This is a genomic window from Gillisella taibaishanensis (assembly GCF_001938985.1).
Taxonomy (GTDB): domain Bacteria; phylum Pseudomonadota; class Alphaproteobacteria; order Rhizobiales; family Rhizobiaceae; genus Allorhizobium; species Allorhizobium taibaishanense.
This window is the reverse complement of sequence record NZ_MKIN01000017.1, coordinates 1-115,343: the sequence shown is the minus strand read 5'-3', so window position 1 is coordinate 115,343 and position 115,343 is coordinate 1. Positions and strand designations below refer to the sequence as shown.

The 115,343-nt window shown below is 58.2% G+C and carries 105 protein-coding genes and 1 pseudogene (1 of these 106 running past the window's edge); 45 read left to right on the top strand and 61 right to left on the bottom strand.

The window, feature by feature from the left end; all coding sequences use genetic code 11:
- On the top strand, positions 1-1,564 hold the 3' portion of the coding sequence (locus BJF91_RS02155; protein WP_075612840.1) for a xanthine dehydrogenase family protein molybdopterin-binding subunit. It extends 728 nt beyond the left edge of the window; only the last 1,564 of its 2,292 coding nucleotides appear in the window; its start codon lies off the left edge, out of view; its stop codon occupies positions 1,562-1,564.
- 78 nt (positions 1,565-1,642) lie between these two features.
- The gene (locus BJF91_RS02150; RefSeq protein WP_075612839.1) at positions 1,643-2,572 is read left to right on the top strand and encodes an XdhC family protein; all 930 of its coding nucleotides are present in this window, start codon (positions 1,643-1,645) and stop codon (positions 2,570-2,572) included.
- 16 nt (positions 2,573-2,588) lie between these two features.
- On the opposite strand, the gene BJF91_RS02145 is transcribed toward BJF91_RS02150, so the two are convergent.
- The 4 genes from BJF91_RS02145 to BJF91_RS25225 form a co-directional block, all read right to left on the bottom strand.
- A complete protein-coding gene (locus BJF91_RS02145) occupies positions 2,589-3,056 on the bottom strand; it encodes a hypothetical protein (RefSeq protein ID WP_075612838.1) in 468 nt (155 codons plus the stop codon).
- A 181-nt stretch (positions 3,057-3,237) separates the two neighbouring features.
- Positions 3,238-3,669 (bottom strand): alpha/beta hydrolase, encoded by a 432-nt coding sequence (locus tag BJF91_RS24940; protein ID WP_075612837.1) that lies wholly within the window; start codon positions 3,667-3,669, stop codon positions 3,238-3,240.
- A gap of 370 nt (positions 3,670-4,039) precedes the next feature.
- A complete protein-coding gene (locus BJF91_RS25230; RefSeq protein WP_234801518.1) occupies positions 4,040-4,507 on the bottom strand; it encodes a metallophosphoesterase family protein in 468 nt (155 codons plus the stop codon).
- A complete protein-coding gene (locus BJF91_RS25225) occupies positions 4,495-4,794 on the bottom strand; it encodes a metallophosphoesterase (protein ID WP_234801517.1) in 300 nt (99 codons plus the stop codon). The genes BJF91_RS25230 and BJF91_RS25225 overlap by 13 nt, the downstream gene beginning before the upstream one ends.
- A gap of 277 nt (positions 4,795-5,071) precedes the next feature.
- Between BJF91_RS25225 and BJF91_RS02130 the strand changes: the two genes are divergently transcribed.
- Positions 5,072-5,329 (top strand): hypothetical protein, encoded by a 258-nt coding sequence (locus BJF91_RS02130; protein ID WP_075612836.1) that lies wholly within the window; start codon positions 5,072-5,074, stop codon positions 5,327-5,329.
- 77 nt (positions 5,330-5,406) lie between these two features.
- Here the strand turns inward: BJF91_RS02130 and tgt are convergent, their stop codons facing one another.
- From tgt to coaD, 5 genes are all read right to left on the bottom strand, one after another.
- Entirely contained in the window at positions 5,407-6,537 is a 1,131-nt protein-coding gene (gene tgt / locus BJF91_RS02125) for a tRNA guanosine(34) transglycosylase Tgt (RefSeq protein ID WP_075612835.1), read from the bottom strand.
- Positions 6,537-7,628 carry a tRNA preQ1(34) S-adenosylmethionine ribosyltransferase-isomerase QueA gene (gene queA / locus BJF91_RS02120; RefSeq protein WP_075612834.1) on the bottom strand — a complete coding sequence of 364 codons (1,092 nt, stop codon included), beginning with the start codon at positions 7,626-7,628 and terminating at the stop codon, positions 6,537-6,539. Before queA ends, tgt begins: the two co-directional genes overlap by 1 nt.
- Before the next feature lie 89 nt (positions 7,629-7,717).
- Positions 7,718-8,227 carry a peptidylprolyl isomerase gene (locus BJF91_RS02115; protein ID WP_075612833.1) on the bottom strand — a complete coding sequence of 170 codons (510 nt, stop codon included), beginning with the start codon at positions 8,225-8,227 and terminating at the stop codon, positions 7,718-7,720.
- Positions 8,228-8,279: 52 nt separating this feature from the next.
- Positions 8,280-8,861, bottom strand: coding sequence for a peptidylprolyl isomerase (locus BJF91_RS02110; protein ID WP_075612832.1), 582 nt, complete (start codon positions 8,859-8,861; stop codon positions 8,280-8,282).
- Positions 8,862-8,888: 27 nt separating this feature from the next.
- A complete protein-coding gene (gene coaD, locus BJF91_RS02105) occupies positions 8,889-9,383 on the bottom strand; it encodes a pantetheine-phosphate adenylyltransferase (protein WP_075612879.1) in 495 nt (164 codons plus the stop codon).
- Positions 9,384-9,971: 588 nt separating this feature from the next.
- Between coaD and BJF91_RS24935 the strand changes: the two genes are divergently transcribed.
- The gene (locus BJF91_RS24935) at positions 9,972-10,127 is read left to right on the top strand and encodes a hypothetical protein (RefSeq protein WP_162843822.1); all 156 of its coding nucleotides are present in this window, start codon (positions 9,972-9,974) and stop codon (positions 10,125-10,127) included.
- Between the two features lie 309 nt (positions 10,128-10,436).
- Here BJF91_RS24935 and sufA read toward each other — a convergent pair whose 3' ends face one another.
- The 9 genes from sufA to BJF91_RS02060 form a co-directional block, all read right to left on the bottom strand.
- A complete protein-coding gene (sufA, locus tag BJF91_RS02100) occupies positions 10,437-10,826 on the bottom strand; it encodes a Fe-S cluster assembly scaffold SufA (protein WP_075612831.1) in 390 nt (129 codons plus the stop codon).
- A gap of 108 nt (positions 10,827-10,934) precedes the next feature.
- Positions 10,935-11,330, bottom strand: a complete 396-nt coding sequence (locus BJF91_RS02095; RefSeq protein WP_075612830.1) for an SUF system Fe-S cluster assembly protein — start codon at positions 11,328-11,330, stop codon at positions 10,935-10,937.
- Positions 11,331-11,340: 10 nt separating this feature from the next.
- Positions 11,341-12,591 (bottom strand): cysteine desulfurase, encoded by a 1,251-nt coding sequence (locus BJF91_RS02090; protein ID WP_075612829.1) that lies wholly within the window; start codon positions 12,589-12,591, stop codon positions 11,341-11,343.
- Positions 12,581-12,973, bottom strand: coding sequence for a VOC family protein (locus tag BJF91_RS02085; protein WP_075612828.1), 393 nt, complete (start codon positions 12,971-12,973; stop codon positions 12,581-12,583). Before BJF91_RS02085 ends, BJF91_RS02090 begins: the two co-directional genes overlap by 11 nt.
- Positions 12,966-14,240, bottom strand: coding sequence for a Fe-S cluster assembly protein SufD (gene sufD, locus BJF91_RS02080; RefSeq protein ID WP_075612827.1), 1,275 nt, complete (start codon positions 14,238-14,240; stop codon positions 12,966-12,968). Before sufD ends, BJF91_RS02085 begins: the two co-directional genes overlap by 8 nt.
- A gap of 24 nt (positions 14,241-14,264) precedes the next feature.
- Positions 14,265-15,020: a Fe-S cluster assembly ATPase SufC gene (gene sufC / locus BJF91_RS02075; RefSeq protein ID WP_075612878.1), complete on the bottom strand. Its 756-nt coding sequence runs from the start codon at positions 15,018-15,020 to the stop codon at positions 14,265-14,267.
- 73 nt (positions 15,021-15,093) lie between these two features.
- Positions 15,094-15,444 carry a hypothetical protein gene (locus BJF91_RS02070; RefSeq protein WP_075612826.1) on the bottom strand — a complete coding sequence of 117 codons (351 nt, stop codon included), beginning with the start codon at positions 15,442-15,444 and terminating at the stop codon, positions 15,094-15,096.
- Positions 15,444-16,913 carry a Fe-S cluster assembly protein SufB gene (gene sufB, locus BJF91_RS02065; RefSeq protein ID WP_075612825.1) on the bottom strand — a complete coding sequence of 490 codons (1,470 nt, stop codon included), beginning with the start codon at positions 16,911-16,913 and terminating at the stop codon, positions 15,444-15,446. The genes BJF91_RS02070 and sufB overlap by 1 nt, the downstream gene beginning before the upstream one ends.
- A 133-nt stretch (positions 16,914-17,046) precedes the next feature.
- Positions 17,047-18,222 (bottom strand): cysteine desulfurase family protein, encoded by a 1,176-nt coding sequence (locus BJF91_RS02060; protein WP_075612824.1) that lies wholly within the window; start codon positions 18,220-18,222, stop codon positions 17,047-17,049.
- A gap of 295 nt (positions 18,223-18,517) precedes the next feature.
- Here BJF91_RS02060 and BJF91_RS02055 point away from each other — a divergent pair, with 295 nt between their 5' ends.
- From BJF91_RS02055 to BJF91_RS02040, 4 genes are all read left to right on the top strand, one after another.
- Positions 18,518-19,195, top strand: a complete 678-nt coding sequence (locus BJF91_RS02055) for an alpha/beta hydrolase (RefSeq protein WP_075612823.1) — start codon at positions 18,518-18,520, stop codon at positions 19,193-19,195.
- Between the two features lie 95 nt (positions 19,196-19,290).
- On the top strand, positions 19,291-19,914 hold the full coding sequence (locus BJF91_RS02050) for a LysE family translocator (protein WP_075612822.1): 624 nt from the start codon (positions 19,291-19,293) through the stop codon (positions 19,912-19,914).
- A 140-nt stretch (positions 19,915-20,054) separates the two neighbouring features.
- Entirely contained in the window at positions 20,055-21,602 is a 1,548-nt protein-coding gene (locus BJF91_RS02045) for a DEAD/DEAH box helicase (protein WP_075612821.1), read from the top strand.
- Position 21,603: 1 nt separating this feature from the next.
- A complete protein-coding gene (locus BJF91_RS02040) occupies positions 21,604-22,023 on the top strand; it encodes an NUDIX domain-containing protein (protein ID WP_234801516.1) in 420 nt (139 codons plus the stop codon).
- A gap of 110 nt (positions 22,024-22,133) precedes the next feature.
- On the opposite strand, the gene BJF91_RS02035 is transcribed toward BJF91_RS02040, so the two are convergent.
- The 3 genes from BJF91_RS02035 to BJF91_RS02025 form a co-directional block, all read right to left on the bottom strand.
- A complete protein-coding gene (locus tag BJF91_RS02035) occupies positions 22,134-22,712 on the bottom strand; it encodes an alpha-ketoglutarate-dependent dioxygenase AlkB (protein ID WP_234801515.1) in 579 nt (192 codons plus the stop codon).
- A gap of 73 nt (positions 22,713-22,785) precedes the next feature.
- The gene (locus BJF91_RS02030) at positions 22,786-23,151 is read right to left on the bottom strand and encodes a TfoX/Sxy family protein (protein WP_075612818.1); all 366 of its coding nucleotides are present in this window, start codon (positions 23,149-23,151) and stop codon (positions 22,786-22,788) included.
- 9 nt (positions 23,152-23,160) lie between these two features.
- Entirely contained in the window at positions 23,161-23,613 is a 453-nt protein-coding gene (locus BJF91_RS02025; RefSeq protein ID WP_083943053.1) for a flavin reductase family protein, read from the bottom strand.
- Between the two features lie 227 nt (positions 23,614-23,840).
- Here BJF91_RS02025 and BJF91_RS02020 point away from each other — a divergent pair, with 227 nt between their 5' ends.
- Complete coding sequence (locus tag BJF91_RS02020; protein ID WP_139310559.1) at positions 23,841-24,926, top strand: branched-chain amino acid ABC transporter substrate-binding protein; 1,086 nt, start codon at positions 23,841-23,843, stop codon at positions 24,924-24,926.
- 10 nt (positions 24,927-24,936) lie between these two features.
- Here the strand turns inward: BJF91_RS02020 and BJF91_RS02015 are convergent, their stop codons facing one another.
- Positions 24,937-25,698: an SDR family NAD(P)-dependent oxidoreductase gene (locus tag BJF91_RS02015; RefSeq protein WP_075612817.1), complete on the bottom strand. Its 762-nt coding sequence runs from the start codon at positions 25,696-25,698 to the stop codon at positions 24,937-24,939.
- A gap of 194 nt (positions 25,699-25,892) precedes the next feature.
- Between BJF91_RS02015 and rpe the strand changes: the two genes are divergently transcribed.
- From rpe to purB, 3 genes are all read left to right on the top strand, one after another.
- Positions 25,893-26,570, top strand: a complete 678-nt coding sequence (gene rpe, locus BJF91_RS02010; RefSeq protein WP_075612875.1) for a ribulose-phosphate 3-epimerase — start codon at positions 25,893-25,895, stop codon at positions 26,568-26,570.
- Complete coding sequence (locus tag BJF91_RS02005; RefSeq protein ID WP_075612816.1) at positions 26,567-27,310, top strand: DUF2259 domain-containing protein; 744 nt, start codon at positions 26,567-26,569, stop codon at positions 27,308-27,310. The genes rpe and BJF91_RS02005 overlap by 4 nt, the downstream gene beginning before the upstream one ends.
- A 101-nt stretch (positions 27,311-27,411) precedes the next feature.
- Entirely contained in the window at positions 27,412-28,713 is a 1,302-nt protein-coding gene (gene purB / locus BJF91_RS02000) for an adenylosuccinate lyase (protein ID WP_075612815.1), read from the top strand.
- Positions 28,714-28,763: 50 nt separating this feature from the next.
- Here the strand turns inward: purB and BJF91_RS01995 are convergent, their stop codons facing one another.
- Positions 28,764-29,144 (bottom strand): ASCH domain-containing protein, encoded by a 381-nt coding sequence (locus tag BJF91_RS01995; RefSeq protein WP_075612814.1) that lies wholly within the window; start codon positions 29,142-29,144, stop codon positions 28,764-28,766.
- The gene (locus tag BJF91_RS01990; protein WP_075612813.1) at positions 29,110-30,165 is read right to left on the bottom strand and encodes a GNAT family N-acetyltransferase; all 1,056 of its coding nucleotides are present in this window, start codon (positions 30,163-30,165) and stop codon (positions 29,110-29,112) included. Before BJF91_RS01990 ends, BJF91_RS01995 begins: the two co-directional genes overlap by 35 nt.
- A gap of 311 nt (positions 30,166-30,476) precedes the next feature.
- Between BJF91_RS01990 and BJF91_RS01985 the strand changes: the two genes are divergently transcribed.
- Entirely contained in the window at positions 30,477-31,472 is a 996-nt protein-coding gene (locus BJF91_RS01985) for an Lnb N-terminal periplasmic domain-containing protein (RefSeq protein WP_083943049.1), read from the top strand.
- 118 nt (positions 31,473-31,590) lie between these two features.
- Here the strand turns inward: BJF91_RS01985 and ilvD are convergent, their stop codons facing one another.
- Entirely contained in the window at positions 31,591-33,426 is a 1,836-nt protein-coding gene (gene ilvD, locus BJF91_RS01980) for a dihydroxy-acid dehydratase (protein ID WP_075612811.1), read from the bottom strand.
- A 260-nt stretch (positions 33,427-33,686) separates the two neighbouring features.
- On the opposite strand from ilvD, the gene msrP reads away from it, so the two are divergent.
- The 4 genes from msrP to BJF91_RS01960 are packed head-to-tail and all read left to right on the top strand — an operon-like array spanning position 33,687 to position 39,126.
- The gene (msrP, locus tag BJF91_RS01975; RefSeq protein WP_075612810.1) at positions 33,687-34,634 is read left to right on the top strand and encodes a protein-methionine-sulfoxide reductase catalytic subunit MsrP; all 948 of its coding nucleotides are present in this window, start codon (positions 33,687-33,689) and stop codon (positions 34,632-34,634) included.
- Between the two features lie 2 nt (positions 34,635-34,636).
- A complete protein-coding gene (gene msrQ / locus BJF91_RS01970) occupies positions 34,637-35,281 on the top strand; it encodes a protein-methionine-sulfoxide reductase heme-binding subunit MsrQ (RefSeq protein WP_075612809.1) in 645 nt (214 codons plus the stop codon).
- 60 nt (positions 35,282-35,341) lie between these two features.
- Entirely contained in the window at positions 35,342-37,162 is a 1,821-nt protein-coding gene (locus BJF91_RS01965) for an O-linked N-acetylglucosamine transferase, SPINDLY family protein (protein ID WP_234801513.1), read from the top strand.
- Entirely contained in the window at positions 37,159-39,126 is a 1,968-nt protein-coding gene (locus BJF91_RS01960; protein WP_234801512.1) for an O-linked N-acetylglucosamine transferase, SPINDLY family protein, read from the top strand. The genes BJF91_RS01965 and BJF91_RS01960 overlap by 4 nt, the downstream gene beginning before the upstream one ends.
- Here BJF91_RS01960 and BJF91_RS01955 read toward each other — a convergent pair.
- The 9 genes from BJF91_RS01955 to BJF91_RS01915 all read right to left on the bottom strand — a co-directional run bounded on the left by BJF91_RS01955 (position 39,111) and on the right by BJF91_RS01915 (position 50,801).
- On the bottom strand, positions 39,111-40,724 hold the full coding sequence (locus tag BJF91_RS01955; RefSeq protein WP_075612808.1) for a glycoside hydrolase family 43 protein: 1,614 nt from the start codon (positions 40,722-40,724) through the stop codon (positions 39,111-39,113). The genes BJF91_RS01960 and BJF91_RS01955 overlap by 16 nt on opposite strands.
- 60 nt (positions 40,725-40,784) lie before the next feature.
- Positions 40,785-41,816: an L-glyceraldehyde 3-phosphate reductase gene (mgrA, locus tag BJF91_RS01950; protein ID WP_075612807.1), complete on the bottom strand. Its 1,032-nt coding sequence runs from the start codon at positions 41,814-41,816 to the stop codon at positions 40,785-40,787.
- Between the two features lie 116 nt (positions 41,817-41,932).
- A complete protein-coding gene (locus BJF91_RS01945; protein WP_075612806.1) occupies positions 41,933-43,066 on the bottom strand; it encodes a Gfo/Idh/MocA family protein in 1,134 nt (377 codons plus the stop codon).
- Positions 43,067-43,093: 27 nt separating this feature from the next.
- The gene (locus BJF91_RS01940; protein WP_075612872.1) at positions 43,094-43,855 is read right to left on the bottom strand and encodes a sugar phosphate isomerase/epimerase family protein; all 762 of its coding nucleotides are present in this window, start codon (positions 43,853-43,855) and stop codon (positions 43,094-43,096) included.
- Between the two features lie 55 nt (positions 43,856-43,910).
- Complete coding sequence (locus BJF91_RS01935) at positions 43,911-46,358, bottom strand: beta-mannosidase (protein ID WP_075612805.1); 2,448 nt, start codon at positions 46,356-46,358, stop codon at positions 43,911-43,913.
- An 85-nt stretch (positions 46,359-46,443) separates the two neighbouring features.
- A complete protein-coding gene (locus tag BJF91_RS01930; RefSeq protein ID WP_075612871.1) occupies positions 46,444-47,535 on the bottom strand; it encodes an ABC transporter ATP-binding protein in 1,092 nt (363 codons plus the stop codon).
- A 5-nt stretch (positions 47,536-47,540) separates the two neighbouring features.
- A complete protein-coding gene (locus BJF91_RS01925; RefSeq protein ID WP_075612804.1) occupies positions 47,541-48,485 on the bottom strand; it encodes a carbohydrate ABC transporter permease in 945 nt (314 codons plus the stop codon).
- Complete coding sequence (locus BJF91_RS01920) at positions 48,478-49,410, bottom strand: carbohydrate ABC transporter permease (protein WP_075612870.1); 933 nt, start codon at positions 49,408-49,410, stop codon at positions 48,478-48,480. The genes BJF91_RS01925 and BJF91_RS01920 overlap by 8 nt, the downstream gene beginning before the upstream one ends.
- Before the next feature lie 155 nt (positions 49,411-49,565).
- Complete coding sequence (locus tag BJF91_RS01915) at positions 49,566-50,801, bottom strand: ABC transporter substrate-binding protein (RefSeq protein ID WP_075612803.1); 1,236 nt, start codon at positions 50,799-50,801, stop codon at positions 49,566-49,568.
- A 418-nt stretch (positions 50,802-51,219) separates the two neighbouring features.
- Here BJF91_RS01915 and BJF91_RS01910 point away from each other — a divergent pair, with 418 nt between their 5' ends.
- Complete coding sequence (locus BJF91_RS01910) at positions 51,220-52,254, top strand: LacI family transcriptional regulator (RefSeq protein ID WP_075612802.1); 1,035 nt, start codon at positions 51,220-51,222, stop codon at positions 52,252-52,254.
- A gap of 3 nt (positions 52,255-52,257) precedes the next feature.
- Here BJF91_RS01910 and BJF91_RS01905 read toward each other — a convergent pair whose 3' ends face one another.
- From BJF91_RS01905 to ccoG, 6 genes are all read right to left on the bottom strand, one after another.
- Positions 52,258-53,109 carry an MBL fold metallo-hydrolase gene (locus tag BJF91_RS01905; RefSeq protein ID WP_075612801.1) on the bottom strand — a complete coding sequence of 284 codons (852 nt, stop codon included), beginning with the start codon at positions 53,107-53,109 and terminating at the stop codon, positions 52,258-52,260.
- A 71-nt stretch (positions 53,110-53,180) separates the two neighbouring features.
- A complete protein-coding gene (gene gndA / locus BJF91_RS01900; RefSeq protein WP_075612800.1) occupies positions 53,181-54,611 on the bottom strand; it encodes an NADP-dependent phosphogluconate dehydrogenase in 1,431 nt (476 codons plus the stop codon).
- A gap of 131 nt (positions 54,612-54,742) precedes the next feature.
- Complete coding sequence (gene ccoS, locus BJF91_RS01895; RefSeq protein WP_075612799.1) at positions 54,743-54,898, bottom strand: cbb3-type cytochrome oxidase assembly protein CcoS; 156 nt, start codon at positions 54,896-54,898, stop codon at positions 54,743-54,745.
- Entirely contained in the window at positions 54,895-57,258 is a 2,364-nt protein-coding gene (locus BJF91_RS01890) for a heavy metal translocating P-type ATPase (protein WP_075612798.1), read from the bottom strand. Before BJF91_RS01890 ends, ccoS begins: the two co-directional genes overlap by 4 nt.
- On the bottom strand, positions 57,255-57,749 hold the full coding sequence (locus tag BJF91_RS01885) for a FixH family protein (protein ID WP_075612797.1): 495 nt from the start codon (positions 57,747-57,749) through the stop codon (positions 57,255-57,257). The genes BJF91_RS01890 and BJF91_RS01885 overlap by 4 nt, the downstream gene beginning before the upstream one ends.
- Positions 57,746-59,332, bottom strand: coding sequence for a cytochrome c oxidase accessory protein CcoG (ccoG, locus tag BJF91_RS01880; RefSeq protein WP_075612796.1), 1,587 nt, complete (start codon positions 59,330-59,332; stop codon positions 57,746-57,748). Before ccoG ends, BJF91_RS01885 begins: the two co-directional genes overlap by 4 nt.
- A 190-nt stretch (positions 59,333-59,522) precedes the next feature.
- Between ccoG and BJF91_RS01875 the strand changes: the two genes are divergently transcribed.
- Positions 59,523-61,994 (top strand): heavy metal translocating P-type ATPase, encoded by a 2,472-nt coding sequence (locus BJF91_RS01875; protein WP_075612795.1) that lies wholly within the window; start codon positions 59,523-59,525, stop codon positions 61,992-61,994.
- A 33-nt stretch (positions 61,995-62,027) separates the two neighbouring features.
- Here BJF91_RS01875 and BJF91_RS01870 read toward each other — a convergent pair whose 3' ends face one another.
- Positions 62,028-62,483 carry a VOC family protein gene (locus BJF91_RS01870; RefSeq protein WP_075612794.1) on the bottom strand — a complete coding sequence of 152 codons (456 nt, stop codon included), beginning with the start codon at positions 62,481-62,483 and terminating at the stop codon, positions 62,028-62,030.
- 143 nt (positions 62,484-62,626) lie between these two features.
- Here BJF91_RS01870 and BJF91_RS01865 point away from each other — a divergent pair, with 143 nt between their 5' ends.
- Positions 62,627-63,544 carry a LysR family transcriptional regulator gene (locus BJF91_RS01865; protein WP_075612793.1) on the top strand — a complete coding sequence of 306 codons (918 nt, stop codon included), beginning with the start codon at positions 62,627-62,629 and terminating at the stop codon, positions 63,542-63,544.
- Between the two features lie 108 nt (positions 63,545-63,652).
- Here the strand turns inward: BJF91_RS01865 and gyrA are convergent, their stop codons facing one another.
- A complete protein-coding gene (gene gyrA, locus BJF91_RS01860; RefSeq protein WP_075612792.1) occupies positions 63,653-66,433 on the bottom strand; it encodes a DNA gyrase subunit A in 2,781 nt (926 codons plus the stop codon).
- Positions 66,434-66,746: 313 nt separating this feature from the next.
- On the opposite strand from gyrA, the gene BJF91_RS01855 reads away from it, so the two are divergent.
- Positions 66,747-67,376, top strand: coding sequence for a MarC family protein (locus tag BJF91_RS01855; protein WP_075612791.1), 630 nt, complete (start codon positions 66,747-66,749; stop codon positions 67,374-67,376).
- Positions 67,377-67,440: 64 nt separating this feature from the next.
- On the opposite strand, the gene BJF91_RS01850 is transcribed toward BJF91_RS01855, so the two are convergent.
- Together BJF91_RS01850 and BJF91_RS01845 are read right to left on the bottom strand one after the other, a co-directional pair.
- Positions 67,441-67,692 carry an RDD family protein gene (locus BJF91_RS01850; RefSeq protein ID WP_075612790.1) on the bottom strand — a complete coding sequence of 84 codons (252 nt, stop codon included), beginning with the start codon at positions 67,690-67,692 and terminating at the stop codon, positions 67,441-67,443.
- Positions 67,693-67,736: 44 nt separating this feature from the next.
- On the bottom strand, positions 67,737-68,267 hold the full coding sequence (locus BJF91_RS01845; protein WP_075612869.1) for a single-stranded DNA-binding protein: 531 nt from the start codon (positions 68,265-68,267) through the stop codon (positions 67,737-67,739).
- A gap of 290 nt (positions 68,268-68,557) precedes the next feature.
- On the opposite strand from BJF91_RS01845, the gene uvrA reads away from it, so the two are divergent.
- Together uvrA and BJF91_RS01835 are read left to right on the top strand one after the other, a co-directional pair.
- Positions 68,558-71,479 (top strand): excinuclease ABC subunit UvrA, encoded by a 2,922-nt coding sequence (gene uvrA / locus BJF91_RS01840; RefSeq protein ID WP_075612789.1) that lies wholly within the window; start codon positions 68,558-68,560, stop codon positions 71,477-71,479.
- A gap of 23 nt (positions 71,480-71,502) precedes the next feature.
- A complete protein-coding gene (locus BJF91_RS01835; protein WP_075612788.1) occupies positions 71,503-72,306 on the top strand; it encodes a DUF72 domain-containing protein in 804 nt (267 codons plus the stop codon).
- On the opposite strand, the gene BJF91_RS01830 is transcribed toward BJF91_RS01835, so the two are convergent.
- Positions 72,285-73,775, bottom strand: a complete 1,491-nt coding sequence (locus BJF91_RS01830) for a bifunctional ADP-dependent NAD(P)H-hydrate dehydratase/NAD(P)H-hydrate epimerase (RefSeq protein ID WP_075612787.1) — start codon at positions 73,773-73,775, stop codon at positions 72,285-72,287. The genes BJF91_RS01835 and BJF91_RS01830 overlap by 22 nt on opposite strands.
- A gap of 335 nt (positions 73,776-74,110) precedes the next feature.
- Between BJF91_RS01830 and BJF91_RS01825 the strand changes: the two genes are divergently transcribed.
- From BJF91_RS01825 to hspQ, 3 genes are all read left to right on the top strand, one after another.
- Entirely contained in the window at positions 74,111-74,449 is a 339-nt protein-coding gene (locus tag BJF91_RS01825) for a P-II family nitrogen regulator (RefSeq protein ID WP_015916113.1), read from the top strand.
- A gap of 62 nt (positions 74,450-74,511) precedes the next feature.
- On the top strand, positions 74,512-75,921 hold the full coding sequence (gene glnA / locus BJF91_RS01820) for a type I glutamate--ammonia ligase (protein WP_075612786.1): 1,410 nt from the start codon (positions 74,512-74,514) through the stop codon (positions 75,919-75,921).
- Positions 75,922-76,132: 211 nt separating this feature from the next.
- Positions 76,133-76,462 (top strand): heat shock protein HspQ, encoded by a 330-nt coding sequence (hspQ, locus tag BJF91_RS01815; RefSeq protein WP_075612785.1) that lies wholly within the window; start codon positions 76,133-76,135, stop codon positions 76,460-76,462.
- Positions 76,463-76,554: 92 nt separating this feature from the next.
- On the opposite strand, the gene BJF91_RS01810 is transcribed toward hspQ, so the two are convergent.
- Positions 76,555-77,190: an invasion associated locus B family protein gene (locus tag BJF91_RS01810; RefSeq protein ID WP_075612784.1), complete on the bottom strand. Its 636-nt coding sequence runs from the start codon at positions 77,188-77,190 to the stop codon at positions 76,555-76,557.
- A 319-nt stretch (positions 77,191-77,509) separates the two neighbouring features.
- Here BJF91_RS01810 and BJF91_RS01805 point away from each other — a divergent pair, with 319 nt between their 5' ends.
- The 6 genes from BJF91_RS01805 to BJF91_RS01780 all read left to right on the top strand — a co-directional run bounded on the left by BJF91_RS01805 (position 77,510) and on the right by BJF91_RS01780 (position 84,492).
- Entirely contained in the window at positions 77,510-79,351 is a 1,842-nt protein-coding gene (locus tag BJF91_RS01805) for an extracellular solute-binding protein (protein WP_083943045.1), read from the top strand.
- A 52-nt stretch (positions 79,352-79,403) separates the two neighbouring features.
- Positions 79,404-80,075: a DsbA family oxidoreductase gene (locus BJF91_RS01800; RefSeq protein WP_075612783.1), complete on the top strand. Its 672-nt coding sequence runs from the start codon at positions 79,404-79,406 to the stop codon at positions 80,073-80,075.
- A gap of 146 nt (positions 80,076-80,221) precedes the next feature.
- Entirely contained in the window at positions 80,222-81,157 is a 936-nt protein-coding gene (locus BJF91_RS01795) for a DMT family transporter (RefSeq protein ID WP_075612782.1), read from the top strand.
- Positions 81,158-81,502: 345 nt separating this feature from the next.
- Complete coding sequence (locus tag BJF91_RS01790) at positions 81,503-82,273, top strand: YqcI/YcgG family protein (RefSeq protein WP_075612781.1); 771 nt, start codon at positions 81,503-81,505, stop codon at positions 82,271-82,273.
- Between the two features lie 4 nt (positions 82,274-82,277).
- Complete coding sequence (locus BJF91_RS01785; protein ID WP_075612780.1) at positions 82,278-82,955, top strand: class I SAM-dependent methyltransferase; 678 nt, start codon at positions 82,278-82,280, stop codon at positions 82,953-82,955.
- A gap of 226 nt (positions 82,956-83,181) precedes the next feature.
- Entirely contained in the window at positions 83,182-84,492 is a 1,311-nt protein-coding gene (locus BJF91_RS01780; protein ID WP_075612779.1) for an APC family permease, read from the top strand.
- Positions 84,493-84,578: 86 nt separating this feature from the next.
- Here the strand turns inward: BJF91_RS01780 and BJF91_RS01775 are convergent, their stop codons facing one another.
- The 3 genes from BJF91_RS01775 to BJF91_RS01765 all read right to left on the bottom strand — a co-directional run bounded on the left by BJF91_RS01775 (position 84,579) and on the right by BJF91_RS01765 (position 89,899).
- Positions 84,579-85,556, bottom strand: a complete 978-nt coding sequence (locus BJF91_RS01775; RefSeq protein WP_075612778.1) for a helix-turn-helix domain-containing protein — start codon at positions 85,554-85,556, stop codon at positions 84,579-84,581.
- 480 nt (positions 85,557-86,036) lie between these two features.
- Entirely contained in the window at positions 86,037-89,570 is a 3,534-nt protein-coding gene (gene mfd / locus BJF91_RS01770) for a transcription-repair coupling factor (protein ID WP_075612777.1), read from the bottom strand.
- On the bottom strand, positions 89,567-89,899 hold the full coding sequence (locus tag BJF91_RS01765; RefSeq protein ID WP_075612776.1) for an FAD assembly factor SdhE: 333 nt from the start codon (positions 89,897-89,899) through the stop codon (positions 89,567-89,569). Before BJF91_RS01765 ends, mfd begins: the two co-directional genes overlap by 4 nt.
- Before the next feature lie 325 nt (positions 89,900-90,224).
- On the opposite strand from BJF91_RS01765, the gene recG reads away from it, so the two are divergent.
- From recG to BJF91_RS01750, 4 genes and pseudogenes are all read left to right on the top strand, one after another.
- Positions 90,225-92,330 (top strand): ATP-dependent DNA helicase RecG, encoded by a 2,106-nt coding sequence (gene recG / locus BJF91_RS01760; protein WP_075612867.1) that lies wholly within the window; start codon positions 90,225-90,227, stop codon positions 92,328-92,330.
- A 220-nt stretch (positions 92,331-92,550) separates the two neighbouring features.
- Positions 92,551-92,682, top strand: a complete 132-nt coding sequence (locus BJF91_RS25420; protein WP_267890132.1) for a hypothetical protein — start codon at positions 92,551-92,553, stop codon at positions 92,680-92,682.
- Between the two features lie 96 nt (positions 92,683-92,778).
- A pseudogene (locus BJF91_RS25220) lies at positions 92,779-92,871 on the top strand (IS5/IS1182 family transposase); the annotation flags it as partial.
- Entirely contained in the window at positions 92,849-93,196 is a 348-nt protein-coding gene (locus BJF91_RS01750) for a DUF6678 family protein (protein WP_324615700.1), read from the top strand. The pseudogene BJF91_RS25220 and the gene BJF91_RS01750, both read left to right, overlap by 23 nt.
- A 79-nt stretch (positions 93,197-93,275) precedes the next feature.
- On the opposite strand, the gene BJF91_RS01745 is transcribed toward BJF91_RS01750, so the two are convergent.
- Together BJF91_RS01745 and BJF91_RS24680 are read right to left on the bottom strand one after the other, a co-directional pair.
- A complete protein-coding gene (locus BJF91_RS01745) occupies positions 93,276-94,514 on the bottom strand; it encodes a M24 family metallopeptidase (RefSeq protein WP_075612866.1) in 1,239 nt (412 codons plus the stop codon).
- 179 nt (positions 94,515-94,693) lie between these two features.
- On the bottom strand, positions 94,694-95,251 hold the full coding sequence (locus tag BJF91_RS24680; protein WP_139310554.1) for a hypothetical protein: 558 nt from the start codon (positions 95,249-95,251) through the stop codon (positions 94,694-94,696).
- Between the two features lie 27 nt (positions 95,252-95,278).
- Here BJF91_RS24680 and BJF91_RS01735 point away from each other — a divergent pair, with 27 nt between their 5' ends.
- Positions 95,279-96,931, top strand: a complete 1,653-nt coding sequence (locus tag BJF91_RS01735) for a hybrid sensor histidine kinase/response regulator (protein WP_075612772.1) — start codon at positions 95,279-95,281, stop codon at positions 96,929-96,931.
- Between the two features lie 262 nt (positions 96,932-97,193).
- Positions 97,194-98,192: an OmpA family protein gene (locus tag BJF91_RS01730; protein ID WP_075612771.1), complete on the top strand. Its 999-nt coding sequence runs from the start codon at positions 97,194-97,196 to the stop codon at positions 98,190-98,192.
- Positions 98,193-98,233: 41 nt separating this feature from the next.
- Here BJF91_RS01730 and BJF91_RS01725 read toward each other — a convergent pair whose 3' ends face one another.
- The 5 genes from BJF91_RS01725 to BJF91_RS01705 all read right to left on the bottom strand — a co-directional run bounded on the left by BJF91_RS01725 (position 98,234) and on the right by BJF91_RS01705 (position 104,696).
- On the bottom strand, positions 98,234-98,887 hold the full coding sequence (locus BJF91_RS01725) for a response regulator transcription factor (RefSeq protein WP_075612770.1): 654 nt from the start codon (positions 98,885-98,887) through the stop codon (positions 98,234-98,236).
- A gap of 198 nt (positions 98,888-99,085) precedes the next feature.
- Positions 99,086-99,613 carry an invasion associated locus B family protein gene (locus tag BJF91_RS01720; protein WP_075612769.1) on the bottom strand — a complete coding sequence of 176 codons (528 nt, stop codon included), beginning with the start codon at positions 99,611-99,613 and terminating at the stop codon, positions 99,086-99,088.
- Positions 99,613-102,816, bottom strand: coding sequence for an autotransporter domain-containing protein (locus tag BJF91_RS01715; protein WP_075612768.1), 3,204 nt, complete (start codon positions 102,814-102,816; stop codon positions 99,613-99,615). The genes BJF91_RS01720 and BJF91_RS01715 overlap by 1 nt, the downstream gene beginning before the upstream one ends.
- Before the next feature lie 595 nt (positions 102,817-103,411).
- Positions 103,412-103,558, bottom strand: coding sequence for a DUF1127 domain-containing protein (locus BJF91_RS01710; protein ID WP_070149052.1), 147 nt, complete (start codon positions 103,556-103,558; stop codon positions 103,412-103,414).
- 199 nt (positions 103,559-103,757) lie between these two features.
- Positions 103,758-104,696, bottom strand: coding sequence for a LysR family transcriptional regulator (locus tag BJF91_RS01705; protein WP_075612767.1), 939 nt, complete (start codon positions 104,694-104,696; stop codon positions 103,758-103,760).
- Positions 104,697-104,936: 240 nt separating this feature from the next.
- Between BJF91_RS01705 and BJF91_RS01700 the strand changes: the two genes are divergently transcribed.
- A complete protein-coding gene (locus BJF91_RS01700; protein WP_075612766.1) occupies positions 104,937-105,989 on the top strand; it encodes an NADP-dependent oxidoreductase in 1,053 nt (350 codons plus the stop codon).
- 208 nt (positions 105,990-106,197) lie between these two features.
- Here BJF91_RS01700 and BJF91_RS01695 read toward each other — a convergent pair whose 3' ends face one another.
- Positions 106,198-106,770 (bottom strand): TetR/AcrR family transcriptional regulator, encoded by a 573-nt coding sequence (locus BJF91_RS01695; RefSeq protein WP_075612765.1) that lies wholly within the window; start codon positions 106,768-106,770, stop codon positions 106,198-106,200.
- A 134-nt stretch (positions 106,771-106,904) separates the two neighbouring features.
- On the opposite strand from BJF91_RS01695, the gene BJF91_RS01690 reads away from it, so the two are divergent.
- The gene (locus BJF91_RS01690; protein ID WP_075612865.1) at positions 106,905-107,252 is read left to right on the top strand and encodes a DoxX family protein; all 348 of its coding nucleotides are present in this window, start codon (positions 106,905-106,907) and stop codon (positions 107,250-107,252) included.
- Positions 107,253-107,351: 99 nt separating this feature from the next.
- Positions 107,352-107,936, top strand: coding sequence for a flavodoxin family protein (locus BJF91_RS01685; protein WP_075612764.1), 585 nt, complete (start codon positions 107,352-107,354; stop codon positions 107,934-107,936).
- A 218-nt stretch (positions 107,937-108,154) separates the two neighbouring features.
- Here the strand turns inward: BJF91_RS01685 and BJF91_RS01680 are convergent, their stop codons facing one another.
- On the bottom strand, positions 108,155-109,069 hold the full coding sequence (locus BJF91_RS01680; RefSeq protein ID WP_210289124.1) for a LysR family transcriptional regulator: 915 nt from the start codon (positions 109,067-109,069) through the stop codon (positions 108,155-108,157).
- A gap of 103 nt (positions 109,070-109,172) precedes the next feature.
- On the opposite strand from BJF91_RS01680, the gene BJF91_RS01675 reads away from it, so the two are divergent.
- The 3 genes from BJF91_RS01675 (at position 109,173) to BJF91_RS01665 (ending at position 111,632) form a co-directional block, all read left to right on the top strand.
- Complete coding sequence (locus BJF91_RS01675; protein WP_075612762.1) at positions 109,173-110,039, top strand: aldo/keto reductase family oxidoreductase; 867 nt, start codon at positions 109,173-109,175, stop codon at positions 110,037-110,039.
- A gap of 135 nt (positions 110,040-110,174) precedes the next feature.
- Positions 110,175-110,651 (top strand): SH3 domain-containing protein, encoded by a 477-nt coding sequence (locus tag BJF91_RS01670; protein WP_324615699.1) that lies wholly within the window; start codon positions 110,175-110,177, stop codon positions 110,649-110,651.
- 108 nt (positions 110,652-110,759) lie between these two features.
- Entirely contained in the window at positions 110,760-111,632 is an 873-nt protein-coding gene (locus tag BJF91_RS01665; RefSeq protein WP_075612761.1) for a hypothetical protein, read from the top strand.
- A gap of 20 nt (positions 111,633-111,652) precedes the next feature.
- Here the strand turns inward: BJF91_RS01665 and BJF91_RS01660 are convergent, their stop codons facing one another.
- On the bottom strand, positions 111,653-112,855 hold the full coding sequence (locus BJF91_RS01660; protein ID WP_075612760.1) for a multidrug effflux MFS transporter: 1,203 nt from the start codon (positions 112,853-112,855) through the stop codon (positions 111,653-111,655).
- A gap of 150 nt (positions 112,856-113,005) precedes the next feature.
- Here BJF91_RS01660 and BJF91_RS01655 point away from each other — a divergent pair, with 150 nt between their 5' ends.
- Positions 113,006-113,644: a TetR/AcrR family transcriptional regulator gene (locus tag BJF91_RS01655; RefSeq protein ID WP_075612759.1), complete on the top strand. Its 639-nt coding sequence runs from the start codon at positions 113,006-113,008 to the stop codon at positions 113,642-113,644.
- 42 nt (positions 113,645-113,686) lie between these two features.
- Here the strand turns inward: BJF91_RS01655 and BJF91_RS24930 are convergent, their stop codons facing one another.
- Both BJF91_RS24930 and BJF91_RS01650 read right to left on the bottom strand, forming a co-directional pair.
- The gene (locus BJF91_RS24930) at positions 113,687-113,848 is read right to left on the bottom strand and encodes a hypothetical protein (protein ID WP_162843820.1); all 162 of its coding nucleotides are present in this window, start codon (positions 113,846-113,848) and stop codon (positions 113,687-113,689) included.
- A 57-nt stretch (positions 113,849-113,905) separates the two neighbouring features.
- Entirely contained in the window at positions 113,906-114,841 is a 936-nt protein-coding gene (locus BJF91_RS01650) for a hypothetical protein (protein WP_083943041.1), read from the bottom strand.
- Positions 114,842-115,343 lie beyond the last annotated feature (502 nt).

The window sequence follows — 115,343 nt, the reverse complement described above, 5'->3', positions numbered from 1 at the left end:
CGGTTTCGGTTCCAAGGGCGGCGCGCTCTCCTACGGTGCGGTGGCAGCGGCAGCGGCAAGGCGGCTGGGCCGGCCAGTGCGGCTGGCTGTCACCCGGCCGCAGAATTTTACCAGCTATGGCGGACGTGCCGCCACGCGCCAGACGCTGGCACTGGGCGCAACTAAAGACGGTATTCTCCAAGCCATCGTCCATCGCGGTGCCAGCGAAACCTCAGTCTATATGGATTACCCAGAGCAGACCGGCGCCGCGACACCGATCCTCTACAAGGTCGAGAATTTCAGCTCGCAGCATCGCGTCGTACCGGTCAACACCGTCACACCAGGCGCTTTGCGTGGTCCAGGCAAGAACCCGAGCGCCTATGGAATCGAATGTGCGATCGACGAATTGGCTGTCGCTCTCAACATGGACCCGCTGGAGCTGCGTCTGAAAAATCAGCCCGATCGCGACTATCAGTCCGGGAAACCCTGGTCGACCCGGCATATGCGCGAGGCATTGGTGAAAGGCGCCGAAGCCTTCGGCTGGTCTAAGCGTTCGGCTGCGCCGCGCTCCATGCGGGATGGCCGGCAGTTGATCGGCTGGGGCATCGGCTGCGGCACCTTTCCGGTGATTAGGGCACCCAGCGAAGCGATGATCCGCATCCGCGCCAACGGTCGGGTCGAAGTGGTCAGCGGGGCCATCGACATGGGGCAGGGTACCTATACGATCCTCGCCCAGACGGCGGCGGAAGCGCTGGGCGTACCGGTCGAGCAAATCGATATCGTGCTTGGCGATTCCAACCTGCCGGGATCGGCCATCGCCGGCGGCTCAATGCTGGCGGGCTCGATCACAGGCGCCGTGCACAAGGCAGCACTCGCTGCCCGCGACGAGGTGTTGGCGCTAGCCATCAATGATCCGCAATCGCCGCTGCGCGAAACCGGTGCCAATATCCTGACGCTGAGTGATGGTCGGATCTCGACCACCAGAGGTGAGGGGGGCTCCCTGCCCCTGCCCGAACTGTTGGCGGCGCTGGGCCGCGATGTCATCGAAGTCAGGCGCAACACCCTGCCCGATGACGCTCAGAGCGCTGCCGATCATAAGGGCGCCTGGACCAGTATGGCCCGTGTGCAAGGCCCAACCATGGGCGATCACTCCATGCACAGTTGGAGCGCCCATTTCGTCGAGGTCCGCGTCGACGAGGATTTCGGCACGGTCCGGGTGTCGAGAATGGTCTCGGCCTTCGATTGCGGCCGGCTCTATAATCCGAAGATGGTCGAAAGCCAGTGGCGCGGCGGCATCATCATGGGCATCGGTCAGGCGCTGTTGGAGGAAGGTCTGGTCGACAATCGAAATGGCCGGACCGTCAACGCCAACATGGCCGATTATCTGGTGCCGACCAATGCCGACATTCCTGATATCCAGGTCATTTCGGTCGGCGAGCCCGACTACAATGCCTCAGCACTCGGCGGTAAGGGCGTGGGCGAGGTGGGTATCGTCGGCGTGGCGCCTGCGATCGCCAATGCTGTTTTCCATGCCACCGGCAAGCGCGTACGTGACCTGCCGATTACCCTGGAAAAGCTGATCTGAGGTTATGCCGTGGCGGTGCGCAGAGCAGAAATGTCTTATGCGCATCGCCGCCGCATCGGATGAACAACAGGAAAAACCATGGACAGCCCAGCTTCAAGATTACCGTTGCTGGCGCCGGAACCAGCCTTCATCAGCGACGATCCGGTGGCCGCGCTGCAATTTGCAGCTGACAGCTTTGCTGCAGGACAAGGTGCAGCCATCGCGACGCTGGTGGAGATCCGTGGCGGCTCAGCTCGGGCGCTCGGCGCAATCATGACGATACGGGCCGATGGTCGCTACTGCGGCTTCCTGTCAGGCGGCTGCATTGAGGCCGCCGTCGCAAGCGAAGCGTTGGACGCAATAGACAAGGGCAGGGATCGCCAGGTCCTGTTCGGCGATGGCTCGCCCTTCTTCGACATCACGCTACCCTGTGGTGGCGGCATCACCGTCGCCATCCATGTTCTGCGCGATGCCAACGCCGTGCGCGGCATGCTGGAACGGCTCCGGACCCGCATACCATCAGGCTTGCGTTACGACAGCAACATCGAGACGCTGAGTGTAGTGGCACCACCCGCCCGCAATGGCTGGCAGGACAATGCATTCACCACCATCTACCGGCCGACAATGCGGATAGTCTTGTCCGGACGGACTATCGAGGCCGATATGACAGCGAGACTGGCGGAGGCCGCAGGATACGAACTAAAACGCTACTACGCTGGCCAAACTCAGCCGGACGCTACCCACATCGACGCCGACACCGCCGTAGTGCTGCTGCATCACGACATCGACCTCGAACTGCCCGTGCTCGAAGCAGCGCTTTTGGCTACACCATTCTACATCGGCGCTTTGGGAAGCAAGCGCACCCATGAACGACGCATGCTGAGGCTGCGCGAGCGCGGTCACAGCGAAACCGACATCGCCCGGATCAAGTCGCCTATAGGCCTGTTCAACCGGGCGCGCGACGCAAGGTCGCTGGCACTGTCCGTGCTGGCCGATCTTGCTGCTAGCCGACTGGATCGGTTTGGGTAAGGGCTAGAGGCCGGCTTTATTGTCCGATTCTGGCGTGTGCCCGGGCGCTTGCCTGAGCATGATCCACCCGAGCTAGATATCGTTCCGCGCGCGCTATCGGGTTGTGGAGATACTGATCCGGCCCAAGCATCTTGTTGTCATTGAGGTCGCGTCCATCGAGCAAATCAAACGTTACTTTTTCCAGACGGCAATTCCATCCCGAACCAGATCGTTTTCTCCAACCATTGGTATGGTAGGTTAGCAATCGGTTTCGCAGCGAGTAACCGTGATGATCGAATGCGAGAATACCGTCAGTTACAAAGATATGGTTGCCAGCGAATCCATCACCGGGAATGACTCGCTCGGCGTAAAAATCGTCAAGCACTGCGTCCCGCAAAAACACGCCAGCTAAGATGGCGCAGGCACCATGTCCAAAGAAGATACGATCAGGCAGCGCCCATCGCCGTACGGGATCTCTTTTTATGCCAGGCTTCAGGATGTACAAGGTAGCGTGCCGTTTCGATCGAATTGGTCACCCGATCGTCGGCGATGAACATCTAGAGGTCAAGTGAAGGAAGCGCTGCCAAGCCTGAACCGACCATCATATCAGGCGCTTACACTAATCCCTTAGTTCCATAATCTATCTTATCGCATTTGTGGATTACCCAAATCCATGGCTCCCCATATCACCCTTCACCCGCTATGAATGCCATTAAGATGCGGTGGTCCGAAAAATCCCCTCGCCGGCGCTCCCACGCGCTTCGAAAGGTTGGGTTGTTGTTGAGCTTCGCGAATTCGTCGACGAGGTTTGGAAACTCACGCGGACCGCGCACGGGACTTTTGACCGGATTGTCCGGCTCGAATTGTGAATAGGCAACCCGTGCTCCCGCAAGCAGCAGCGCGGTATAGGCACCGGCCGAAAAACCTGCGACCGACGCCTCACGGCTGATGTTGCCCCCAAGAGCCTGCCGCCAAGAGGTGTCGTTGAGAATGGCGGTGAAATCTGCAGCCCGTTCCCAGAGACAAAGGAAACCCTCGGCTCGGTAAGGTTCGGAACCGGTATTGCCATGATGAACCGGTATTGCCATGATGATTGACTGCCAGAGCGACGTAGCCATGCTGCGCCAGGCGAAAGCCTAGCCATTCTAAGGCTGCGGCCGTTGCGCCCGTCCCGTGCGACAAAAGCACCAGATCCAGAGCTTGGTCGCGCTCCAAGAGATCTGCCTCTGCAACGACGGCCTCTCTCCTGAACCAGGATCCTGACTGGGTAGCGACAGGTGGGGATGGATCGGCCGTGGGATACCATACAGTCCAGGCGAGCGGTCGAGGCCGCGTCCCGTCCCAATTCGGTCTTGTCTCGTCGAAGCTCAGTCCGGTCCTGAAGCCTACCCGCATACAAACCTCCGAGGTCAAGGACGTCGGAACCGCGTCTAATCCTGCGAAGACCGATGGCCAAGAGAACCCTAGATCTTCATCCTGCCATACGCCTTAAACATCCGCCACATGCACCAGCATTCGTGCCGCAATATCGCGCTCCGAGGGATAGCCGAAAGCGTTGTTGATATAGGTGCGCCCGTCTCGCACCAGGCGGCGGTTGAGGTGGCTGTGACCATAGATATGGGTGTGGGCACCGAGCGCCGCGATGCGGCTTTCCAGACGGCTGGAGCCGAGGACGGGATAAAGGAAACGGTATTTTTCCGGCATGCGCTCCGGCATCAGGTCTATCCGCGGCAGGAAGTGCGAGAAAGACAGGACCGAGCTGTAATATCCGGTATCAAGCGTCGGGTTGGCGGCATCGAAGAATTGGCTGACCTCTTCATCGCTGGCGCCGTCCCAGTCGCAGCGGCGATAATCCATCCAGGCCTGCTTGAGGATCGAACCCGGTTCGCCAAACGAATAATCATACCAGCCGAGCAGAGGAACGATGAGCGTGTTGTTGAGTGCTAGAGGCTGCATGCTGATCCCAGCGCGGTGCAGACCTCCTGAATCCGGCTGAACTTGTCGAAAGATGTGCCCTGCCCCTTTTCATCGACCCAGAGATCGTGATTGCCAGGCACGTAAAGGACCTTGGAAAACCGGTTCGCGAACAGTGCCATCACGGTCTCGAAGAGCGCAAGGCCGTTGGCCACATCGCCGGCGACCACAAGAATGTCCTGACGATAGTCTTCGCTGGAGATCTGCCGAAGCCAATCCATGTTCTCGCGATGATCTGCATGGAAGTCTGATCCGACGAAAATGCGCATACGCTCTCCGGGTGGTTCTGTGTTCCTGGAATGAAGTCCAAGGCGGCAAAATTGCGAGTGCCGCCTATACTCACCCCCTAAGATAATCTTTGAAAGGCGAAGCCGGGCAAATCACCAGTTTAACTTGTCCGATTTTAAGTCTTTGAAAAAGTTCCATGCTTTAACCAAAAAAAGTGCCTTATCCGACGTTTTTGTTTTTTAGCGAATCATAAGCTTTGGTATCTTCATCCAGCGAATGAATCGCGGGGTAACGGACATGTTTCCGGGGGCAGATGCTATGTCTATTGATCACTTTCTCAACGAGGATTGGGAAACCTGGGCGCTGGAGCGGGCGCACCGCATCATGGTTCAGGAAGGCGCGAACCTGATGAACGCGGCACAGTGGCTCGACAAGAAGCAGACGATCAAATCCTCTCAGCAATTGCGCAACGCGATCCAGCAGTCCCTGATCGAAGCTCTCGCCTTGCAGGCCTCGTTTGCCTCGCAGGCTGCTTCGTCTCTCGGCCTCTCGTCAGCAATGGTCGACCATCACTGACGTTAGAGAGCCTGCTTGCAATCGCCCGGCATGTCGCGCCGCCGGACGGGTGAGATGCGGGCAGAGGCGTATATTGATCATGCGGGATCGATATCGCCCCTCGCCCAGCACTCCATCGTCTCGGCCATGAAATCCTCAAAACGGCCTTCGGCGATCGATTGGCGAATGCCCTGCATCAGTTCCTGATAGTAGGAAAGGTTGTTCCAGGACAGAAGCATGCCGCCCAGCGCTTCGTTGGAGCGCACCAGATGATGCAGATAGGCGCGGGAATAGTCCCGGGCCGCCGGGCAGGATGACTGTTCATCCAGAGGCCGCATATCTTCGGCATGACGGGCATTGCGGATATTGACCTTGCCGCGTCGGGTGAAGGCAAGGCCGTGACGGCCCGAGCGGGTCGGCATCACGCAATCGAACATGTCGATGCCGCGCGCCACCGATTTCAGGATATCGTCAGGCGTGCCGACGCCCATCAGGTAGCGCGGCTTTTCGCTTGGAAGCACCGGCAGGGTAATGTCGAGCATCGACAGCATCACGTCCTGAGGCTCACCGACCGCGAGGCCACCCACCGCATAACCCTTCAAATCCAGCTGTTTCAGGCCTTCTGCCGAACGGATTCGCAAGGCCGGCTGGTCGCCGCCCTGGACGATGCCGAACATCGCCTTGCCCGGCTGCTCGCCAAAAGCGACTCGGCAGCGCTCTGCCCAGCGCAGTGACATTTCCATGGCGCGCTCGATCTCGCGCGGCTCGGCCGGCAGCGCCACGCATTCGTCGAGTTGCATCTGGATATCGCTGTCGAGCAGGCCCTGGATCTCGATCGACCGCTCCGGCGACATATGGTGCAGGGAGCCATCGATATGGCTCTTGAAGGTTACGCCCTGTTCGTCGAGCTTGCGCAGACCAGACAGCGACATGACCTGAAACCCGCCGCTGTCGGTCAGGATCGGCTGCGGCCAGCGGATCAGTTCGTGCAATCCGCCGAGGCGCGCGACGCGCTCCGGGCCGGGGCGCAGCATCAGGTGGTAGGTATTGCCAAGAATAATATCGGCACCCCCTTCCCTGACCTGATCCAAATACATGGCCTTGACCGTGCCGACCGTGCCGACCGGCATGAAGGCCGGCGTGCGGATCGTGCCGCGCGGCATAGAGACCTCGCCGAGCCGGGCTTTGCCGCTGGTGGCCTTGAGGGTAAAGGTGAACTGCTCGCTCATTATTGTTTGTCTTTCCGGAAGAGCAGGCTGGAATCGCCGTAGGAGTAAAAACGGTAGCCGGTTTCAATCGCATGGGCATAGGCCGCCCGCATGGTCTCAAAACCCGCAAAGGCCGAAACCAGCATGAACAGCGTCGATTTCGGCAGATGGAAATTGGTCATCAGCACATCCACCGCCTTGAAGCGATAGCCGGGGGTGATGAAAATGCCTGTCGCGTCGGACCAGGGATGGATGAGGCCGTCGTCTCCTGCAGCGCTTTCCAGCAGCCGCAGCGAGGTGGTGCCGACGCTGACGATCCGCCCGCCCCGAGCCTTGACCGCGTTCAGGGCAGCGGCCGTTTCGGCTGATACATGGCCGATTTCCTGGTGCATCTTATGGTCATCGGTATCATCGGCCTTCACAGGCAGGAAGGTGCCGGCGCCGACATGCAGCGTCACGAAATGTCGCTCGATGCCAGCCTTGTCCAGCGCCTCGAATAGGGCGGGTGTGAAATGCAGACCGGCGGTCGGAGCGGCCACGGCCCCCTCCTCGCGCGCATAAATCGTCTGGTAATCCATGCGGTCCTGGCCGTCTTCCGGCCGCTTGGCGGCGATATACGGCGGTAGCGGAATATGGCCGACGGTGGCGATCGCCTGATCAAGATCAGGCCCAGACAGATCGAAGGCGAGATCGATTTCGCCCGCCTCGCCCTTCTCGGCCACGGTGGCAACCAGCTCGCCCAGCATGCAGGCATTGTTGTCGGAACCGCCAAAGGTGATGCGGTCGCCTTGCTTGATGCGCTTGCCCGGCCGAGCAAACGCCTTCCAGCGGTTGGCGGCCACCCGCATATGCAGCGTGCACGAGACCGCCGTGCGCTCGGCGCCGTCGCGCAGGCGAAAGCCCTCGAGTTGCGCCGGGATCACCTTGGTGTCGTTGAAAACCAACGCATCGCCAGCCTTCAGGAAGGACGGGAGATCGTAGACATGCGCCTCCTGCAATTGCGGATCCTCATCCGGGCGCACCACGAGAAACCGCGCATGATCGCGCGGATTGGCCGGGCGCAGCGCAATGTTTTCCTCGGGAAGATCGAAATCGAACAGGTCTACACGCATGATTTTTTGCTGGGGACTCGTATGGGATGGAAACGCGAAAACCCGCCCCGTCGCGAAAGCGCCGGAGCGGGCTGATAAAAGCGCCGAAATCAGACGTCGGCAGCGACCTTCATCGAGACGATCGAATCGGGATCGGTAACCGGCTCGCCCTTCTTGACGGCGTCGATCACGTCCATGCCTTCGATGACCTGACCCCAGACGGAGTACTGCTTGTTCAGCCAAGGGGCATCGGTGAAGCAGACAAAGAACTGCGAGTTGGCCGAGTTAGGGCTCTGCGAACGAGCCATGGAGCAGGTGCCGCGCACATGCGGGGTAGCCGAAAATTCAGCCTGCAGGTCCGGCTTGTCGGAACCACCCATGCCGGCCCTTCCAGGGTTGAAGCTTTCGCCGCCCTTCTTGCCGAACTTGACGTCACCGGTCTGAGCCATGAAATCGGGAATGACGCGGTGGAAGACGACGCCGTCATAGGCACCTTCGCGCGACAGTTCCTTGATACGGGCGACATGGCCGGGGGCCAGGTCCGGGAAAAGGCTGATGACAACCTTGCCCTTGGTGGTTTCCATGATGATGGTGTTTTCCGGATCCTTGATCTCAGCCATGGTCTTCTCCTTGGTCGCTATTTTCTAGGTTATTGTGTACTGGCGCGGACTGTTATTTCTTTCCGAGGCTGACCTTAATCATCCGGTCGGGATCGCTGACTTCGCCATTCGAGCCCTGCCCGCGCTTGATCTTATCGACAAATTCCATGCCCGAGACAACCTTGCCGACTGCCGTATACTGGCCGTTCAGGAAGCTGCCATCGGCAAACATGATGAAAAACTGCGAATTGGCCGAGTTCGGATCCTGCGAGCGGGCCATACCGACTGTGCCCCGCACGAAAGGCGTCTTGGAAAATTCGGCCGGGATATTCGGCAGCTTGGAGGCGCCGGTACCAGCGCGGCTCTTGTCGAAGCCGTTCTTCATGTTGCCATACTGCACGTCACCGGTCTGAGCCATGAAGCCTTCGATAACACGGTGAAAGGCGACATTGTCATACTGGCCCTGCTGTACCAGCGTCTTGATCTGCGCAACATGCTTGGGTGCAACTTCAGGCATCAACTGCACGACGACAGGGCCGTCCTTCAGCTGGATGGTAATGAAATTATCACCAGACGCTGCAGATTGCGCCATGGCGCTGCCGGCGAGGGTGGAAAGTGCGAGCAGGCCCGCGAAAGCAAGAGACATGAGTTTCATGGAGACTCCGTAATTTCTCGGATCGGCTCAGGCTTTGAGCCGGGATTGCAAGGCCCGCGACACAGGCGCGGGAACAAAGGCGCTGACATCACCGCCCATAGCGGCGATTTGCCGGACCAATGTGGCCGTTATAGGCCGCGAGGCGGAGCCGGCGGGCAGGAAAACGGTTTGCAAATCGGGCGCCATCTGTCGGTTCATACCGGCAAGCTGCATTTCATAATCAAGATCCGACCCATCGCGCAGACCGCGCACCAAAAGCGTGGCGCCGTGATCGCGGGCGGCATCGACAGCGAGACCATCGAAGGCCACCACTGAGATATCCCCTGCCCGCTCCGGCAGCGTGTCGCCAAGACTGGCAGCAATCAATTCCGCGCGCTCGTCAAAGCTGAACATCGGCACCTTACCCGGATGAATGCCCACCCCGACCACGACCTTTGGCGCAACATTCAGGGCCTGGACCAGAACATCCAGATGACCATTGGTCATGGGATCGAAAGATCCCGGATAAAAAGCAATCGTCATCGTCATGCCCCAGACCGTCACGCCCCAAATCGTCCCACAAGCCGCGCGCCGACATTAATTGGCCAGCAAGGACTGATGGTGGCCTTTTGTCACGGACGGCTCTGATCCGCAAGCGCTTCCGCGGTCTGTGAAGCCGCCCCGCCGGACTGGCTCAAGCTTTTTGTTTCTGCGCATCTCCGGACGGAAAGCCAGTCCCACCTTCCCTGGAAATGCTGTGGCTTTGTTCATCTTTAAGGCAGGCTTGCCCCATGAACGGCGTATGAACGTCGCATTCAGACCAGCTTCAAGGCGGCGGGTTTATACAGAGGTCATGTTCAACGACGAGGCAGAAAGAACAGACAATGCTTGCAGTTCTTTTAGTCGTCGCAAGTGTAGCCGGTTTCTTTCTTGAAAAACTATTCGCCTGGTTCGAAGAACATAACGAGGAGTGCTTCGCCTATCTCGCCCAACAGATGAACGGCAGATGAACGGAGTGTTAAGGGCAGCTTCAGCACCACTTTTATAGAAAGAGTGCACTGCTCACTGGAACAAGACGCAGTTGCAGCCATTACCGCTGCAACTCACCCGTCAAAACGAAGGACGAATTCAATGGTTGACAAAGTTACGATGATTAACCTGGTTTGGACTGCCCTGATCGGCGCTATGCTGGCTACGAGCATCGGCTTTCACATGAATGAAGACCAGAAGACGGCGTCCAACTTCCGCTCCTCGATTTCGCAGCCCTACCACAGCGCCAGCCGCTGATAGGGAACTAAAGCGCGGGATGATTCGTTGAGGTGTGGAAGTGACGATTAAGCACAAAGGAAGACAAGATGTTCTTGGTTCTCTGCGTGTTCTCGGCTGCTACCAGCGCGATGTTTGTCCAGTCTGTCGTTTCGACGATCTCTGCGCTTCGCCGTGAGCAAGACGATTTAAAGTCCCTGCTGAAATATTCGGTTTGATTGGGACTTCTCATGAAAAACGCCTCGCCTTCCGATAAGAAGGCGAGGCGTTTTGCGTTTGATGAAAAAATGATTTATCGGCAGACATCAAGGAAACAGCTGAAACAAATCCTCAGACGTGGACAGACGTCTCACGCTGCTTGGCAAGTTCAGCCAGATCGGCCGCCTTCAGCTCTACCGATTCCCCGCAGCCACAGGCCGAGGTCTGGTTCGGGTTGCGGAAGGTGAAACCAGAGCGCAGGGTCGTGTTTTCGAAATCGATCTCCGTGCCCAGCAGATAAAGCACAGCAGCCGGCTCGAGCCAGACAACGGCGCCGTCGCGCTCGATCCGATCATCCCTAGCGTTAGGTTCGGTCACGAGGTCGATGGTATATTCCATCCCCGCACAGCCGCCCTTCTTGATGCCAACGCGAATGCCCTTCGCATCGGGACCGGAATTTTCAACGATTTCCTTAACACGAGCGGCGGCCGCATCGGTCATGGTCATGATTGCAAAGCCCATGGGCTTGCCTCCTTTTCACATCCGGGTTCAAGGTCCGGAGCTTTACAAAGCAGTTCACTTTTACTGTAGTCGGCAGCCCGTCTTTCGACAAGCCGCTGTATTAAAAGGTCAGTACCAGCCGATGGCGACCTGCGCCTCTTCGGACATGCGATCAGGGGTCCATGGCGGGTCGAAGGTCATTTCGACCTGAACGCCCGAAACACCTTCGACGGCGCCCACGGCATTTTCCACCCAGCTCGGCATTTCGCCAGCAACAGGGCAACCTGGCGCCGTCAACGTCATCATGATCTTCACCATGCGGTCATCCTCGATGTCGATCTTGTAGATCAGGCCGAGTTCGAAAATATCCGCTGGGATTTCCGGGTCATAGACCGTCTTCAGAGCTGAGATGATGTCGTCGGAAAGACGCGCCACTTCCTCTGGCGGAATGGCGGTATGGACGATGCCCTCGCGCACATCAGGCTTTTCCTCGGTCTTGCTCACACTGTTATCGCTGGCACTCATGATGTCATCCTCAGCCGAAGAAGCTCTTGGCATAGTCAAGCGCTTCTACCAGCGCATCGATCTCTTCACGGGTATTATATAGGCCAAATGAGGCCCGGCAGGTAGAGGTCACGCCAAAGCGTGACAGCAAAGGTTGCGCACAATGGGTGCCGGCCCGCACCGCGACGCCGCGGCGATCAATGACCATCGATACGTCATGGGCATGAATGCCCTTGAGTTCGAAGGAGAAAATCGCCCCCTTACCCGGCGCATTGCCGTAAATCTTCAGAGAATTGATCGCCGAAAGCTGCTGATGCGCATAGGCCGTCAAATCCGCCTCATGGGCAGCAATCGCGTCCCGCCCAAGACCTTCGATATAGTCAAGGGCATAGCCAAGCCCGATCGCCTGGACGATCGGCGGCGTTCCCGCCTCGAAACGATGCGGCGGCTCGTTATAGGTGACGATATCCTCTGTCACGTCGACGATCATCTCGCCGCCGCCCATGAAAGGCTGCATTTCTTTCAGCCGCTCCATCTTGCCGTAGAGCACGCCGATGCCGGACGGACCATAAAGCTTATGGCCAGTCATCACATACCAGTCGCAATCGATGTCTCGGACATCGACCGGCATATGCACCGCGCCCTGGCTGCCATCGACCAGAACGGGAATGCCGCGTTCGCGAGCGATTCTGCAAATTTCTTTGACCGGAATCACCGTGCCGAGCGCGTTCGACATGTGGGTCACGGCGATCAGCTTGGTCTTCTCCGTTAGCCGCTTTTCGAATTCTTCGATGTGGAAGGCGCCATCGTCGTCGACGGGCACCCAGACCAGCTTGGCGCCCTTGCGCTCACGCAGGAAATGCCACGGCACGATATTGGAGTGATGCTCCATGATCGTCAGCAGGATTTCGTCATCTTCGCCGATTTCCTTCATGCCGTAGCCATAGGCGACCGTGTTGATCGCCTCGGTCGAGGACTTGGTGAAGACCACCTCGTCTACCGATCCGGCATTCAGAAAGCGCCGCACCTTCTCACGGGCACCTTCATAGGCATCGGTGGCGGCATTCGACAGGAAATGCAGGCCGCGATGCACATTGGCATATTCGTTGGCATAGGCATGGCTGATCGCATCGATCACCGCCTGAGGCTTCTGCGCAGAAGCGCCATTGTCGAGATAGACCAGCGGCTTGTCGCCATGCACCTTGCGCGACAGAATCGGGAAATCCCGGCGCACCGCCTGCACGTCATAGGCCGGAACCGGCCGTGCCACATCAATCGTCATAGCTGATAAACTCCATGAGCGAGCCGTCAGGATCGCGGAAATAGAGGCTGGTGCCCTCGCCCTTGGCACCGAAGCGGCGGACCGGACCCAATTCGATGGCGACCCCAGCCGACTCGAGATGAGCCTTTGCCGCTTCAATTGGCCCGAGCCAGCGAAAGCAGAGATCGCTATTGCCCGGCATGACCGGATTGCGAGCAACGGGCGCCCCGATGGCGCCCGGTCCGTGCACATTCAGCTGTTGTTCGCCAAAGCGAAAAATATAGGCACCATTCGGTCGAGCAATCGCCTCAGCCCCGATCACTTTGGTGTAGAAGTCGCGCGCCCGTTCCCAGTCGGAAACATGGATCACGGCGTGATCGAGACTGACGGGAAGATCAGCCATGGGCCTCCAGCCAGTTGGAAATCACCCCTTCGAGCGCGGCGACCAGCGCCTCGTCTTCGAGCTCTTCCACAAGTTCGGCGACGAAAGCCTGGATCAGCAGGCCACGGGCCGGCTTCTGCGGGATGCCGCGCGCCATCAGATAGTAGAGATGGGTGTGGTCGATGTCGGCAACCGTCGCACCATGGGCGCACTGGACGTCATCGGCGAAGATTTCCAGCTCCGGCTTCACCGAAAACTCGGCGTCGTCAGACATCAGCAGCGTATTGCAGGCCATGCGTGCATCGGTCTTCTGAGCATCGGGCGCAACCCGGATCTGGCCCTGAAACACGCCGCGTGCGCGGTCGAACACCACATTGCGGATCACTTCCGTCGAGGTCGTGTTCGGCACATCGTGGCCAAGCGTCATCGTCACGTCAGTATGGGTCTCGCCACCCAACAAATTGACGCCGCGCAGCGTGAAGTCCGAACCCTCGCCTGCCGTGCGCACATGAATTTCCTGGCGCACCAGCTTGCCGCCGGCATTGATGATGAACAGTCGCAGCTTGGCATCAGCACCGAGCACAACCTTTATCTGGCCGAGATGGGTGTCGGCCGGGCCCTGCTCCTGCACGATGACCCAGGTCACCTCTGCACCATCGGCAAGGGTGAGGTCGCTGACGCTGGAGATGAGACCGGCCGTCTTGCCGGAGTTGCGGTGCCGCTCGACAACCGTCGCCTTCGATGCTGCGCCGAACGTTGCAATGAACCGGCCGTGGCTTTGACCGCCGCCCTGATGGGCCTGCAGCTCGATGATCCGATCCAGTGTGGCATTATCAGCCACGCTGAGGCGATAGCCGTCACGCACGAAGCTGCCATTGACACGACCAATCGCATCGTCTTTAGAAAAAGCCAGGAGATCGGCCGCAGCCGTTCCGTCCTTCAGGCTCTCGCCGTAAGCCTTGATCGTCACTCCCTGCAGCGCGCTGACATCCCGGCTGACGCCCTGGCGCAGTTCAAGCACCCTCGCCGTCTCGACCAGCGGGGCAATAGCTTTTGACGGCGTAACCGTCTCGGCCTCGGGAATGGCCCGCAGCAGCGTCTTAAGGTCGGTATAATGCCAAGCCTCGACCCGGCGGGTCGGCAGGCCTGCCCGCTTCAATTCGTCGAATAGCACATCACGGGCGCCGAGAACGGCTCCGTCACCTGGCAGATCGCCAAGTTGTGCCGTATAGGCTTCGACCAGCGCAGCCTCGGCCGCGCTCGGCCGATTGGCAGCTTGAATGTTCATGGCAAGACTCCTCTTCCCAGCCGATCAGGCCGCTTCGCCGATGATATCGGCATAGCCATTGGCTTCCAGGTCGAGCGCCAGGCTCTTGTCGCCGGTCTTGATGATCTGGCCCTTGTAGAGCACGTGAACCGTATCCGGCACGATATAATCGAGCAGGCGCTGGTAATGGGTAATGACAATCACTGCCCGGTCCGGCGACTTCAGCGCGTTGACGCCATCGGCAACGATCTTTAGCGCGTCGATGTCGAGGCCGCTATCGGTTTCGTCGAGAACGCAAAGCTTCGGCTCGAGCAGCGCCATCTGCAGGATCTCGGCGCGCTTCTTTTCACCACCGGAAAAGCCGACATTGAGCGGACGCTTCAGCATGTCAGGATTGATCTTCAGTTCGGCGGCCGCTTCCTTGACCCGACGCATGAAATCAGGCGTCGTCAGTTCCGCTTCGCCGCGCGCCTTGCGCTGCTCGTTCATCGCCACCTTCAGGAACTGCATGGTGGCAACGCCGGGAATTTCGACCGGATACTGGAAGGCGAGGAAAATGCCCTTGGCAGCGCGCTCTGCCGGATCCAGTTCCAGGATGCTTTCGCCGTTATAGAGGATCTCGCCCTCGGTCACTTCATAGTCAGAGCGGCCCGACAGAATGTAGGACAGCGTGGACTTGCCCGAGCCGTTCGGGCCCATGATCGCAGCCACTTCGCCGGCCTTGACCGTCAGGTTCAGGCCACGAATGATTTCCGTGCCATCTTCCGCGATCCGGGCGTGCAGGTTTCTGATTTCAAGCATGTTCCGTTCCTTCATATGGCGGGTTTCAAGGACCCGCATATTCAATCTTGTTTCGACAAAGCATGCGCTACTCTCAAGGCACGAAGCGCTGCGTCACCACGATATTGCCGACAATGTGCCGGTTGAATTCTTCCAATTCCTCAGCAGGAACCCAAAGCTCCTCATGCTCGCGACCGCCGACGACCTGCTTTTCGAATTTCGACACATAGACAGCATCAACTTCGAATTTCGTCACAAACCCCTGCCGCGAACCAGTCTTTGTGTTCCAATCCCGTGCAATCTGGGCTGCATAGTCCTCGTTGGTCACCGGATAAAATATCTGCTGATCCGGGAGGCGGGGTGGAAACGCTTTCCACCCGCTCTCCTCGATAAGTTTCAATTCTTCCAGTCCGACAGGACGAAACAGCACGACCGTTCGGGTCATTACCCCACAGACCCCTCCAGCGAAATCCCGATTAGCTTTTGCGCTTCGACCGCAAATTCCATCGGCAGTTCCTGGATGACTTCGCGCACGAAACCGTTGACGATCAGGGCAATCGCCGCCTCCTGCGGAATGCCGCGCTGCAGGCAATAGAACAGCTGGTCCTCCGAGATCTTCGACGTCGTCGCTTCATGCTCAAACTGAGCAGAAGAATTCTTCGCCTCGATATAGGGCACGGTATGGGCGCCGCATTTGTCGCCGATCAGCAGGCTGTCGCACTGGGTGAAATTGCGGGCGTTCTCCGCCTTGCGATGGGCCGAGACCTGACCGCGATAGGTATTGCTGGAAAAGCCGGCCGAGATGCCCTTGGAGATGATCCGGCTCGATGTATTCTTGCCGAGATGGATCATCTTTGTGCCGCTATCGACCTGCTGATAGCCGTTGGAGACGGCAATCGAGTAAAACTCGCCGCGCGAGCCATCGCCGCGCAGAATGCAGGATGGATATTTCCAGGTAATCGCCGAGCCGGTCTCGACCTGCGTCCAGGAGATCTTGGAGTTCTTGCCGCGGCAATCGCCACGCTTGGTCACGAAGTTGTAGATGCCGCCCTTGCCGTTCTTATCACCCGGATACCAGTTCTGGACGGTGGAATATTTGATTTCGGCATCGTCCAAGGCAACGAGTTCGACCACGGCGGCATGCAGCTGGTTTTCATCGCGTTGCGGCGCGGTGCAACCTTCCAGATAGGAGACGTAAGCTCCTTCTTCAGCAATGATCAGCGTGCGCTCGAACTGGCCGGTGTTCTTTTCGTTGATCCGGAAATAGGTGGACAATTCCATCGGGCAGCGAACGCCCTTCGGGATGAACACGAAGGACCCATCCGTAAAGACGGCCGAATTCAGCGTGGCATAGTAGTTGTCGGTCACAGGAACGACCGAGCCGAGATACTTCTGCACCAGATCGGGATATTCGCGCACAGCTTCCGAGATCGACATAAAGATCACGCCGGCCTTCATGAGTTCGGCTTTGAAGGTTGTAACGACGGAAACCGAGTCAAACACGGCATCAACGGCGATCTTCGACGTCTGGACACCGGCCAGAATCTCCTGCTCGCGCAGGGGTATACCGAGTTTTTCGTAGACCTTCAGAAGCTCCGGATCGACATCATCAATCGACGTTGGGCCTGCCGTACTTTTCGGCGCCGCATAATAATAGATGTCGTTGAAGTCGATCTTCGGATAGTCGACGCGGGCCCAGGTGGGCTCCTCCATCGTGAGCCAACGCTTATAGGCGTCGAGACGCCATTGCAGCATCCAGTCCGGTTCGTTCTTTTTCGCGGAGATGAAACGGACGATATCTTCCGACAGACCCTTCGGGGCCTTGTCGACTTCGATCATCGTTTCAAAACCGTACTTGTACTGATCGACGTCGATCTGGCGGACCTGATCGATCGTTTCTTGTACAGCAGCCATGTCGTTCTCCAATCTCGCCGGGTCCAAGGTCCGGCAGCTTGTCAACGTTTAGCGGGGATCCGCTCTCATATAGGAATTAGGGAGGAATATTCATCCCCAACCCGGGTTTATTGCGCCTATTCAGGCGATATTCTTAAGCGGCACGGCCGCCTGCCGCTGCACTTGCCTGCCGGCGTCCGGCAATCTTGCCAAAAACCGCGACGACCCGCTCGATCTCGGCCAATGTCGTGGCCGTTCCGATCGATAGTCGCAGACCACCAACGCCTGCATCAAGCCCCATGGCCGTCAGCACATGGCTTTGCCCGACCTTGCCCGAAGAACAAGCCGCACCAGCCGAAAGAGCGACACCTTCGAGGTCGAAAGCAATCTGTCCGGTCTCGGCTTTCAACCTCGGCAGCGTAAAGAAACTCGTATTCCCGATACGACGTTCCCCCGCGCCATGGATCACCAGATCGTCAGCCATGCTGCGCATGCCTTTTTCCAGAGCATCCCGCAAGGCCGCAATCTCTAAATTGCGATTTATCAAGTCGTTTGTCGCATATTCTGCGGCTGCGCCAAAGCCGGCAATCGCGGCCAGATTTTCCGTGCCGCCGCGATGACCCTTTTCCTGGCCGCCGCCCTTCACGAGCGGCTCCGGCATCAGCGCTTCGCCACGAGCGATCACCGCACCAGCGCCTTTCGGACCACCAAGCTTATGGGCCGACAGGATCAGGAAATCCACATCGAGCGCTGCCATGTCGATGGCAATGCGGCCAGCAGCCTGCACGGCATCGACCAGCAGCAAGCCACCCTTCTGCCGCACCAGTTTCGCCACGGCCTCGACCGGTTGAATGATTCCCGTCTCGTTATTCGCCAGCATGACGGCGACCAGCGGCATACCAAGCTCTGCTGGATGATCGGCCAGCAAAGCGCCGAGCGCGTCGAGATCGACGACGCCCGCCCGCGTTACAGGAATTTCGACGATGCAGTCGGGCGCAAACCGGCCGCCCTGACGCACTGCCGGATGCTCGATAGCGGACACATAAACCCGCCCGATGGTGAGCAGCGACCGCCCCATCCGGTAACGCGGCGACAGCACGAAATTGGCGGCCTCGGTTGCTGTCGCTGTAAAGATGACATGCGCAGGATCAGCACCCACCAGGCCGGCGACCTGGCGTCTCGCCTTTTCCACCAGCGTTCGAGCGGCTCTGCCCTCACCATGAACAGACGACGGATTGCCCGGCATTGACAGAGCGGCCAGCATGGCATCGCGCGCTTCTTCGAGCAGCGGCGCCGTAGCGTTCCAGTCCATGTAGATGCGGTCGATCATCGTCTTTTCGGTTTGCCTTCCTGGCTATTTCTAGTGGTTTCGGCAGCGCTCTGCTCGTTCGGATCCGTCAGCGAGCGCATGAAACGCATGGCGCGACGAGGCAAGGTGCATTTTCCTTGAAATTTCGACCTCGCCTGTCCTATGACACTTTCAACGACGGAACGATCCATAATTTTCGAATGGTTCTAAACTGGGTTTTAGGAAAGCTGAGTACTGCCGTCAAGTCATCTTGCGACGGGCCACGGGTACGAACGCAAAAAAACACACCCAAAAACACACCAAAACCGGAGTATTCATGCCCGAAGTGATTTTCAATGGACCTGCAGGTCGCCTGGAAGGCCGCTACCAGCCCTCGAAGGAAAAGAGCGCGCCGATCGCGATCATCCTGCATCCGCATCCGCAATTCGGCGGCACGATGAACAACCAGATCGTCTACCAGCTCTTCTACATGTTCCAGAAGCGCGGCTTCACCACCTTGCGATTCAACTTCCGCAGCATTGGCCGCAGCCAGGGCGAATTCGACCACGGCGCTGGCGAACTGTCGGATGCGGCGTCCGCGCTTGATTGGGTGCAGAGCCTGCATCCCGATTCGAAGAGCTGCTGGGTGGCCGGCTATTCCTTCGGTTCCTGGATCGGCATGCAGCTCTTGATGCGCCGGCCTGAAATCGAAGGCTTCATTTCGGTCGCGCCGCAGCCGAATACCTATGACTTCTCCTTCCTCGCCCCCTGCCCCTCGTCCGGCCTGATCATCCATGGCGATTCCGATAAGGTCGCACCGGAAAAGGACGTACAGGGCCTGGTCGACAAGCTGAAGACCCAGAAGGGCATTCTGATCACCCAGAAGACCATCCCCGGCGCAAACCACTTCTTCAACGGCCATGTCGAGACGCTTATGGCGGAATGCGAAGACTATCTCGACCGCCGCCTGGAAGGCGAACTGGTACCGGAACCGGCCGCAAAACGCCTGCGCTGAGCCTGCGTTTTCACACTTGAAATCCTTTGCGCCGGCTGTTTCAGCCGGCGTTTTTTTGTGTCATTCTCTGCGGAATGCCTATCGCGGAGACAGACATGGACCTGCATGCGGTCATTGCCTTCACGCTTGCCTTTTTCGTGTTCGCGGCAAGTCCAGGACCTGATAATATCACCATTATGGCCCGCACCCTTTCGCATGGCCCTGCCTCGGGCGTGGCCTATGGCCTGGGCACCGTCAGCGGCATTCTTATCTATCTGACACTGGCGTTTTTCGGCCTATCCGTTCTCGCGCATTCTATGGGCTGGCTGATGCAGATCTTGCGCTATGGCGGGGCGCTGTACTTGATCTGGATGGCCTATCGCCTATGGGCGGCGCCTGCTGTGCTGCCGCAGATGCAGCAAGGCGAAAATGGCAGAGCATTGTTTTCGGTTTACATGACCGGCTTTGCCTTAAACCTTGGCAATCCCAAAATGCCGCTTTTCTATTTGGCGCTGCTACCGAATTTCGTGCCGCACACCTTTGACACGACTGCGCTTTTCACCATCGTCGCCATCATTCTTGCTGTCGAAACCGTGGTCATCGGCGGTCATGTTTTCCTGGCAGGTCGGGCAAAACGGGTGCTCAAGACGCCCCGCAGCATCAAACTGATCAACCGCGCAACGGGAGGTTTTCTTGGCGTGGCCGGCTTGGTTATATTGACGTCGGGACGCAGCAATTGAAGCTTTGTTAAGCTTTATGGCGGCGCTGTGGGCGAATTCCTTGACTTTAGGGCTTTTTGGGCCTATTCCGCGCTGGCGTTAACGCCCGTTGCGGGCGATTCATCTCGAGTTCGCAAGAACGGAACGGAAAACATTTCCCTTTGACCACATTTGCTGACCTTGGCCTGAGCCAAAAAGTTCTTTCTGCTGTCACGGATGCCGGCTACACAGTGCCGACACCGATCCAGGCTGGCGCTATTCCGCCAGCGCTGATGCGCCGCGATATCTGCGGCATTGCCCAGACGGGCACCGGCAAGACGGCATCCTTCGTGCTACCGATGCTGACCCTGCTCGAAAAGGGTCGCGCCCGCGCCCGCATGCCGCGCACGCTGATCATGGAACCGACGCGCGAACTCGCTGCACAGGTCGCGGAAAACTTCGAAAAATACGGTAAGAATCACAAGCTCAACATCGCGCTTCTCATCGGCGGCGTGTCCTTCGATGAACAGGATCGCAAGCTGGAGCGTGGCGCCGACGTGCTGATCTGCACGCCCGGTCGCTTGCTCGACCATTGCGAGCGCGGCAAGCTGCTGATGACCGGCGTCGAAATTCTCGTCATCGACGAAGCCGACCGCATGCTCGATATGGGCTTCATTCCCGATATCGAGCGCATCGCCAAGCTTATTCCTTTTACCCGTCAGACCCTGTTCTTCTCGGCCACCATGCCGCCGGAAATCCAGAAGCTGGCCGACAAGTTCCTGCAGAACCCGGAACGCATTGAAGTGGCAAAGCCCTCTTCGACTGCAACGACCGTGACGCAGCGACTGGTCGCATGCCAGAACAAGGATTATGAAAAGCGTTCGGCCCTGCGCGATGTCATTCGCGCCCAGGAAGACCTGAAGAACGCCATCATCTTCTGCAATCGCAAGAAGGATGTCGCTGACCTGTTCCGCTCGCTGGAGCGCCACGGCTTTTCGGTTGGCGCCCTGCATGGCGACATGGATCAGCGCTCACGCACCAATATGCTCGCCGGCTTCAAGGACAATCAGATCACTCTTCTGGTCGCCTCCGACGTCGCCGCGCGTGGCCTCGACATCCCCGACGTTAGTCATGTCTTCAATTTTGACGTGCCAATCCATGCAGAAGACTATGTTCACCGCATCGGCCGCACCGGTCGTGCCGGTCGTTCCGGCCGTGCCTTTACACTGGTGACCAAGTCGGACGCCAAGTATCTCGACGCTATCGAAAAGCTGATCGGCCAGAAGATCGAATGGTTGGACGGCGATGTCGCTTCCCTGCCGCCGATGGCCGAAAGCGATAGCGATGCACGTCGTGGCCGTGGCAAGGGCCGTGATGGCGAAAAGGGTCGTGGCAGGGATCGTGACCGTGCCAGCCGCAATGGCGACCGTGATGGTGCGCCGCGCGAGCGCCGCAGCAGTCATAAGGTTGACACGACCGAAGAGCAGATTGTCACCGAAGCGGCCATCGAGGTCGTCGAACCTAAGGTGGAAAGCGTGAAGCAAGAGCGCAAGACAGACAGACGGCCAGCCCAGGGCAATCGCGAATACCGCAACCCGAACCCGGCTAATGACGATCAGCGCGAACGCCGCCGCAATCACTACCGCGACCACGATGACGGCCCGACTCCCGTCGGTTTCGGCGATGATATCCCTGCCTTCATGTTGATCGTTGCCAACGCCAAGGCATAATGTGAAGACACACGATGTGAAGCCGGGTATTGATTTCCCCGGCGTCGGTGTCGGCCTTGCCATTCTGCGGGATGGCAAGCTTTTGCTCTATAAACGCATGCGTCCGCCGGAAGTCGGCTTCTGGAACATCGTTGGTGGCAAAGTTGACGTACTTGAGCCAGCCGAACAGGCTGCCCGGCGCGAGGCTGAAGAAGAAACCGGTCTGACAATCGGCAAGGTCGAATTCGTCTCTGTGACAGAGCAAATCGTTGCCGCCGACCGCCAGCATTGGGTGTCCCTGCTCTACAAGACCACAGATATTTCAGGCGAGGCCTCGCTGACCGAACCGGACAAGCTCTCGGACTTTGGTTGGTTCGAGTTAGACAACCTGCCGCAGCCGCTCTCTGCTTTTACGAAGGCTATTCTGCCGCATCTTCCGTGATTAATCGTTCGATCTTAATCCGCCTGGCTACGTGGTCAAAAACGTTGCCGGGCAACACAGTCACTCGAATGCTTCAATTTTTACTCGCATAGCACGGCCCCAGATCATGTCTATAAGACACGAATAACGTTGCGAAACGTCAGGGAGACCCGGCGTGATCTTTCAACCTTGCATCCATCTAAGAGGTCACTTTTTCGGGCTGGAATTTCATGGGTCCATGCGTAGCGCGCGGCATCCTTCAGAATGACCAGAGACCGGGGGGCAAGAACGGTGCTCAATTTTGTTCCGCTTTCCTTTTCTCTGAAAACCATCTCACAGGAAGAAAGCAGACTGAGCGAGACGATTGTGTCACCAAAGCACGGCTCACAATCGATATGCGCGCTTATCCCCTGGCCCGGTAAATACTCATTCGCAATGACTTGATCTGGCAGACTGTCAAAACAGCCAGCCTCGACTAATCGATGCGCTAGAGATTGAAGCCAATCCGGCAAACTGCCAAGATAGGCATCGGACGTGACGGAACGCGACTTGTAGTCATACCGATATCCGAAGTGCTGCACGCGGCGTTTAAGCTCACAACTCCAGACGCTAACGTCAAGCAACGTAATGAACTCGCTCTCTTCCACCGCCGAAACAAACCCAGGCACATAACGAGCACCCGCAGGCAGGTGCGTTGCCGTAGCTTTCAACCGAGTATCCATTTCTGACCAGCTGACCGTTCCCGAGCAAATACGTAGGTAACACCCTTAGCCGGAGACCTCTCTAAAGATCACGCAATGGCGTCTTGGCCGGTCGCCCTCTACCGTTTGGCTTCTGCGTTCGCACGCCAGCCTCATAGGCCAGCCTCGCCCAGCGCGCCATCTCGTCGGGATCGTCGAAGGCATCGTCGGGCACGGACCAATAGGGCATGGCGACGGGCTTCTTGCCCTCGCGTTGATAAACCCACTGCCGGGCGCCGGCCTGCTCGAACTGCGGCGCAGTCTCAGCATCGGCCTTAAGCATAATCTCGTCGAACAGGTAGAGCGCAAAGATCACGCCGTGATGATAGATGCCCTTACCGCCGAACATCCTGCGGATGCTGACCGGCCCTAGAGACTGAAACATCTCTTCAATGGCAGCATTGTCCATGATGCGACCTTATCCGATCGTCCGGAAGCCTCGGTTCAAATAGAGGAGAGAATCGACGGCTTCGCCAAGCTTCAGCCCCACGACCTCGCCAAACAGCACGGTATGGGTAGCAGTGATCTTGCGGTCAACGATGCGGCAATCGTAGGCGGCAATGGCATCGGTCAGAACGGGCGCGCCGGTCACCATGTCTTCCCATCGGCCAAGCGCAAAACGATCCTCGCTGCTCAGCTTGCCAAAGCCGGCAAAGGCACCGGCTAGATCCTGGTGCTGGATGCCGAGCGTGTTCAGTGCAAAGCAATCGCTCTCGAAAAACGGCCTGTTATTGTCGTTCTGATTGTTAATGCAGGCCAGCACCATCGGCGGCTGGTCAGAGACCGAGCAGGCGGCCGTAATCGTCGTGCCACGTACAATCTCGCCGAAGCGGGTGGTAACGATCTGCACATGGCCTGCATAGCGGCTCATCGCCTCTCGGTAATCCATAGGGTCGATAGCCACGCACGTACTCCTGCCTGTTTCTCTGCCACTGGCTATAAGCATGATGGGCAGGACTGTGAAGCGATTTTGGACATGAAACGCAAAAAGCAATGGCTCACCAGTTATTGCGCCAGAGTGTTAAAGGCACAGTCCAGCCCATGGAAACGTCCGTTCCCTTGTCAGTTGCCTGCCGCTAGGGTAACTGAAAATTCATGATGATCCTGAAGACCATGATCCTGCGCCTGGTTCCCGCAATCGCAGCCACCGCTGCGGCGCTGCTAGCGCCGAGCGCCTATGCGCTGACCATCGGACTGGTTGCGCCGCAGGGTGGCCCCTATGATTTGCTCGGCCAGCAGATGCGCGTCGGTGCCGAGGCCGCAGCCAAGGCCAGCGGCGATACGATCCTCGTTGTCGATGAGCCCTGCGCCGCAGGCTCCGGTCCTGCCATTGCCGATAAGCTGACAGCGGCCAGGGTCGATGCCGCCATCGGCTTTCTCTGCAGCGAGAGCCTCGATGGCGCGCTTCCTAAACTTGCCGATGCCGGTATTCCCGCACTGACGCTGTCCGTTCGCTGGCCAACCGTGATGGAAGACGCCCTGAAGCAGCAATGGCCGCTCTATCGGCTTGCTCCCAGCAACAAGGCCGAAAACGAGCAGGTGGTGCAAGCCATTGTCAGCCAATGGGCAGGCGCCGCCTTTGCCCTGCTGGATGACGGCACGATCCGCAGCCGCGAACTTGTCGAGGCAATCCGCGAACCGCTTGAGGCGCGTGGCATGAAGCCGGTATTCACTGACACTTATCGCCCCGGGCAGGAGCAGCAGATCGCGCTTGTACGCCGTTTGAAAAAGACCGGTGCAACCAATGTCTTCATCGGCGGCGACCGCAGCGATGTCGCCATCATTGCCCGCGATGCAAAGGCCGAAAACATCCCGCTGACTGTCATGGGCGGCGAAGCGATGAAGGCCGTGGACCGCCCAGTACCGCTGCAGGACGGCGTTCTTGCCGTCATCACCCCTGACTATGTCGGGTTTCCGTCGGCTCAAAAGGCGGTGGAAGCGCTGCACCAGCAAGGCAGCGATGCCGATGGCTATACCCTGCCCGCCTATGGGGCTGTGCAATTTCTCGATACGGCCGCAACACTCGATCAGCCGACCCTCGACAAGGCGGTGGCAGTGGCGAAGGTCGACACCGTCATCGGCCCGATCGCCTTCACATCGGGCCATGAACTGACGGTCAATCCATTCCAGCTGCAGGAATGGCGCGACGGCGCCTTCCGGCTGCCGCGTCCGCTCAGCGAATAGATGATGCTTTCTATTCGTAGGGCCAGACCGGCCGGGTAAACAGACCACCATCGACCCAGAGCGTCTGCCCGGTGACAAAGGCGGCGGCATCGCTGGAGAGATAGAGTACAGGCCCGGCAATATCCTGTGGCGTGCCCACCCGGCGCAGCGGCGTCACCTTGCCCCAGACCTCGCCATAGTCAGGCGCCTCTTCATACGTGCGCTCGGTGGCAATCGCGCCGGGCGCAACGCAATTGACGCGGATGCCGTGCGGCCCAAGCTCGACCGCAGCGACTTTGGTGAACTGTTCGACACCGCCCTTTGAAGCGGTGTAATCGACGAGTTTTGGAAAGGCGAGTTTGTTGCAGCCGGAGCCGATATTGACAATCGCTCCGCCCTTGCCGGCCTCTACCATGCGCCGGGCAGCGGCCTTGGTGTTGAGAAAGCAGCCCGTCAGGTTGGTGCGGATCACCCGGTTCCAATCCTCTTCCGACAGATCCAGCAGGCCGGCCCAGGTCTGCACACCGGCATTGTTGACGAGGATATGGGGGCTTTGACCGGACCAGGCGCCGGCCTCTTCAAAAAATCGCTCCACGGCTTGGCCGTCACCAACGTCAGAGGAAAGCCCCAGCGCACGGCCACCTCGCTCGCTAACCGCCTGCACGAGGCTATCTGCCGGGCCGGGATTGCCGAGATAGCTGAAGGCGACTGTATCGCCCAGTCCAGCGAAAGCCAGCACCAGTTGGCGCCCTATGCCGGTGCTGCCACCGGTGATGATCACAAACCTGCCCATATTTCCTCCCATAGGTCTTTCGCATCCTTCATAATCCGCTCCGCGGACATGTCCAAGGCTCCGGAACGTTTCCGCGCAAAGCAGCTGTAAAATCAGCCAAACTTGGCGCTACAGGCTGCAGGAAAGGTTGTCGCGCCCGGGCGGGAATGCTATTGAGCGGCACGACATCCGGCTATTTCGAAAGTATGAGTTACATGACCCTTCCGCTGCTGATCGCCCCTTCGATCCTCGCCGCCAATTTTTCCCGGCTGGGTGAGGAAGTGGTCGATGTGGTGGAAGCCGGCGCCGACTGGATTCATCTCGATGTGATGGACGGTCATTTCGTGCCGAACATCTCTTTCGGACCCGCTGTGATCAAAGCGCTCAGGCCGCTGACCAAGGCGATATTCGATTGCCACTTGATGATTGCGCCTGCCGATCCCTTCCTGCCTGCCTTTGCCGATGCCGGCTGCGATTACATTACCGTTCATGCCGAAGCCGGCCCGCATCTGCACCGCTCGCTGCAGACCATCCGTGGGCTCGGGAAGAAGGCCGGCGTGTCGATCAACCCGGCTACACCTGTCTCTAGCCTAGAAAACGTCATTGACGATGTCGACCTGATCCTGATCATGAGCGTCAATCCCGGCTTTGGCGGCCAGAGCTTCATTCCAGCCGCTGCAGACAAGATAGCCCAGGCCCGCGCGCTGATCAGCAATCGGCCAGTCGCGCTCGAAGTCGATGGCGGCATTACCGTGGAGACTGCGCCACTCGTGACGAAGGCCGGCGCCAATGTTCTGGTAGCCGGCTCCGCCGTCTACAAGGGCCAGGGCGTGGAGGCCTATCGCCAGACGGTGACCGCTCTGCGTGCTGCCGCCGAAGGAGGTCGCTCTTGAATAGTCGTTGGCTTACGGCCTCTCTGGCCGCAGCTCTTTCCGGCATTGTCGGCCTTACGGCCTTGCCCGCGCTGGCCGGCGACATTGCCGCCGTGCGACCGATCGGGTTTTCCGGTGACGGTTCGGTTTTTGCTTTCGAAGAATATGGCGTGCAGACGGGGGCGAACACGCCCTATTCCAACATCTACGCCATCGACCTCAACAACAATACGTTCCTGCCCGACACGCCGGTGCGGCTACGCGGCGATGACGACAAGGCCAGCATGGCCGCCATCCGCAAGCAGACCATGGATCAGGTCGCAAAGATCGTTCAGGATCGCGGGTTGCTCGATCATCCGGGCGAAATCGTCGCTTTCAATCCCCTGAGCGAAGTCGGAACCGATCCGCATGCTCTCAGCTACCGGGTACACGCCTCCCAGCCGACCGTAGGCGAACCCAATACGCTGACGCTGGAAGAGCTTGACGAAGGCGCACCTGCCGCCTGCAAGGATCAGGTGCAGACCATCAAGGGTTTCCGCCTGAAGATGACCCAGATCAACGGCGCCAAGCAGGACAAGGTCGTCTATGAAGACGGCCATGTGCCCGCGAGCCGCCGCTGTCCGACCGGCTACCGGCTGGGCGGCGTCGTCACCTATCAGATCCCCGGCGGTGCCGTTGTGCAGATCGCTCTGGTGCTTGTCATGAACCCGTCGTCCGAAGGGTCGGACGGGCGCTGGCTGGCCGTCCCGATCAAGCCCTGAAAACAGCGTAAACTGGCGGCTTTTTCGGTCCTGCCGTTGAGATCGGCGGCCAGGTTTGCTATGGGGCGCCATCATCCAATCCTGCAAGAAAGATCCCGCCGATGATCCCGCGTTATTCCCGCCCGGAAATGGTCGCCATCTGGTCGCCCGAGACCAAATTCCGCATCTGGTTCGAGATCGAGGCCCATGCCTGCGACGCGCTGGCCGAGCTCGGCGTGATCCCGAAGGACGCAGCGAAAACCATCTGGGAAAAAGGCGGCGCAGCCGAATTCGATGTTGCGCGCATCGACGAGATCGAAGCCGTCACCAAGCATGACGTCATCGCTTTCCTCACCCATCTCGCCGAATTCATCGGCCCCGACAGCCGCTTCGTCCACCAGGGCATGACGTCTTCTGACGTGCTCGACACCACACTGAACATCCAATTGGTGCGCGCCGCTGATCTGCTGCTGGCCGACATGGACCGGGTACTGGCTGCACTGAAGGCCCGCGCTTTCGAGCATAAAGATTCGGTTCGCATCGGCCGCAGCCATGGCATCCACGCCGAGCCGACCACCATGGGCCTGACCTTCGCCCGCTTCTACGCCGAAATGGAGCGCAACCGCGCCCGTCTGGTCAATGCCCGCGCCGAAATCGCCACTGGCGCCATCTCGGGTGCCGTTGGCACCTTCGCCAATATCGATCCGCGCGTTGAAGAACATGTCTGCGAAAAGCTCGGCTTGATGCCAGAGCCGGTCTCGACCCAGGTCATCCCGCGCGACCGCCATGCCATGTTCTTTGCAACATTGGGCGTCATCGCGTCGTCCATCGAAAACGTCGCCATCGAAATTCGTCACATGCAGCGCACCGAAGTGCTGGAAGCCGAAGAGTTCTTCTCGCCGGGGCAGAAGGGCTCGTCGGCCATGCCGCACAAGCGTAACCCAGTGCTGACCGAAAACCTCACCGGCCTCGCCCGCCTCGTGCGCATGTCTGTCGTGCCAGCCATGGAAAACGTCGCCCTCTGGCACGAGCGCGACATCAGCCATTCCAGCGTCGAACGCGCCATCGGCCCCGACACGACAATCACCCTCGATTTCGCGCTGAACCGTCTGGCCGGCGTTGTTGAAAAGCTGGTGATCTACCCGGAAAACATGTTGAAGAACATGAACAAGTTCCGCGGGCTGGTCATGAGCCAGCGCGTGCTACTGGCCCTCACCCAAGCCGGCGTCTCCCGCGAAGACAGCTACCGCCTGGTCCAGCGCAACGCCATGAAGGTCTGGGAACAGGGCAAGGATTTTCTCGAAGAACTGCTCGGTGATGCCGAAGTTCGGGCTGCGCTTTCCGAAGAGCAGATCCGCGAGAAGTTCGATCTTGGGTATCATACCAAGCACGTCGATACGATTTTCAAGCGGGTTTTTGGGTAATTTAGATCAAAATGCGCCACCGAAAGTGGCGCATTTTCCTCAGAACCAGTCTATTTAATATACGCGAACGATTGCGGAGCAACATTACGACCCAAAATTTCGTGTATAGTTTTTGGTTTATCGAATATTTTACGCTCACCGACCTCTATGGCGTAAGCTGTTTTTCGGCCACTAAAATAGCGGGAGAAGAAATCGCTCGTTATGCCTGAACGGTGTTTGGTTTTTTTCCAAATATCATCCGGAGAGCCAGAATGGACTTTTGCGATTTTGAATTCTCCAATAACTTTCCCAACTGGCATCGTCGCATAAACGACAATAGTATCAACATCAACAGATGAGAATATTGACTTTCGAAACTCAAATGCCTTGTCGCCGCTGAATATTTTATCTGCATACTCAGGCTTGATCGATAACAACACTTTTGTCGACATTTCCCAATTCCATTATCTTGAGGAGTTGTCGCTTACTCAATTCCATAAAGCCTGGGTAAGCATTTCGGTCGATACCTACATCATCAATCAGCGTTTTTCGATTCGGACGTTTTTTAAAGCTGATATTGTACGTAAATCGGACAATCTTGGGATATCTACGATTTCGCCAAAAATTCCTCAGTTCTGCTTCAGTGAAGACGCTATACGGTAACGCATAAGCCAAGAAATCGCTTTCCGTAGCGAAACTATCAATCAAACGTAGCTCTTCCACGATTCCCACCGTCGTTGCAACAGCCGTGTACTCCGCTGGTCCATTATCTTTAGTTCGGTAAATCACCAGTACGTCTCCCGGCTGCAGCAACTCAATGCCCTTCATGTTGCAGAGATATATTTTGTGAATGCTGTTACTATGGGATACGTCTTCAATTATGTCGGGATTCTCATTTCTCAGTATAGAGTCCGGAAAGAGCTTGGTATGAAAAGCTGGATATATCGAGAGCATAAACGCACGTCTTGAGGCATTTATGACTGGATAGTCGCGATAGACGCCACCGGTATAGTTGCCGATTTTTTTTACAAAAACAGATTCGATGCCCGAGACTGATGTCTTGCTACCCCACTTCACAAAACCATATTTTTCTAGCAGGCTTATGAGATGATCATGCTTATCGAATACGGTGACATAAATTTCGAAAACGGAGTGAGAGATGGACCAGTCTACTATTTTTTTAATAAATCTCTGCCCTAATTTCGTTCCGTGTGCATTTATTTTAAGAGTACCAACTTTAACCCGCTTAATATTAGGAACGGCCGGATCAACGTCATTTAACGCTTCATTTTCTATTTTTAAATACAGGAACCCTAAAATAGCGCCGGATTCCTCCCGCATAAGATAAGCACTTTCATCTTCACTGGCCTTTTTATTAAACCAATTGTCGAACCCTTTATAATCTGCACGAAGGCTGTCAAAAAACTCGTCAGACAATTTGATTTCACGAAACGATGTATAACTAAAATCCATACCCTGCCCACCCGGCGAATCGCTTTGACACTCAATTTCAATCTTGGATTGTATTTTTTTATGAAAAAATAGAAGCGAATAATGACGCTTCTAATACAGAAGTGAGATAAGGCTTCAAAAGAATGACTTTACATTTTCCAAGCGCATTCGATGAGGACATGCCGCACTTGCAGCTCGGTAATTTGGCTTTTTTTAGTAGGTAAATGCCACAACACGACCCATGTTAACTTTATTACGGAGATTATCTTTTATCGGCAATAATCGTCAGTGCTACCGTCGATAAATATTTGTTATATATCAAGGACCTACGCATGACCCCACTCCTGCGCATCATCGGCGTAATCCTCCTCACCGTGCTGGCGCTCGCCGCATTGATCGCAACAGGCTGGGTTACGCTTGCGCTCTGGTATCGCATCCCCGGCCCGGACGCGATCCGTGGAGCCGCAGCGGGCTTATGGCTCGTCTTCGTCCTTGCCACAGTATCGTTTGGGCGCAAAATGCCACTGGCCGGGCTTGGGCTTTTTCTCGTCAGCCTGATTGCCGTTGGCATCTGGTGGCAGTCTATCAAGCCCAGCCTGGACCGGGACTGGGCGACCGACGTGTCGAGGACGGTGACGGGCACGGTCGACAACAATATCGTCACGCTTCACGATGTGAGAAACTTCAACTGGTCCAGCGCCACCACAGCCGATGCGAGATGGGATATCAGGCAATACGACCTCAACAAGCTGGATGAGGCAGATATCGTGCTGTCCTATTGGGGCATGGATGCCATTGCCCACACGCTGATCAGTTTCGGCTTCAACGATGGCCAGCGCGTGGTGTTTTCAGTCGAGACGCGGCGGGAGAAGACAGAATCCTATTCGTCGGTCGCCGGTTTCTTCAAGACCTATGAGCTTGCCTTCATCGCCGCAGACGAGCGGGATATTCTCTACCTGCGCACCAATATGCGCAAGGAGGACACCTATCTCTACCCGCTCGACCTACCGAAGGAGGCGATGCGGGCGCTGTTTTTGAGTTATGTCGCCTCCGCCGACCAACTGGCTAAGAAGCCGGCCTTTTACGACACGCTGAGCACCAATTGCACCACCGTTGTCTTCGACCTCGCCCGCAAGATCGAGCCCGGCATTCCTATGGATTACCGCATTATCCTGTCGGGCTACCTGCCCGGCTATCTCGTCGATCATGATGCGACGCTTTGGAAATTACCGGAGGCGCAACTGCGCGCCCGCGCCGCCATCAGCGCCAAGGCCCAAGCTGCTGGTGATAGTCCGCCTGACTATTCCGCCACCATTCGACAGCAATGACGTCCTAAAGTATTCCGTGTTTCCGGGCGGAAAACCGGTTTCCAGTTTACCTGGACACTCTGACGCAAAAGGCCGCCTTCCTTTCGGAAAGCGGCCTTTTGATTGATAGCGACAGATGTCAGTCCGGCAGCTTACGCACCGCACCCTTGTCGGCGCTGGTTGCAAAGGCGGCATAGGCCTTCAGCGCGGTGGTGACATTGCGCTTGCGGTGTTCGGCAGGCTTCCAGCCAGCGGCATCCTGAGCAACGCGACGGGCGGCGAGTTCGCCTTCCGACAGCATCAGCTCGATGGTGCGGTTCGGAATGTCGATAGCGATGGTGTCGCCGTTGCGAACGAGGCCAATCGTGCCGCCGTTTGCTGCTTCTGGCGAAACATGACCGATAGAGAGGCCTGACGTGCCGCCCGAGAAGCGGCCGTCGGTGATCAGCGCGCAGGCCTTGCCGAGGCCCTTCGACTTCAGATAGCTGGTTGGGTAAAGCATTTCCTGCATGCCCGGGCCGCCCTTCGGGCCTTCGTAGCGGATAACGACGACATCGCCGGCCACAACTTCATTGCTGAGAATTGCCTTTACCGCCGCATCCTGGCTTTCATAGACCTTGGCAGGACCGGTGAATTTCAGAATGCTTTCGTCGACGCCAGCGGTTTTGACGATGCAGCCGTCAAGGGCGATATTGCCCTTCAGCACGGCCAGACCACCATCCTTGGAGAACGGCTTTTCGACCGAGCGGATGACGCCGTCCTCGCGGTCCATGTCCAGCTCATCCCAACGCGATGACTGCGAGAAGGCGACCTGGGTCGGCACGCCGCCAGGCGCAGCGCGGAAGAATTCGCGCACGCTCTCGGAATTGGTGCGGGTGATGTCCCAACGGTCGATAGCATCGCCGAGGGTCGGGGCATGAACAGTGGGGCAATCGCGATTGATCAGGCCGCCACGCTCCAGCTCGCCCAGGATACGCATGATGCCGCCGGCGCGGTGGACATCTTCCATATGCACGTCCTGCTTTGCAGGCGCGACCTTGGAAAGGCACGGCACGCGGCGTGACAGCTGGTCGATATCATCGAGGTTGAAGTCAATCTCACCTTCATGAGCGGCGGCAAGAATATGCAGCACGGTATTGGTGGAGCCGCCCATGGCAATATCCAGCGCCATGGCGTTTTCAAAGGCCTGCTTGGAGGCGATCTTGCGCGGCAGCACGCTGTCATCGTCCTGCTCATAGTAGCGGCGGGCGAGATCGACGATGAGATGACCTGCCTCGACGAACAACCGCTTGCGGTCTGAGTGCGTGGCGAGCGTCGAGCCATTGCCGGGCAGCGACAGGCCCAAGGCTTCCGTCAGACAGTTCATCGAATTGGCGGTGAACATGCCGGAACAAGAGCCGCAGGTAGGACAGGCCGAGCGCTCGATGGTGGCAACGTCTTCATCCGAGATTTTATCGTCGGCAGCAGCAACCATGGCATCGACCAGGTCGAGCGCGACCTTCTTGCCATGCATGACCACCTTGCCGGCTTCCATCGGGCCGCCGGAGACGAAGACGGCCGGGATGTTCAACCGCAGCGCCGCCATCAACATGCCGGGGGTGATCTTGTCGCAGTTGGAAATGCAGACCATGGCATCGGCGCAATGGGCATTGACCATATATTCGACGCTATCGGCAATGATTTCACGCGACGGCAGTGAATAGAGCATGCCGTCATGGCCCATGGCGATGCCGTCATCGACAGCGATGGTGTTAAATTCCTTGGCAACGCCGCCAGCCGCTTCGATTTCGCGAGCAACGAGCTGGCCAAGGTCCTTCAAGTGCACATGGCCGGGCACGAACTGCGTAAAGGAATTGACGACGGCAATGATCGGCTTGCCGAAATCGCCATCCTTCATGCCGGTGGCGCGCCAGAGGCCGCGCGCGCCTGCCATGTTGCGGCCATGGGTCGTGGTTCTTGAGCGATAGACGGGCATGGGTGCTTCCTCGAACTGTGGTCTGCGCTGGATGAAATCCAGCTGATTTTGGGCAGATATTTAGGCCAGTCAGACGTCAGTGTCACTATCAGCATGCCGGAAAACGGTACGCTGCAACTGCGCGTTACGTCTGCGCACGCGAGGTGCACAGAAAAGTGAAACAATAAAACGGCAAAAAAACTGCCTCGCCCTGTAACTTTCCCGATCTATTTTACGTAATCAAACGTAGACTATACGCAATCGACAGGGAGTAGATCACCATGGCAGCCTTTCGCCCACCGCATATTCCAGCCTCGGAGATCACACCGCACGGCGTCTATCTCTCCCGCCGCAGCCTGATTGGCGGAGCGGCAGGCACTTTGGCACTGGCCGCAGCCGGCGAAGCACTCGGCGCGCCGCTGACAGCCAAGCCGACTGATTATAAGGTCGACGAAAAGCTGACGCCAAAAAAGGACGTTACCACTTATAACAATTTCTACGAATTCGGCACGGACAAATCCGATCCCGCCGCCAATTCCGGCAAATTTAAGCCGACGCCCTGGACGGTGGAAGTCGGCGGTCTAGTCGCCAAGCCGCAGAAGATCGCCATCGAGGACATCATGAAGTCCTTCACCGTGGAAGAGCGGATCTACCGCATGCGCTGCGTTGAGGCCTGGTCCATGGTCATCCCCTGGGATGGCTTTCCGCTGTCGGCCCTGCTCGACAGGGTGGAGCCACTCGGCAACGCCAAATATGTTGCCTTCGAAACCGTCGTTCGCCCTGAGGAAATGCCCGGCCAGAGCGGCTTTTTCCAGTCGATCAACTGGCCCTATGTCGATGGCCTGCGGCTGGATGAGGCCCGCAATCCACTTACCATTCTCGCCACGGGTCTTTACGGTGAAACCCTGCCGAACCAGAATGGCGCGCCGCTGCGTCTGGTCGTGCCGTGGAAATATGGGTTCAAGGGCATCAAATCCATCGTCAAGATCACGTTGACCGAAAAGCAGCCGCCCTGCACCTGGAACATCATTGCCTCAAACGAATACGGCTTCTACGCCAATGTGAACCCGAAGGTTGACCATCCGCGCTGGAGCCAGGCAACGGAACGGCGTATCGGCGACGGAGGCGGTTTGTTCGGCGGCTCGCGCAAGGAAACCCTGCCCTTCAACGGTTATGGAGATCAGGTTGCCAGCCTCTATGCCGGCATGGACCTGACGAAGAATTTCTGACCATGGCAGGTTTCACTCTCTCTGCCCGGCAGAAATCCCTCTCCGTCTGGGCGCTCTATGTCGTCGGCTTGTTGCCGGGGCTCTATGCTTTCTATCTCGGGATATTCGGCGATCTCGGCGCCGATCCCGTGCGCGAGTTCGAGCATCGGCTCGGCATCTGGGCGCTGCGCTTCCTCTGTCTGGGGCTGGCGATTACGCCGCTGCGCGACCTCGCCAAGGTCAATCTCATCGGCTACCGCCGGGCATTGGGCCTGATCGCCTTCTATTATGTGCTGGCACATTTCGCGGTCTATCTGACACTTGACCGGGGCTTGATCCTGTCCTCGATCCTCGGCGATATCCTGAAGCGTCCCTATATCATGCTCGGCATGCTTGGGCTGATTCTGCTGATACCGTTGGCGGTCACCTCCAACCGCTGGTCAATCCGCAAACTCGGCAGCCGCTGGAACACGCTGCACAAGGCGAGCTACATCATCCTTGCCGCCGGCCTCTTGCATTTCGTGCTGTCGCGCAAGGCCTATACGCTGGAGCCTGCGATCTATACCGGCATCGTCATCCTTCTGCTCGGCTACCGGATCATCCGGCCAAAGCTGATGGCGGCCCGGCGCAAGAAGGCAGCGGCTTTGAAGGCATCCGCCAAGGCTTGAGGTTCAGGCAAGCCACGAGCCCTAGCGTCCTATCCACCCATGCAGGAGGATAGGACAATCGTGTTGAATGCGGCGCTCGATCTGCAGCAGGCCAGGAGCCTTTTCGACCGCGGTGATTTTCAGGCAGCGCTCGAATCCGTTTCAGCGCTTGTTGGTAGCCATCCGGGTCCTGAGGCCGCAAGCCTGCTTGCAGAGGTGCTGCTGAACCTTGGCGCGGTCGATGGCGCTGTCGAGGCTTTCGAATTTGCCGCCAAACGGATGCAGGAGCAGGAAGCATCAGCCACGCGTGCGCGCGCCGCCTCACTGGCGCTAATGTCGGCAACCTCCTACCCTCAGGACAGATTGGATGGCTTTCTGGCGGCGTTGGTTGCCAGCGACAGGCCAGAGCATTGGCAACAGGCCGGCGAAATTCTCTCAGGCGATACCCGCAATCCGCTCACGCTCACCGTCTTGCAGAAACTGCGGCAATGGCAGCCGCAAGACAATGCAATCCGCATGCTGCTGCTACGCACAGCGCGCGAACAATGTCATTACCCGGTCCTTGCCGCCGAGGAACCTGCCCTGCGCGCTGAACTAGCACAAGGCGGGACCGCCTGTCTCACCCATGAGCCGCCACACGCCAGCCTGATGTGGGAACCGGACGAAGCTCTCAACCGCCTTGCCTCGCTGGTCCCCGGCTTTTCCCTTACGCCAGCGATGCCGGCATTGCGGCGCAGACAGCCGCATATTTGGGGCGATAAGATCCGTATCGGCTATCTCAGCTGTGATCTCTGGGACGATCACGCCACCATGCGGCTGTTGCGTACGGTGATTGCCAGTCATGACCCTGGCCGTTTCGAGATCACCTTGTTCTGCTATACGCCGGAGCAGTTCCTGGCCTTCGATCATGGTGGCCGCAATGAATGGGGCACCATCGTCTCGATTACCGAGATGACCGACAACGAGGCCGCGGCTGCGATCAAGGCGCGCGGCATTGACATACTCGTCGATATCAAAGGCCACACGCGGGGCACACGCTCGCAGTTGATGAACCGGCCATTGGCTCCCATCCATGTGCAATGGCTCGGCTTTCCCGGCACCTGCATTGAGATCGATTGCGATTATGTGATCGGCGACCGCTTCGTGTTGCCGGAGATCTCGAAACCGCATTACCACGAGAAATTCTGCCGGTTGCCCGAATGCTACCAGCCGAACGATCCCGTCCATCGGCCGCTGCCGGAGCCGGCCAGCCGGCTGGCGCTTGGCTTGCCTAGTGATCGCGTGGTGATCGGCGCCTTCAACAGCCAGCGCAAGAACTCCCTCGAAACCATGGCGCTTTGGGCCGAAATACTGAAGGCCAATCCAAAGGCATTGCTCTGGCTGATGGTCGACGGCAACGGCGCACGTCAGGCGACATCAGCGCATTTCAAGAGCCTCGGCGTCAAACAATCGCAACTGCTGTTTGCGCCGAAAATGGCCTATGCCGGTCACCTCGCGCGGGTGCAAGCGGCAGATTTCGCCATCGACACCTTTCCCTGCAACGGCCATACGACCACCTCGGATATGCTCTGGGCCGGTCTGCCGGTCCTGACGAAAAGGGGCAGCAATTTTGCCTCCCGGGTCTCGGAAAGCCTGCTGAACGCCATTGGCCTGCCGGAACTTGTCGCGCAAGACGATAAGGCGCTGATCGACTTGGTGACTGGTCTGGTCAACGATCCGCTTAAGGTCAAGAGCCTGAAACAGCATCTCGCCGACCAGCGTTTCAAGGCACCATTGTTTAACTCCAAACGGTTCTGCCGACATCTGGAGGCGGCCTATACAATGATGGCCGCGCGCGCCCGGGCAGGGCTGGAGCCTGACCATTTCGACGTGCCGCTCGCACCTAAAGGAATTCCAGCGTGACTGTACGGCCCATTAACCTGGAACAAGCCCGGCTCTGCTTTGCCAAGGGTGATCACGACGGCGTCTTGAGGCTGATCGGTGACGCGCTTTCATCCGGCATGGGGGAAGGTTCACCAAATCTCGAATTGCAGGCCATGGCGGCGCAAAGCCTTCAGGCGGTAGGACAGGTCACAAAGGCCGCTGAACTGTTTGTCGGCTTGGCAAAGTCCATGGCGGCGTCGGACATATCAGGGGCTGCGGCAATCCGGGCGGATTTCCTCGCGCGTGCGGCACGTCTTTTTCTGACCTCTGGCGATGAAGTGCAAGCAAAAGTGCTGGTCGTTGACAGCCTGACACTGGCGACAGCGACACCCGATGCAGCCTATGTGGCCCTGAAGACCGGCATGTCCGCCCTGCCCGGCATAACCAAAGATAGCTTGATTGCCGCGCTAGCCGGAAGCGATAACTTCGACGATCTGCTACTGGCGGCACTCACCGTCGGCGACGATATCCACCACCCTCTCTGCCTGCCGATCTATAGCCGGATGCGGCAGTTGCGCCCGGATCTGCCGAAGGTGCGCATGGCGCTGGTGCAGATCGCGCGGATGCACTGCAATTACGAGATCCTTGCCGTCGAGGAGCCGCTGCTGCATCAGGATATCGCCGCCGGCAGGCTGGATTTTCTGGCGATGGAAACGCCCCATGCCAATCTGATGTGGCTGGCGGATGAGCGCTTGAACCGGCTGGCCGGCTATATCGCCGTCAGGACGCCGATGTCGCCAGAGGTCCGCGCGAAGCGGCACGCGATCCCGCATGCCTGGGGCCAGAGATTGCGGATCGGCTATCTCTCGGGTGATTTCTGGGACAACCACGCTACCATGCGCCTGCTGCGCAGCGTGCTGGCAAGCCATGACAAAAGCCGGTTAGACATCCAGCTGTTCTGCCACACGCCACCGGGCCTCGCCGAAATAGACGGCGGCGGGCGCAGCGAATGGGGTGAGATCACTTCTATCGTCGGATGCAGCGATGAAGAGGCCGAATCTGTCATCCGCGCCAAAGGCGTCGATATCCTTGTGGATCTAAAAGGCCACACCCGCGACAGCCGGTCGGGGCTGATGAACCGGCCGATCGCGCCTGTGCATGTCGCCTGGCTGGGTTTTCCCGGCAGCTGCGTTGCCGTCGATTGCGACTATGTGATTGGCGATCCCGTCGTATTGCCTGATAGCTCAAAGCCGCATTACCACGAGAAATTCTGCCGCCTGCCGGAAAGCTATCAGCCGAATGACTCTATCCATCGCCCGCTGCCCCCGGCATCAGGGCGGATGGTGCTTGGCCTGCCATCTGACAGGATCATCATCGGCGCCTTCAACAGTCAGTCGAAGAATACGCCGGAGACCCTTGGAATCTGGGCACGAATCCTCAAAGCCAATCCCAAGGCATTGCTGTGGATGATGATTGATGGCCATGCGGCGCGTCAGTCCACGGTGCGCTTCTTCAAGTCGCTCGGCGTCAAGCAGTCGCAATTGCTGTTTGCCCCGAAAATGCTCTACGAGAACCATATCGCCCGCGTCCAAGCCGCCGATTTTGCGATCGACAGCTTTCCCTACAACGGCCACACCACCACCTCGGACATGCTTTGGGCCGGCCTGCCCGTCATTACCAAGCGCGGTAGCAATTTTGCCTCGCGCGTCTCCGAAAGCCTGCTGAAGGCTATCGGTCTCGACGAATTGGTGGCGATGGATGAGGACGGCCTGGTGGCACTCGCGACGGACCTCGTCAACAACCCCGCTCGGGTTGCCCAGCTGAAAAACCACATTGCCGACCAGCGCTTCAAGGCGCCGCTGTTCGACGCCAGCCGCTTCTGCCGACATCTGGAGATTGCCTACGAGATGATGGCCGAGCGGGCCAAGGCGGGACTGGAGCCCGATCATTTCGACGTTCCAGCCCTGCCCCTCGATGTCACCGGATTTCAGCGCGCCTCGTAGACGAAATACTCGAAATCTGCCGGTTGCCCCTGACCCGTGATGTCGAAGGCAAACAGCCCGGCAAAGGCACCGGTAAAGGATGCATCCACCCCGCGCCCGCCTTCGTCGGAGATGACGCCAGCGTCGAGAATCGGACCGACAGCCTGCCAAGGCTGTGACGCATCTCCGGCTGCCCGCCAGAAGAAATGCAGGTCGTTGTCAGTGACTTCAAGGGCAAGATCAATGGCGCCATCCGGCAGCGACAGACCCGCATCAATCGGGAAGACCAGCTTTCCGCCGGGATAATCGCCCGGGCAGGACAGGATCGTCAGCGCCCGCCCCAGCGTCTCATGCCAGGTGACCGCGAGAGCGTGGAATTTGTACCTGTTATAGTAATGGGTCAGCCCCGCCACCTGCTGATAGGTCTCAGGCGCAAACTCGATGCGGGTCTCGGCGCGGAAGCGATGATGCTGCTGTCGACGCGCTACCAGCGCCTGTTCGAACCAACTGCCTATGCTTTCCCGACCGTAGAGCCGCAAAAAGTCCGGACGGGCGGTTACGCTGAAAATTCGCTGCGGCTCCGGCGTGCGCAGCCATTGGAAGTCCATGGGCAGACCGGCGGAATCGAAACTATATTCACGGCGTGCGGCAAGATCCTGCCGCGCGGCCGGCGCCGGCGGAGCAACCTCAACAGCCGGCACCTGGCCGCCCTGCTCGAGATAAAGCCAGTCGTCGCGCCACACACATTTCTGCAAGCTGGTTTCTCGGCCGAGCGTGCAGCGCCGATAAGGAGCAAGCGGGCGGCCGCAGAGATGGGTATGATAGGCCTGGCCATCAGGCGTCTCCACATATTGGCCGTGGCCCGCCTTCTGCAAAGGCGCCTTCGGGCTGTCCTTAGAGGTCATCAGATGCCGGTCGGGATGTGTCTCATATGGCCCTTCGATCTGCCTGGAACGCGCCATGGTCACGGCATGGTCATAGCCGGTGCCGCCCTCGGCGACGGTCAGATAATACCAGCCATTGCGCTTGAACAGATGCGGGCCTTCGACAAGGCCGCGCTCGGTGCCCGGATAGATATTGCGCACGGGCCCCGTCAGCTTGCGGGCAATCGGGTCCCATTCCTGCAATAGGATTCCGTCAAAGGCTGGATGCGGACCGACAGCGTTGAAGGCTTCCAGCCGGTGGTTCCAATGCATGTTGACGAACCATTTACGGCCGTCATCGTCATGAAACAGCGACGGGTCGAAGCCGGAGGAATTGACATAGACAGGATCGGACCATTCCCCTTCGACGCTCTCAGCCGTGACGATGTAGTTCGGCGCGTCCTTGAAGCTGCCGTCCAGCCGCTTCACATCCGTATAGACGAGCCAGAACAAACCGTTGGCATAGGACAGGCACGGCGCCCAGATGCCACAGCTATCGGGATTGCCCCGCATGTCGAGCTGGCTTTTGCGCTCCAGCGGCCGGCGCACCAGCGTCCAGTTGACGAGATCGCGGGAGTGATGGATCTGCACGCCCGGATACCATTCGAAGGTGGAGGTGGCGATGTAGTAGTCATCGCCGACACGGCATATCGACGGATCCGGATTGAAACCCGGTAGAATGGGATTGATGATCATGCGTGCTCCTCCCTCAAACGAATTGCCCCGCGCACCGCCGCGCGCGAGGCAGTGTCACGATCAATCTCGCTCGGCGGATTTCGCCCAGAGATTGATGTCGGCTTCCTTGGCGTAGACATTGATCTCGGCCAGTTCCCCCTCGGTAAAGTCAGGCTTGTCCAGCGCGGCAACGCAGTCCTCGATCTGCGACACGCGGCTGGCGCCGATCAGGGCCGATGTGACGCGGCCGCCGCGCAGCACCCAGGAAATCGCCATCTGTGCCAGCGTCTGGCCGCGCTTTTCAGCGATACCGTTCAGCTTGCGGATGTTGTCGATGATCTCCGGGCGGATAAAGTCACGCTTCAGGAAGTGGTCCTGAGCGGCGCGGCTGTCCTCGGGAATGCCGGAGAGGTATTTGGTGGTCAGCATGCCCTGGGCGAGCGGCGAGAACACGATGGAGCCCATGCCGACATCGTCGAGCGTATCGAGCAGCTTGTCGTCCTCGACCCAGCGGTTGAGCATCGAATAGCTCGGCTGATGGATCAGAAGCGGCGTGCCGAGGCCCTTCATGATTTCTACGGCTTCGCGGGTGCGCTGCGAATTGTAGGAGGAAATCCCGACGTAGAGTGCCCGGCCGGAGCGGACGATGTGGTCGAGTGCGCCGCAGGTCTCTTCAAGAGGCGTATCGGGATCGAAACGATGCGAATAGAAGATATCGACATAGTCGAGGCCCATCCGCTTCAGGCTTTGATCGCAGGAGGCAATTAGATATTTGCGGCTGCCCCATTCACCATACGGGCCGGGCCACATATTATAGCCAGCCTTGGACGATATGATCAGCTCGTCGCGCAGCCCGTGAAAATCTGTCTTCAGGATTTCGCCGAAGGCCAGTTCCGCAGCACCCGGCAATGGACCATAGTTGTTGGCGAGGTCGAAATGGGTGATGCCGAGATCGAACGCGCGGCGGCACATATCGCGCTTTAGCTGATGCGGCGTCACATCGCCGAAATTGTGCCAGAGGCCGAGCGAAATCGCCGGCAGTTTCAGGCCGCTTTTGCCGCAGCGATTATAAGTCATCCGCTCATAGCGGTTTTCAGCCGGTTGCCAACTCATGGACATGCTCCTTGGAATGGGAGACGGCAAACCGCCGTCCCCGGGGGTCTCTTCCCAGATCGTCGTGCCTCGCCGGTGGTTCAAACCGTCGCGCCAAAGGCGACCGTTTCTGACCGCTACCGAAGCAGGGCACGTGCCTCTTCTATCCCAAGTGCAGCGGGTTGGGTACAGGTGGTGGACAGCGAGATGAATTCGCCGGTCTCACCTGATTTCAGGATTGCGGTCATCACGTCGACGCCGTGTAGTACCCGATCGAGCGAGCAACGGGCATCGCGCCCTTCCAAAATCGCCTGTGCCATGTCGGCCAGGCCCGCCGTGCGATAGTTGGCCCGCGGTCCCTGCGCGCTTTCCTGGTTGTTGATGCCGAACGGATGATCCCAGCCCTCAAGCGCATTGATCTCCTTGTTACGACCGGTCGCCTCGACGACGCCACCGAAGAAATTCGGATCCGGCACGAATAGCGAGCCCTCGGTGCCGTAAAGCTCCATATTGGCATGGCGGTGGCACCAGACATCCCAGCTGGCAGAGAGCGTGATCGTCGCGCCGTTCACGAATTCCAGCAGTGCGTGGATATTGGTGGGCGTCTTCACCGGAATGACCTCACCATTGCGCGGCTCGCTGGTGATGGTGCGGGTCTCGCTTGCCATCGTGGTCAGCGCTGCTACCCGCTTCACCGGCCCGATCAGGTTGATCAGGTTGGCGATGTAGTAGGGGCCGAGATCGAGGATCGGGCCGCCGCCCGGCAGGAAGAAGAAATCCGGGTTCGGGTGCCACATTTCCATGCCGGGGCTCATCACATGGCAGGTGCCTGACGTGATGCGCCCAATGCCGCCCTCATCGATATATTTGCGAGCCAGTTGGTGCGCGCCGCCAAGGAACGTGTCGGGCGCACAGCCGACAGACAGCCCCTTTTCGCGAGCGATCCGCCTCAGATCCTCGCCCTCGTCCAGGCTCAGAACCAGTGGCTTTTCCGAATAGACATGCTTGCCCGCCTCAAGAATCTGCTTGGAGACGGTGTAATGCACCGCCGGAATGGTGAGATTGACCACCACATCGATCTCTGGATTGGCGAGCAGTTCCTCGACCGTCTGGGCCGTCACGCCGAATTCCTCGGCGCGCAGTTCAGCGGCATTCATGTTGATATCGGCGCAGGCGACGATCTTGATGCCTTTGAACAGCGGCGCCAGCGTGAAATAGGCCGAAGAGATATTACCGCATCCGATAATGCCGACTGAAAGTTCGCGTGTCATATGAGATTATCCTGACAAGTCTTTGAATCAAAATGAATGGAAGGACGCGGCCGAGCGAGTGATGAGCCGATCTATATCACTAGGATTGTCATGCTCCACCACGTAATACTGGACATTGTAGCGTTCCAAAGCGGCGACCAGCCCCTTCCAGTCGACGGTGCCGTGCCCGACATCGGCCCAGCCATCCTCGTCCTTGTTTTCGCCGACAGGCGCGATGTCCTTGACGTGGACGGCGGTAATGCGCTTGCCGTAGCTTTCCACCCAGGCCAGCGGATCGGCTTTGCCGCGCACCACCCAGGCCAAGTCCGCTTCCCAGGTCAGGCTCGGGCCACCGGCGAAGATCTGCTCCTGCGGCGTCGAGCCATCAGGCAATGTGGCAAATTCGAAATCATGATTGTGCCAACCGAACAGCAGACCGGCATCGACGAAGGGCTTGCCGGCATTTTCCAGCCGCTGCCCGAAGGCGAACCAACCGGCGGCATCGCTAGGACGCTGATCCGGCAGCAGATAGGGGCAGTAGATCGCCTTGACGCCGAGGGTTCTGGCGATGCTCAGCGCCTTCTGCGGATCGCTTTCCAGGAGATCCAGTCCAAAATGTCCCGTTGGCATGGTCAGGTCATTGGCGTCGAGATCATCGCGCAGCGCCTTCAGCGCCGCGTCGTCAGCGCTGGCATACATGGCGCCATAACCCTCGACATGGGTATAGCCCGCTGCCTTCAGTTTCGGAAAAATCAGCGAGAACGGTTGAAAATTGCGGGCGCTGTAAAGCTGGAAGCCGAGATCGGTCATGGTCATTTCCTCCTGAATGAATGGGCCGCGCCTCCCATGACGCGGGTCGAACGAATTACTGGATGGCCTGGCAGGAATAGAGATCGTAAAGGGTGAACTGCGGCACCTCGCCAGCGGCCAGTGCCTGCGTCGGCGTGAAGGTCACTCGCCGGCTTTCGCCGGCGGCAAGATCGAAAGCATTGTCGCTGTAGCGGCCATCCGTGCGGCTCTCGATCATCACGAAGAGCGCAAGACCGGTGGCGCTGACCGTCAGTTCGACAGAGCCATCGGCCTGCGGCACGGTCTGAAGGCTCAGGCCTGAGGCTAAGAGATCGAGGGTCTTATAAGCCCCGCCGGCCATGAAATGCCCCTCGCCCTCCATACCGTTGGACGCCTTGAAGTGCCATGCAATCAATGTGTTCTGTGGTATGTCTGACAAATCGATGGAAGTGAGGATTTCAGCCCGATCGGCGGAGCAGTCGCCGCGCGCAGTGGTCAGCAACTGGCGCTCGCCGGCCACTGTCAGCGCAAACACCTCAAGCTCAAGACCGACGCTGTCCGCGGTATCGTTGACCATCGAGAATTGCAGGCTCGCACCAGCCTCGTCGGGAATGGCGGCAATGGCGACCGGCTGGAAGAAGCGCTTGACCATGTAATGCATGGCCTTCCAGCGCCCGCCATAGTCGAGGCTCGCCCAGGAGGCGACCGGCCACGTATCGTTGAGCTGCCAATAGAGCGTCCCCATGCAGTGGGGCTTCAACGAGCGCCAATATTCCACGGCCGTCTTGATCGCCAGGCCCTGCTGGATCTGGCTGAGATAGACGAAATTGGCGAAGTCCTTGGGAAAGCGGAAATAGCGGAACATGGTGCCGGCAATCCGCTCATTGCCGCCGGCATTCTTCTGGTGCAGTTCGATAACCGGCGAAGCGATGTTGAAATCCTTCGCCTCGGCGAAGCTCTCGATCACAGGCAGCGACGTATAGGACTGGAAGCCGAATTCCGAGCAGAAGCGCGGCTTGACCTTGCGGTAGTCGTCAAAGCTTTTATTCTCGTGCCAGACCGACCAGTAATGCATGTCGCCAGAGCCATCGGCATGCCAGGCATCGCCGTAATCGAGATAGCCGGACGCCGGGCTGGACGGCCACCAGATGCCTTGAGGAAAGGCGCGCTTGACGCCCTGCTCGATCACCCGGTTCAGACGGTCATAGGCGACCAGATAGCGATCGCGGTTGTTGCGGCTTTCCTCGAACCAGGTGAGCGCACCCACCAATTCGTTATCACCGCACCAGAGCGCAATGGACGGATGCGATTGCAGGCGGCGGACCTGATAATCCACCTCGGCCGCAACATTCTCCAGAAAGTCCTCGGTGCAGGGATAGAGATTGCAGGAGAACATGAAGTCCTGCCAGACCATCAGACCCAGCCGGTCGCAGAGATCATAGAACCAGTCGGCCTCGTAAAAGCCGCCGCCCCAGACGCGGATCATATTCATATGCGCGTCGGCAGCCGATTGCAGCAAATCCTCGGTCTTTGCCGGAGACGACTTGGAAAACAGAGCGTCGGCAGGAATCCAGTTGGCGCCCCGGCAGAAGATTTCCCTTCCATTGACCTTCAGCGCAAATCGGCTTCCGGCTTCATCGGCATCGGTTATAAGTTCGACGGTCCGCAGCCCGATCTGCTTTTCCAGCCTTTCGCCGGGCACCTCGACGGTGAGCGGATACAGCGCCTGCTCGCCGCTGCCAGCAGGCCACCACAGCTTCGGCTGCTCAACCTCAAAGACATGGGTGATCACCGTTTCGCCGGCAGCAATGCCGCAATCCAACCGTACCCGCTCGCCGTCCAGTTGGAGATGGACCGGGACGACGGACGGCGTTTTGGCAAACAACGTCACCTTCACCGTCAACTCCACCCGGCCGCCGGCCTGGTGCAACTGGCTGGTTTCGACCTGCTCGATCCGGGCCGGGTCAAGCTTTCTCAGCGCCAGCGTGCCATAGACCCCAAGTGGCGCGATGGCGATATTCCAGTCCCAGCCGAAATGACATTGCGGCTTGCGCAGCATATTGCCGTGTGGGATCGGCGAATTGCCGGGATGATAGGGCACATAAAAGGGTTGGCGCACTTGGCGCTCGGCCCCCGCCGCAATGCTGGAATGGATGACGATGCGAATGGTATTTTCGCCCGGCTGAAGCGCGTCGGTCACGTCAGGCCGGTAGCGCCGGAAGCAATTGTCGGCAGACAGAACCGGCACGTCATTGATGAAGACCACCGCCACCGTATCGAGATTGTCGATATCGAGATACCAATCGGCCCCGCCGGGATCAAGCGCAAAGTGTCGGACCAGAACCCAATCCTGATGCGCGACCCATTGCACCGCCTCTTCGTTACGGCCGAAATAGGGATCGGGAATGATATCAGCCGCGTGGAGCGCGCTGTGCACGTCGCCGGGCAGGTTGATGGAGCAGGCATGCTCATCGCCCGTTGTCGAAAGCTGCCAGGCGCCTGAGAGGTCATGAATATCGGTCATCGGTCAACTCAACAATGCGGGCGGCATACCGCCCTCTGCAAACAGGCCTGCTCAAAAGCTTGCAGCTCTCGCGCGAGCGGAGGGATCAGAGACGCATCTCCGTTTCGGCATCGAACAGCGAGGCCACGGACATGTCGAAGGCGAGCCGCACCTGGCTGCCCGGCGCGTAGCGCCGCGTGCCGGCAATACGCACCGACAGAACCTGACCCGCCAGCTTCAGCCAAAGCAGATTGTCAGCGCCCATCGGCTCCTCGATATCGACCACGGCGGCATGCGCCTCCTCTCCAGGTCCGATATCGCCATCGACAGCAATATGTTCCGGGCGTGCGCCAAGCACTACCTTGCGGCCTGCCGTCAGTACGGTATCGGCCTGATATCCGGTCAGACCGAAATCGACGCCACCAGAGGTAAACACCACCGATCCGCCCTTTTCCTTCAGTTCACCCTTGAAGAAATTCATCGATGGCGAGCCGATGAAGCCAGCCACGAACAGATTACGAGGCCTGTTATAGATCGTCATGGGATCGTCCAGCTGCTGGATGACGCCGCTTTTCATGATGGCGATCCGGTCAGCCAGCGTCAGCGCTTCGATCTGATCATGGGTGACGTAGATCATCGTGTTCTTCAGCGACTGATGCAGCCGCTTGATTTCGACGCGCAACTCGGCGCGCAATTTGGCATCGAGATTGGACAGCGGCTCGTCGAACAGGAAGACATCGACATCGCGCACCAGCGCCCGGCCGATGGCGACGCGCTGGCGCTGGCCACCGGAAAGCTCCGCCGGCTTGCGCTTCAACAGCGGGCCGATCTGCAGGATCTCGGCGGCGCGCGCCACACGCTTGTCGATCTCGGCTTTCGGCATTTTCGCCACCTGCAGGCCGAAGGACAGGTTTTTTTCGACCGTCATCTGCGGATAGAGCGCGTAGGATTGGAACACCATGCCGATGCCGCGGTCCTTCGGCTCTTCCCAGGTGACGTTCTTGTCCTTGATGAAGATCTGTCCTTCGGACACGTCAAGCAGCCCGGCAATGCAGTTCAGCAGCGTAGACTTGCCGCAACCGGAAGAGCCAAGCAGCACGAGAAACTCACCATCGGCAATATCGAGGTTGAGATCCTTCAGCACGGTCACCGCGCCGAAGCTGAGGGAAAGATCGCGTATGGAGACACTTGTATTCATAAGCATTATCCCTTCACGGCGCCGGCGGCGATGCCGCGTACGAACAGGCGTCCGGAGATGAAATAGATGATCAGGGGAACGGCGCCGGTCAGGATCGTGGCGGCCATGTTGACGTTATACTCCTTCACGCCCTGCACCGAATTGACGATATTGTTGAGCTGCACCGTCATCGGGTAATATTCCGGGCGGGTGAAGACGACGCCGAACAGGAAGTCGTTCCAGATACCGGTGACCTGCAGGATCATCGCCACGACAAAGATCGGCAGCGACATCGGCAGCATGATCCGCAGATAGATCTGCCAGAACCCTGCCCCGTCGATGCGAGCCGCCTTGAACAATTCCTCCGGCAGCGAGGCGAAGTAATTGCGAAACAGCAGGGTCAGGATCGGCATGCCGAAGATGGTGTGGACGACAATCAGCCCGGTCAGGGTGCCGTAAATGCCGATTTCTCTCAGCACGATGACGATCGGATAGATCATCACCTGGTATGGAATGAAGGCGCCGATGACGAGGATGGAGAAGAACAGTTCCGACCCCTTGAACCGCCAGTTGGCCAGCGCATAACCGCTGACGGAGGCAATCGCGATCGACACCACGACCGATGGCACCATGATGCGCACCGAATTCCAGAAGCCGCGCGACAGGCCATCGCAGTTCAGGCCGGTGCATGCCTGGCTCCAGGCTTTCACCCATGGCTCGAACGTGATTTCCATCGGTGGGGCAAAGATATTGCCCATACGGATCTCGGGCATGCCCTTCAGGGATGTCACGACCATCACGTAAAGCGGCAGCAGATAATAGGCCGCAGCAACGAACAGGATGCCGTAGAGCATGATGTTGCGGCGCGACAGGACAGGCTTGGGCTTGCGGCCCGCAGGTCCCTCGCCGAGCCGCGAGGCGATAGGTTGCACGGCAGCGGCCGGCACGTTGAGAGCGGAATGGTCAGCCACGCTTGCGCCCTCCAAATTCCAGATAAGCCCAGGGAACGATGATGATCGCGACAGTGACCAGCATCATGGTCGAGGCGGCAAAGCCCTGCCCCAGGTTCTGCGCCTGGAACATGTAGTCGTAGACATATTTGGCAGGCACTTCCGAGGCTATGCCGGGGCCGCCGCTGGTCTGGGCGACCACGAGGTCGTAGACCTTGACGATGCCGCTGGCGATGATGACAAGCGTGGTGATGAACACCGGCCGCATCATGGGAATGACGATCATCAGATAGGTCTTCCAGGTCGGGATGCCGTCAACGCGGGCAGCCTTCCAGATATCTTCGTCGATGCCGCGCAGACCGGCGAGCATCATGCACATGACCAGGCCCGTGCCCTGCCAGAGACCGGCAATCAGAATGCCGTAGATAACCAGTTGCGGATTGTAGAGCGGGTCGAAATTGAAGGTGGTAAAGCCCAGCGACCGGATAACGGACTGAATGCCGAGTTCAGGATTGAGTACCCATTGCCAGACCAGACCGGTGACGATGAAGGACAGGGCAAAGGGATAGAGAAAGATCGTGCGGAACAGGTTTTCGAAACGGATTTTCTGGTCCATCAGCGCGGCCAGCAGAAAGCCGATCACCAGGCTGAAGATCAAAGAGAGCACGCCGTAAATCGCAAGATTTTCGATCGAAATGATCCAGCGGGCCGAGCCCCAGAGCCTGTCATATTGGTCGAGCCCGACGAATTTCAGCCGCGGCAGCAATTTCGAATTGGTAAAGGAATAAACGACCGTCCAGACACTGCCGCCCAGGAAGACAACGAGGGCAACCAGGATCATCGGAATGGAAGCAATCTTCGCATTGAGATTGCGCAACCACCGGGTGGGTCTTTTGCTTTGGCCTTTTTGATTTTGGCCCGTCTTTTGTTGGGCTATCGCCGTCATGATCTGTCTCCCCTCAAACTGAAACAGCATTCGGAAACGGGCGTCTCACACACGGCGCCAATGGCTGCCGTGTTGGCAATCTCCGGTTACAGCCGATGCGCTGGCGTCATCACGCCCCACATCGGCCGCAACCGGGCTTGCTCAGAAGACGCGGATCAGTCTGCGTCAGCCATGATGTCGGCAAAGCGCTTCTGGGCGTCAGCAGCGCTGATCGACGGATTTGCAAAGAATTGGGAGAATAGATCCTCCTTCTGCTTTTGCGTATCGGCCGACAAGAGCTGGTCGGTGCTTTGCAGCACGTTACCCTTGCCGAGGATCGCCAGGCCCTTCTTCATGCAGTCATTGGCGGACGCGAGATCAACATCGCCGCGGATCGGCAGCGAGCCTTTCTTCAGATTGAACGCAACCTGGGTCTTCGGATCGACAATGGTTTCAGCCAGTACGTCCTGAGCCTTTGATTTTGCGTCATCTTTCAGCTTCGGGAAGTAGAAGGCGTCGCCACCGGCGGTCAGATATTCGTTGAGACCCAAACCAGGCAAACATGAATAGTCCTTGCCGGCCACTTGGCCCGCCAGCTGGAATTCGCCCTGAGCCCAGTCACCCATAACTTGGCCAGCAGCCTTGCCTGTTATCACCATATTGGTGGCCTGGTTCCAATCCTGGACATTGGTGCCCTTGGCTAGCTTGCGGGCATCGTCGACAGCCTGGAAGATCTTGGTCATCTCAGGACCGGAGATCGTTTTGGCGTCCTTGTCCTTGAAAACCTTCATGTAAAGGTCTTTGCCGCCGAGCGAGATGATCAGCGTATCGACCAGACCCGTGGTCTGCCATGGCTGACCGCCGACGGCGAGCGGCTGGATACCGGCCTTCTGCAATGCCGGGCCGGCGGCGACAAATTCGTTCCAGTTCTTCGGCATTGCGACGCCGGCCTTCTTGAAGGCGGCATCCGACAGCCAGAGCCATTGCCAACTGTGGATGTTAACAGGCGCGCAATAGATCTTGCCGTCGATCGTGCAGCTGTCGAGCAGACTTGCCGGCTTGATCACGTCTTTCCAGTGGCCCTTGGTGGCCACGTCGGTCAGATCGCGCATCAAGCCGGCCTCCACCAACTCCTGCGCCTGCCGTCCATGGTTGAACTGGGTTGCCCCCATAGGATCGCCGCCGGTGATGCGGCTGATCATGATCGGTCGGGCGGTGCCGCCAGAACCGGCGATGGCGCCGTCGACCCAATGGTTGCCTGTTGCGTCAAAAGCTTTGGCAAGCTCGGCGACGGCCGCAGCCTCTCCCCCCGATGTCCACCAATGCGTTACTTCCAAGTCGGTCGCGCTCGCCATGCCGATCGGCAAGGCTACGGTGGCTGCCAATGCAGCCGCGATGCACCGAATTATCATTGAGTCTCCTCCCTCACTGAAACGTTGCCGGAAAAACCTAAGTCAAGTTTTTGAGGTACGCAACCGGAAATTAGAAATTTTTATCCGAATTATTTTCGATCATTGGCAGCATCTAACATGCACGGGAATAAATTCCTCTTTAAGCCACTTCCTTCGCGATGCAACAGATTAAATTGACTGATTTATCGACATAATTAGATTTCCGTTCGCTTATATCTCGCATTTGCAAATAACCGGCCATATCCGCCGACACCTCTATTGATTGCATTTTATCGAAAAAAACTGGTCGAACTGCTCTCGACATTTCTACTGTATCGTTTCAGAATTTCCGCTTTCCTTCGCCGGTGAGGCGTAAATCGAGACCTTGCGGTAACGCGCTGTTGGAGTGTAGGAAAATGGCTTTGCTGGCGGGTAGTTCATGGACGATGACAGACGACCGGGCCTGACGGCTTCAGGACAGATAGGCGGGGGCGAGCGTCCGACGCTGAAGACAATTGCCTTCCTGACCGGGCTCGGCATCACAACCGTATCGCGTGCCTTGAAGGATGCGCCCGATATCGGCGCCGAAACCAAGGAGCGGGTGCGCATGGTGGCGCGGCAGTTGGGCTACCAGCCCAACAGAGCCGGCGTGCGGCTGCGCACGGGAAAGACCAATGTCATTGCACTGGTGCTGAGCATCGATGAAGAAATCATGGGCTTCAGTAGCCAGCTGGTTTTCGGCATATCGGAAGTCCTGTCCGGCACGCCCTACCACATCGTCGTAACGCCGCATTCCCACAGCAAGGATCCGATGCAGCCGGTGCGCTACATTCTCGACACCGGCTCGGCCGATGGCGTCATCATATCGCGCACGGAGCCTGATGATCCGCGCATCAAGCTTTTGACCGAGCGGGGCATGCCTTTTGCCGCCCATGGCCGCACAGCCTCAGGCCTCGTCCATCCATTCCACGATTTCGACAACGAGGCTTTTGCCCGCCAGGCAGTCGAACGCCTCGCTGCCCGAGGCCGCAGTCGCATCGCTCTTCTGCCGCCGCCCGACAAGCTGACCTACTATCGCCATACCCGCGACGGCTTCCTCGCCGGCATCGGCAAGGCTGGCGCTACAGAGGTGCCGATGCCGATCGATATCGATGCCCCTCTCGAGCAGATCCGCAATGCAGTTGAAGCCGTGATGCGGTCCAACAATCCGCCAGATGGCATCGTCTGCTCGTCCAGCAGCGCTGCAATTGCCGTCAATGCCGGCATAGATGCTGCTCACAAAAAGCTCGGGCAGGATGTGGACTTGGTCTCAAAACAGTCCGTCCAGATCCTGAAATGGATCCGCCCCGAAATCATCGGGGCGCATGAAGATGTGCTGCTGGCAGGCCGCGAACTCGCCAAAGCTGTCATCGCCAGTATCGACGGCATCGAGCCGCATCTGCTGCAAAGCGTCAGCCAGCCGGTGTGGGAATAGCGTTTAAAACGGAATGGCTAAGCCATCTTGGGCAACCACCAACGGCCCGCTCCAGACCGACGCAAGGGCCTGCCGCCAGTCCGCCTCTGTAAAGGCGGGGTCATCGGCCGGAATGAGATGGTTCAGCACCAGCTTTTTAACCCGTGCCTGCGTCGCCAGCCGTCCCGCATCTGCCGCCAGCGTGTGCGAGGCGTAGAGATGCTCCCGCAGCCGTGCGCCATTGCCGGTGCGCCGAATGATGCTTTCAACACCCTCAGGCAGCATGGCCTCGTGCACGAGAAGATCGGCGCCGGCAGCGAAATCCGAGAGCGGCGGGAAATAGGCCGTATCCGAAGACAGGACGACTGTTTTGCCGGCTTGAACAAATTTGAGAGCAAAGCAATCTGTCACCGGAGGATGATCGACCCGCAGCGCCGAGACGATCATAGTACCCTCCTCCAGAACCGGGCCTTCGCCATATTCACGGACGATCACCAGACCGGCCAGATCCGGTCTCCCCTCATCTGCGATCCGGGTGCGGATGTCGAAGTCGAGCGAGACAAGGAAGTTATGCCAGAGAAGGGCTGTTCCTTCCGGTCCGTAGACGGTCACCGGCTTTGAAAGCCCCGTCGTCCAGGCGGTGTGCAGCAGCGGCCCGAGTTCCAGCACATGATCGGAATGGAGGTGAGTAATGAAGACCAGATCAAGGTCCTTCAGCGACAAGCCCGTTTCGACCAAGCCGCGCGTGACGCCGAGCCCGCAGTCGATAACAATGTGCCGACCGCCGAGTGTCAGCAGCATGGAGGTTGGATTGGGGCCGCCGGGACGGATAGCCGGCCCACCCTTGCTGCCGAGAATGACAAGACGATCGTCCATAAAACACACTTCTCAAAAAAGCCTCGCCACTGGATGCGGCGAGGCCAATGATATTTCTGATTTGCTGGCGATCAGTAGATCGAAGCGCCGCTGCCCCAAGGACCGTGGTGATATTCCTTGCCGTCGACCCGCTCAAAGCCATGGGCGCCAAAGAAGTCGCGCTGGGCCTGGATGAGATTGGCGGTGCCGCGACCGCGCCGATAGCTGTCGAAATAGGACAGGGCCGAGGCGAGCGCGGGAACCGGCAGGCCGGACAGAGCAGCATAAGAGACCACGCGACGCAGGGCTGCATCGGTGTCTTTGACCATCTGCGAGAAGGCTGGCGTGACGATCAGGTTAGCGACATCGGGCTCCTTGGTGAAGGCCGAGGTGATCTCGTCGAGGAACTGCGAGCGAATGATGCAGCCCTCGCGCCAGATCTTGGCAATGGTCGGCATGGGCAGCGACCAGCCGAATTCCTTGGACGCGGCTGCCATCACAGCAAAGCCCTGGGCATAGGCAGCGATCTTGGCGGCCAGCAGCGCGCTTTCGAGATCGGCCAGGAACGCCATGCCGTCATGCGGCTTTTCAGCGGGCTTAGGCAGGCCGAAGATCTTTTCAGCCGCTTCACGTTCTTTCTTCTGCGAAGACAGGACACGACCAGCCACTGCGGCTTCAATGCCGGTGGCGGCGATGCCGAGGTTCTGCGCCTCGATGACCGACCATTTGCCGGTGCCCTTCTGGCCGGCGGCATCGACGATCACGTCGACCATCGGCTGGCCCGTGATCGGGTCCGTCGCCTTCAGCACCTTTTCGCTGATTTCGATCAGGTAGGAATTCAAGCGACCCTTGTTCCATTGGCCAAAGACGTCGCCGATTTCAGCTGCCGACATGCCAAGGCCATCGCGCAGGATGCCGTAGATTTCGGCGATCATCTGCATATCGGCATATTCGATGCCATTATGGATGGTCTTGACGAAATGGCCGGCGCCATCGGTGCCGAGCCAGGCAACGCATGGGTCGTCGTTGAACTTGGCGGAGATCGAGGTCAGCACCTTCTCGACGCGTTTCCAGCTGTCTTCCGTGCCGCCGACCATGATCGAGGGACCGTGACGCGCCCCTTCCTCGCCGCCGGACACGCCCATGCCGATAAAGGTCAGGCCGCTGTCCTTGAGATTGTCGAACCGACGAATCGTGTCATGGAAATTGGCATTGCCGGCGTCGATCATGATGTCATTGGCCGACAGATGCGGTTTCAGCAATTCCATCTGCTGATCGACGGCGTCGCCGGCCTTTATCATGATGATGATCGGTCGCGGCGGACGGATCGCTGCAACAAATTCTTCGATGGTTTCGCAGCCGATGATATTGCCGGCGAGATCGCCGGCTTCCGCGACGAATTCCTTGGTGCGTGCGGGCGTCCGGTTAAAGACCGCGATGCGGTTGCCCTTCTCGGCGATATTCAGCGCCAGGTTCGATCCCATGACGCCGAGACCGATCAGTCCGATTTCCGCCTGCTCCATGTCAATGCTCCAATTCATTACCAGATGTGAAGGTGGTGATGTTTTGGCACTCCTTTGCAATGGGAGCAAGACGCAACGGAGAAGGACGGCGACAAGTTTTCATAGCCTACCGTAATCGGTTAAAACGTGGCTTAGCTTGATGGATGATCATCGTCGTCGGTGATGACCCTCCAGGCCGCGCCATCCATATCGTCGTATTGCCCTGATTTCAGCGACCAGAGAAAGGCCGCCAAACCGATGCCTCCCATCAGAAGTGCGATGGGAATGAGATAGACCAGCATGTTCATATGGCAAGTCCTGGAACGTCGCGCAGAACGACCGGCGGCACAGCGCCCTTGCCTTTGCGGCGGACCAGGCCGGAAGCGCCATTGAGGCGCAAGGCATTGGCAACGACGATCAGCGAGGAGGTCGACATGGCGACTGCGGCAATCAGCGGCGTCGCATAGCCGAGCAGCGCAACCGGCACTGCAAACACGTTATAACCGATGGCGAGCGCGAAATTCTCGCGGATCAATTGCCCCGCCTTTTTCGACACATCGATGGCGAAAGGCACTGCATCCAGCCCGTCATGCATGAATACGAAATCCGCAGCCTGACGTCCGACATCGGCGGCGGTCGCCGGCGCCATGGACACGTAAGCAGCCGACAGCGCCGGGGCATCATTGATGCCATCGCCCACCATCAGCAAATGCCTGCCGGCCTGCTGCTCGCTGGCGCAGAATTGGGCCTTATCGGCTGGCGAAAGCTCGGCCTTGTCTTGATCGATCCCTAGTCGGGCAGCAAGAGCACTGACGACGGGGCTGCGGTCGCCTGAGAGCACGGCAAGCCTCAGTCCCTCGCCTCGCAGATCGGCGATCACGGCTTCAGCGCCTGGGCGCAAGCTGTCTTCAAAGCGGAAGCAGGCAAGACCATAGCCATTCAGCGACAACAGCACTTCCGACAATGCCGGGCCGTCTGCTTCGGTGGCGTTCAGTCCAAGCGCAAAGCGGCGATTGCCCAAACGATAGCGACCTTCCGGCGCCTCTGCCTCCACGCCGCTGCCCGGGATTTCCTGGACGCCTGCGAAACTGCGGACAGGTCCGCGCAACAGATTGCCAGTGGCAGCCCGCCAAAGGGACTGGGACAGCGGATGCCGAGAATGGGCGGCAAGCCCTGCAGCGATGGCAACCATATCCGGATTGACCTTGCCGATATCGACTGGCACGGGCCGGCCAAGCGTCAGCGTGCCTGTCTTATCGAAAGCGATGGCATCGACCAGGGCCAGCCGCTCCATGGCCGATCCATCCTTGACCATGATGCCACGCTGGAACAGCTTGCCTGCGGCCACCACCTGCACAACAGGCACTGCCAGCCCCAGCGCACAGGGGCAGGTTATGATCAGCACGGCGATTGCCACCATGAGCGCATGTTTCCAGTCGCCGTCGTAAAGACCCCAGACAATGAAGGAGCTGAGCGCCAGGAGATGCACGACCGGCGCATAGAGCTGAGCGGCCCTATCGGCGATGCGCCGATAGCGCGCCTTGCCGCCTTCCGCCGCTTCCATCAAACGGATGATTTCCGAGAGGAAGGAATCGCGTGCCTGGGCGGTGGCCCGCACGGCGAGCGAGCCGGTCAGGCTGAGCGTGCCCGCCTGCACGGCGTCGCCGGGGCCAACGGTGCGCGGTGCGCTTTCGCCATTGACAATTGAGACATCGAGATCGCTGGCGCCATCGACTACGACACCATCGAGCGGAATGCGCTCACCGGCCGAGATCGCGACGACTTCGCCGATCTTGATGTCATCCACCAGCCGGTAGTCACGGCCTCCATCGGCGCCGACCACGGTGGCGCCCCGCGGATTGAGCCGCGCCAGCCCGCTGATCGCCGAGCGCGCCCGGTCCCGCATCATATGGTCGAGGGCGCGGCCGATCAGCAGGAAGAACAGCAGCGATGCTGTTGCATCGAAATAGGCATGTTCGCCGTGGTGAATGGTTTCCCAGAGCGACGAAAAATAGGATAGCGTGATGCCGATGGCGATCGGAACATCCATGTTCGAACGGCCATGTCTCAGCACGGCCCAGGCCGATTGATAAAAGAACCGGCCGCCATAGATCAGAGCGGGTGCAGCGATCAGCGCAGAGATCCAGTGAAACAGATCCCGTGTCGAGGCATCCGCTCCCGACCAGACCGAGACAGACAGCAGCATGATATTGGCGGCGGCAAAGCCGGAAACGGCAACGGCGCGGATCAATTGCTTGAGCAGCAGATCTGAGGCCGCATCTTGCGGTGTGAACAGGTGGCAACTGTAGCCGGTCGAGGCAATCGCCCGCGCCAGCTCCACCGGATCGAGTCCGGTGTCCTCGAAGACAGGGCCGGCATCCGCGTCAATCAGCGGCCCTTCCGCAGGCCGCTTTGCCCGCCAAACAACGCCGACGCGCCGGGTCGAGAGATTGACCCTGGCCCGTTCCACGGCCGGCACCCGCTTCAGTGCCGTTTCAATCGAGGTGATGCAGGTGCCGCAGTGGACGCCGGGCACGCTGAAATCCACCTGAAACAGCCCCTCGCCCAGATCACGGCTTGCCAGCCGGATCTCTTCCGATGACGGCAGCAAAGCCGCAGAGCGCTCAAGGTCCAGGGCCGCCTCGGAGCCCGCTGCGCAGCAGCTCATTTTTCGCCTCCGATAACGGCAATGCGATTGGCCTCGTGCATGACGATTTTCCCCTCGCGGGTGGCAATGGTCTCGACGATCCAGTGACCGTCCTCCACGACATGTTCACCAGTGAAATGGCCGGGGCCAAGGGGCATCAACGTCACGCTGAAATCCTGGTGCTCTCCCACCGGCCGCTTGAAGTTGGCAACGACCTGATCGGCAATCACAGGTCCTTTTTCGGGAATGGAAAGATCATAGGCAATCGCCCCCTGCTTGATCGCAAGGGTGCCCTGAACGCCCGTATCGAGGATCTGGCGAATTTGCGCCGTCGTATCGTTGAATTTCTGGCTGGCGACGTAGGTGTTTTCCACCACCATGCCGCTCCAGCTATGCCCGGCATACCAGGCCATGGTCAGGTTGACGGCAATAATCACGCTGAAAAAGGAGCAAATCGTTGCCAGCATATGCCAGCCGGTGAAGGTAAAGGTCTTTTGGGTTTTGACACTCATTTCTTGTCTCCCGACTTGTCGCTGGGACCATTGAACGTGGCTTTGTAGATGGCTTGCTCGCCGGATACAGGGTCGAGCACGATGAAACGGAAGGGCTCCGCGCTCTCCGTGATGTCACGACCTGCCAGCGTCACGTAAATTTTAAGCGTCGTGGCTTCGTCCGGCTCAGCCGTCACGGTTATCGACCGGGTCGGCTCTTCCTGCATGCCGTTGACCTTCATGGTCGCCTCCGGCAGGCCGTCGAGGGTCACGGTCAGGTCGCGCGGTTTCGGCACCATGTTGAGCAGCCGCACGGTATAGCCATTGCGGATCGAGCCATTCGATTCCAGTACATATTGCGGATTGCGGTCATGCAGGACATTGACGTCCAGCCGCCCGCGGGTCATCAGCGCAAACAATAGCGCGATGCCAATAGCGGACCAAACACCCATGTAGATGAGGCTGCGCGGTCGGAAGATGACCCGCCAGTTGAAATGCCTGATCGTCTCGACAAAGGCGCCATCCGCAGTCCTGACCTTGGTCGGATCAACCGGCCCGGTGCCATTGCCGGTGGCAAGCGCCATGTTCGACTGATATTCCTGCAGCGTTGCATAGGCAATCAGGCCACCCGGCTTGCCGATTTTGTCCATCACGCCATTGCAGGCATCAATGCACAGCGCGCAGGTGATGCATTCCAGCTGCTGGCCGTCACGGATATCGATGCCCATGGGACAGACGACGACGCAGGCATTGCAATCAACGCAGTCGCCCACCGACTCCCCAGCCGCAACCGCCTTCTTGGCGTGGCGGGTGCGCGGCTCGCCGCGCCAGTCGTTATAGGTCACGACCAGCGAATTCTCATCCAGCATCGCGCCCTGGATACGCGGCCAAGGGCACATATAGATGCAGACCTGCTCGCGCATCAGCCCGCCGAAGACATAGGTGGTGGCCGTCAGGATCGCGACAGTCGCATAGGCGACGCCGGCGGCCTGACCTGTGACGAACTCGTGCAGCAGGCTTGGTGCATCGGCAAAATAGAAGATCCAGGCACCGCCGGTGAGAACGCCGATCACTAGCCAGCTGGCATGTTTCGTTACCCGCTTCCAAACCTTGTCGAAGCTCCAGGGCGCGCCATCCAGCTTGATGCGGGCATTGCGATCGCCTTCGATGAAACGCTCGACCACCAGGAACAGATCGACCCAGACCGTCTGCGGACAGGTATAGCCGCACCAGGCGCGTCCGACCACCGACGTGACCAGAAACAGCCCGAGACCAGCCATGACCAGCAGGCCAGCAACGAAAAAGAATTCCTGCGGCCAGATTTCAATGAAGAAGAAATAGAATCGGCGATGCGCGAGGTCGATCAGCACCGCTTGGTCAGGCGCATAAATTCCACGGTCCCAGCGCAGCCAGGGCGTGAGGTAATAAATGCCGAGCGTGATGGCCATGACCAGCCACTTGAACTGCCGGAAACTGCCGGATGCCCGTTTTGGAAAGATCTTCTTGCGCGCCTCGTATAGCGGCCGGCGCGTTTTCGCCGAATTGACCGGCTCAGCGATAAACCGCTCGACATCAGGCCGTGTTTCCATTCCACTACTGCTCATTGCCACACCTCTCGTTATCAGAGGTTTTTCACGTCTTGCCGATGGAAGCCTTGACTTAAGTCAAGCTGCGGCGAAGCGTCTCAAAGGCAGTATCTCCGTTTGTATGAGAGACATTTTTTCGGGCTGACGCCTTGACCTTCCCACTGTTGGAAGCCTTATCTATGGGTGGCAGCCGGATAGGAACGATGCCATGAATGCCGTAAATTCCCCCGAAACCACCACTGAAACCACGATTGCCATTGATGGCATGCACTGCGCTTCCTGCGTGCGACGGGTCGAGAAGGCCATTGCGTCAGTGCAGGGCGTCACCTCCGCCTCCGTCAATCTCGCAACCGAAAAGGCCAGCGTGCAGTTTGCCGAAAAGCCCGATCTGGGTGCCGTTATCGCGGCAATCGAGCAGGCCGGATACGCACCACGTCTTGAGAGCCGTGAGCTTGATATCGACGGCATGCATTGTGCCTCCTGCGTGCGCAGGGTGGAGACCGCGCTATCAGGCGTGCCAGGCGTTCGCACCGCCGCCGTCAACCTGGCAACGGAACGGGCGACGGTGACCGCAACTGATGGCGTTGACGAGACGGCTCTGATCGCTGCCGTCGAAGGGGCAGGCTTTCATCTGCGCCAACCGGCAGCACAGGCAAGCGCTGCCTCCCCGCAACCGGATCGCCGGGCGCAGGAAACCGATCGGCTGACACGGCTGACCCTGATCTCCCTCCTTCTCACGCTCCCCGTCTTCATCCTGGAAATGGGCTCGCACCTCATCCCGGCCATGCATGGCTGGGTCATGACTGTGCTTGGCATGCAGACGAGCTGGCTGCTGCAATGCGCCCTGACCGGGCTCGTGCTGCTCGGCCCGGGTCTGATGTTTTTCCGTCACGGCGTTCCGAACCTGATCAAGTTGCATCCGGACATGAACTCGCTGGTAGCCCTTGGCGCCTCCGCCGCCTATGGCTATTCGCTGGTGGCCACCTTCGCGCCGGGCTGGATGCCTGCGGGCACGGTCAATGTCTATTACGAGGCCGCCGCCGTCATCGTCACTCTGGTTCTGCTGGGTCGCACGCTGGAAAGCCGGGCCAAGGGCCGCACCAGCGACGCTATAAAGCGGCTGGTGCGCCTTGCCCCGAAGACGGCGCGAGTGATCCGGGATGGCAAGCGGCTCGATATCGACATCGCCAAAGTCGTTGTTGGCGATATCCTGGATATCCGCCCCGGCGACAAGATCCCGGTCGACGGCGTCGTCACCGAGGGCCAATCCTTTGTCGACGAATCCATGCTGACGGGCGAGCCGGCGCCGGTGGAAAAGACCAAAACGGCAACGCTGACCGGCGGCACGATCAATGGCAATGGTGCGCTGACCATGCGGGCGACGAAGGTCGGCTCCGACATGCTGCTCTCCCAGATCGTGCGCATGGTCGAGACTGCCCAGGGCGCAAAGCTGCCGATCCAGTCCATGGTCGACCGCGTCACGGGCTGGTTCGTGCCGGCGGTGATTGCAGCCGCCCTGCTTACCTTTGCCGCATGGCTGCTGCTTGGCCCTGAGCCGGCGTTGAGTTATGCGCTGGTCAATGCAGTGGCAGTATTGATTGTCGCCTGCCCCTGCGCCATGGGACTTGCGACGCCAACCTCGATCATGGTGGGCACCGGCCGGGCGGCAGAGCTTGGCGTGCTGTTTCGCAAGGGTGATGCCCTGCAAAACCTGCGCGACGTGACCCTCGTCGCCCTCGACAAGACGGGCACTCTGACCGAGGGCCGGCCCGAACTGACCGATCTCGTTACAGCGGAGGGCTTCTCGCGAAGCGACATTCTCTCTTACGCCGCAAGTCTGGAAGCGCGGTCGGAGCATCCGATTGCCAAGGCCATTCTTGCCGCCGCAGAAGCCGAGCAAGTCACGCTGCAACCGGTCGACGGGTTCAAGGCCGAGCCCGGCATGGGAGTTTCCGGCGAAGTTGCAGGCCGCAAGGTCGTGATCGGCGCGGACCGGGCTCTCGTGCGCCACGGCATGGATCTCTCGACCTTTGCGGAAGAGGCCGCTCAACTCGCGCAGCAGGCCAAGACCCCGCTCTATCTCGCCATCGACGGCAAACCCGCCGCCTTGCTGGCCGTTGCGGATCCGATCAAGCCCACAACACCAGCCGCCATCCGCGCCCTCCACGACCTCGGACTGAAAGTCGCAATGATCAGCGGCGACAACAAACGCACGGCGGACGCGATTGCCGCTCGCTTGGGCATAGACACCGTCATTGCCGAAGTCCTGCCTGGCGGCAAGGTCGACGCTCTCGCAAACCTACGGCGAACCAATAATAAAATCGCCTTCGTCGGCGACGGTATCAACGACGCCCCGGCCCTTTCCGCCGCAGATGTCGGCATTGCTGTCGGGACCGGCTCTGATATCGCCATAGAAAGTGCCGATGTCGTGCTGATGTCAGGCGACCTCGCTGGCGTGGCGCGCGCGATTGCCGTCAGCAAGGCGGTGATCGGCAATATTGGCCAGAACCTGTTCTGGGCCTTTGCCTATAACGTGCTGCTGATCCCGCTTGCCGCCGGCCTGCTCTATCCTGTCAATGGCACGTTATTGTCGCCAATCTTCGCTGCTGGCGCGATGGGTCTCTCCAGCGTCTTTGTTCTCAGCAACGCCCTGCGCCTGCGCCGGCTAAGGCCGGCGTGACGCTGCACGTCTACCATCTTTTCTTGCCATTGCTCAGGCGTCGAGCGGCTGGGCCAGTTCGAACAGATTGCCCCAGGGATCGGCAAAGAATGCGAAGCGAACGCTGAGAGCGGGGACATCCATGGGATCGCTGACCATGGTAATGCCCTTGCTTTTCAGCGCCTCGATACTCGCGGCCAGATCCGGGGTGCTGAACGAGATGTGGTGCCAACCCATCAGATTGTGGCTTCCGGGCAGATCGGCATAGTGCGGCCGCTGCATGCCGTCAGGATTGGCAAGCAGTTCCAGGCAGAAGCTGTCATCGCCAGCCAGCGCCAACATACCGAAACTGGTGGCGCCATAGGTCAAGTGTCCCACCAGCCTGAACCCGAGATTGCTTTCATACCAGGCGACTGCGGCATCGAAATCAGGCACGCGAATGCCGATATGATGTGGCCTCCAGGACGAAAAAATGCTGTTGGCGAGCGCGGTCTGTGTCTGTTCTGTCATTATTTTTCTCCTGCTCTCAATTCGCAATTGGTCTTCGTGCCCTGTCGGCGGCGGTGTCCCCCGCGCAAAAGCAAAACCATGTCTCTGTCTAGCTTTAGCTCCAGTGATTGATAATCACCCTCAATACGGATAGGTTGATCGCCATGGCGAACAATATCGATGATCTCTCCTGGGATGACCTGACGGTATTTCTAGCCGTCTGCGATACCGGCGGCTTTCGAACGGCAGCAAAACGGCTTGGCCTGTCGCCCTCGACGGTCAGCGACAAGGTTGCGCTTCTGGAAAAACGGCTACAGGCGCCGCTGCTGAATCGAACCACCCGCTCCGTCGTCCCGACTGAGGCCGGACGGGCGCTGGCAGATCGATTATCGCCGCTGTTTCGGGAGACCCGAGCTGCGCTTCAGGAGGCTATGGGCAGTCAGGACGAGGTGCGAGGCCTGCTGAAGCTGAACGTCACCGGCGCCGTGATGGTCGATATCCTGCCGCCGCTGATCGACCGCTTTCTGCAGCGCCATCCCGATGTGCGGCTGGAAATCATGGTCGACGACCAGCTGGTCGATATCACCGCCGCCGGCTGCGATGCCGGCATCCGCTACGGCGAACACATGGCGCAGGACATGATTGCGGTACCCATCGGGCCAAGGCAGCAAAGGGTCGTGCTGGCCGCTTCCCCATCCTATCTGAGCCGGCGCGGCACGCCCGACCACCCGCGCAACCTCATCGCCCACGACTGTATTCGGCTGCGCTTTTCAAGCGGCGCCCTTGTTGTCTGGGAGTTCGAGAAGGGCGAAGAAGCAATCACCGTCGATCCGCCTGGCCGTATCACCCTCGGCGTCGATGCCGCACAGGCCGCGATAGCGCTTGCCTGCGCCGGGCACGGCATCATCGGCACATTCGAGAACTGGCTGCAGCCCCATCTCGACAGCGGCGCGCTGACGCCAGTCCTGCTCGACTGGTCGGCACCCTTCGACGGGCCGCAGCTTTATTTTTCCAGCCGCTTCATGCCAAGACCGCTGCGGGCCTTTATCGACCTGATCGGCGAATCCCGAAGCAAAGCCTGAGGTCAACCTAATCTTGCCGAAGACTGCATCAGTCTGCTGCCACCTAACGCAAAAGGCCGCGGCATCAATCGATGCCGCGGCCTCTAAACATTCACTCACCTAAATGGATCAGTTTGCACCTTCGTCAGGCGTACCTGGATCGATAGCGACGCCCTCTTCGGCAACGCCCTCGACCTCATCCTCGCCTTCCGGCTCGTTGATGCGCTCGACGGAGACGACCTTTTCATCCTTGGCGGTGTTGAAGATCGTTACACCCTTGGTGGCGCGGCTGGCGATACGAATGCCGTCAACCGGCACGCGGATCAACTGACCGCCGTCAGAAACGAGCATGATCTGGTCCTTGTCCTCGACCGGGAAGGCCGCGACCAGCTGGCCAATTTCCGCCGTCTTCGACGTATCAGTGGCGCGAATACCCTTGCCGCCACGGCCGGAGGTGCGGAAATCGTAAGACGAGGAGCGCTTGCCGATGCCGCGTTCTGAAATCGTCAGCACGAACTGTTCGCGCGCCTTCAATTCCTGATAACGGTCTTCCGGCAGATCGCCAACTTCACCGACATCCTCGCCGACCAGCGCAATATCTTCCTCATCCACACCGCTCGCCCGCCGTTCGGCGGCCGACCGCTTCAGATAGGCCGCACGCTGCCATGGCTCGGCATCAACATGGCTGAGAATGGTCATCGAAATGATCCGGTCATTCGGCTGCAACGAAATACCGCGTACACCGATCGAATTGCGTCCGGCAAAGACGCGCACTTCATCGACCGGGAACCGGATCGCCTGGCCAAGCGCCGTAGTCAGCAACACGTCGTCATGGATCGTGCATGTCTCGACCGAGAGGATTTCGTCGCCCTCTTCCTCGAGCTTCATGGCGATCTTGCCGTTGCGGTTAACCTGGACGAAGTCGCTCAGCTTGTTGCGCCGCACGGTGCCGCGGGTCGTCGAGAACATCACATCCAGATTATCCCAGCTTGCCTCATCCTCAGGCAGCGGCATGATCGTGGTAATCCGTTCGCCCGGCTCCAGCGGCAGCATGTTGATCAGCGCCTTGCCGCGTGACTGCGGTGTGCCGATCGGAAGGCGCCAGACCTTCTCCTTGTAGACGATCCCACGCGAGGAGAAGAACAGAACCGGGGTATGGGTATTGGCAACGAATAGCCGGGTAACGAAATCTTCGTCGCGGGTCGCCATGCCCGAGCGACCCTTGCCGCCGCGGCGCTGAGCCCGATAGGTCGTCAGCGGCACGCGCTTGATATAGCCGAGATGCGAGACCGTCACCACCATGTCCTCACGGGCGATGAGATCCTCATCGTCCATGTCAGGACCGCCTTCCATGATCTGGCTGCGGCGCGGCGTGCCAAACTCGTCGCGAACGGCAATCAGTTCTTCGACGACGATCGACTGGATGCGGGTGCGCGACGACAAAATATCGAGGTAATCGGTGATTTCAGCACCGATTTTGTTCAATTCTTCGTCTATTTCGTCGCGACCAAGGGCGGTCAGGCGGGCAAGGCGCAGTTCGAGAATGGCCCGGGCCTGCTCTTCCGAGAGGTTATAGGTATTGTCTTCGTTGATCCGGTGACGCGGATCATCGATCAGCCGGATCAGGCTCTCGACGTCTGACGCCGGCCAGCGGCGCGTCATCAACTGTTCGCGCGCCGTCTGCGGATCGGGCGCATTGCGGATCAGCTTGATGACTTCATCGATATTGGCAACGGCAATCGCCAAGCCAACAAGCACGTGGGCACGATCACGGGCCTTGCGCAGCAGGTACTTGGTTCGCCGGCTAATGACTTCTTCGCGGAAGCTGACGAAGGCGCGCAGCATGTCGAGCAGCGTCAGCTGCTCCGGCTTGCCGCCGTTCAGCGCCACCATGTTGCAGCCGAACGAGCTTTGCAGCGGCGTGTAGCGATAGAGCTGGTTGAGGATGACGTCAGCATTGGCGTCGCGCTTCAACTCGACCACAACGCGGTAGCCCTGGCGGTCGGACTCGTCGCGCAGATCGGAAATGCCCTCGATGCGCTTGTCGCGCACCAGTTCGGCCATTTTCTCTATCATCGTCGACTTGTTCACCTGATAGGGAATCTCGGTGATAATGATCTGCTCGCGGTCGCCCCGCATCGGCTCGATCCGGGCAACCCCGCGCATGATGACGGAACCACGGCCGGTCTCGTAGGCGGAACGAATGCCGCTGCGGCCAAGGATAAGCGCGCCGGTCGGGAAGTCTGGCCCCGGGATGATCTGCATCAGTTCCGGCAGCTCGATGGCCGGGTTTTCGATCAGCGCGATACAGCCATTGATGACTTCGACCAGATTATGCGGCGGAATATTCGTCGCCATGCCGACGGCGATACCGCCAGCGCCATTGACGAGAAGATTGGGGAATTTCGCCGGAACGACAACAGGCTCGGACAGCGTGCCGTCATAGTTATCGCGAAAATCGACGGTGTCCTTATCGAGATCGTCGAGCAGCGAATGAGCAGCCTTCTGCAGCCGGCACTCGGTGTAACGCTCGGCAGCCGGCGGATCGCCATCGATGGAGCCGAAATTGCCCTGGCCATCGATCAACGGCAGCCGCAACGACCAATCCTGCGCCATACGGGCAAGCGCGTCATAAATCGCCGAATTGCCGTGCGGATGGAACTTACCCATCACGTCACCGGTGACGCGGGCGCATTTGACGTATTTCTTGTTCCAGTCGATGCCCAGTTCGGACATGCCAAACAGGATGCGTCGATGAACGGGCTTCAAACCATCGCGGACGTCGGGAAGCGCGCGGCTGACGATAACGCTCATCGCGTAATCGAGATACGACCGCTGCATCTCCGTCATGATCGAAATGGGTTCGATATCGGACGGCATTTTGCCGCCGGGTGTGCTTTGCTCAGTCAAAACGGGTCACGCCTGTTAGAATCACTAGGGATTTTATAGCGGAAAGCCCCTTTCCGCGCCAATTTGCTGGGAGGTTTTGAACAGGCTTTTGCGGCCATGACAAGGCATTTCTTGCCCAGGTCCCGCCCGCTAGCGGCGATTGCGGGTTCTATCGTCTTCCGCACAGACATATAAGGAGGTGACGGGGTGGATCAACGTCCCGGTTTCTTGTAGAGCGCGGGACGTCGCCAAGGTTGAAATGCCTGCCGGCAAGCCGGTGCCATAGGCTCGCGCAACGCAGACAGGCTACTCCATAGCAAACCGGGAATGGATCATGACCACTGTCGAACTTCTCCTCAACGCCTTCACGACCTTGCTGGTAACGCTCGATCCGCCCGGCCTGGCGCCGCTGTTTCTCGGCCTGACGCGCGGCATGAACCGGCAGCAGCGCAAGCAGGTAGCGCTGCGCGGCTCTATCATCGCCTTTTGCATTCTTGCGGTCTTTGCGGTGTTTGGCGCCAGCATTCTCGAAACGCTCGGCATTTCCATCGGCGCCTTCCGCATTGCCGGCGGCCTGATGCTGTTTGCCATCGCTTTCGAGATGATTTTCGAAAAGCGCCAGGAGCGGAAGGAAAAGACTTCTGAAGACGCGATTACCCGCGATCACATGCACAATATCGCCGTCTTCCCGCTCGCGCTGCCGCTGATTGCCGGCCCTGGCGCGATTTCCGCCACCATCCTGCTGGCAGGCTCCCTGCCCGGCCCGGTGGAGCGCACGGAGCTGATCCTCGTCATCGGCCTCTGCATCGGCGTGGTGCTGCTGGCCCTGCTTATCGCCGACCGTCTCGACCGGCTGCTCGGCGTTACCGGACGGGCAATCCTGACCCGCCTGCTCGGCGTAATCCTAGCTGCGCTGTCCGTGCAATTCGTCGTCGACGGCATCAAGGCAGCATTTAAGATTTAGACGCCCCAAACACATCAGGAGGGGCGCACCAAAAGGCGCGCGCCCTTCAAGACATGGCCCTGAATTAGTTTGCCTTCAATATCCGCTTCCAGATCGTGCCGCCCAGAAAGCGATTGAACACGACAAAATAAGCGATGACCAAAGCAAACAGGACCAAGGCAGGCAAGCCGTTCAGCTGGAACCCTTCAGGCGTCAAGCCTCCACTGAGGTAGCCGACGACATAGCCCAGCACAAAAAACGATGTGAAGAGATCCAGGATAAAGGCAAGAATGATCCGCCAGCTTGACGGTCTTCCTTTGGTTTCAGTATCAGCCATCGACCCCTCCTCATGTCACCAATAACGGTTTTGAAAATTCCAGATCAGAACGGAATATCGTCATCCATGTCGCGGGAGAAGCCGCCCGAAGGAGCGCTTGCGCCGCGGCCGCCGGTGGCTGCGCCGCCGCTGCGGGCAGGAGCTGGCGCCGAACCGTAATCGTCGTAGCCGCCACCGCCGCCGCCGAAGTCGCTGCCGCCGCGCGACGCACCGCCGCCGTCGCCACGACCACCGATCATGGTCAAGGTCGAGTTGAAGCCCTGCAAAACCACTTCGGTCGAGTAACGGTCATTGCCGTTCTGGTCCTGCCACTTGCGGGTCTGAAGCTGGCCTTCGATATAAACAGTCGAGCCCTTCTTCAGATATTGTTCGGCAACCTTGCACAAGCCTTCGTTGAAGATCACGACGGTATGCCATTCAGTCTTTTCCTTGCGCTCGCCGGAATTGCGATCGCGCCAGGTTTCAGACGTGGCAATGCGCAGATTGGCGATCGGCCTGCCGTCCTGGGTGCGGCGAATTTCCGGATCCGCGCCCAGATTGCCGACCAAAATAACCTTGTTGACGCTTCCAGCCATGATACTCACCTCACTGCCACCACCGGTAGGCGGCTTATACATCTCAATCAATCTTAACCTTATCCTACCCCGACACCATACGGCAGGCAGATCGCCGTTAATCCACAGCAATAACCCATAAAACGGAGGGACAAAAAATGTTCTTTATTTGTTCTAACAATTCCGTATGCTTTTGTCAACCTCAACCGAATCCCCTGCGGAATCGACCGTTCCGTCTCGACAGAGTGACAGCAGTGACTACATAAGGAGCGGCAAGTTGCCTGCGGCTCTCTCCCAAATCGAGTTTTGTTATGAGCGAATTGAAGACGATTTCCATCCGTGGCGCGCGCGAGCATAATCTGAAGGGCATCGACCTCGATTTGCCGCGCAATAGCCTGATCGTCATGACCGGCCTATCCGGCTCGGGTAAATCCTCGCTGGCGTTCGACACGATCTATGCCGAGGGCCAGCGCCGCTATGTCGAGAGCCTGTCGGCCTATGCACGCCAGTTCCTAGAAATGATGCAGAAGCCCGATGTCGATCTGATAGAAGGCCTTTCACCGGCGATCTCGATCGAGCAGAAGACCACCTCGCGCAATCCGCGCTCGACGGTTGGTACTGTCACCGAAATCTACGATTATATGCGTCTGCTGTTTGCTCGCGTCGGCATTCCCTATTCGCCGGCAACGGGCCTACCGATCGAGAGCCAGACGGTGAGCCAGATGGTCGATCGCATCCTGGCCTTCGAGGAAGGCACCCGTCTTTATATCCTGGCACCGATGATCCGTGGGCGCAAAGGCGAGTACAAGAAGGAACTCGCCGAGCTGATGAAGAAGGGCTTCCAGCGCGTCAAGATCGACGGCCAGTTCTATGAAATCGCCGAGGCCCCGGCCCTGGACAAGAAATACAAGCACGACATCGACATCGTCGTTGACCGCGTCGTCGTGCGCCCGGATATGGCTTCGCGCCTGGCCGACAGCCTGGAAACTTGCCTTCGGCTGGCCGATGGCCTGGCGGTCGCGGAATTTGCCGACAAGCCTTTGCCGGCCAATGAAACCGCTGCCGGTGGCTCTGCTAACAAGTCCCTGAACGAGACCCATGAGCGGGTTCTGTTTTCGGAAAAATTCGCCTGCCCGGTTTCCGGTTTCACCATTCCGGAAATCGAGCCGCGCCTCTTCTCCTTCAACAATCCTTTCGGCGCCTGTCCGACCTGTGATGGGCTCGGCTTCCAGCAGAAAATCGATGAAGCGCTGATTATTCCGGAAACCGACAAACGGCTGAAAGAAGGCGCGATTGCGCCCTGGGCCAAGTCTTCCTCGCCGTATTACGATCAGACGCTGGAGGGCCTCGGCAAGGCCTATGGCTTCAAGCTGACCAGCAAATGGTCGGAACTGTCGGCTGCTGCGCAGAAGGCAATCCTCCACGGAACAGAGGAGAAGATCGAATTCCATTATGCCGATGGCGCGCGCTCCTACAGCGCGACGAAGACCTTCGAAGGCATTGTGCCCAATCTCGAGCGCCGCTGGAAAGAGACTGACAGCGCCTGGGCACGCGAGGAAATCGAGCGCTACATGTCGGCCGCTCCCTGCCCGGCTTGCAATGGCTTCAGGCTGAAGCCGGAAGCGCTGGCCGTGAAGATCAACGGCCTGCATATCGGTCAGGTCACTGAGATGTCGATCCGGATCGCTGGTGGCTGGTTTACAGAATTGCCTGCTCTGCTCACCGACAAGCAGAACGAGATCGCCACGCGCATCCTCAAGGAAATCCGCGAGCGCCTGACCTTCCTCAACGATGTCGGGCTCGACTATCTCAGCCTGTCGCGCAATTCAGGCACGCTTTCGGGCGGCGAAAGCCAGCGCATCCGGCTGGCCTCCCAGATCGGCTCGGGCCTGACAGGCGTGCTTTATGTGCTCGACGAGCCGTCCATCGGCCTGCACCAGCGCGACAATGCCCGGCTGCTCGACACGCTCAAGCATTTGCGCGACATCGGCAATACCGTGATCGTCGTTGAACATGACGAGGACGCTATTCTGTCCGCCGATTATGTCGTGGATATCGGTCCGGCCGCCGGCGTGCATGGCGGCCAAGTTATTGCCAAGGGTAGCCCGCAGGAAATCATGGCCAGCAAGAAGTCGCTGACCGGCAAATACCTGACCGGCGAGCTTGGCGTGAAAGTACCGCCAAACCGGCGCAAGCCGAAAAAGGGCCAGCAGATCAAGGTTATCGGCGCGCGCGGCAATAATCTGAAGAATGTCACCGCCGCCATTCCGCTCGGTGTCTTCACCGCCGTGACCGGCGTGTCGGGCGGCGGCAAGTCGACCTTCCTGATCGAGACGCTTTATAAGGCAGCGGCACGCCGGGTCATGGGCGCACGCGAAAATCCCTCCGATCACGACCGGATCGACGGCTTCGAATTCATCGACAAGGTGATCGACATCGACCAGTCGCCGATTGGCCGCACACCGCGCTCCAACCCGGCCACCTATACCGGCGCCTTCACTCCGATCCGCGACTGGTTTGCCGGCTTGCCGGAAGCCAAGGCACGCGGCTATCAGCCCGGGCGGTTTTCATTCAACGTCAAGGGCGGTCGCTGCGAGGCCTGCCAGGGCGACGGCGTCATCAAGATCGAAATGCACTTCCTGCCTGACGTCTATGTCACCTGCGACGTCTGCCACGGCAAGCGCTACAATCGCGAAACGCTCGATGTGACCTTCAAGACCAAGTCCATTGCCGACGTGCTGGACATGACCGTCGAGGAAGGCGTCGAATTCTTCTCGGCCGTGCCGGCTGTCCGTGACAAGCTGCAGGCGCTCTTCGATGTCGGGCTCGGCTATATCAAGGTCGGCCAGCAGGCCAATACGCTCTCGGGCGGCGAGGCGCAGCGCATCAAGCTCGCCAAGGAATTGTCGAAGAAGTCGACGGGCCGCACGCTCTACATCCTGGATGAGCCGACCACCGGCCTGCATTTTCACGACGTCGCCAAGCTGCTGGAGATGCTGCAGGAGCTGGTGGATCAGGGCAATTCGGTCGTGGTGATCGAGCACAATCTCGAAGTGATCAAGACCGCAGACCATATCATCGACTTCGGCCCCGAAGGCGGCGATGGCGGCGGGCAGATCGTCGCCCAGGGCACGCCGGAAGAGGTCGTCAAAGTCGAGGCCTCCTACACCGGCCAGTTCTTGAAAGAACTGCTGGAGCGACGGCCGGTGAAAAAGACACAAGCGGCGGAATAATCGATGAACACGGGAGCAGAGCGATGACCGCAGGCACAATTCGAACTGGCATCGGCGGCTGGACCTTTGAGCCGTGGGAAGGCACGTTTTATCCGGAAAAGCTCGCAAAGAAGCGGCAGCTGGAGCATGCCAGCCGTGAATTGACCGCCATAGAGGTGAACGGCACCTATTATTCCAGTCAGAAGCCGGCGACCTTTGCCAAATGGGCCTCCGAAGTGCCTGAAGATTTCGTGTTTTCGCTGAAGGCCAGCCGCTATTGCACCAATCGCAAGGTGCTGGCTGAGGCGGGGCCGTCGGTAGAGAAATTTCTGACTCAAGGCATCGCCGAGCTTGGGGACCATCTTGGACCGATCCTCTGGCAATTCATGGCGACGAAGAAATTCGAGCCCGATGATTTCGAAGCCTTTCTGGCGCTCTTGCCGAAGACACTGGACGGCCTGCCACTGCGTCATGTGGTCGAGCCGCGACATCCATCGTTCCAGACGCCAGACTTCATCGCCATGCTGGAGCGCCACGAGGTTGCAGCCGTGTGTGCCGATCACCACGATTATCCAATGTTTGCCGATGTCACTGCCGATTTCGTTTATGCCCGGCTGCAAAAGGGCACCGACGACGTGAAGACCTGCTATCCGCAGGACGAAGTCGGGCATTGGGCGGAGCGGTTCAAGACCTATGCTCAGGGCGGCGTGCCAACCGATCTGCCGTTGATCGCCAAAGATCGCACCGTGCCGAAAAAGCCGCGCGACGTTTTTGCCTTCTTCATATCAGGCGGCAAGGTCAATGCGCCGAACGGCGCAAAGCTGCTTCAGCAATCCGTTTCAGCTTGAAATGGCTGCACGGCGGAGGCCAGATCCTCGGCCGTTAGCCCAGGCCCAAGGCGAGTCGCGGCTTTCGCGTGCAGCCAGACCCCAGCTGCAGCAGCCTCGAAAGCCGCAGTACCCTGCGCCAGAAGACCACCGATAATGCCGGCCAACACGTCGCCGGAGCCGGCCGTTGCGAGCCAGGGTGGTGCATTGGCATTGACGAGCGCCCGGCCATCTGGTGCGGCAATCACGGTATCGGCACCCTTGTAGACCAAGACGGCATGCGCCCTTGTGGCAGCGGCCCGCGCCTTCTCCACTTTGCCCAGACTGTCGTCTCCGGCTAAATCAGGAAACAGCCGGGCGAATTCGCCCTCATGCGGCGTCAAGACGAGGCGGGTTTCGCCTGAAGCAAACGCATCGAACAAGCTTTCGGGCGCCTCCTTGAACGACGAAATCCCGTCAGCGTCGAGCACCAGGCGGCGCTCGGCCAAAGCCAGAGCGAATGCCCTGGCCTTTTCTCCAATGCCGAAACCGGGACCAAGCACAAAGGCGCCCATACGCTTGTCGGTCAAATAGTCTTGCAGGGAATCGATGTCATCGACTGTCCGGATCATGATCGCGGTGGTCTGACTGACGTTGACAAGAACCGCGCTGCCAGGCGAGGCGAGCGTTACCAGCCCTGCCCCGGCCTTCAAACCAGCCAATCCTGACAGTCGAGCCGCACCTGTCGCGCTGGCCTTGCCGGAAAACACCGTCAAATGCCCACGGGTGAATTTATGGCTGGCGTCGCTGAGACGCGGCAGCATGGCGGCCCAATGCGCGAGATCATTGATTCCAACAATACCGGCATGACGTTCGACGATCCGGCGGGGAATGCCGATATCGAAAACCTCCACCTCGCCGCACAGGCCACGCCCAGGCAGCAGCACATGCCCCGGCTTTCGCGCCACGAAGGTCACCGTATGCTGTGCCTGAAACGCCTTCGGTCGTGGCTTGCCCGTTGCGCCATCAAGGCCGGACGGCAGATCGACCGCCAGCACAGGCACATCAACCTCCGCCAGGCGGTCGATGATATCGGTGACCGATGGTGGCAGGTCACGGCTAAGACCGGCGCCAAACAGCGCGTCAATGACGAGGTCGCCTTGCTCCTGCCGGTAAGCCTCCAATGGCTCTACAGCGCCGTCAAAATCCGCAAAGGCTTTCGCCGCATCGCCTCGCAGCTGGCCGGGATCGCCGAGACTGAAAACCCGCACATTGCCCCCCGCCTCCCGCAGCGCGGCCGCCGCGACAAAGCCATCGCCGCCATTATTCCCTGGTCCGCACAGCACCACAAAGCGCACCGCCTCTGGATAGTGCCGAAGGGCGGCGGCAGCGACAGCAAAGCCTGCCCTGCGCATAAGGCCGTAGCTGTCGAGGCCGGACAAGGCAGCGTCACGATCGACCTTAGCCATTGAGGCTGGGGAAATCAGCACGGAGGGAAATTTATCTGTCATGGCCCTATCAAAGCGGAAGAGAAGGCAAACGGCAACGGCAAATGCAATTCAAAAATGGCGATATATTATGCATTTGCATCTATAATATGCATACACTTGTGCAAAAAATCTGCGCAAGAGACGGAATCGCGAAAAAATTCGATCATCCTAATTCTCACAAAAAATAGGCACCTAGCACTGGTATTTTGTCTGGGTTTAAGCAAAAGTAGCTTGGCAATGCGGGTGATATTCTGTTTTTTTCGCAATTCGCGGACCAAATTGGCACGGTAAGTGCATCAACGCAGGGCAAACAGGTGTTACCTGCATCAATGAGGGAAGCGGAGAGACATTTTCTCATGAAAAAGATCGAAGCGATCATAAAGCCTTTCAAGCTGGACGAAGTGAAGGAAGCCCTTCAGGAGGTTGGTTTGCAGGGCATAACGGTCACGGAAGCCAAGGGCTTTGGGCGTCAGAAAGGCCATACGGAACTCTATCGTGGTGCCGAATATGTGGTTGATTTTCTGCCCAAAGTGAAAGTTGAAGTCGTGCTGGCCGATGAAAACGTGGAGGCGGTCATCGACGCAATTCGCAATGCGGCACAGACGGGACGCATTGGCGACGGAAAGATTTTCGTCTCCAACGTCGAGGAAGTCGTCCGGATCAGAACCGGCGAAACCGGCGTCGACGCCATTTGAATGCGACCCGGCTGAGGGAGGCCGGGTCTGGTTATCGTCATCCAATCGAGGAAAAAAGCCAAATGACGACCGCACAAGATATTCTTAAGCAAATCAAAGACAACGACGTTAAATTTGTCGACCTTCGTTTCACCGACCCAAAGGGTAAACTGCAGCACGTGACGATGGACATCGTTTGCGTCGACGAAGACATGTTCGCCGATGGCGTCATGTTCGACGGCTCGTCCATCGCCGGCTGGAAGGCCATCAACGAATCCGACATGGTACTGATGCCTGACGTCGAAACGGTTCACATGGACCCGTTCTTTGCTCAGTCCACCATGGTCATTCTCTGCGACATTCTCGACCCGGTTTCCGGCGAAGCCTATAACCGCGACCCGCGCGGAACGGCCAAGAAGGCCGAAGCCTATCTGAAGGCGTCGGGCATCGGCGACACCGCTTTCTTCGGCCCTGAAGCTGAATTCTTCATCTTCGACGACGTCAAGTACAAGGCCGATCCCTACAATACCGGCTTCAAGCTCGATTCGACCGAACTGCCGTCGAACGACGACACCGATTACGAGACCGGCAACCTTGGCCACCGTCCGCGTGTCAAGGGCGGCTATTTCCCGGTTCCGCCGATCGATAGCTGCCAGGACATGCGCTCGGAAATGCTGACGGTTCTGTCCGAAATGGGCGTAACCGTTGAAAAGCATCACCACGAAGTCGCCGCTGCCCAGCACGAGCTCGGCATCAAGTTCGACACGCTGGTGCGCAATGCCGACAAGATGCAGATTTACAAATATGTCGTGCATCAGGTTGCGAATGCCTATGGCAAGACCGCGACCTTCATGCCGAAGCCGATCTTCGGCGATAACGGTTCGGGCATGCACGTTCACCAGTCGATCTGGAAGGATGGCAAACCGACTTTCGCCGGTGACGAATATGCTGGCCTGTCGGAAAGCTGCCTCTACTATATCGGCGGCATTATCAAGCATGCCAAGGCGCTGAACGCCTTCACCAACCCATCGACCAACTCCTACAAGCGCCTCGTCCCGGGCTATGAAGCGCCTGTTCTGCTGGCCTACTCGGCCCGTAACCGCTCGGCCTCGTGCCGCATCCCCTTCGGCACCAATCCGAAGGCAAAGCGCGTCGAAGTCCGCTTCCCCGATCCGACCGCCAATCCCTATCTCGGCTTTGCTGCGATGCTGATGGCCGGCCTCGACGGCATCAAGAACAAGATCCATCCTGGCAAGGCCATGGACAAGGATCTCTACGACCTGCCGCCGAAGGAGTTGAAGAAGATCCCGACAGTCTGCGGCTCGCTGCGCGAAGCGCTTGAGAGCCTCGACAAGGATCGCAAGTTCCTGACCGCAGGTGGCGTATTCGACGACGACCAGATCGATGCCTTCATCGAGATCAAGATGCAGGAAGTCATGCGCTACGACATGACCCCTCACCCGGTCGAATACGACATGTATTACTCGGTCTGATCCGAGCGAAACCAAAAGCCGGCAGCCACCCTGCCGGCTTTTTTATTACCACCAAAAATTTTATTTCATTCATTGCATGCGATTTTTCCGCCGCCAGACACGAGTTTAGCGAGCAGCGGCGCAAAATTGACAGTTTTGTGACAAAACCATGTTATACGTCTTGATGTTAGGCGTCTCGTTTCCCAAATAATTGATGAAAGGAAACACAGCCATGAAACAGCGCATCGCAAAGTTTGGAATCGGTGACATCGTCCGTCACAAGATTTTCCCGTTCCGCGGCGTCGTTTTCGACGTCGATCCGGAATTCGCCAATACGGAAGAATGGTGGAATGCGATCCCCGCAGAATTGCGGCCGAGCAAGGATCAGCCTTTCTATCACCTGCTGGCCGAAAATGCCGAGACGGAATATGTAGCCTATGTCTCGGAGCAGAACCTCGAAACAGACGAAAGCGGAGAGCCGCTTCGCAACCCGCACGTCGCTCAGATTTTCGAGCAAGAAAATGCTGGTCATTACAAACCACGCATGAACCTCGCCCACTGATAAAGAACTGTCCGCATCCTCCCAGCGGATGGCCATAAAAAAAGGCCCGGAAGAACCGGGCCTTTTTTGTGAGTATGCAGCAGCAAGAGAGCTTACTTGCTTTCCTTGGCAGCCTTCTGGGCGTCTTCCAGGGCCTTCTGCGATTCTTCGTTCTTCTTCTGCATGGCTTCTTCCAGGAGGCGCTGGCGCTCCTGAGCCTGCGACTGGCTGATTGCCGGACCGTCGTAGGAACCGGTGAAGCCATCGAGCGAGATCTTGATCGGGTTAGGCACGCGACGGAAATTCATCGAAGTGAATACGACGTCATGGCCCTTCTTCAGGCTGGCGATCATCGCATCCGTCAAAGGAATTTCGGCCGTGCAGCGATCCGGGAAGCAGACGGCGTAATCGATCTTCTGGCCCTTGCCGCCATCGATCTGCAGAACGACGCCTGGCGGAATCAGGCGAGCCGAAGGAACCGAAACCTGCATGAGCTTGCGGTTGGTCTTGCCTTCAAGCGAAATGATCGCAACGGCAATGATCATCTGGCGGTTCTGAGCCACCTGGATGTTCTGCACGGTGCAAATATCGGTATCTTCCTGCTTGGCACAGGTCTTGAACCAACCCTGCGGCGGCAAGCCGGCGTCGCCAGCGGGTTGCTGCTGGGCAAACGCTGCGCCAGCAAAGCCGGTGGAGAGTACGAGAGCGGAAAGAGCCGCGCGCGCGGTTTTGGTTGCTTTAAACGTCATAACGAGATCCGTCTCCTGAAAACTTGTGTCGAACCGAAGTTCTCACCCGATTAGATCGGCCTATTCGTCCATCCCCTGGGTTTTAAATGAGGCAAATAGATGACCCGATGTGTGTGGTCTTCCTGTTACAGCGCATCGGAGCGAATATCCAGTGCTTCTTTGGGCATTGCCACATCCGGCGCTGCATTTAGGGAACGATTGAACCTTAAGACAATTTATTTTACTGGACAATTCCGTGCCTAAGCCGCCATGCATGGAATTGGCCGGGGGCGGTTGGATTTACGGTCGTTCGTGCTAATTTGCAGCCGAACCTGATACGATGACTTTGAGAGGAAATGGTTTGCGGCGCCTTCTGTCGACCCTGCTGATGCTGCCGTTATGCTGGCTTTTTGCCGCGCCAATGGCCGTCGCCGAGCCGCTCCACGGCATCGCCATGTTTGGAAAACCGGCCCTGTCAGCTGACTACAAGCACTTTCCTTACGTCAATCCTGATGTGAAGAAGGGCGGCCGCATTTCCTATGGTGTGGTTGGCACGTTTGACGCTCTCAATCCCTTCGTGATCAAGGGTATGCGCACCACCGCTCGGGGCATTTGGGACCCGGAATACGGCAACCTGTTTTACGAGTCGCTGATGACGCGCTCGTCCGGTGAACCTTACAGTCTCTATGGGCTGCTGGCCGAAAGCGTCGAATGGGATGACGCCCGCAGCTTCATTCAGTTCAATCTCAATCCCAAGGCGCGATGGCACGATGGTCAGCCGGTGACGCCTGACGACGTGATTTTCACGTTGCAACTGCTGCAGCAAAAGGGCCGTGCGCCTTTCGACAAGCGGTTGGCGAGCCTCTCCAAGATGGAGAAAATAGGCGACCACAGCGTTCGCTTTACCTTCACGGACAAGGCCGACCGGGAAACACCGCTGCTTCTGGCTTTCGCTACGCCGATCTTGCCAAAGCACGCCATCAACCCCGAGACCTTCGAGCAGTCTTCACTCAATGTTCCCGTCGGCTCAGGTCCCTATAAAATCAAGGATATCCGGCCAGGCGAGCGGATTACCTATCAGCGCGATCCGAATTACTGGGGCAAGGACCTGCCGTCGAAAGCCGGTTTCGACAATTACAATGAGATCAGCGTCACCTACTTTCTGCAGGACAGTACGCTGTTCGAGGCGTTCAAGAAGGGCGACATCGACGTCTATCCGGATGGTGATTCGGCCCATTGGCAAAGAGCCTATAACTTTTCAGCCGTCGCCAATGGTGACGTCGTGCGCGAGACCTTTACCGTGCAAAGACCGACCGGCATGCTCGGCTTCGTCTTCAACACCCGCCGACCGATATTTGCCGATGTCAAAGTGCGCGAGGCCCTGACGCTGGCCTTCGACTTCGAATGGGTCAACAAGAACATCTATGGAAATGCCTTCAAGCGCATTCAGAGCTACTGGCAGAATTCGCCGCTCGGTGCCTATGGTCATGCTGCGGATGATCGCGAACTGGCTATTCTCGGCGACGCAAAGAATCGCATCGCGCCCGAAATTCTCGCCGGCACATATACGCTGCCAATTTCCGATGGCTCGGGCGCTGATCGCAATGTGCTACGGCAGGCGGTCGCGCTGCTCAGCCAGGCCGGCTATTCCATCAATGACGGCAAGATGGTCGATGCCAAGGGCAAGCCGCTGTCCTTCGAAGTCATGACGCAGAACGCCGGCCAGGAGAAAATGGCCCTCGCCTATCAGCGGACCCTGCGGTTGATCGGTATCAGCATGACAATCCGCACCGTCGATGACGCCCAGTACCAAGCCCGCTCCAACAGCTTCGATTACGACATGGTCGTCATGTCCTATCCATCTACTCTGGTCCCCGGCATCGAGCAATTCAATCGCTGGGGTTCGGTGTCGCGCGATAGACAGACAAGCTTCAATTACGCAGGGGTTGCCAATCCGGACGTCGACCGCGTGTTGACGACGATGGTGAATGCGCGCAGCCAGGAGGATTTCCAGGCAAGCGTTCGTGCGCTCGATCGGTTGCTGGTCGCCGGCCATTATGTCGTGCCGCTTTATTATAACGGTGACCAGTGGATAGCCCATTGGAAACACATTCGCCGCCCGGAACAAGTTCCTGTTCTTGGGCCACAATTGTCGACCTGGTGGGACGCGCGGGCGCAGTAAGGCGCCGCGATCCGTTCACTGCCAGAATGCCTCTATTACCGGAGTATCCGTCATGCAGCGCATTACCATCGATCTCGTTTCCGACGTCGTCTGCCCTTGGTGCTACCTTGGCAAGGCAAGGCTCGATCTCGCCATCGCAGAGGTTCAGGACGCAGTGAGCATCGACATCAACTGGCGGCCCTACCGGCTGAACCCGGACTACCCGCCTGAGGGTGTCGACCAGCAGGTGGAACTGGCCAAGAAGCTCGGCGGCAAGGAAAACATGGACCGTGGTCATCAGCAACTGACGGATCTCGGTCGTGAGGTCGGCATCGCCTTCGATTTCGATGCCATCAAGATCGGACCGAATACGCTCGATGCACACCGGCTTATCCACTGGGCGGGAACCGAAAGCCGCGAAATCCAGGAGGCCGTCGTGTCTGCCCTGTTCAAGGCCAATTTCGAAGAGGGCCGCAATGTCGGTGATCACGCGGTTCTGCTCGAGATAGCAGAGGCGGCCGGCCTGGAGAGCAAGGTCATCAAGACGCTGCTGGCGGGTGATGCAGACAAAGACCTGATTCTCGACGAGATCGATGCTGCCCAGAAAATGGGAGTAAACGGCGTGCCCTTCTTCATCATCGATCAAAAATACGCCGTCAGCGGCGCCCAGCCGAGCGACGTTCTGGCCAATGCGTTCAGAGAAATCGCTGCCGAAAAGGCTAGCGAGCAATCGAAACTGAATTGACGCAGGTCAGGTTCGGTCATAATCACGGCGCGTCTTCCTTTTACAGGTCGCTTCGTTCCCAGGATCGGTGACGCCTCCCTGCCTCCCATTTGCGGTAGGGAAAGACTGATGCGCTTCGCTGCGGCCAACCACAGGACCACCGGCTCGTGACTTCCGATACTACTTCCCGCGGCCTCGCGTTCGCCTTTGTCGCCTTTGCCGCCTATGCTGTCAGCGATGCGTCGGTCAAACTTGTCGAAGGCCGGGTAACACCGTTCGAATCCGCCTTCTTCGGCTCGTTGTTCGGCCTGGCTGCGCTGCCCTTTTTGCTGAAGAGGGGCGACAGGCTTACGGATGTGTTTCGGACTTCCAATCTGAAGCTTTGGCTGTTGCGCTTCGTCGCGTCAGGTACCAGTTCGATCGGCGCCGTCATCGCCTTCACTCATCTTTCCATGGCCGAGGCCTTCTGCCTCATCTTCCTGCTGCCTTCCTTCGTGACCATCATGTCGGTGATCTTTCTCAAGGAACAGGTCGGCATTCGACGCTGGAGCGCGGTCATCATCGGCTTTCTCGGCGTGCTTGTGGTGTTGCGCCCTGGCTTTCGCGAATTGTCGATCGGACATCTCGGCGCCGTCATCGGCGGCTTCGGCGGTGCAATCTCTATTGTCATTTACCGCGCCATCGGTCCGCGGGAGAAATCCACTTCGCTTTATGGCGCCGGCGCCTTCGGCACCATCGCCATTTCCGGGATCGCTATGATGCCATCCTTCGTTTGGCCTGAGGGCACAGACTGGCTCCTCTTGCTGAGCTACGGCCTGTTTGCCGCCTTTGCGACCGTCATGATGATGCTGGCGACCCGCCATGCGCCAGCCGCCATACTCGGGCCGATCCAGTATAGCCAGATGCTGTGGGCTATCCTGTTCGGCTACATGATCTTTGGCGACCACGTCGACCTGCCTATGCTTGTGGGAATCATGCTCATCATCGGTTCTGGCCTGATCACTGTCCTGCGCGAAAGGACGAAAGGCGTGCCGCTGCCACCTGCCGTTGCGTCAGGCCCGCAGGCCAATCTTGCCTTGGAAGACGACGGTCAAAATCGCTGACCGGTGCGTGAGTGCCAGCCGCAAGTTCAGTTGGCATGATTTCCGCGAAATTTGGCAATCGCATAGGTTGTTAAAATATTACACTACACCTATTGAAGTCTAGGGTTGAGATTGATTTGGCTCAACACTTCAACCCGTGCATAGCACCAGATTGTCAGCGATCATCCTAGGGCGGTAATTCTTGCCCCAGGGGAGGAAAATTCAAAGCACATTTTAGGGCCGCTTAAAACAAAGGGTACACAAGCCTTTGCGCACCGCCCCTTCTATTTCTTTCAGTACAAACCAACGAAATCCAACATAAACAGGCTGAATTTTCCCGAAAAAAATATTCAATGGAGCCACACAATGCTATTGAAGCAGGTCGATGCTTACATCATGGCCTTGCAGAACACCCCATATTCTTGGGCTGCTGAGCTTCTTTCTCAGCTGGAAATGAGATTTCGGCCCGGATCTGGTGAGCAAAGTCAATTTCCTTGCGTGTTTGCGCAGAATGCTTTTAATAGAAGCAATATTAACTTCCTACTTGTTCCTTTTGACCACGAGTCAGGCGGCTACCGCTACGATATCTTGCTGTCGGGTCTTCATTCTTATTTGCAAGATGCGGCAACCTGGGATGGCGACGTCAACACCGCAGAGCCTCTACTGGCGGTATTTGAGCCGATGGCCACACCGCAGCCGACATCCTTCTACGAGAAGACGTTTATCGACAGCCTGCAATATCTGATCGACGGTGACAGAGAGGAATGGATCGGCGACATACCGCTCGATCCTGCGTCGGACTTCTGGACCATGTGCTTTGCCGGCACCCAATTGTTCATCAATGTCAGTCACCCCAATAACGTCAACCGGCTCAGCCGCAATCTCTGCGATTCTCTGGTTTTCGTTATTAATCCGCGAGAGCGGTTCGACGCCGTGGCCGGTGATAACCGCAAAGGTCGGCTGATTCGCGAGCAGATCCGTCGCAACATCGATCTCTATGATCTGATTCCGCGCAGTCCCTATCTTGGTCACTATCAGCATGGTGACCTGGAATGGCCTCAATATATGCTTCCAGACGATAACGAAGCGAAGCCAATGACCTGTCCACTCCGTTTTCATAAAGCCAAAGGGCAATGATGACATGAACATGATGATGCCGCGCATAGCCGAACCGGAACGGATGACGGAAGAAGAGGAAATATTCTACGCCAAAGCAGATTACAGCGCGCCACATGAGGCCCTCGCCCGTGAAATCGCCTCCACCGTCGGCACGGGCGCGAAATGGGCGATCGACATTGGTTGCGGCCCCGGCGACGTTCTGCTGCGCTTGCGCAAGCTGGCGCCTGACTGGGTTCTGTTCGGCGCCGATATCTCGGCGCGCATGTTGTCACTGGCGAGCGAAGACCAGGAGCAGCGCCTGACGGCCGACGAAACACCGGTCAATTGGCTGCTGGGCAATGGCAAAGACCTTGCCCTGCCCGATACCCTGTTCGACGTGGCAATCAGCAACAGCGTCCTGCATCACGTCGCCGACCCAGTTGCCTTCTGGAAGCAGATCCGCCGCATTACAAAGTCCGGCGCCCATGTGTTCGTGCGCGACCTGCGCCGGCCCGATAGCGAAGCCGAGGCCCAGGCGATCATCGACAGAAACATTCCAAACGAGTCGGAGGTCGTCAGAACCCATTATTTCAGCTCGCTATTAAGTTCCTACACCGTTGCCGAGGTGCGGGCGCAATTGCAGGAGGCAAACCTCTCCAGCCTTGAAGTAATCGAATTGGCGGACCGCTATCTCTCGGTTCAGGGCAAAGTTGTAAAATAGGATCATGACCGTTGCCTGGCTGGAGACCTGCTCCCCACCAGGCAATGATGGCCTCGCGTGAGAACGACCGGCAAGGACGCCGCGCCAGCCATTTGAGAAGACATGGGGATGGAGCCTGCCGGTTGGGGGCGGCGTCATCCAAATTCGTCATGGTGACGCCATCACGGGTGAACCAACAGTGGCTTGCATGCCAGGAGGCTGCGGCCGAAAGAACTGGGATAGATATATGAGCTTGAAGAAAAACCTGTCGATTTCGCAAGGTGTGGTACTGGCGATCTGCACGATCGTCGGTTCGGGCCTGCTGGGCCTGCCCGGCCTCGCCATCGAAACGAGCGGCGGCAAAGTTGCCGCACTTGCCTGGCCGATCACGACGGTGATCTCCATCCCGCTTGTGCTGGTCTTCCTCAAGCTGTCTCTTGATGTGCAGGATTCCGGTGGCATTGCCCGCTATGCCAGCCTGGCGCTTGGCGAATGGGCCGGCACGGCCGCGACCTTCATCCTTGCTCTGACCTTCATGCTGTGCATTCCGATCGGCACCTATATGGGTAGCACCTATATCCAGAAGATCCTCGGCCTGCCAACGAGCCAGATCTTTACCATCTCGCTGTTGGTGCTGTCGGTTTCCACCCTGCTCAACTACTTCGGTGTGCGCCCATCGGCATGGATCAACAAGGCTTCGGCATTGTCGATGGTGCTGCTGGTCATCCTATTCGTCGTTGCCAAGCCCGGCCTGCTCGCCGATGGCTTGAGCGCTTACCAGACCTATATCTGGGATTGGCAGGATGTGTCGGTTTCCAGCATATGGGGGGCCTGCGCTATCCTGTTCTGGGCTTTTCTTGGCTGGGAAAACCTGAGCTTCGGCAGTGAAGAGGTCAAAGGCGGCTCCTTCGCCATCAAGCTCATCTTCCTGATCGGCTTCATCGCGGTGACGCTGATCTACGCCGCGCTGGCCCTGGTTGCCGCTGGCGCCGATGCAGAGGGCCTGAACATTGCTGGCGTTTCCGGCATGCTGGGCATTCTCGACGGCAGCCCGTTTGCGCCCTTTGCCGACGTGTTGATTGTGCTCATCGTCATTGCCAACGTCAATGCCTGGGTGTTTGCCGCCAGCCGCATGATGTATGCCGCCGGGCGCGAGCGGATCCTGCCAAATTTCCTCGGCACGCTGTCTAAATCAAGCATTCCGCAGGCCTCGCTGATTTTCATGCTGGCGGTCTATCTGCTGCTGAGTGCGGCAATCCACTTCCAGTTCATCCCACTCTCCAAGGGCCTGATGATCGCCAACCAGAATTTCATTTTCATCTATATCGCGGTCATCATCTGCTACGTAAAAAGCAACAGAAGTGCGGCATCACTGACAATCGCAGCGCTTTCCGCAGCATCCACGGCCTTCATCGTGTCTGGTTTCGGCTGGATGCTGGCTATCCCCCTAACGCTTACCCTTGTCGGCTATGGAATCCATCGTTTGCGCAACAGGCAGGTCGATCATCGAAAATGGGACGCAGCATTGGTCAAATCGAAAGCTGAAACGGGGAATTGAACAAGCTTGGCAGGACACTGCACCACCAAAACTCTCTCAATAGTTCGGAAAAAAGGCCGGTCGTGATCTGACCGGTCTTTATGTCCTCACTCCGGGGGCTTGCCGCTTAACCTCGGTTTGTCGGTGCGAAAACTGTTGCGGTAGGACACGGCTGAAATCCCGAACCGCTTGCGGAAATGATGGCGCAGCGCATCGGCCGAGGCAAAACCAACCTGCTCGGCGATGTGCTCGATCGGCATGATCGTTTCCTCCAGCAAATTGCGCGCCCGCGCCACCCGCTCGCGAATCAGCCATTCGCCCGGCGTCAGATCGGTCGCCACCTGAAAGCGGCGCAGAAACGTCCGGCGGCTCATGCACATCCGCTCTGCCATCTCATCGATATCTATCTTGCGGTCGAGATTGAGCAGCAACCATTCGCGCAGTTCGGCAAGACTATCGATCTGGGTCTGCGCTGAATGCGGAATATATTGCGTCTGACCACCCTCGCGGAAGGCCGGAATCACCATGCGCTGCGCCACGGAGCGAGCGATCTTGCCGCCACAGTCCTTGCGCACGATATGCAGGCAGAGATCGAGCCCGGCTGCACGTCCGGCCGAACTCATTACGTCACCATCATCAACATAAAGCACGTCAGCATCGACCTGCACCTTCGGATACCGCGCGGCCAGGATCTTTGCCTGCGACCAATGCACAGCCGCTCGCCGCCCATTGAGAAGGCCTGCGGCTGCCAGGAGAAATACGCCCGAACAAATCGAGACGATGCGCTTACCGGCCGCATGCGCACGTCTCAGATGCTCGAGCACATTGCCGGGTGGCACAGCATCGATATCGTTCCAGCCCGGCACGATCACCGTATCGGCCCGCTGCAGTTCTTCCAGGCCGAATTCCGTTACGAGAGAGAGGCCGCCAAGCTTGATCTTGGTGCCCGGCCGTTCCGAGCAAATCGTCACGTCATAGCAATCGTGAACGCTGCTGCAGATTTCGAAAATCTCATAGGCCGCACCAAGTTCAAATGTGTTCACGTACTCATAAGCAAATATTGCAACACGATGTGTCTCGACCACATTTCCCCCCTAATTTCGGAGATGGCATTTTCTTCACGATAAGTGTCACAATGCTGCGTTGCAACAATACCTTATAAAAAGTAGTATTAGCTCAATAAATACAAAAGGAAGAATACAGGAATTTCAAAAAGAATATTCATCACCTAATCTTACTTCATTTATTATCTTCTCAAGCAACGCACCGACCACACCAAAGACAAAATCTATATTGATTTACCCAGCAGGATCGTGGGGTTTTTTACCCTAGCACATCTATATGCGTCATTGGACAAAATCGAAAGCCTTAAGACGCTTTTCCGCAGATTAGCTACCGCGATCTGTGTCCTATTCGACCCAGCTGTCTCATTCCGGGAATCCGGTTCTCAAATCAATTCAGTCGATTTTTTTAGCCGAGATTGCTGATCTGGGTCTAAACGTAGCGCTGCGGACGCAGTTGCGCCACGGCTGGTCTCGTCGACGCAACCATGGCGCTTATACGTGCTACTTCTGTTTTGCCAGTTCGGCCAATTGAGCCATGATAGTGGCTGCACCGGCCAGCCGCTTTTCGGGTGTCGGCAGATCACGGGTGAGGAACACGCTGTGATCGGGGCGAATCTTCGCCATGCTGCCCTGCTTGGCAATAAAGCCGACCAATGCCGCAGGATTGGGGAATTCCCTGTTACGGAATTGCACGACGACACCCTTCGGCCCCGCCTCCAGCTTCTCGACATTGGCCTTACGGCACAGCGCCTTGACATAGACGACCTTGAGCAGGTTCTGGACCTCGGCCGGAAGCGGCCCAAAGCGGTCAATGAGTTCAGCACCAAAGCCGTCGATGTCGTTCAACTCGGTCAATTCGCCAAGCCGGCGATAGAGCCCGAGGCGCAAATGCAGATCCGGTACATACTCGTCGGGAATCATCACTGAGGTCCCGACCTGGATCTGCGGCGACCAGCCGCTATCGACAACATCGTCCTCGCCCTTTACCTCGGCCACCGCCTCTTCCAGCATCTGCTGGTAAAGCTCGAAACCGACTTCCTTGATATGGCCGGACTGTTCTTCACCGAGCAGATTGCCCGCGCCGCGGATGTCGAGGTCGTGGCTGGCAAGCTGGAAGCCGGCCCCTAGCGTATCGAGTGATTGCAGCACCTTCAGGCGCCGCTCGGCGCTTGTCGTCAGCACCTTGTTGACCGGCAGCGTCAACAGCGCAAAGGCACGCACCTTGGAGCGGCCGACGCGGCCGCGGATCTGGTAAAGCTGCGCCAGGCCGAACATGTCGGCGCGGTGGACAATAAGGGTGTTGGCAGTTGGCACGTCGAGGCCGGATTCGACGATCGTGGTCGAGAGCAACACGTCGTAGCGGCCTTCGTAGAAGGCATTCATGATGTCTTCGAGCTCGCCCGCCGCCATCTGGCCGTGGGCGATCGCCACTTTCAGTTCAGGCACATCCGAATCAAGGAAAGCCTTGATGTCTGCGAGGTCGGCCAGGCGCGGGCAGACGTAAAAACTCTGGCCGCCGCGATAATGCTCGCGCATCAGCGTTTCGCGGATCACCAGCGGATCGAACGGTGAAATGAAGGTGCGCACCGCCATGCGGTCGACCGGCGGCGTGGTGATCAGTGACAGTTCGCGCACGCCGGTCATCGCCAATTGCAGGGTGCGCGGGATCGGCGTTGCAGACAATGTCAGCACATGCACGTCGCTTTTCAGCTCCTTCAGCCGTTCCTTGTGCTTGACGCCGAAATGCTGCTCTTCATCGATGACGAGCATGCCGAGATTGGCAAATTTGATGCCAGAGCCGAGCAGCGCATGGGTGCCGACGACGATGTCGGTCTTGCCCTCGGCCACTTCCTTTTTGACGAGGTTCAGCTCCTTTGTTCCCACAAGCCTGGAGGCCTGCTGGATGCGGATCGGCAAGCCACGGAAGCGCTCTGTGAAGGTTTTGAAATGCTGGCGGGCAAGTAGCGTCGTCGGCACGACGACAGCCACCTGAATGCCGTTCATCGCGGCAATGAAAGCGGCGCGCAACGCCACTTCCGTCTTGCCGAAGCCGACATCGCCGCAGATGAGGCGGTCCATCGGCCTGCCGGCGGCGAGATCGCCGCGCACCGCCTCAATGGCGTTCATCTGATCCTCGGTTTCGTCATAAGGGAACCGGGCGGCAAACTCGTCGTAGAAGCCCTCGGTCGTCGCCAAAACCGGTGCGGAGCGCATCATCCGCTCGGCGGCAATGCGGATCAACCCGCCGGCCATGTCGAGCAGCCGCTTCTTCAGCTTGGCCTTGCGCATCTGCCAGGCGCCGCCACCCAACTTATCCAGCTGCGCCTCGCTGCCTTCAGAGCCGTAGCGCGACAGAAGCTCGATGTTTTCAACCGGCAGGAAAAGCTTTGCCTCGTCGGCATATTGCAGCTCAAGGCAGGCGTGCTGACTGCCCGCCGCCTGGATGGTGCGCAACCCGATGAACCGGCCAATGCCGTGTTCGGCATGAACAACGATCGAGCCTTCGTCGAGACCCGCCACTTCAGAGATGAAGTCGGCGGCCCGCTTGCGGCGCTTGGAGCGACGTACCATGCGGTCGCCGAGAATATCCTGCTCGCCGACCACGACCAGTTCGCCGGCCTCAAAACCACCTTCCAGCGACAGCACCGCCGTTGCCGCCTCGCCCTTGCCGAGCTTGTCGAGATCCTTCAGCACCGAGACCGGCTTTAGCCGCTCCAGCCCGTGCTCGTTCAGCACCTGCAACAACCGATCGAGCGAGCCTTCCGACCAGCCTGTTATCAGCACCTTGGCACCGGCAGCCCGCTTATCGGCAATGTATTTGACCGCCTGGGTAAAGACATTGACGCGCTGCGTCTCGCCGTCGCCCTCGGCCTTGCCCTCGCTCACATCCTGCGCCGCCTGCTTGGCCCAGCGTGGCCCAGACCTTGCCGACAGCTCGATCACCTTTCGTCCCTCGCCGTCAGGTTCGGCAAATGGCGTCAGGCGGATGGGATCGAAAGCCTCGAGTTTTTTCAGGAATTCCGTCGTGCCGAGATAGAGATATTCCGGCGGTACGGGCTTGTAGGGCGTGCCCTGAGCCAGATGCCCCTTGCCGGGCGTCGCACTGCTGAGCCGCGCCTCATAGTAATCGCGAATGAGCTTGCCGCGCTCTTCGGCGGCTTCCCGGACGCCGGGCCCAAGCACAACGCGGAAACCGGCGAGATAATCGAACACTGTCTCCAGCGTTTCATGAAACAACGGCATCCAATGTTCCATGCCCGCATAGCGTCGGCCTTCGGAGACAGCGGCATAAAGCGCGTCATCGCGGGTGGCGGCACCAAACAGAGAGAGATAATTCTTGCGAAACCGACTGATCGCGTCAGGCGTCAGGGTCACTTCGCTCATCGGGTTTAGATCGAGCGACCTCACCTGACCAATGGTGCGCTGGCTGGCCGGATCGAAACTGCGGATGCTTTCCAGCGTATCGCCAAAGAAATCCAGCCGCACCGGCTCTTCCGAGCCCGGGACGAAGACATCGAGAATGCCGCCGCGCACCGCATATTCACCGACTTCGCGCACCGTATCGACGCGCTCAAAGCCGTTGCGCGCCAATCGGCCGGCAATATCGTCCATCTTCACCTGATTGCCTGGGCGTGCCGAGAAGGACAGGCTTTCGATCACATCCGCCGGCGCCAGTTTCTGCAGCATGGCGTTAGCAGTGACCAGCACGATCGCCGGATGCGGCTTCTTGGCGTGGGCAATCAGACCCGAAAGCGCCGCCAGGCGCCGCGCTGAAACATCTGCGCTTGGTGACACCCGGTCGTAAGGAAGACAGTCCCAGGCCGGCAGGGTCAGAACCGGAATCTCGGGCGCGCAGAACGAGAGCATCTGCTCGATGTCATTCATCCGGCTGGAATCGGACAGGAGATAGGCGACGGGCTTCCCTTGGCGGGCCAGTTCGGCCACCAGAAAGGCATCCATGCCATCGGGCACCGGTGACAGCGTGACAGCAGTTTGCACTGCTGCCGTCTTCTTGGCATCGAACAGGGAAATCATTTGTCGGTCACAGCACTCAGGCCAGCAATTGAGGCCGCATCAACGGGAGAAAAATCAGGGCGGGTGGCGGCAATGCGCTCAAACAGCGGGATCTGCAAATGCGCGGGCACGGGAGCGGCCCCATTGATCCAGGAAATCAAGTCATTGTCTTCCTCGGCCATGATGAGCTCGAGATCATCAAGGTCGGAATCACCAAGCGTGGCAATCTCGGCTTCAGCAAACTGGCCAAGCATCAGGTCCATCTCCCTGATGCCCCGGTGCCAGCAGCGAAACAAAATGCGCCGACGGCGGGGATCGAGATCGGCGCTGCTGCGAACCAGACCAGTCATGTCATTCACCTTCCTGTTGATGCGGTGACCATGCCACCCCCATCGAAATATCTCGTCGTCGGCATTCACAATCCGTGACGCCACAAGGGGTTCCACAGCCCATCAGCCCCGCTTCCTACTTCCAGCGCAGAGAAGGCCGAGCGCTTTAACCTCTCGCCTCTTCTTCCCAGCGGGGAGAAAGTCCCGGCAGGCGGATGTGGGGGCGGCGAAGCCGAACCCAACCAAGCCGACCGGTTCCCACTTTTCAGTCCGCTGCTGTATAGCCGCTCACAAATGCCTTGTCAGCCTTGCAATGCGCTTCGCCACACGGCATTTTCACGCCATCATGCGCCCATCCCTGCTCGACCCCCTGTTCGCCTCCGTTTCCACCCTGCCGGGTGTCGGCCCAAAGCTGGCACAATTGCTGGCGAGCCTGCTTGGCCGCGAGGATGCCGAGGACGCGCGCGTCGTCGATCTCATGTTTCTGGCCCCACATCGGCTGATCGACCGGCGCAATCAGCCGGGCATTGCCCGCGCGCCGCAAGGCGCCATCGTCACCGTTACAGGCCGGGTCGACCGCCATATCCCACCGCCCCGCGAGAACCGCAGCGCGCCTTACCGGGTCTTTCTGCATGACGAGACCGGTGAATTGGCGCTGACTTTCTTCCGCGCCAAGGGCAACTGGTTGGAAAAAGCGCTGCCTGTCGATGAGATCATCACCGTTTCGGGTAAAATCGATTGGTTCAACGGCCGGCCGTCCATGGTCCACCCGGATTTCATGGTCAAGGCCAGCGAGGCTGCCACCATGCCGCTGGTGGAGCCCGTTTATCCGCTGACGGCCGGCCTCTCACCAAAGGTGTTGAAGAAAGCCATCGACCATGCTGTCGAGCGCCTGCCGGACTTTTCCGAATGGATCGATCCGGCGCTGGTAACCAAGCAGGGCTTCGCGAGTGTTCGCGAAAGCTTCCAGCAATTGCATGCGCCCCGGGACGAAAAGGATGTCGATCCGCAGGCGCCAGCGCGACGCAGGCTCGCCTATGACGAATTCCTGGCAGGCCAGATCTCGCTTGCTCTGGTGCGACAGCGGCTGCGTAAGGTCGCCGGCACGCCGGTCAAGGCGACCGGGGAACTGAGCCAAAAAATCCTCGCCGCCCTACCCTTCAGCCCGACCGCGAGCCAGACGGCCGCCGTTGCCGATGCGCTCAAGGACATGGCAAGCGACAGCCGGATGCTGCGGCTGGTACAAGGCGATGTCGGTGCCGGCAAGACGCTGGTGGCGCTGCTGGCCATGGCCGCGGTGGTCGAAAGCGGTGGTCAGGCCGTGCTGATGGCCCCGACTGAAATTCTCGCGCGCCAGCACCACGCGACCCTGTCGAAAATGGCTGCGAGTGCTGGCATATCCGTCGACGTCCTGACTGGCCGCACTAAGGGCCGCGAGCGCGAAGCCATCCTTGAGCGGATCGCCAGCGGCGCGGCGCAAATCGTCATCGGCACCCATGCGCTGTTCCAGGACACTGTCAGCTACCACAATCTGATGCTGGCTGTCGTCGACGAGCAGCACCGGTTCGGCGTGCATCAACGCCTGCGGCTGACGGCCAAAGGTATCTCGCCGCATATGCTGGTCATGACCGCCACGCCCATTCCCCGCACGCTCGTTCTCGCCGCCTTCGGCGACATGGACGTCTCCAAGCTCACCGAAAAACCGGCCGGCCGCAAGCCGATCCAGACCGTGACCGTGCCGACTGAGCGGATCGGCGATATCGTCGATCGGCTCCAGGCGGCCGTTGCGGCCGGCAAAAAGGCTTACTGGATTTGCCCACTGGTCGAGGAAACCGAGGAATCGGAGCTGATGTCAGTGGAGGAGCGCTTCGAGGTGCTGAAAATGTGCCTGAAGGCGCCAATCGGCCTCGTGCATGGCCGCATGAAAGGCGAGGAAAAAGATGCGGCCATGCTGGCCTTCAAGAGCGGAGATACCCGCCTACTCGTTGCGACAACCGTCGTCGAAGTCGGCGTCGACGTGCCTGACGCGACGATCATGGTCATCGAACATGCGGAACGCTTCGGCCTTGCCCAATTGCACCAGTTGCGCGGCCGGGTCGGTCGCGGGGCAGAAGCATCCTCCTGCATCCTGCTCTATAAGGGCCCCTTGAGCGAAAACGGCAAGGCGCGGCTGTCGATCCTGCGCGATAGCGAAGACGGCTTCCTAATTGCCGAGGAAGACCTGAAATTGCGCGGCGAAGGCGAATTGCTCGGCACCCGTCAATCCGGCACACCCGGCTTTCGCATCGCCAGCCTTGAACACCACGGCGACCTGCTGGAAATCGCCCGCAAAGACGCCGCCTATTTGTTGGACCGCGATCCGGACCTAAGCTCGGAGCGCGGCGAAGGCGTGCGCACCCTGCTCTATCTGCACCGCCGCGACGAAGCGGTGCGTTTCTTGCGGGCCGGTTAGGCGTTTGCTTCAACCCAGCGTCCGTCCGCGAGAAAACGAACAACGAACAACACACCAAACCCAAGATTTTGCTTGCTTTTTAAAGCCCTTCGGCGGCTAACTTGACAGGGAAATGGAATCTCGTTTTCTCCAAGACGACAATGCCAAGACCGAGAGCCGGTCCGGTTCGCCAAGGACCCAACCGCCGCTCCAATACTCCTATAACAGCGAGGAAATCACGATGGCCAAGGGTCAGGTACGCGGCAACAAAGAAGTCAGAAAGCCGAAAAAGGACAAGACTGCGGAAAAGTCAGCACCCGTTGCGCTCGGCTCGCAGGTAAAGAACAGCGAATCCACGACAAAAAAGAAGTAAGCGCAGGTTTTTTGGGCTTCGATGAGGGCGTGGCTACACAGCGCACGCCCTCACACGCTGATGGCGAGAATAGATTTTAATTTCTGAAATCAAGATAATTTCCGGCGGATAGCAACCCGCTATAATAAATTGGCGGCCAATTTTCTCCCGGCAGTGGAGTTGGCCACTGTCATCTCATTCTGGCTTTGAGTCACGAGACATTCTCAACCCTGTGATGAACAACACAAAATGGGATGAACTGCGGTTGCGGATGTATGCTCTCGCGCCGCCGCCAACATGGAGCACGCTCTCAACCACCGGCTACCGTTCGCAGCCTGACCGGGAATGGTTTTACCACTTCCGTGAAGGAGGATACGAAGACATTGTACATGTCGACATTCAGGTCGAAACACCCGTCGAACGGGAAATTGTCAGATCCGCCCTTGAGGCGATCCATGTACCCGGCGAGGAAACTCCCGGCGGATTCCGCGTGTTCGGGTATCTCCATGATGGTCAGGGTGCCGACTACATCTAAAGCCAATCACGCTGATTGAGTCTGGACCCTAAGCACCCGGATAAGAAGGTTCAATACCCTGGCTGGCTCGATAGCCTGATCAGGCTCCGCTCTCTGAAAGATCCAGCAACCCTCTCGGCAGACTATTCATGCATTCTGCTCCAGCCGGCGTGACCAGAAATTGGTCCTCGATCATCAATGCTCCAAAGTTTTGGCCATAGAATGGGGCTTCGAGCGCCACAACCATGTCTGCCTCGACGACCTCAGGATTGCCTGCCGAGAAGAATGGCCATTCCTCTATACCGACTCCCCCGCCGACGGAGTGGCCAAAATGGCCGCGGTAGTACTCGCCGAAACCATCGCGTCTCATGGACCCAAGCATGGCGTCATGGACAGCGCCAAAGCTGTTGCCCGGCTTGATCTGCTCAAGGCCTGCATGAAAGGCTGTTTCCAAGGCCTTGAAGATTTCCTGCGCCAATCGTGAGGCCGAACCATAGGAAAATGTTCGGGCACCATCGGAGGAATAGCCTTCGACAAGCGTTCCCACATCGGCCTTGATAAGGGCGCCTGGCATGACTTTGGCTGCCATATCCGAAAGCTCCGGCCCGACGGAAATGAAATCCCAATGGCTACTCAGTGCAAATCCACCTGCCTTCGCGGCATCGCTTGCTCCGGCCTTCCAGGCAGCCGAGAGATCGGTCACGGCGGCGCCTGGGCGGACAGCGTCCATCATGCGCAGCAGTCCGCCCTCAGCCGCTTTAGCAGCACGCCTCAACCTTTGGATTTCAACCGGAAGCTTGACTGCGCGCAAACGCCTCAGCACAAGCGATCCATCGACCCACCGAACGTTCGGGACAGCCAGCTTCAAGGCCTCGAAATCGGCTGCTGGCATGAATTCGAGGTCGATCCCGATCCTCCCGCTATCAAGTCGTTTGTCTCTCAACAGGTCGAACAAAAGGTTGAAGCACGTCGCTCGATCAAAGGTTTCAGGTCGCGGTCCAATTGAGCCAGCGCGTCTATAAGCGCCATCAATATCGGCAATAGCTGTCACTCCCGACAAATCAACCGCGTCTATCCATATCCGGTGAATGCGAAGATCGATTTCGGCCGCATTCTGTCTTAACATCCCTGCAGCATGATCGCTGATGACGGCGCCTAGGGACGAAAGAGCGTCTCCTGGCACAAGCGCGATGGCAGCTCCCGCCCTACCCCACATCGTGGCCACGCCAGCTGGAGCGCCAATTGCGTATTGAAAAGCTTCCGGCTGAAACAGAACCAAGGCATCCAGCCCTGCCTCCTCCATCAAGCGCTCCGCCCGCGTCCTGTCCATGTCGCTCACCACTACTGTCTGCATCAAACTCGTCGATGGCTTAGCCAATGTTCGAAACAAACGCCAGTAAACCGTATGTTCACCGGTCAGTCCCGATCGGGGACTTCGTCCTCATCTCTAACTGTCCGTGCTGATCGAACACGGCCTTCTCCGCTGGAAGGCCGTGTTCACGCCGGTGATTGCACCCATTAATGCGCCAGAGCACGAGCTGCATGGCGTTGCTCGTTACACGCCCCTAAGGACCGCTCTGCGCTGCTGAGGAACAGTTGCACATGCTCGGAGTTGGGTACCTGCGCCAAATTGGCGAAATAGCACACATGTACTAGTTCCCATTGCACAACGTTGTCGCCTATCAAATCGGCGCGGGGATCCTCTGACTTTGCTGCCGAAGATGGCGCATAACGAATAAAACTGGACCGGTCTTGCCACATTGTGGCCGCGCTATCCGGCAACTTTCGCCAGCCTCCTTTTTCTAACTTTGCCGGACTGAGAGCTAGAAAGGAAACAAACCATTGCCGAAAAAGTATATTTTTGCCGCTAAAAACCAATGCCAGCTGGAAGGGACCATCCGTCTGACGGATCGGCAATTCGAGGTGCACCGCCACACCGCTGCCTGCGAGAGCAACAGGAAAATCGGCAAGTTCTTTTCTCTCTTCCAGCGTAGCGTGAGTATCCACATCTACGCGGTCTTGCTTGAAATTGAAGCTTTTCCACGAGCAGCGTCCGTCGGAAAAGGCATGAAGCAACTGCCTATGACCGTGGGAGCCTGATCCATGTTGAGCGAACAGGCCAACAAGCTTACCGGCTATAAGAACGAGCAACACCATGCCGCGACCAGAGCCACAGTTATTGGCATTTGCTGCGTCTACATCGTCACCAGCACGGTCATCGGCCACCCGCTCCCTGGTGGTATCTACATTGCTTGCATGGTCACTATTCACTTGCTGATGTCCTGCAGCTTGCTGCTGTGGATCCGCCGCAGGCCTGGAGACAGCCGTCCTCGCCACTACATGATGATGGTTCTTGATATCAGCGGTATGACCTACATGATGGCAGTGGGTGGCGCTCTTTTTCTGCCGCTCTACATGGTAATGCAGCGGCTGGTGGTGGCCAACGGACTGACCTACGGGCCGACATCAATGAAAATTTCCACCTCAACTGCGCTGGCTTCCATCGCGACGGTGACATACTTCAACAGCTACTGGCGCGACAATCCGTTCATGGTCCTGACGCTTGCAAGCGGAATGATCATGATGCCTTCCCAGATCTACGTGATGCATAAACGTCTGGAGGAAGCCTACACACGTGAGCAGGAAGCGAGCCTGTCGAAATCCCGGTTCTTGGCCCAGGCCAGCCACGATCTACGCCAACCCGTACATGCCATCAGCCTCTTCACCGCATGCCTGCGCGATGCAAAACTGCGGGTCGAGGAGCTGAAGCTGGTGGATAATATTGACCGCTCGCTGCAGAGCGTTTCGCGACTGTTCAAGTCATTGCTGGACATATCCACCCTCGACAGCGGCAATGTCCAACCGAATATCGAGCCGGTGGCGATCAGAGACATCGTCGACGACGTCGTTCATCAAAACGCCGAAGCCGCCCAGCGCGTTGGCTCATCGCTACGCGTCATCGCCTGCGATGCCGTCGTGAAGACAGATCACACACTGTTTTCCACCATGCTCCAGAACATCGTCAATAACGCTGTCAAATATGCGCCAGGCGCTGAAATCCTGATCGCGTGCCGCCGGCGTGGCGGCACGCTTGCGGTCCAGGTGTACGACCGTGGCCCGGGGATCCCGGTAGAGCACCAAACCAAGGTCTTTGACGAGTTCCACCAGGTGCGTGGACGCGGCGACAAGGATGTGGAGGGTGTTGGTCTGGGCTTGGCCATCGTCCGGCGGCTTGGCACCATGCTCGACATTGAGGTCAGTCTACGCTCTACGCCAGGTCGAGGCACCTGCATCACCTTGGGCAACCTGCCGATCCACACAGAGGCCGTCCCGGCACCTCGCCCTGTGCCGCTGGCTGAACCCGGTCTTGCAGATGGCTTGCGCGTGCTTCTGGTGGAAGACGACGAGGCTGTCCTCACGGCAACAGCAATCTTGCTTCGCAAATGGGGTTGCGATGTCCAGACAGCCCTTACACCTCCGGACAAGGTCGGCACCCTGGATCTCCTCATTACCGACTTCGACCTCGGCAACGGCATCACGGGCAAAGAATGTATTGAACAGGTGCAACGGCTTGCCGGACGAACGGTGCCCACCGTCGTGATGACCGGGCATGATCGAGACAGAGTCCGTGAAGAGCTGGCAACCCCTGACGTCCCCATACTTGCCAAGCCGGTGCGGCCGGCAGAACTCCGTTCGCTCCTTCTGGCTCAGGCGGTCAATGCACGATCGCTCCGTTCGCCACAGCTGACAGACTGAGCCCGGGCTAGCTGCTTGAAGGATGGGAAAAGCCGAGGCGGATCCTGCTGACCATTTCCGCGGTCGCGACCGATCGATCAAAGGCAATCTCGTGGCAATAGTACAAGAACGCTAATTGCCATTGAGGAGGAGCAGTGTTGTATCGGCGGCGTGCTCATCAACGGATGTTCCCGACGTGCTGGGGAACAAGGTGGCATTCATAGCGCGCTAAAGTCATTCGTCTCACGTATCGGTCGCTGGTCGCTCAAGAAGGGATCTTAAAGTGGTTAAATCTCGAAAAAGCCTTTCGTCTCTGGCTCTGGCTGCCGCACTGCTCGCGCCGACATTCGCTGCTGCCGAAACCCCGTTGCACGACGTCAAAGGCAGCAAAGACAGTCCCATTGTCTCGAGATTTGGCGGTGCAACCATCATCGGCTATCAAAAACAGGATTATGCGGCACTCACCTTGCCATTAGGACCTTACGACGCCGATCAAAAGAGCCGGTTCGCCAAGAGCACGGTCGTGGAAGGCCGCCTGACAAAAATCGTCTATGCCATTCCGGAAGGAAAGACGGCGCTGGAAGTATACCGCAATTACGAGCAGTCATTGATGGCAGCCGGGTTCAAGACGGCATATCGCTGTGAAGGCGAGGCCTGCGGCGGGTATAACTTTGCCACGGCAGTTGCTGACCCGGTCAATCAGGCCATGAGCGGAGAAAATTCCAGTCTGAGAATCGATCTGTTGAGCGCAACCAACGGCAACGTGCGGGCGATGACAGCGCGATTGGACCGGCCCGAAGGGGCCGTCCATGTTTCATTGCTTGTCAGCCAGGACGATGGACGGCAGCCAGGGGTGCTGCTGCAAATCGTCGAAGGACGTCCTATGCAAACCGGACAAGTCACCGTCAATGCCAAGGCTATCGGCGACAGTCTGGCAGATACCGGTCACGTCGCGCTCTATGGCATCCAGTTCAAGTCCGACAGTGCCGTTTTGACGGCGACGTCAGACGAAACGCTTGCAGAGATGGCCAAATTTCTGAAGCAGGACACCGCGCGAAGCGTCTATGTCGTTGGTCATACCGACAATGTCGGTGAACTCGATCGCAATATCGAACTTTCACAAGCACGTGCTCTTGCTGTCGTAAAAGCTTTAACGGGAAGATTTGGAGTGACGCCTAGCCAGCTTCAGCCGAAGGGTGTGGGCCCATACGTACCCGTTGCCAGCAATGCAACAGATACTGGCCGGTCCAGGAACCGGCGCGTTGAATTGGTAGAGAGATAGTGGAACTCTCAAGCAGACGCGGCGGGTACACCGCAGCGTGACTACGACTCCCGCCCTAGAGAGCCGAGCGGCGCCGCAATCAGTCCGGTCGCAATACCTTTACTGACTGCACCGGCACGCGTCCCCACTCCAAGCGCGCGGAACACGGCCGACACATGGATCCTGACCGTAAATGGCGAAATGCCAAGAATGATGGCGATTTCCTTATTAGTCCTGCCTTTTGCGATGAGCTGCAAAACATCAATCTGCCGCTGACTGAGCGAGGGAGCGGACGGGTTACATATTGTCGTGGTTTGGACAGGTGACTGGACGACAACCTCGCCTTCCCGGACAGCCTCCAGGATACCCTTTATCTCATCTGGCGACGCGGCTTTGTTGATGAAACCGTTGATGCCAGCCGCCATGACAGCATCGATCAGCGGCCTGTCGCTGGCCATCGTGATCACCACGATCGACGCTAGCCGGAACTCATCGCGAAGTGCACGCAGGCTTGATGCGATGCTGACGCCATCGAAGAACAAGTCCAGAATGAACATGCTGGGCGGAGACGGGCTCAGACGCGCGATGTTCAGCGCTGAGGCAAAGGTATCGGCAGCTTCGACGCGTGAAAGCGGCAGGAGTTGCTGAACCAGAGCGAAAATGCCCTCCCGGAAAATAGGGTGGTCGTCAGCAATAATGATGAAGTCATCGGTCATATCAAATTCATTTTCCAATTTGGCTTTATCACGCCGTGCGCAGATCTAGAACTCCAGTTTGGATACCGCTTAAAGAGAAGCCGGCGCGTCAAAGACCAGGACAATCGTCATAGCTCAGCCTTGCGACACACCTTTCTTATTAAGTCCGCCAACGATCTTTATGGCGGACTTGACTGTCATTGTCATGTATTTCCGGGATCAATTTGAAAGGGTCACAATCCTGTCGAGCGCATTGCCCAACCCTTTGAGCGAGACCGAAAGCGGAATTTCAGGCCCGCCCTCATAGGCATGAACCGTAATTTTAAACGCTTTACCGCTTCTGAGCGCGACGGCTGCCTTATCGGTAAAGCTCAACGACACAAGGCAACCGACTGGAAGGCAGGTGGCGAACCGTGAAGGTTTGCCAGGCGCTGTATCATCGACCGCAAAGGCAACGCCCTTATCCAGATCGAGCCCGAAAGGCAGGATAAGTGTACCTGTCACACTCTTATTAGCGCCTGGCGTCAATTCGATTGCCAGAACCATCTGTCCGCCTTTGCGCGCCTGCCTTTGAAAGGTTGAGCAGATGCGTTTGTCGGATCGTGTCGAACAAGCGAGCGTCCAATCCTCATAGGTCTCTGAAAGAGACGTTGGTGCACTCGAGGGCGCAGTGTTGCTCTCGGCGAATGCTATGGTGGCCGTAAAGATTGCGGCCACCATCACCATTAGAACTCTGACGATGATCATCAGAACCGCACGTCGAGTTTGGCATTGACGCTGTTTGCCGTGTCATTGCTGCCGAACTCGCCGGAATATCCGATGCCGACGGTAGCCCTTTCGCTGATGTTTACATCCAGGCCGACTTCGACAACGGCGGCGTCCTTGGTGAGCGGCGTTCCCGACGCCATAAAGCTCTGGCTGCCGGCAAATCCGAACCGGGCAGACGGATCGGTGTCGCCAAAGGCATGCTGCCAACCGAGCATCCCGCGAGCCGTCGCGATATAGCTGCCCAACATGAAATCGGATGATGCGCGCAGGCCGAGCGTGGTCAGAGTGGTGTCGAGACTATCGCTCGGGCTGGACAGGGCAGCACTCCCACCCCGTTCGGTGAAGGCATCTCTCTGCACGTTGACGTGGGTCAGGTTGGCAAAGGGCTCGAAAGCAACGGAACGGAGATCGATGCGATAGCCAAGCTCGCCAAAGGCCTGGAAGCTGCCGGCATCATAATCGGCCTTGAGATGTTCGCTAAAGCCGGGAAATGCCACAGACCGGTTGGTAGAGACCTGATGCCACGTATAGGTGAGACCCGAGCGGAAGGAAAAACCGCCGTATTGGGCCCCAGCATACATGCCGAGATGGTAGTTGTCGCTATGACCGAAGGAAGAGCGATCCGTGGAGTCGAAGCTGGAATTGCTGTAGCCTCCAAGCACGCCCAGTCTCCACTCTGCAGAAATCGGAGCATCGAGGCCTGCGACAAAGCCCCCCGTCGATGAGTTGAGATCGCCTGAATTGGCATTGCCGTCGATGCTTTTCCAGGTGCCGAAGCCTTGGCCCCAGGCAGTGAACAGAGGCATGTCCTTATAGGCAGTATCGAACCTGTCATCGCCCTCTGCGTAGCCGAGGACTGGCGCCGGCCGGGAACCGACCGTGTTGAAAGATGCCCGCATTCTGTCATTGACCGAATTGCGGACCAACGTGTTGCTGCTGACCAGGGTGCCCATGGCCGAGGCATGGACTTCGCCGGACAGCGCTTCAAACGCGTGGCGTGCTTCGTCCGCGCTCAAAGGCAACAGGCTGTTGTAGAGCGCAAGCGATGGCCCGCTTTGCTGTAGTGTATTCAAAGCCTGAGCCACATGACGCTGGTTTTTGGTCACGGCGACCGAGTCGAACAGACCGGTTGGTGGATTAGTCGGGTTCGTCGGATTGGTTGGATTTGTAGGATTTGTAGGATTAGTCGGGTTCGTTGGCTCAGTAGGATTTGTCGGTTCCGTGGGATTTGTAGGATTGGTGGGGTTGGTGGGATTAGTAGGATTGGTCGGATTCGTTGGTGTTCCCGTATTCTTGACAGCGATGGTCAGATCGACCTCATTGGTCTTCTGAGCCAGCGCAACATCCAGAAACGCCGATTTCGAAACAGCCTGAGCGAAGGATCCGTAAATGCCGCCGGCGGACGTCAGGATCGTATAGGTTTGGCCGCTTTGATAGCTGGTTGCGGCATCGAGAGCCGTAACCTGCACAGATACGTTGTTTGCAATATGTGTCTGCCCCGCGCTATCGACGTAGGTCGGATTATTTTGGGCGTCTGTTCCTGACCATTGCTTCAGTGTCTTGACGACAATTTTGTCGCTTGCGCCATTTCCAGCAATGTCGACATCATAAGCCGACCCTTCGTCAAAATACATTTGGCCGTTCACTGTAAACGTTCCGATGGGATTGTCGGAATTTCCGGGTGAAATCAGCGCGCCCTTGTTCGCCAAGACGCTGCCGACAGCACCTGAACCGATAAGGCGTCCGAATGCGGCGCCGGCGTTGCGATCTCCCCAGATGCTGATATCTGAGGAAAAATACTCACTTCCGAGGAAGTTGTTTCGGATAGCGCCGGTATCCGCCTTCACGTTGAATGTACCGTTCTTGACGACGATATTCGTCTCGTATGCGTAGACCTTGTCGTAGTTGGTAACCCCGGTCCCTAGATTGCTCGCCAGTACCAGTGTGCTGCCACCATCGACAATGATTCCCCCAAGGCTATCGGTCGCTTCGAACTTGCTCAGGTCACCTGTCAGGATGGTTTCGCCCGACAGCGACTTGATGTTGCCGTCACCGGTCAGCGTATTGGCAAAAACATATCCCGACTGCGTGTGATTGAAATTCAGGTACGCCCCCTCGGACGATCCGAAGGAAATCACGGCATCAGGATTGATATAACCTGCCGCCGCAGCGGTTCCGGATCTGGGTTCGCCGCCAAGGGCCAGATCTCCCAGATCGAGCTTGCCACCGATGGTCAAATACCCACCGGACGCCATTGTGATGCCGTTCTTGACGTTCAGGTTAGCACTATCGGCAATGGATATATTCGAGTTCGGTGCGTATCCGCCGTTCACGGTCAACGTGCCATTGACGTCGACGCGGGACTGAGAGCCGGTGACCACGAAATTCTGAAAGCTGCCGGATGTACCGATGTCAAGATCCTGAGCGACGATGGCACCGCCGTCTTCGATACTCGTATTCGCGCCGACCGTTAAGGTGCCAGTGCTCGTTACCTTGGAACCAGCACCGCGAACAACAAATGTCGTATCTCCAGCGACCGTGGAATTTTTGATTTGGCTGGACGGAAGACCACTGAATTCTGCGTCGATCGTGTTGATCGAGCCACCGTTCTCGACAAGCACAGCTCCGGAGTTTGTCACCCGGTCCGCCGTCAAGGTCGAGCCATTTCCAGTCAGATACAGCTGGCTGGTCTCGCCGAAAGAGAAATATTTTGCGTCTACATTGCCGCCGTTCTCGATATTGAGCGTGCTTCCGTAGCCGACGTCTAGATGATTAGCCAATACGTAATTAACTCTAGGGATGATCCACGAAGAGCCGGGACCAGAAACCGTAACCGTACCAGTTCCGGTATTCCCGTGTCCGACATAGCCGTCGGTGCTGTGGACTTTGGCTCCATCAGAAATCGTCAAGCCGATATCTTTGTTATTGTACCCAACATAGAGATCGCCATTGATTGGCCTATCGCTCGTCCAGGTCGTGTTACCGCTATCAAGAACGACGTCTTGCGCCAAACTTACCCCCGAGCACGACACGACCACCGTTACTGCGAAAGACGACAAGGCAAGCGGTTTTGCAAATCGTGGGATGGCATTGGCGAGTATATTTTGCTGTATTAAAATGGCATTGCTGTAGGTCTTTCCAACGTACTTAATCATCGCGTCGCCCCATAATTCATTGAACATTTGGCGCAATATCGTTTTCCACAATAACAATATTGCGCTTACTCACTGTCGACATACTTATGTCGCATTCAGCATAGAATTCGGGGAGGTACCATTAGTGCAGATGTGCTATATACGACATCAGCACAGATAAAACGACACAATGGGTCGTCTCGCGCGCCCATTGGGCGCCCTTGAACAATCAAAAATCGCAGCTGATTGGAAAGACTAAACAGCAGGCGCAGCTATAGGCGTTCAAGAGCCTGCGCGCGTTTGCGAGTCGATATGACGGTATACATGTTGTGGATCACGATTGGCCTTCGTCTTCAAAGGTTGCGAGCCATTCAAGGGAAAATCCTCTAAAGAGCCCCGTTTGACTCTTTCCGCCGCAATGGACTTGAAGCGCTGCAGGAGCAGATGGATCACCCTAGTCGAAATCAAAATTCCGAGTTTCACTGCGACACGAAACAGACGAATTGCAGCGCAGCTATGCAAAAAATCAATATCGCGGCATGAAGCATGACGGCTCCAACCAAGTCGCTGCTTTGCATCAGACACAGAAACGCCCGCGTCATCAGCGGGCGCAAATCGTATTGGGTCTTATGCAGAAAGTGGCTTAACGAGCAACCGACTGGCGCGCGACGCTGTGGATGTCAGCGCGATTAATGCCAAGATCCTGCAGTTCACGGGTGCTCATGCGACCCAGTTCGGTAACGGTCTGACGATACTTGCGCCAGTTATTGAAAGAGCGTGCTACGTTCATGATGATCCCCTTTCCTGAGGTCTCTGGACGTTAGCAACCTTCTCGGTTCCAACGTCGTTTCGATGATTGGAATATAGGCTCTTTCCCATCGATCGATAAGCCACAAGGCATACCGCCTGCTATGCACGCAGAGCATAGGTATCACAACTGGGCGATTGAGCCCCGTGAATGGGTAACGATGCGATCATCCGTTTTGATGTTACGCCTCGTCGCCTTTTGTGTGGGCAAGTAGCCGGTCGCTCGCGTCGCGCAAATGCCTCAGAAAGGCGCGCACGGCGGGATTCGTGTTCCTGCTCGATGGCCAGAGCGCCGCAATAGTCTCGCGTGCCACGGCAAAATCGCTAAGTACCGGGATCAGGTCGCCACGCGCAACATAAGGCGCAGCGATAAAGGAGGCGCTGATGCCGATGCCGCCACCGGCAACCAGTGTTGCGACGACCGCCTCGCTGGAATCAACGACGATTCCCGACGCAGGTATGATTTCGATTTCACGGCCGCTGATCCGGAACGGCCAATGGAAGGCCTGACCACTGCTTTGATAGCGCAGGTTGACCGTGTCGTGCCCGGCTAGGTCGTCAGGATGCGTCGGTGCTCCGTGCTCGGCCAGATAGGTGGGCGAGGCATAGGCACAAAGCCGCAAGGTGCCGAGCCGGCGCGCGAGCAAGCGCGAATCGGCGAGTTCTCCGATCCGAACGGCAATATCGATACCCTCTTCAACGATATCGACCAGCTTGTCGTCGAGCCTGAGGTCGATCCTGACCTTCGGATATGCCGAACGAAACGCCGGCAAACTTGGGGCGATCAGGTGCAGCCCGACGGGAAGCGACGCGGCAACGCGCAAGGCGCCGGCAGGTTCGGCGCGGGCAGCCTTCGCCGCTTGCTCGATCTCTTCCGCATCTCGCAACAGCCTGACGGCGCGCTCATGCAACTCCCGTCCCTCCGGCGTCAGCGCCAGCGAGCGTGTTGTTCGGGTAAAGAGAGACAGCCCGAGCCGTTGCTCCAGGCGCTGAACGCTTTTACTCACAGCCGATGGCGAAATAGACAGCGATCTGGCAGCAGCCGTGAAGCTGCCGAGCGATCCCGCACGGGCAAAGGCGATCAGCCCCGTCAAACGCTCCAGCGCGACCTGTTCCTGCATGACCTTCCTACGTCGTTTGAGAAATTCTGACACAGAGAGCCCGACCGTTTGTGGGCTAGGAATGACTTCATCGCGATCCCCTGATCATGCTCGCACGCCCGGCAGTACCCTCGTCATGCGTGCCAAAGCCAACACATTCATTCCATGATGGCACAAGTAAAACAGCTTTAGGTCCGGTTATCAATCTGATGTGGCAGATCTATCTCGATATCCATTCGCGTCTAAACGATGGAGGTTCCCATGAGCACGATGATGAAAGCGGCCCGTATCCACGCCTTCGGTGGTCCCGAAGTGCTGGTTTACGAAGATGCGCCGAAGCCGGAAATGAAGACAGGTGAAGTGCTCGTCCGCGTTCACGCGATCGGCGTCAATCCTCCCGACTGGTATCTGCGAGACGGCTACAAGATGCTGCCGACGGAATGGCAGCCGAAGGTCACGTTCCCGATCATTCCCGGTACCGATGTCTCGGGCGTTGTCGAAGCTGTCGCAGACGACGTGCATGGCTTTGCCAAGGGGGACGAGGTCTATGCCATGGTCCGCTTTCCCATGGGCCTTGCCGGCGAGAGCAGAGCCTATGCCGAGTATGTTTGCGTTCCCGCAACCGAATTGGCCCTGAAGCCGGCTGGCATAGATCATGTTCATGCCGCCGCTGCGCCCATGTCTCTCCTTACGGCCTGGCAGTTCCTGATCAATCTCGGACATAACGAACCCAACCCGCTGCAGCCGAACCAGCATGTACCGGTGCCGCTCGCGGGCCGGACCGTTCTCGTCAATGGCGCGGCGGGCGGGGTCGGCCATCTTCTCGTGCAACTGGCGAAATGGCGCGGCGCGCATGTCATCGCGGTCGCTTCTGGAGGCCACGACGCCTTCTTGCGCGATCTCGGGGCCGATGACGTTATTGACTACGACAAGACCGCTCCTGAGGACGTCATGCGGGATATAGATCTGGTGGTCGATGCGGTCGGGGGCGCAAGGACAGGGCGGTTCCTCCGGACACTGAAGTCGGGCGGCGCACTTTTTCCAATCTTTCCGCTCGGTTTCGACAATCATGAGGAGGCAGCCAGACTCGGTGTCACCGTGTCGACAACTCAGGTACGGTCCAGCGGTGCGCAACTGGCTGAGATCGCTCCGCTCCTCAACAATGGCACCATTCGTGTCGCCATCGACAGTCGTTACGCACTCAGCGATGTTGGAAAAGCCCATGCGCGCGCTGCGGCTGGCCATATTCGCGGCAAGATCGTGCTCACCACGTTGCAAGAAATTGGCGATGAGCGCTTGGGAAAAAGCCCTTGAGTGCCAACGGTTCAGCCATGATATCAGGTGATCGGATCAATACCCGGCACGGTGGTAATCTCCACCCTGCCCTCATCGGAACAGCTGCGGTGGCGGGAAATCGCATGATCGATCAAGACGCATCAAACGTTCCGAAAGACGTTGGCGCGTCGCACAGGATGTGATGGCTATCGCGACCGGCGCTGGCATCATGGCATCACCCGGAGGCTCAAACCTCAGCCGTAAACATCCCAACGGTATGCTTTACACGCTCGCCGCGGAACGCCTCCCTGATCCGGCCATGACGCTCAAGCTCAGCCAGTCCGTGTAAAGCAGCCCAAAACGTTTCAGTCGCGATTTCAGGGTCGGCGCAGAACGGCTCAACAACTGCCATCATAGCTCCGAACGTGTCACGCAACACCTGCGGCGTGTCGGACTTTGCGAAACGAAGTCCACTTGGAAGAACAAACATTGCCTCATAGAGAGCTGGCCTTTCGAATGCGAAATTGAGGTACGCAGTGGCGACGGCTTCGATAGCCTCTGCTGGGCTGGCGTCCCGGCGCACTGCGGCCCGCAACATCGGCCCAAGTTCTCCAAATCCCTCGAGCGCGACTGCGCCGACAATCGCATCGCGATTTTCGAAATGGGTATACAGAACGGGCTGGCTGTATTCGATCTCCTGCGCAAGGCGTCGAACCGTAACCGAGGCCCAGCCATCACGTTCGGCAATCAGTCTTGCAGCGGCGATAATCCGCTGCTCCCGCTCAGCCCGTTCACGCTCTTTGCGCTCGTTGATACCCATCGTTCTGCCTTCGCTCCGCGATCCAGCGACACTAGCGATCAAGATTCTTCATTGCAATGCTTGACAATATAGCGTTGCTAGATTTAAGTTTGTCGCTATAGAAGTTATCGAAAACCACACTGTTGAGGTCTCTGGTGTCTCCCCTGATATCGTTCTCGCTGAACAATGCTGCGACGCTCGTCGCCGCTGCAGCGTTTCTCTTGGGCAGCGTTGTCAACGCTGCCGCTCGCGCGCCAATCCGTGACGAATTCGTCCGTTACGGGTTCCCATGGTGGTGGTGTTGGGTCACAGCCCTGCTCGAATTGATGACAGGTGCTCTTCTTGTTCTGCGTCCGACATTCGCGATTGGAGTGGCGCTCGGGGCTTGCATCATGGTGACCGCAATTGTCGCTATCATTCGAGCGAGAGACTTCCGTCATATCCCGCCGCCAGCAGCATTCCTGCTTGTTTTGCTGATCGCTGCTGCGGTCCAGTTCTCATAGCTTCGACCGCATAATCCGTCTCATCCATCAAACCGCAACACTCTGAACCACGTCGAATTTCGTCGACGCGGCGCAGAATCACGGCCCAAGGAGCCTATTATGACCACATCCAATCCATCCACAGACGTCGTCGTCGTATATCATTCAGGTTACGGCCATACCCACCGTATGGCGCAAGCCGTTGCCGAAGGAGCCAGAGGGGCGCTGCTCGCTATCGATGCGGAGGGCAACCTTTCCGAAGAGGCGTGGGCGGCGCTTGATGCTGCGGACGCTATCATCTTCGGTGCACCGACATACATGGGCGGACCGAGTTGGCAGTTTAAGAAGTTCGCCGACGCGTCCTCCAAACCATGGTTTTCGGCAAAATGGCAGGACAAAGTGTTCGGTGGCTTTACCAATAGCGCCAGCCTGAACGGCGACAAACTGAACACCTTGCAGTATTTCGCTCTTCTTGCAGGACAGCATGGCGGCCTTTGGGTCAGTCTGGCCATCAAACCATCGAATACGAAGTCGTCAATGCGGGACGATGTCAATCGAATGGGTTCGTATATCGGCCCGATGGCGCAGTCGGACGCCGACGCGGCACCTGAAGAGATGTCTGTTGGTGATCTTGAAACTGCCCGTCTCTACGGAGTGAGAGTTGCTGACATGGCGCGACCGCACAAATCAACTGAACGAGTATGATTTGCATGGCACGCTGATCTGAGAGCATCCTTCCGCGTCATGGCGCGGAAGGTTTTGACCTGTAGCGTCAGTGACCGCCAGGAGCCAATGCCCGGGTAGCATAACCGCGAAATTCGTTCAGGCACGTCACCAATAACGATAGAATGAATCATCGGACAGACTTGGAGATCAAAAGGGCGGCGGCCCATCTCATTAACGCGCTCCATTCTGCCACCGTTCTACGCTTTCTGCATTTGCCTGACAAAATCGATAAAGGCGCGCAAAGGTGCAGGTACCAGACGCCGACCGGGATAATAGAGGAACGGACCAGAAAACTGCTGCCACCATTCTTCCATCACCGGGACAAGATCTCCTTTATCGAAGTGCGGCCTTAGCCAGTCCTCGAACAGATATACCATTCCGGAACCAGCAATTGCAGCGTCGATGCCGAGATCGGTGCCTCCACCGAATTGCACGATGAGGCCGCCCTTGGGATTGATCACGACCTCTTCCCCATCACGCTCGAATTCCCAGGCCGGAACGGCGCGCCCCGAAAATCGCCCGAGAATGCAATCATGCGCGAGCAAGTCGCGCGGGTGTTTCGGGCTGCCCCTTGTCGCAAGGTAGGAAGGCGACGCGGCGAGAGCAAAGCGCTGCCGGCGTGGGCCGATCGGCAAAGCCACCATGTCCTGCTCGAGGCGCTCGTCGTAACGGATGCCGGCATCGCAACCGCTCTGGATAATGTCCACGAAATTCTCATCGGTCACGATTTCCAGTCTTATCTCGGGGTATGCCTTCAGAAATGGTGGCACGATCGGCGGCAGGATCAGCCGCGCCGCGCTCATTGGAACATTCAGTCGAAGTTCGCCTGCGGTGCGGCCGCGACTGCTTTTTACTTCATCGAGCGCCGATGCAACTTCGGCAAAGGCAGGCCCGAGACGCTCCAGCAATAGGCGCCCCGCGTCCGTCGGAAGCACGCTTCGGGTCGTTCTGTTCAGCAGTCTTACGCCGAGATCGTCCTCCAGCCGTTTGACGGCGTCGCTCAACGCCGACGAACTCAAGCCACTTGCGCGCGCTGCCTGCCGAAAACCTCTGGATCGAGCCACCAGCAAAAACGCATTAACATCGGTTAGATCCGACACCTTGCTCTCCAAATACTGAAACGACTGTCCGCTTTGACGGACAAGTTGTCCGGATTATAGGCGCTTGTGGCATATATGCCAGTCATCTACTTTTAGTGACAAAAGGAGATGAGCCATGAGAACTATTGAAAATTCGGGGACCTTCAAACTCGGCGATCGTGCAGTGCGCCGGTTGGGTTATGGCGCGATGCAGCTTGCTGGCAAGGGCGTATTTGGCCCACCGCGCGATCGTCCAGAGGCCATTGCGGTTTTACGCGAGGCAGTGGACAGCGGTGTTAATCACATCGACACCAGCGACTTCTACGGCCCGCATGTCACGAACGAAATCATACGTGAGGCGCTGCATCCCTACGGCAGCGAGTTGGTGATCGTCACAAAAGTCGGCGCGGTCAGGGGAGCCGACGCCTCGTGGAATCCTGCATTTTCGCGCGAGCAACTAACACAGGCTGTCCATGACAACCTCCGCAATCTCGGCCTCGATGTGCTCGAGGTGGTGAACCTACGCGCCATGTTCGATGTGCACGGTCCCGCGGAAGGCTCGCTGGACGAGCCGCTTCAGGTTCTGGCAGACTTGAAGCAGCAGGGTCTGATCCGGCATATAGGGCTTTCCAACGTCACTCGGAGGCAGATTGAAGATGCCGAGAAGATCACCGAAATCGCCTGCGTACAGAACCAGTACAATCTCGCTCATCGCGAAGATGATGCATTGATCGACGCACTTGCATCTCGAGGCGTTGCCTATGTGCCGTTCTTTCCTCTCGGCGGCTTCTCCCCACTGCAATCCTCAACCTTGTCGGGCGTGGCGGCGCAGCTTGGTGCCACGCCGATGCAGGTGGCGCTCGCTTGGCTTCTTCAGCGATCACCCAACATTCTTTTGATTCCCGGCACCTCGTCACGGGGCCATCTCAGGGAGAACCTCGCATCGGCCCAGATCGAGCTCTCCTCGCAAGCCCTGTCGGAGTTGGAGGAAGTCGCAGCTTGATGCCACTTGAAGTGCTGCCACGCCAGGACGAGCTATTCTCTTTCCGGCGTGGCAGCACAAGACGTTACCAATCCTCCCCCTAATCGTCGCCGCTTCCGGGAGACGCAGCAATTGCGCGCGATCTGTTCCTGAAAGATGCGCCATGGTAAGATCGCCACGACAAATCGATCCGCAGAATCGTCGTCGGCTGATGATGCCGTTGGTGGACACTTTGCTGGTGGGATGATCATGAAAAGGTCTGTCATCAAAGATCATAAGGCAACATACCCGGACCCAATCGCATTCAAAGCGGGCGACATCGTCACACTATCTGGAAGAACGGATATATGGGATGGACACACTTGGCTCTGGGCACAAGGCCCGGACGGCAAGGTTGGATGGATACCAGACTCTTTCCTAAGCTCCAGCGATGGGACAACGCGAGCCGTCCGCCAATACCAAGCCACCGAGCTTACATGCCGAAAAGGAGACATTCTGCTCGTCATCGAAGAAGCGCACGGATGGGCATGGTGCAAGGCAGACAATAACCAGCAAGGCTGGGTACCTTTGCAGAACCTTTCGCCCATAGAATCCGGCAAAGTATTCCCTCACCTAAAGCCCGAGGAATTATAGCCGGGTTTGACGCGATGCATGAGCGCTTCGCGACGGTATCCAGACAGACTTGCCTGCGAATGCCCGGCCACTATCTCAATTGTAGGCTTTGTAGAGGAGGTCGCCTACATGAAGATCGGTAGACGCATTTTTCTTGCAGGATCAGCAGTCTCAATCATGGCACCTGGTATCAGGGCCGCCGAGCCGGAAAACGCAGTGTTCTGGCGAGCGGTTTTCCCCAACCATGATCTCGCCCTCTTCGGCTATGTCCGTATCCGCGCTGATCTCGTCCCTGACATTTATAGCCAAGGTAAAACCCTTGTCTCCCAATCTAGCGCGCTGTTGCTCGATATGAGCCCGGACGTCAAAATGCCGACCGTCAACATCGAGCGGAACCAGACCGAGCCAGTGCTCAACAAACTCTCACCATCGACGCAGCCGGAATTTCGAGAAGTGATGAAGACATTGGTGCCTGAGGGTGAAATCGCACGGCTGGCAGGATTTACTGCCAGCATTTTTTTGTGTGGCGAAGGTCAACATCCATTTACGCCACAGGAGCCCAGTATCGGATTTGCACTCGTAAAATATGCGCAAGAAGCCGGGCGACCCATGACAACGCTTGCATCGGATCAGGAAGTTGTATCGTTGAGCAAGCCGATCACAACCGAAAAGTTTAATGCGGTGGGGCCATCAACCATCGAATATCTTCTTCAATTGCGGCGACGCATCGGTCCGATCGGAGCCCATTTCGATGAACTCTATCGCACCCGCCAAAGCGCCGAGATTGCCAGGCTGGCGCAGGAAATGACCAATAATGGTGTGCTTTCACCAACGAACTTTCTCGATCCACAGCCCCTGCGGAAGCTCCTCATAGATCGATTGGCCAACCAGGCATCAGGCACAAATGCTTTCGTGACGATGCCCCGTGGTCTTCTATCAGGCCCGATGAGTATTTTAGACGAACTTCGCAGTCGCGGTGCAACCGTGTCGGCCATGGCCTGAGGCGTATCGGGATCTGCGTGTCACTCCGCCGCAAACACCCTTCCAGCGGTCGGGCGCAGCGTCACCAGGCTGAACAGCACCACCATGATCGAACAGAGACCAATGCCAGCGATCATCGGCAGTGACGTGCCGTCAAAGAACAGCGACACCACTGCAGTCACTGCAGACGCAGCAACAAATTGTAGTGTTCCCATCAAAGCAGACGCAGTACCTGCGATGCGACCGTGTGCCTCGAGCGCGAGGACGGCTGAGGAGGGTACGACGAGGCCAAGAAAACCATAGCCCGCGAGAAGCAGCACCGTCATCACGACGAAATTGTCGATGCCGGCAAGACGCGTACCCAGAAGCATGACCATCATGGATGCATAGAGCAAGGCGGCAGTTCGAACGACCCGGCGCAGACCGTAGCGTTTCGCAAGCCTCGCATTCATCTGCGAGAAGACGAAAAACGGAATGGCATTCAAGGCAAACATGACGCCATAGGCCGAAGGCGACAGCTGGAAATGCTCGATGATCACGAAGGACGAGTTCGAGACATAAACCATGTAGCTCGACATGCCGAAGGCAGCAATGCCAACGATGCCCATGAAATACGTATCGGTCAGAAGATGGCCGTAGTTGCGGAACGCTCCTGACAGACTGCTTTCAAGCCTCTTCTCACGCGTGCGTGTCTCATTCAGAACAAATGTCACGAGGAAGACACCGAGTAGGCCGAACGCTGTCAGCACCCAGAAGATATCTCGCCAAGTTGCCACCGACACGATGAAACTGCCGGCCAGCGGAGCAAGCAGCGGCGAAATACTAAAGACAAGCATCAGAAGCGACATCAGCCGCGCAGCCTCTGGCCCTGTATGAAGGTCGCGAACGATAGCCCGAGCGATGACCGCGCCCGCCCCTGCTCCCAAGCCTTGGATGAAACGGAAGGCGATCAGAGCATGGACGCTCGGAGCAAGCGCGCAGCCGACCGCCCCAATCACGTAGATGGTCATCCCGGCAATCAGCGGCGGGCGACGACCGAACATGTCGGACATTGAGCCGTATACGATTTGAGCAATTGCCATGGCGACGAAATAGGAGGTGAGGCTCAACTGCATCGTGCTCCCATCCGTATGGAAGTCCTTCGCGATCGACGGCAGCGATGGCAGATATATATCCAGCGCCGACACGCCGACAGCTGATAAAAACCCCAGAATCAGCGCATAATAAAGCGTCGAGGACTTCATCTGATTTCTCCAATTCTTTGGGGGTAGACGGGCCGCATTGGGAAGACGCTGGCCAATGTGTTCATGCCGGGGATGCTTTTAGACACTAATGTCCAATTGGACAAGACTGTCCAACTTGAATTTTTTTGATGAAGGGATTACTTCGGATTTATGAGCAACCAAGTGACCGAACAGCCAGACCTTGCCAAATCCAAGCGCCAACGCATCATAGAGGCGGCTGCCACGGTCTTCTGTCAAGATGGCTACACCGGCGCGAGTATTGATGCTGTGGCAACGAAGGCTGGGGTATCGCGGCAGACGATCTACAATCATGTCGGAGACAAAGATGGTCTCTTCAAGGAGGTCGTTGCGGCTCTCACCGACAAAGCAGCGGCCAAGTTCAACGACCTGATGGAGACCTTTCCGACCAAACCGGTCGACCTCGAAGCAGAGGTGATCGCCTTCTCTGCCCGTTTCCTCAATCAGTTGACCCAGGACAAGACGAGCCGCTGGCTTCTGCGCCTGGCTGAAAATGAAGGTGGTCGCTATCCGGACTTGTTCACCGTCTGGCGCGAATACGGATCTGGCCGAAAGCGCTCGGTCGTCGCAGCGCATCTTTCTGAGCTGGCCCTTGAAGGGCATCTCGAATTTGACGATCCGGTTCTTGCTGCGCGTCAATATATGGCGCTTTTGACAGCCGAGTGGCGGGCGGAGTTTCAGCTGGGCCGATTCCCAAGCGAAGAAGAATGCGTCCGCATGGCAGAGCGGGCAGCAAAGACGTTCTTACGCGCCTTCGCTCGGCGGCGCTAAAAGCGCGGCTCAGTCCACACTACCAGTGGCGTCTACGGCGCATCAAGGCAGGTCAAGCGAAGGCTTCCACTGCACAATCGTGCGGATCACATGAAGGCCGATGGCGAGCGCCTCGACCACAGCATTGAAAATAGCGACCGCACCACAACCATACCAGTTCTCGCAGGCTTTGAGGCTATCGAATGGCTTCCGAGAAGCTCCCACCTCTCGTGCCAGGCTCGACTACCAGCCAACTATGCACCTTCAGCCCAATGTAGCCTATCAATATTTGAGAGACCAGCGTGTCGGCGCCACAGCCTCGAATCGAGCCGCGCTGAAATCATGCAGGCACTGGAAAACATCTTCACCCTTCCCGCAATAGTCTCGGGTACGGCTTTTCGACATTCGATAAAGGCACCCATGGCGCGCGAAGACGAGGTCGCCTCCGTCCCAATCTGCCCAGTTACACTCGGTCAGGTCCACGAGCACGAGCCCGTCCCGGTCAACGACCCGGTGATCGATGTCATACCATTGCCGATTTTGGCGACCGATAGCATTCAGTATCATTTGCAGCCGCCAGCCATTCGGACCAGGTTTTTCCGAGATCTGGGGTTTGCTGAAGTCAACGAGCGTCGTCGCATTCAAGCCACCAAGATGCCACTCACCTGGTTCGACCGACCGCCATCCGTCGCGCTCGCGCATCATTCCGTTGATGGGATCATCCTCTCCACGCCCCGATAGCTCGCCACAGGGTTTTACTCGTATGCTTGGCTTTAGCGAAAATCCATCAGCGAGTTCGACGTTGTCCCGTTCAAACGAGTGATTCAAAAGCAGGGTGTCTTCGCCCTCGAACACACCGCCGCCGCCCCAGGCATTGCCTTTCGGCCAAAGTGCCAATGCCGTGAAGAAAGGAGGTTTCGAGATGGCTGTCCAACTTCCATAAGGGGGACGGTTGGTCGCGGCGAAATAGACCAACAATCGCCCCGATGGCGAAAGGTCACAGCGTCGCTCGTAGACGCGTCCCTTCAACCACTGCCCGTGCTCAAAGGTATCGTCGCGCAGGTCCCAACGAATAAGCTGTACCTGCCTGCTCGGTCCCCGACGGAATATAACTCCCGTCCTCGCGTCCCGGGCGATGATACCATAGAGGCTTGTTGCTGAGGTCGTTTTGTCGTGAAGATCTTCACCCGTTGCGGAACTTCGTTCTTGCCCGGCCAATGAACGCGCTCCCTCGTACTTCCCGTCCAATGAGCAATTTTACGGACGTTAACCAATATATTGATAGCGACAACAGTTAAGCATCGATAAAGTCGCAAATCAAAGTCATCGGCAGATCGGCCGCAACCCTGCGCTGACGCATTGCCTCGGCCTTTCAAGCTTGCGGCTTACGGAGCATCCGCCATTCCAAACTATTTCTGTGACAGTGCGGAGGAACCTTTGCCCGACAAAGCAGTCACTCCGCTCTAATCTCCTAACCGAAAATCTCCGAGCATTAGGCTCAGGCGCGCGCCACGAAATCAGCTATTGAGACCTTGACCTTTCGGGAAGCCAACCTATTCTCGTCATCAATGGCGCGTTTGAGACATAATTCTCCGCCAAAGATATTGCTTTCGCATTTTATGACGTGATTTGGCGATTTTGTGGGGGGCATCCATGGACGACATTCTGTCGCCGACCGACTTCATCCAGGCGAGCCGTGTGTTGAGACTGTCGTCACCTC

Excerpts from the sequence above, each read along its gene's own strand:
- BJF91_RS02150 (WP_075612839.1), top strand. The coding sequence starts at position 1,643 with ATGGACAGCCCAGCTTCAAGATTACCGTTGCTGGCGCCGGAACCAGCC.
- BJF91_RS24940 (WP_075612837.1), bottom strand. The coding sequence starts at position 3,669 with ATGGCTACGTCGCTCTGGCAGTCAATCATCATGGCAATACCGGTTCAT.
- BJF91_RS25230 (WP_234801518.1), bottom strand. The coding sequence starts at position 4,507 with ATGCAGCCTCTAGCACTCAACAACACGCTCATCGTTCCTCTGCTCGGC.
- BJF91_RS25225 (WP_234801517.1), bottom strand. The coding sequence starts at position 4,794 with ATGCGCATTTTCGTCGGATCAGACTTCCATGCAGATCATCGCGAGAAC.
- BJF91_RS02130 (WP_075612836.1), top strand. The coding sequence starts at position 5,072 with ATGTCTATTGATCACTTTCTCAACGAGGATTGGGAAACCTGGGCGCTG.
- tgt (WP_075612835.1), bottom strand. The coding sequence starts at position 6,537 with ATGAGCGAGCAGTTCACCTTTACCCTCAAGGCCACCAGCGGCAAAGCC.
- queA (WP_075612834.1), bottom strand. The coding sequence starts at position 7,628 with ATGCGTGTAGACCTGTTCGATTTCGATCTTCCCGAGGAAAACATTGCG.
- BJF91_RS02115 (WP_075612833.1), bottom strand. The coding sequence starts at position 8,227 with ATGGCTGAGATCAAGGATCCGGAAAACACCATCATCATGGAAACCACC.
- BJF91_RS02110 (WP_075612832.1), bottom strand. The coding sequence starts at position 8,861 with ATGAAACTCATGTCTCTTGCTTTCGCGGGCCTGCTCGCACTTTCCACC.
- coaD (WP_075612879.1), bottom strand. The coding sequence starts at position 9,383 with ATGACGATTGCTTTTTATCCGGGATCTTTCGATCCCATGACCAATGGT.
- BJF91_RS24935 (WP_162843822.1), top strand. The coding sequence starts at position 9,972 with ATGGTTGACAAAGTTACGATGATTAACCTGGTTTGGACTGCCCTGATC.
- sufA (WP_075612831.1), bottom strand. The coding sequence starts at position 10,826 with ATGGGCTTTGCAATCATGACCATGACCGATGCGGCCGCCGCTCGTGTT.
- BJF91_RS02095 (WP_075612830.1), bottom strand. The coding sequence starts at position 11,330 with ATGAGTGCCAGCGATAACAGTGTGAGCAAGACCGAGGAAAAGCCTGAT.
- BJF91_RS02090 (WP_075612829.1), bottom strand. The coding sequence starts at position 12,591 with ATGACGATTGATGTGGCACGGCCGGTTCCGGCCTATGACGTGCAGGCG.
- BJF91_RS02085 (WP_075612828.1), bottom strand. The coding sequence starts at position 12,973 with ATGGCTGATCTTCCCGTCAGTCTCGATCACGCCGTGATCCATGTTTCC.
- sufD (WP_075612827.1), bottom strand. The coding sequence starts at position 14,240 with ATGAACATTCAAGCTGCCAATCGGCCGAGCGCGGCCGAGGCTGCGCTG.
- sufC (WP_075612878.1), bottom strand. The coding sequence starts at position 15,020 with ATGCTTGAAATCAGAAACCTGCACGCCCGGATCGCGGAAGATGGCACG.
- BJF91_RS02070 (WP_075612826.1), bottom strand. The coding sequence starts at position 15,444 with ATGACCCGAACGGTCGTGCTGTTTCGTCCTGTCGGACTGGAAGAATTG.
- sufB (WP_075612825.1), bottom strand. The coding sequence starts at position 16,913 with ATGGCTGCTGTACAAGAAACGATCGATCAGGTCCGCCAGATCGACGTC.
- BJF91_RS02060 (WP_075612824.1), bottom strand. The coding sequence starts at position 18,222 with ATGATCGACCGCATCTACATGGACTGGAACGCTACGGCGCCGCTGCTC.
- BJF91_RS02055 (WP_075612823.1), top strand. The coding sequence starts at position 18,518 with ATGCCCGAAGTGATTTTCAATGGACCTGCAGGTCGCCTGGAAGGCCGC.
- BJF91_RS02050 (WP_075612822.1), top strand. The coding sequence starts at position 19,291 with ATGGACCTGCATGCGGTCATTGCCTTCACGCTTGCCTTTTTCGTGTTC.
- BJF91_RS02030 (WP_075612818.1), bottom strand. The coding sequence starts at position 23,151 with ATGGACAATGCTGCCATTGAAGAGATGTTTCAGTCTCTAGGGCCGGTC.
- BJF91_RS02025 (WP_083943053.1), bottom strand. The coding sequence starts at position 23,613 with ATGAGCCGCTATGCAGGCCATGTGCAGATCGTTACCACCCGCTTCGGC.
- BJF91_RS02020 (WP_139310559.1), top strand. The coding sequence starts at position 23,841 with ATGATCCTGAAGACCATGATCCTGCGCCTGGTTCCCGCAATCGCAGCC.
- BJF91_RS02015 (WP_075612817.1), bottom strand. The coding sequence starts at position 25,698 with ATGGGCAGGTTTGTGATCATCACCGGTGGCAGCACCGGCATAGGGCGC.
- rpe (WP_075612875.1), top strand. The coding sequence starts at position 25,893 with ATGACCCTTCCGCTGCTGATCGCCCCTTCGATCCTCGCCGCCAATTTT.
- purB (WP_075612815.1), top strand. The coding sequence starts at position 27,412 with ATGATCCCGCGTTATTCCCGCCCGGAAATGGTCGCCATCTGGTCGCCC.
- BJF91_RS01995 (WP_075612814.1), bottom strand. The coding sequence starts at position 29,144 with ATGTCGACAAAAGTGTTGTTATCGATCAAGCCTGAGTATGCAGATAAA.
- BJF91_RS01990 (WP_075612813.1), bottom strand. The coding sequence starts at position 30,165 with ATGGATTTTAGTTATACATCGTTTCGTGAAATCAAATTGTCTGACGAG.
- BJF91_RS01985 (WP_083943049.1), top strand. The coding sequence starts at position 30,477 with ATGACCCCACTCCTGCGCATCATCGGCGTAATCCTCCTCACCGTGCTG.
- ilvD (WP_075612811.1), bottom strand. The coding sequence starts at position 33,426 with ATGCCCGTCTATCGCTCAAGAACCACGACCCATGGCCGCAACATGGCA.
- msrP (WP_075612810.1), top strand. The coding sequence starts at position 33,687 with ATGGCAGCCTTTCGCCCACCGCATATTCCAGCCTCGGAGATCACACCG.
- msrQ (WP_075612809.1), top strand. The coding sequence starts at position 34,637 with ATGGCAGGTTTCACTCTCTCTGCCCGGCAGAAATCCCTCTCCGTCTGG.
- BJF91_RS01955 (WP_075612808.1), bottom strand. The coding sequence starts at position 40,724 with ATGATCATCAATCCCATTCTACCGGGTTTCAATCCGGATCCGTCGATA.
- mgrA (WP_075612807.1), bottom strand. The coding sequence starts at position 41,816 with ATGAGTTGGCAACCGGCTGAAAACCGCTATGAGCGGATGACTTATAAT.
- BJF91_RS01945 (WP_075612806.1), bottom strand. The coding sequence starts at position 43,066 with ATGACACGCGAACTTTCAGTCGGCATTATCGGATGCGGTAATATCTCT.
- BJF91_RS01940 (WP_075612872.1), bottom strand. The coding sequence starts at position 43,855 with ATGACCGATCTCGGCTTCCAGCTTTACAGCGCCCGCAATTTTCAACCG.
- BJF91_RS01935 (WP_075612805.1), bottom strand. The coding sequence starts at position 46,358 with ATGACCGATATTCATGACCTCTCAGGCGCCTGGCAGCTTTCGACAACG.
- BJF91_RS01930 (WP_075612871.1), bottom strand. The coding sequence starts at position 47,535 with ATGAATACAAGTGTCTCCATACGCGATCTTTCCCTCAGCTTCGGCGCG.
- BJF91_RS01920 (WP_075612870.1), bottom strand. The coding sequence starts at position 49,410 with ATGACGGCGATAGCCCAACAAAAGACGGGCCAAAATCAAAAAGGCCAA.
- BJF91_RS01915 (WP_075612803.1), bottom strand. The coding sequence starts at position 50,801 with ATGATAATTCGGTGCATCGCGGCTGCATTGGCAGCCACCGTAGCCTTG.
- BJF91_RS01910 (WP_075612802.1), top strand. The coding sequence starts at position 51,220 with ATGGACGATGACAGACGACCGGGCCTGACGGCTTCAGGACAGATAGGC.
- BJF91_RS01905 (WP_075612801.1), bottom strand. The coding sequence starts at position 53,109 with ATGGACGATCGTCTTGTCATTCTCGGCAGCAAGGGTGGGCCGGCTATC.
- gndA (WP_075612800.1), bottom strand. The coding sequence starts at position 54,611 with ATGGAGCAGGCGGAAATCGGACTGATCGGTCTCGGCGTCATGGGATCG.
- ccoS (WP_075612799.1), bottom strand. The coding sequence starts at position 54,898 with ATGAACATGCTGGTCTATCTCATTCCCATCGCACTTCTGATGGGAGGC.
- BJF91_RS01890 (WP_075612798.1), bottom strand. The coding sequence starts at position 57,258 with ATGAGCTGCTGCGCAGCGGGCTCCGAGGCGGCCCTGGACCTTGAGCGC.
- BJF91_RS01885 (WP_075612797.1), bottom strand. The coding sequence starts at position 57,749 with ATGAGTGTCAAAACCCAAAAGACCTTTACCTTCACCGGCTGGCATATG.
- ccoG (WP_075612796.1), bottom strand. The coding sequence starts at position 59,332 with ATGAGCAGTAGTGGAATGGAAACACGGCCTGATGTCGAGCGGTTTATC.
- BJF91_RS01875 (WP_075612795.1), top strand. The coding sequence starts at position 59,523 with ATGAATGCCGTAAATTCCCCCGAAACCACCACTGAAACCACGATTGCC.
- BJF91_RS01870 (WP_075612794.1), bottom strand. The coding sequence starts at position 62,483 with ATGACAGAACAGACACAGACCGCGCTCGCCAACAGCATTTTTTCGTCC.
- BJF91_RS01865 (WP_075612793.1), top strand. The coding sequence starts at position 62,627 with ATGGCGAACAATATCGATGATCTCTCCTGGGATGACCTGACGGTATTT.
- BJF91_RS01855 (WP_075612791.1), top strand. The coding sequence starts at position 66,747 with ATGACCACTGTCGAACTTCTCCTCAACGCCTTCACGACCTTGCTGGTA.
- BJF91_RS01850 (WP_075612790.1), bottom strand. The coding sequence starts at position 67,692 with ATGGCTGATACTGAAACCAAAGGAAGACCGTCAAGCTGGCGGATCATT.
- BJF91_RS01845 (WP_075612869.1), bottom strand. The coding sequence starts at position 68,267 with ATGGCTGGAAGCGTCAACAAGGTTATTTTGGTCGGCAATCTGGGCGCG.
- uvrA (WP_075612789.1), top strand. The coding sequence starts at position 68,558 with ATGAGCGAATTGAAGACGATTTCCATCCGTGGCGCGCGCGAGCATAAT.
- BJF91_RS01835 (WP_075612788.1), top strand. The coding sequence starts at position 71,503 with ATGACCGCAGGCACAATTCGAACTGGCATCGGCGGCTGGACCTTTGAG.
- BJF91_RS01830 (WP_075612787.1), bottom strand. The coding sequence starts at position 73,775 with ATGACAGATAAATTTCCCTCCGTGCTGATTTCCCCAGCCTCAATGGCT.
- BJF91_RS01825 (WP_015916113.1), top strand. The coding sequence starts at position 74,111 with ATGAAAAAGATCGAAGCGATCATAAAGCCTTTCAAGCTGGACGAAGTG.
- glnA (WP_075612786.1), top strand. The coding sequence starts at position 74,512 with ATGACGACCGCACAAGATATTCTTAAGCAAATCAAAGACAACGACGTT.
- hspQ (WP_075612785.1), top strand. The coding sequence starts at position 76,133 with ATGAAACAGCGCATCGCAAAGTTTGGAATCGGTGACATCGTCCGTCAC.
- BJF91_RS01810 (WP_075612784.1), bottom strand. The coding sequence starts at position 77,190 with ATGACGTTTAAAGCAACCAAAACCGCGCGCGCGGCTCTTTCCGCTCTC.
- BJF91_RS01805 (WP_083943045.1), top strand. The coding sequence starts at position 77,510 with ATGACTTTGAGAGGAAATGGTTTGCGGCGCCTTCTGTCGACCCTGCTG.
- BJF91_RS01800 (WP_075612783.1), top strand. The coding sequence starts at position 79,404 with ATGCAGCGCATTACCATCGATCTCGTTTCCGACGTCGTCTGCCCTTGG.
- BJF91_RS01790 (WP_075612781.1), top strand. The coding sequence starts at position 81,503 with ATGCTATTGAAGCAGGTCGATGCTTACATCATGGCCTTGCAGAACACC.
- BJF91_RS01785 (WP_075612780.1), top strand. The coding sequence starts at position 82,278 with ATGAACATGATGATGCCGCGCATAGCCGAACCGGAACGGATGACGGAA.
- BJF91_RS01780 (WP_075612779.1), top strand. The coding sequence starts at position 83,182 with ATGAGCTTGAAGAAAAACCTGTCGATTTCGCAAGGTGTGGTACTGGCG.
- mfd (WP_075612777.1), bottom strand. The coding sequence starts at position 89,570 with ATGATTTCCCTGTTCGATGCCAAGAAGACGGCAGCAGTGCAAACTGCT.
- BJF91_RS01765 (WP_075612776.1), bottom strand. The coding sequence starts at position 89,899 with ATGACTGGTCTGGTTCGCAGCAGCGCCGATCTCGATCCCCGCCGTCGG.
- recG (WP_075612867.1), top strand. The coding sequence starts at position 90,225 with ATGCGCCCATCCCTGCTCGACCCCCTGTTCGCCTCCGTTTCCACCCTG.
- BJF91_RS25420 (WP_267890132.1), top strand. The coding sequence starts at position 92,551 with ATGGCCAAGGGTCAGGTACGCGGCAACAAAGAAGTCAGAAAGCCGAAA.
- BJF91_RS01735 (WP_075612772.1), top strand. The coding sequence starts at position 95,279 with ATGTTGAGCGAACAGGCCAACAAGCTTACCGGCTATAAGAACGAGCAA.
- BJF91_RS01725 (WP_075612770.1), bottom strand. The coding sequence starts at position 98,887 with ATGACCGATGACTTCATCATTATTGCTGACGACCACCCTATTTTCCGG.
- BJF91_RS01720 (WP_075612769.1), bottom strand. The coding sequence starts at position 99,613 with ATGATCATCGTCAGAGTTCTAATGGTGATGGTGGCCGCAATCTTTACG.
- BJF91_RS01715 (WP_075612768.1), bottom strand. The coding sequence starts at position 102,816 with ATGTTCAATGAATTATGGGGCGACGCGATGATTAAGTACGTTGGAAAG.
- BJF91_RS01710 (WP_070149052.1), bottom strand. The coding sequence starts at position 103,558 with ATGAACGTAGCACGCTCTTTCAATAACTGGCGCAAGTATCGTCAGACC.
- BJF91_RS01705 (WP_075612767.1), bottom strand. The coding sequence starts at position 104,696 with ATGCAGGAACAGGTCGCGCTGGAGCGTTTGACGGGGCTGATCGCCTTT.
- BJF91_RS01700 (WP_075612766.1), top strand. The coding sequence starts at position 104,937 with ATGAGCACGATGATGAAAGCGGCCCGTATCCACGCCTTCGGTGGTCCC.
- BJF91_RS01695 (WP_075612765.1), bottom strand. The coding sequence starts at position 106,770 with ATGGGTATCAACGAGCGCAAAGAGCGTGAACGGGCTGAGCGGGAGCAG.
- BJF91_RS01685 (WP_075612764.1), top strand. The coding sequence starts at position 107,352 with ATGACCACATCCAATCCATCCACAGACGTCGTCGTCGTATATCATTCA.
- BJF91_RS01675 (WP_075612762.1), top strand. The coding sequence starts at position 109,173 with ATGAGAACTATTGAAAATTCGGGGACCTTCAAACTCGGCGATCGTGCA.
- BJF91_RS01670 (WP_324615699.1), top strand. The coding sequence starts at position 110,175 with ATGCGCCATGGTAAGATCGCCACGACAAATCGATCCGCAGAATCGTCG.
- BJF91_RS01665 (WP_075612761.1), top strand. The coding sequence starts at position 110,760 with ATGAAGATCGGTAGACGCATTTTTCTTGCAGGATCAGCAGTCTCAATC.
- BJF91_RS01660 (WP_075612760.1), bottom strand. The coding sequence starts at position 112,855 with ATGAAGTCCTCGACGCTTTATTATGCGCTGATTCTGGGGTTTTTATCA.
- BJF91_RS01655 (WP_075612759.1), top strand. The coding sequence starts at position 113,006 with ATGAGCAACCAAGTGACCGAACAGCCAGACCTTGCCAAATCCAAGCGC.